The sequence below is a fragment of the Rhizobium sp. B21/90 genome, from assembly GCF_019355815.1.
Classification (GTDB): Bacteria; Pseudomonadota; Alphaproteobacteria; order Rhizobiales; family Rhizobiaceae; genus Rhizobium; species Rhizobium rhododendri.
This window is the reverse complement of the sequence record NZ_CP072162.1, coordinates 569,688-681,693: the sequence shown is the minus strand read 5'-3', so window position 1 is coordinate 681,693 and position 112,006 is coordinate 569,688. Positions and strand designations below refer to the sequence as shown.

Genomic DNA, 112,006 nt, shown 5'->3' with positions numbered 1-112,006 from the left:
ACCTTTCACCGCCATCAGCCTGGAAAGCCCCTCTTCCGGGCTTTTCGCACCGAGATCCATGAGGTCGAGCCGGCCCTCCGCCACCGCTGTTGCCACTCTCGACAGCGTCTCGGCCTTGCCGCGCGACAGGCCGAACGCGCGCCAGGCATCGGGCGCCAGTGACACATACGCCTCGGCGGGCGGTGGGCCTGCGGCCGCGCACATCCTTTCCCAGATCGCCTCGGCGCTCGCCCGCGACACCGCCTGCGAGACGATGACATATGCCAGTCCGGCAAAACCGGGTTCACTCAGCCGCAACGGCAGAGCGCCGCACAGTGCGGCGATCGGGCGCAGGCGCGGGTCGCTCTCGAGCAGCGCTTCGAGCCCCTCCGCGATGTCGCCGGCGTCGCGGATTATACGCATGGATATTCACTCCTGTTGGCCGAAGCCCGGAAATCGTGGCAGAAGAAAGCATGATCGACCCGCCCCGTCAAAAGCCGACCTTCCGCTTTGCACCGAGCCCGAACGGGCCGCTGCATCTCGGCCACGCGCTGTCGGCGATCCTCAACCACGACATGGCGAGGGATGCCGGCGGCCGTTTCCTGCTGCGGATCGAGGACATCGACCTCGCCCGATGCACGCCGGAGCTGGAAGCCGCAGTCCTCTCGGATCTCGACTGGCTGGGGCTCGACTGGGAACGTCCGGTGCGCCGGCAATCGGAACATTTCGACAGCTATCAGGGCGCCCTGTCCACGCTCATCGGGCGCGGCCTTGTCTATCCCGCCTTCATGACGCGCGGCGAGGTTCGCCAGAGGGTCCGCGAGGCCGAGCAAGCCGGCCGGCCCTGGCCCCGCGATCCCGATGGCGCGCCGCATTACCCGGCAGACGACCGCGACCGAAGTGACGCCGAACAACGCCGCCGGATCGACGCCGGCGAGAAACATGCATGGCGGCTGGACATGACGAAGGCGCTTGCCGTCGTCCCGCAGACGCTGTCGTGGATGGAAAGCGGCGACGGCCCGCGCGGCGAGATAGCGGCCGAGCCCGGAGTTTGGGGCGATGTCGTCCTGTCGCGGTCGGATGCGCCGTCCAGCTACCATTTGTCCGTCGTGGTCGACGATGCCGCGCAGGGGATAACCCATGTGGTGCGCGGTCTCGACCTGTTCGCCGCGACCTCCATCCACCGCCTGCTGCAGGCCCTGCTCGACCTGCCGCAGCCGCTCTACCATCATCATCGGCTGATCACCGATCCCGATGGGCGAAAGCTGTCGAAGAGCTTCGGTGCCGTCGGTCTGGCAGCGCTCAGGGAAGAAGGCCTGTCACCGGCGGATATCCGCCGACGGATCGGGCTTTGAGGGGCTGCCGGCATCCAGCCCGTAGTAATTGCGCGCAATCATCCGGCGGACGCGAAATTTCATCAGCGCCGCGTTGATCTCGGCACCGATGATGAAGATCACACCGACCATGTAGAGAAACACCAGCACGATCATAACAGACGCCAGCCCCGCATAGGTGGCGGTGTAGTTGGCGAAGGTCTGCAGATAATAGGCAAAGATCAGCGCGCCCGCGAGCCACGACAGCAGGGTCAGAAGTACGCCCGGTACGACATCAAGCACCTTGCGCCGCCCGGCCGGCAACCAGAGATGGACGATCAGCAACCCGGCGGTGAGCGCAAACAGCGTGCCGTAGATGCGCCAGCTGGCTACGATATCCAGCGTATCGGCAAGCCAGGGCAGCTTGGCCCGGATGTAGTCGAGCACCACAGGCACGGCCAGCAGCAGGATGCTGATCGCCGCAAAGATCAGCACCGCAATCAGCACATAGCCGAGGCTGGCGAGCCGGGTGAAATACCACGGCCGCGTTTCAGGCACGCGGTAGGCGCGATTGAGCGAGATGCGCAGCGCCTCGACGCCGTTCGAGGCGAAATAGGCGGCGGCCAGCACGGAGACGGTCAGCAGCCCGCCGCGCGGGATCGTCAGCACCTGCAGCAGCTGGTCGGCGAGCGGCTTGGCAATGGTCTCGGGCCAGGTGTCGAAGATGAGATGGATGGCCGTGCCGGAAAACTGGCTCGCACCGAGAAAGCTCGCCAGCGCGGTGCCGAAGATGAGAAAGGGAAAGACAGCAAGAAGCGTCGACAGGGCGACGTGGCTCGCCATCGCAAAGCCGTCGTCCTCGATGAAGTGAAAGATCGCGTCGTAGACCACCTTGTAGAGCGTACGAAGAACCGTCTGCATTCCATCTCCGCAGTGCCCGGTCGGCGACCGTGGGTGAGTTGATTGTATCGTCGCCGCGAATATGGGAAACGACGAATGCTTTGTACAGGAATCATTGCATGATGGATCACCGCGTCATCATCATTACCGGCTGTTCGACCGGTATCGGCGCCTATTGCGCCCGGGCACTGAAGGCCGATGGCTGGCGGGTCTTTGCGACCGTCCGGAAAGACAGCGACCTTGCCCCGCTCGAGACCGACGGCATCGAGGCGCTGGTCATGGACTATACGCAGACCGCAACCATCACGGCGCTGGTTGAAACGGTCGCCGCGCGCACCGGCGGACGCATCGATGCGCTGTTCAACAATGGCGCCTATGGCCAGCCCGGCGCGGTCGAGGACCTGCCAACGGACATATTGCGGGAACAATTCGAGACCAACCTGTTCGGCTGGCACGAGCTGACGCGGCAGGTGATTCCGCTGATGCGCCGGCGCGGACAGGGTCGCATCGTCCAGTGCTCGTCGATCCTCGGCCTCATCCCCTACCGGTTTCGCGGCGCCTACACGGCCTCCAAATTTGCGCTGGAGGGACTGAGCATCAGCATGCGGATGGAACTGCAGGGATCGGGCATCCATGTCAGCCTGATCGAGCCCGGGCCGATTGCCTCGCAGTTCACGGCGACGGCGCTGGCGCGCTTTGAAGCCAATATCGATATCGAGGGTTCGGCCCATGCAGCCGAATACCGCCGGCAGCTGGCGCGACTGAATGGCACAGGCCCCGTCAATCGTCACAAACTCGGTCCCGAGGCCGTTTATTCTGTGCTAAAGCATGCGCTGGAGGCGAGGAGGCCTCACCCGCATTATCTGGTAACGACCCCTGCCAGGCAGGGAGCGTGGTTGAAGCGGCTTTTGCCGGCCGATCTCTTCTACCGCCTGATGCGTCGGTTCGATTGAGGAGGGAGGATCAGTTCGATGTCTACTTTTACCTATGTTCTTGCGATCATCTTCATGGGCCTCGTCGCCATCGTTCTGGTGCGCGGCCTGTTCAACATGACGCGCGGCGACAATCCAAGCCTGTCCAACCGGTTGATGCAGATGCGCATCCTCCTGCAGGCAGTAGCGATCATCCTGATCATGCTGACCCTGTGGCTGACCGGCGGCGGGCGACCTACCTAAGGCGAAAACCATGGTCAAACTCAACAAGATCTACACCAGGACAGGCGATGACGGCACGACGGGACTGGTCTGCGGACCGCGCCGGCTGAAGCACGATTTGCGCGTAGAATCCTACGGCACCATCGACGAAGCCAATTCGGCAATCGGCATCGCAAGGCTGCACAGCCACACCATGCCTGTGCTCGACATGATGCTGATGGCGATCCAGAACGACCTGTTCGACCTCGGTGCCGACCTGTCGACGCCGGAAACTGACGAGCCTCCGGCATGGGAGCCGCTGCGCGTCATCGATACGCAGGTCGAGCGGCTGGAGCGCGACATCGACTACCTCAACGGCGAGCTTCAGCCGCTGACCTCGTTCGTACTGCCCGGCGGCAACGCGGCAGCGGCCCACCTGCATCTCGCCCGCACGATCGCGCGCCGGGCAGAGCGGCTGATGGTGGAGTTGGCGCACACCGAGGGCGAGCGCGTCAGCGCCCCGGCGCTGCACTACATCAATCGTCTCTCCGATTTCCTGTTTGTAGCGGCAAGGCACGCTAACGACCACGGTCGTGCCGACGTGCTCTGGATACCGGGCAAGAACCGCTGACGGCGGTTCCCGCATCCGCTCCGCCGCGACGATTTCGCAAGCCTTGCAAAATCGACCTATTGCGGCGGGCAAGCGTTGTATTTGGAGAAAAAACGCGTATCGATGTCGCCAATCGACAAATGGATTGGCGCTAAAAAGCGCATTTTCCGGGCGACCAGTTGAAGGAAGGATTGCATGAAAATTCTCGTAACCGTGAAGCGGGTTGTCGACTACAACGTCAAGATCCGCGTCAAGCCGGATGGCACAGGCGTCGAGCTTGCCAACGTCAAGATGTCGATGAACCCGTTCGACGAAATCTCGGTCGAGGAAGCGCTCCGCATGCGCGAGGCCGGCAAGGCAACGGAAGTGGTCGTCGTATCGATCGGCCCGGCCAAGGCCGAGGAAACGCTGCGCACGGCGCTCGCCATGGGCGCCGACCGCGCCATCCTGGTCGAGACCGACGATGCCGTCGAGCCACTGAACGTCGCCAAGATCCTGAAGGGCGTTGCCGAAGCCGAGCAGCCCGGCCTGATCATCGTCGGCAAGCAGGCAATCGACGACGACAGCAACCAGACCGGCCAGATGCTGTCAGCCCTGATGGGCATCGCCCAGGCAACCTTCGCGTCGAAGATCGAGATCGGCGATGGCAAGGCCACCGTCACCCGCGAAGTCGATGGCGGACTGCAGACCATCGACATCAAGCTGCCAGCCGTCGTCACCTCTGACCTTCGCCTCAACGAACCGCGCTATGCCTCGCTGCCAAACATCATGAAGGCCAAGAAAAAGCCGCTCGACAAGAAGACGCCAGCCGATTTCGGTGTCTCGACTGAAGCACGCCTCAAGGTGTTGAAGACGGAAGAGCCCGGCGGTCGCAAGGCGGGTGTCAAGGTTGCCTCGGTCGCCGAACTGGTGGACAAGCTCAAAAACGAAGCCGGCGTGCTCTAACTTACGGAAAGGACGATCCAAAATGGCCATTCTTCTTCTGGCTGACCACGACAATGTCAGCCTTTCCGACCAGACCGCCAAGACCCTGACCGCCGCGGCTAAAGTCGGCGGCGACATCCATGTGCTGGTATCAGGCAAGGGCGCCCGGGCTGCGGCCGACGCTGCTGCAAAGCTGTCCGGCGTCTCCAAGGTACTGCTCGCCGAAAGCGACGATCTCGCCAACAATCTTGCCGAACCTCTGGCTGACCTGATCGTCTCGCTGGCCGGCAGCTACGACACGATCATCTCGGCTGCCACCTCGGTTGGCAAGAATGTCCTGCCGCGCGTTGCAGCGCTGCTCGACATCGCGCAGATCTCGGAAATCATCGAGGTCGTTTCACCGGATACGTTCAAACGGCCGATCTATGCCGGCAATGCCATCCAGACGGTCCAGTCGACCGACGCCAAGAAGGTGATCACAGTGCGCACGGCATCCTTCGCTTCGGCGGAAGAAGGCGGCTCGGCTGCGGTGGAAGCCATCTCGGCTGTCGCCAATCCCGGCCTGTCGAGCTTCGTCGGCAATGCGCTGTCTTCTTCTGACCGTCCGGAACTGACCTCGGCCAAGATCATCGTTTCCGGCGGCCGGGCGCTCGGCTCGGCGGAGAAATTCCGGGAAGTCATCCTGCCGCTTGCCGACAAGCTCGGTGCTGCCGTCGGCGCATCGCGCGCTGCGGTCGATGCAGGCTATGCACCGAACGACTGGCAGGTGGGACAGACCGGCAAGGTCGTTGCACCCCAGTTGTACATCGCAGTCGGCATTTCCGGCGCCATCCAGCATCTCGCCGGCATGAAGGATTCAAAGGTCATCGTCGCCATCAACAAGGACGACGAAGCACCGATCTTCCAGGTGGCCGATTACGGTCTCGTCGGCGATCTGTTCGAGCTTCTGCCGGAACTTGAAAAGGCGCTTTGAGCCGACCGGAGCCCGTTTGTCCTATGCGGACGACTGGAAACTTCGCTCTTATCAGTCTATCAATAATGCCGGGCTAGAGATGGCCCGGCATTATTTATAAACGGACGGGCCGCATCAATGAAATGCGCCGACCAAGGAGTGGGCGATGAGCACGATTTTGAACGCGATCGGTATTGTCGGCGCCGGCCAGATGGGCTGCGGCATCGCTCAGGTTTCCGCAGTTGCCGGCTACAAGGTCCACATCTACGACCTTTCGCAGGAGCGCATCGAAAGCGCGCTGGCGACCATCAACGGCAACCTCGCCCGCCAGGTTTCATCGGGCAAGCTGACCGATGACAATCGCAAGACCGCGCTGGCGCTGATTTCCGGCTCCGCCGATGTCAACGATCTGGCGCCCATGGATCTGGTCATCGAGGCTGCCACCGAGGAAGAAAGCGTCAAGCGCAAGATCTACACACAGGTCTGCGCCGTGCTGAAGCCGGACGCCATTCTCGCCACCAACACCTCGTCGCTGTCGATCACCCGGCTTGCCGCGTCTACAGACCGCCCGGAACGCTTCATGGGTATCCATTTCATGAACCCGGTCCCGGTGATGAAGCTGGTCGAACTGGTGCGCGGCATCGCCACGGAAGAAGCGACCTTCAAGGTGGCGCGAGACTATGTGAGCTCCCTCGACAAGACCTTCACCGTTTCGGAAGATTTCCCCGCCTTCATCGTCAACCGCATCCTCCTGCCGATGATCAACGAGGCGATCTACACGCTCTATGAAGGCGTCGGCACCGTCGATGCCATCGACACCGCGATGAAGCTCGGCGCCAACCATCCGATGGGCCCCTTGCAACTGGCAGATTTCATCGGCCTCGACACCTGTCTATCGATCATGCAGGTGCTGCATGACGGCCTGTCGGACTCGAAATACCGGCCCTGCCCGCTACTGGTGAAGTATGTCGAAGCCGGCTGGCTCGGCCGCAAGTCAGGCCGCGGCTTCTATGACTACCGTGGCGAAGTGCCGGTCCCGACGCGCTAGGAACCATCCGCTGTCTCAGGCGATAGCTGGTCTCCCCGTCATAACCCGGTACTCGCTTGCCCGCCGCTCCAGTAGACGCTCGAAGGCGGCCTTTATCGCCAGCACGTAGGGCGTCTTGTATTCGAACCCCGGGTTGTCGTTATGGATCAGCATCGAGGCGTTGACCTCGAAGACGACCACCCTGCCCTCGGCATCGAGCGCACAGTCTATGCCGCAATAATCGAGACCGACCTGCCGGCGAATGGTCTCCAGTGCTGCCATACCCGATATTCCGAAAATGCTGGCCGGATCGGCAAGGAACGCCTGCTCTTCCATCCGCATCCACTCCACATCGCCCATCCGGGTCGACGCATGATGCACCTTCCAGCCATCGCCGATTGCCAGGTGGTAGGGAAGAATTTCATCGCCGACGAACAGGAAGCGATACTTCCGGAACAGTCCGTCGGCGGAGCGGTAGTCGACATAGTCCGTCAGGTAGAGCATGCGCTCGCCGGCTTCCTCGGCAAAATCCAGCAGTGCTTCCGGGCTGTCGACAAGCTCCATCATCTCGCCGCCATGGGTGGTCGCGTGGCGGACGATGACCGGTAGGGATGGCGTGGCCTGGTCGCGCACGCGGCGGCAGAGATCGCCGGCATCGATGCGCACCGTCGCCGGCATCACCGTATCCGCAACATGGACGAGCCGGCGCGAGATCGATTCGCGATCCGTGCCCAGGATCAGCCGGGGATGGTTGACCACCGGCCTCTGGAGCGAATCCGCAAGATCGATGGCGGAGGCAATGACATCGAGACCGAAATCCGTTTCGGAAACGAGGTTGACGACGACATCGACGCGGGGGTCACGGACATCGGGATCATTGCGATAGCCGCGCAGCACCATGATCACCTCGCTGTCGAAGCGCCCGCCATTGATCAGATCCTCGTAGGGCGTATTGCCGGCTTCGGGCGAAAACAGCATGAGGATGCGAAATCTGGCCGGCTTCTGCGCGGCCGGATAGTTGCGCACCACTCCCTTCTCGGCAACGGTGAGGAAGCAGGCATGGGCTCCCGCCGCATTGCCGAGCCTTAGCTCGAAAGTGCCGCACAGAAGCAGCGCCTCCTGGCTTTCGGGATCGAGACGCAAAGCCGCCTGTGCGGTCTCCAGCGCCTCCAGCCTACGGCCAAGTTGCTCGAACGCCTGCGCCTTGTTGCAAAGGCATTTGATGTGGCCGGGCAAGCGGGCCAACCCCTTGTCATAGGCCTCGATAGAGAGGGCGAACTGTCCCATTCGCTGCAGAAAATTTCCGCGTTTCAACCATGCAGCGGCCTCGTCCTCGGCAGACAGGCCGATCATCGGTGCCATGATGGTAGAAACGTGCTGCGAAAAATCCGCCTCGGGCTGGCTCATCGGTATGGCTCTCAACAAAAGAAAATGACGGGCAATGCCACGACTTTAAAGAGCGGGCCTTACTCCAGGGTGATGCTATCGATGATAGAGCCCGACCCGCAGCGCAGGCGGATCAGGAGCCGGGCAAGCCTTTTGCAGATACGCTTACAAGGCTGTAGCGGCCTTGATGAGCCCCTTGGCGTCTTCGCTGTCCCAGGCGGCCGGGCCGTTCATGGCCGACACCAGGCAACCCTTGCCGTCGAGAAGCAATGTCACCGGCAGGCCGAAGGCTAGGCCCTGCTTCTTCAGCGCATTGAAGACGCCCATGCTGTTGTCGCGGTAGTAGCCGAGCGTATCGATGCCGTTGTCGCTGCGGAAGGTCTTGGGCTTCTCGTCGTCGCCGGTGTCGATGTTGACAGCCACGACCTCGAACTTGTCGTTGCCCATCTGCTTTTGAAGCGCGTTCAGCGCCGGCATCTCCTCGCGGCAGGGAACGCACCATGTGGCCCAGAGATTGAGCAGCACGGTCTTGCCGGCAAAATTCGCGACCGACAGCGGTTGGCCGTCAGTCCCCTTGAAGGCAACGCCTTGCAACGACAGCGGCTGCTGGGCTCCCACCATCGCCGCGACCTGGCCCTTGGTGAAGGGGGTCAGCGCAGCACCCTTGGCCTTGGCCGGCTGGCAGTCGCCGGCAGCGGCGGTTTCGGTCGTCCCATTGCCAGACCCCGCCTGCTTCACGTATACCGCTGCCGCACCCGCGACGACGCCGGCAACGGCTGCGATCAGGACCAATTTCAAAGACGGCAGACCGAACGGCTTTTTTGCTGTCATTTCGTTCTCCAGATAGGCATCTCATGGCTGACGACACCAACGACACCAGCGCCTCCAACCAGATGTGGGGCGGACGTTTCGCGTCCGGTCCCGCCGCCATCATGGAGGAGATAAATGCATCCATCGGTTTCGACAAGAAGCTGTTTGCGCAGGACATCCGCGGTTCTGTCGCCCATGCCACGATGCTTGCCCATCAAGGCATCATTTCGACCGAGGACAAAGACAAGATCGTTCACGGCCTGAACACGATCATGTCAGAAATCGAGAGCGGCAATTTCGAATTTTCCCGCAAGCTCGAAGACATCCACATGAACATCGAGGCGCGGCTGGCAACGCTGATCGGCCCCGCTGCCGGCAGGCTTCACACCGCCCGCTCGCGCAACGACCAGGTGGCGCTCGATTTCCGCCTCTGGGTGAAGGAAGAGCTGCAGCGTTGCGAACAGGCGCTGACCGGCCTGATCGCCGCCTTCCTCGACCGCGCCGAAGAACATGCCGATACCGTCATGCCCGGCTTCACCCACCTGCAGACCGCGCAGCCTGTGACATTCGGTCACCACTGCATGGCCTATGTCGAGATGTTCGGCCGTGACCGCTCGCGCGTGCGCCACGCCATCGAGCACATGGACGAATCGCCTATCGGCGCTGCGGCGCTAGCCGGTACCGGCTTCCAGATCGATCGCCACATGACAGCCAAGGCACTCGGTTTCCGCGAGCCGACCCGCAATTCGATCGACACGGTCTCAGACCGCGACTTCGCGCTCGAATTCCTGTCGATTGCCGCCATCGCCGGCATGCACCTGTCGCGTCTGGCCGAAGAAATCGTCATCTGGTCGACGCCGCAATTCGGCTTCGTGCGCCTCTCCGACGCATTTTCAACCGGCTCGTCGATCATGCCGCAGAAGAAGAACCCCGATGCCGCCGAACTGGTGCGCGCCAAGACCGGCCGCATCAACGGCTCGCTGGTAGCCCTGCTGACGATCATGAAGGGCCTGCCGCTCGCCTATTCAAAGGACATGCAGGAAGACAAGGAACAGGTCTTCGACGCCGCCGAGAGCCTGGAACTGGCCATTGCCGCCATGACCGGCATGGTCCGCGACATGACCGTCAACGTCGCCCGCATGAAGGCGGCGGCCGGCTCCGGCTATTCGACGGCCACCGATCTTGCCGACTGGCTGGTCCGCGAGGCCGGACTGCCGTTCCGCGACGCCCACCATGTCACCGGCCACGCCGTGGCGCTGGCGGAAAGCAAGGGCTGCGAACTGGCGGAACTTTCGCTCGACGAGCTCAAGGCCCTGAACGCGGCGATTACGGCCGAGATTTTCGACGTTCTGACCGTCGAAGCCTCGGTTGCCAGCCGCAAGAGCTTCGGCGGAACCGCGCCCTCCGAAGTCCGCAAGCAGATCGCCTACTGGCGCGCCCGCAACTGACTGGACGGTCGCAAGCCGCAACGCAACAATCAGGGTGCACAAAGCACTGAAACTTCGCTATGAAGGTCTGCCTGCCCGACGCCGCGCCTCAAGAGGAAATCGATGCAAATCAACGTGCCGCACATCATCCGCATGACCCTCGTGCTTTCGCTCATGGGTCTCGCCACCGTTGCGTGCGGCCGCAAGGGCGATCTCGATCCGCCGAGCGTCAACGCCACCAAGGGCGGCGACACCTCGAAGCCGACCAAGCAACCGGGTACGGCCGACAAGCCTTTCATCCTCGATCCGCTTCTTTAGAACAGGCCACCGCCGTGAACCATTTCCAGTATCGCGACGGCGTTCTCTACGCCGAGGACGTTGCCGTTTCGAAGATCGCCGCGACGGTTGGCACGCCTTTCTACTGCTACTCCACGGCGACGCTCGAGCGGCATTACCGGGTGTTTTCGGAAGCGTTCCACGGCGTCGATGCCATGGTCTGCTACGCGATGAAGGCGAATTCCAACCAGGCGGTGCTGAAGACGTTGGGCCGCCTCGGTGCCGGCGTCGATGTGGTATCCCTCGGCGAGCTCACACGGGCGCTGGCCGCCGGCATTCCGGCGGAACGCATCATGTTTTCCGGCGTCGGCAAGACCGCGCCTGAGATGGATGCAGCTCTCGAGGCCGGCATCTACTGTTTCAACGTCGAATCCGAGCCGGAACTGGAAGTCCTGAACCAGCGCGCCGTCCGCGCCGGGAAAAAGGCGCCGGTCTCCTTCCGCATCAACCCCGATGTCGATGCGCGCACCCATGCGAAGATCTCGACGGGCAAGAAGGAAAACAAGTTCGGCATCTCCTATGAGCGTGCCCGGGCTGTCTATGCCCGCGCGGCCACCCTGCCGGGCATCGAGGTCACCGGTATCGACATGCATATCGGCAGCCAGATCACCGAACTGCAGCCCTTCCAGGCGGCCTTCAAGCTGCTGCGCGAACTCGTCGAGACGCTGCGCGGCGAAGGCCATGCCATCCACCACGTCGACGTCGGCGGCGGGCTCGGCATTCCCTACCATGACGACAACAATCCGCCGCCATCGCCTGACGCCTATGCCGAGATCGTCAAGAACGAGCTGAGCCAGCTCAATTGCCGCATCGTCACCGAGCCGGGCCGCCTGCTGGTCGGCAATGCCGGCATCCTCGTCACCGAGGTGATCTATGTGAAGGATGGCGGCGAAAAGAGCTTCGTCGTCGTCGATGCCGCCATGAACGACCTCATTCGCCCGACGCTCTACGAGGCCTATCACGAGATCCGCCCGGTCGTCGTCACCGCCGCCAGCGCGCCGCGCATCAAGGCCGATGTCGTCGGCCCAGTCTGCGAGACCGGCGACTACCTGGCGCTCGACCGCGAGATGAGCATGCCGAAGCCCGGCGACCTGCTGGCTGTCTCCTCCGGCGGTGCCTACGGTGCCGTGCAGGCCGGCACCTACAATAGCCGGCTGCTGGTGCCCGAAGTGCTGGTCAAGGGCGACGAATTCCATGTCGTCAGACCGCGCCAGACCTATCAGGACCTGATCGACCTCGATTCCCTGCCGGCCTGGCTTGCCTGATCCCGTCTTCGAATTAAAGCAAAGACGCATGGAAAAACCGGCTTTGTCGTCGCACGCCCTCGTCTTCGCCACAAAGAATGCTATCCTTCCGCAAGCGCTGCTTCCTCGGAGGCGCCGGACCATGGGCGCCGCCCCCTGGGAACGGCGATGACGATGTGGGGCGTTTTCAGGCGGCGCAGGGTCGCCGGAGCAAATCTTCGCCCCGGGGATAAGCGTCGGCCAGCAACACCAGTTCGGGGAACAGCGAACCGATGACCAATGCCAGCAAAGACAGGAAAGGCGCTTTTGCCTCCCGGCCGGCGCTCGCACGCCTGGTCGCGACCAAGCGTTTCCTGGCAAGAGCGGTACTCGTCTCCGAGCAGTTGCTGCCGATGTTGCTGCCCCTGGCATCAGTGGCTGCCCTCTATGTCTCCGCCTCATGGTTCGGTCTGTTCCGTATCTTGCCGACTGTCCCGAGGCTGGCGCTGCTGGGCATCTTCATCATCGCGCTCGTCGCCTCCTTCATTCCGTTCCGCCGCCTGCGCTGGCCGACCGCTCTCGATGCCGACCGGTTGCTCGAAGAGCGCAACGGCCTGTCGCATCAGCCGGTCGCGGTGCAGGAGGACGAACCTGCCTTCGAGACGCCGTTCGCGCGAGCCCTCTGGCGCGAACACCAGACACGCATGGCGGAACGGATCGCATCCCTCGATGCCGGCCTGCCGCGCCCCGATATCGCCCGCCACGACCCCTATGCGTTGCGTGCCCTCCCGGCCCTGCTGCTGGCGGTGGCCTTCGGCTATTCGATGTCGAACAGCGCCGGCACGCTGGGCGACGCCTTCGACCACCCTCTGGCGTCAACCAACGCCCCCGACCTGCGCATCGACGCCTGGGTGACCCCGCCCGCCTACACAGTCCAGCCGCCCGTCTACCTGACGGGCACGGCAGCCACTGCCGCCGGCGCGATCTCCGTCCCGCAATTTTCCGAACTGACAGTCCGCGTCACCGGCGGTGCCGGCAGCGAAACGGTGCTGTTCCAGGACACCGGTAGCAAGAGCGGGACCGAGGTTGCCTTGCAGGAGGATGCGCCGGCTGCCAAGGCGGGTTCGCCCGCGGCTCAAACGCCGCCTGCCGCTGCCGATACCACCGAAGCTGCGGCGCGGACCCATCAGATGAAGCTCGACAAGGGCGGCACGCTCTCGGTCAACGGCCGGCAATGGGCGTTCAACGTGCTCGCCGACAAGCCGCCGGAAATCGTCTTCGACGGATTGCCGCACGCGACCGTCAACGGAGCCCTCGAAATCGGCTTCAAGGCGAAGGACGACTACGGCGTGGACGAAGCCCACGCTGAAATCGTACCCGTCGATGCCGACCCGCAGGCAACGCCGCTCTATGCGGCGCCGGACTACAAGTTCGAGTTCTCCCGCCGCAATCGCAAGGACGTGAAAGGGCTGGGCAGCCACGACCTGACCCAGGATCCGCTGGCCGGAAAACGCGTCTGGATCACGCTGGTTGCCCGCGATGGCGCCGGCCAGACCGGCCGCAGCCCGCCGCACGAGATGACCATGCCGGCCCGCAACTTCAACGAACCGCTGGCCGGTGCCGTTGCCGAGCAGCGGCAGGTGTTCACGCTCGACACCCGCAAGATGCCGGATGCGATCCAACTGAACGAAGCGCTGACGATCCGCGCCGACGAGACCGTGCCGAACCTCACCCACTACCTGCTGCTGCAATCGGCGCAGGCACGCATGCGGCTTGCCCATGACGATGCGTCTCTGAAGGATACCGCCGACTATCTCTGGCAGATCGCGCTCGGCATGGAAAACGGACAGCTTTCGGATGCCGAGAAGCAATTGCGCGACGCCCAGCAGAAACTCTCGGAGGCGCTGCAGCGCAACGCTCCGGATTCAGAGATCAAGAAGCTCACCGACGAATTGCGCAAGGCAATGGACGGCTACATGAAGGAGCTGGCGCAGCGCATGCAGAACGCGCCAAACCAGCCGAACCAGAAGAATGCGAGGGTTTTGCGCCAGCAGGATCTCGAGCGGATGATGGACCAGATCGAGAACCTTGCCCGCTCCGGCAACCGCGATGCGGCCCAGCAGATGCTGTCCGAACTGCAGCGGATGATGAATAACATGCAGGCAGGCCGACCGCAGCAGGGACAGCAGCAGCAAGGCAAGGACGACAGCAAGGGCCGCCAGCAGATGGACAAGCTCGGCCAGATCCTGCGCGAGCAGCAGAAGCTGATGGACAAGACCTTCAAGCTCGACCAGGCCATGCGCAACAAGATGCAGAGCGGCGATCCGAACGAGGATATGGACCCCTTTGCCCAGCCGATGCCGGGCCCGCAGGGGCAGCCGCCGCCGGGACAAGAGCAGCCGCAGCAGGGGCAGCAACCGCAGGATCCACAGCAAGGCCAAGGCCAGCAGAAGTCGCAATCGCCGGAAGACGACATGACGGAAGACCAGCTGCGCGATGCGCTGAAGGCCCTGAAGGACCAGCAGAACGCTCTGGAAAAGCAGCTCGGCGAATTGCAGAAGGGTCTTGAGGAGATGGGCGTCAAGCCGGGCCCGGGCTTCGGCCAGGCACAGCGGGAAATGCAAGGCGCCGGCGGCGCACTCGGCAAGGGCGATGGCGAGAAGGCGACGCAGGGCCAGGGCCGTGCTTTGGAGGCGCTGCGGCAGGGTGCCCGCGACATGCTCAACCAGATGATGCAGGCGCAACAGGGACAAGGCCAGGGGCAGCAGCAGGGCCAGGGTCAGGGCAATCCGGGAGGCCGGGATCCGCTTGGGCGCGCCACGGCAGACGGCAACGGTCCGCTCGACGACGGCAACACCAAGATCCCGGACCAGATCGACGCCCAGAGGGCCCGCGAAATCCTCGACGCGATCCGCCAGCGACTCGGCAACAATCCGACCCAGGAAGAAGAACGGCGCTATTTGGAGCGGCTGCTCGACATCCAGTAGAAGACGCGACCCTCACCATGCGAGCCGATATCGGCCTCGGGGGTGGCGAGGCGTGGCGTCAGGCGGCAAGCGCCAGCGCAACGGCCTTGCGGATGTCCGGAAGGGCAAAGGGCTTGGAGACAACGTCGACGATCTTTTCCATCAGGTCGTCGGCGCGTTCGCGCTGTTCGGCATAGCCGGTCATCAGCAGGATCTTCATGTGCGGCCAGTGCGAAGACGCCTGGTGGGCCAGCTCTATGCCGTCCATTACCGGCATGCGGATATCCGACAGCAGCAGATCGAAGCCGCCGCCCTGCAGCTTCTCCAGTCCCTCGGCGCCATCGGCCGCTTCTTCCGTTTCGTGACCGTCCATGCGCAACGCGCGGGCGACGAACCGGCGCAGCGAATCTTCGTCTTCGGTGATTAGAATTCTTGCCATGTGCATCGCTCCGTCGGACGGTCATGTCCCTGGCAGCGAAATCACCAGACTTTCCTTTGCGATCGGTAAACGGCACGTCGAAGAACCGGTCGCATGGTTAACAAGGCGTCTGTGACAGGCGCCCCGAAATAGCTCAGGCGTCGCCGGTAACGACACCGACGAAAGGCAATTCGCGGAAGGCATAGGCGACGTCCATGCCGTACCCGACAACGAAATAATCCGGGCATTCGAAGCCGACATACTCGGCCTCGATCTTTTCCTGGCGCTTGACGCTCTTGTCGAGCAGCACCGCCACCGAGACGTTTCTGGCGCCACGCTCATAAAGCATTTCCTTGGCGAACCGCAGCGTCCGGCCGGATTCGAGGATGTCGTCGATCAGCAGCACGTCCCGGTCGCGCACGTCGCTGTCGATATCCTTGACGATCCTGACACCCTGCGACACTGTTCCGGTGCCGTAGCTGGAGAGGGTGACGAACTCGACCTCGGGCGCCAGCCCGGTATCGTGCAGCGCCCGCAGCAGGTCGGCGGCGAAGATGAATGAGCCCTTGAGGATGGCAATGACCAGCAGGTCCTTGGTCGGTCCCTTGGCGATCTCGGCGGCCAGTTCGAGATTGCGTGCGGCAATCTGCGCGGCGGTGAAAAGCGGCTCGATGTTTTTTCCGCGAACGACTGGCATGGTCGGCAGGCTCCCTGGGCATCATCGGCGGAAGGCCCGCCGGTTCGAGCAACAGCCGTTAGCACAATCACCGCCCGTCGGCACCCGCCTGGACAAAGGAAAGCCGAACCTCTGGCATTTTTTCCCCTTGGTGCGGCAATCGCGCCGAAAAGCCACGGCTCTCGCCTCCGCCGATCCGCTCGCTGGGTGGCGCAATCATCACGCTCGCCAGCAACTGGTTGCCATCATAGAGATCGGCCCGGATTTCCGGCAAGGAGCGACCGGCGGCGGTGACATTGTCGATGATGCCATTGAGCACGAGAATATGCATGCCGTTGGCATCGCGCGGCGTCAGCGAGACATGGGTGAACTGCAAGGGTGATGCAGCGATCGGCGGGACCCGCACCGGCGCTTCCGCCAGGCCCGAAAAACCGCCGACCAGACCGAACACCAGCACGAAAAGCGCCACGATCAACACCGCGAAGCTGCGACCGGACGCCCGTTGCAGCCAGCTTTCGCCGGCGCGCAGGAAATAGACGACCGCCGACAGGAGGGCGGCAGATGCCATGCCCTTGCGCGGCTGCGGATAATGGCGCCTGTGATTGTCGTTACCGCTGCGGGCCGTAAAGTTGCTGCCACGACCCGGCTGGACGATGACGAATTCGGCATCGACGATATCATCCGACCGCTCGAAACGGCGAAGTGATCGCGCTGGCTGTTGCGCCTCGGGCGGGATCAGATCATAAGCCAGTCCCGTCTGATGGTGGCGATTGCGAAATGCGCCCATGGTGACGTCCTCTGTGGTGATCCACATCGTTTCATCGGCGCCGGCAAACGGGCCATTGAAAGGAATCCCACCTAGAAGTAAATTTGAATGGTTAATGCTTCGCAAAGATGGTCGCCGAAGCAGCTTGGGGCCGGCAAACTTTACGGTCCGTTAACCCTGTTGGTTAACAAGTCAGCGATCGAAACCGCGGAAGACTGGGCTGCCCGTTGATTCATTTTGAAAACGTCGGTTTGCGATACGGCATGGGCCCGGAGATTCTCCGGGACATGACCTTCGACATTCCGAAAAAGTCCTTCCAGTTCCTGACCGGCCCCTCGGGCGCCGGCAAGACGACGCTGCTGCGCCTTCTGTTCATGTCGCTGCAGCCGACACGCGGCCTGATCCGCATGTTCGGTCGGGACATTTCCGCCATTCCCCACAGCGAACTGCCGCTGCTGCGCCGACGCGTCGGAATCGTGTTCCAGGATTTTCGCCTGCTCGACCATCTCACCACCTATGAGAACGTGGCCCTGCCCTTGAGGGTGCGCGGCAAGGACGAGAGCTCCTATCGCAACGATGTGCTCGAATTGCTGAAATGGGTCGGGCTCGGCGAGCGCATCAACGTGCTGCCGCCGGTTCTGTCCGGCGGCGAAAAGCAACGGGCCGCCATCGCCCGCGCACTGATCGACCGGCCGGAGATCCTGCTGGCAGACGAGCCCACGGGCAATGTCGATCCGCCGATGGCCCGCCGGCTGCTCAATCTCTTTCTCGAGTTGAACCGGCTCGGCACCGCCGTCGTCATCGCTACCCACGACCTGACGCTGATGGACCAGGTCGAGGCGCGACGCATGATCCTCTCCGAGGGGCATCTCGACATCTATGATTGAACCTGATGTCCCCAGCAGACAGGCGCGTCCGGACGCGCAGACGCCAGCCGAAGCGAGGCGGCCGGCAATGCGCGTGCGCCCGACTGGGCCGATCGTTCCGTCCTCGAACATCCAGGGCAATGCGCTGATGGTGGTGATTGCCATCATGGCTTTCCTCGCCTGCCTGACACTCGGCGCCGTCAGCATGGTACGCTCGACGGCTGCCAGTTGGGAAAGCCAGATCGCCCGCGAAATCACGATCCAGATCAAGCCTGACGACGACCTCGACATGGAGAAGGCGCTGGTCAAGGCCCGCGATATCGCCATGACCTTTGTCGGCACCAAGACCGGGCAGATCGTCGACGAGGCCGCGACCGCCCGCCTGCTGGAACCCTGGCTCGGCTCGGGTCTCGACCTCAAGGAACTGCCCGTGCCCCGGCTGGTCATCGTCACCATCGACGAAACCCACCCGCCGGATTTCGAGGCGATGCGCGCATTGCTGAAGGACTCGATCCCGCAGGCCTCGCTCGACGACCACCGCACCTGGGTCGACCGGCTGGTGTCGATGGCCCACACCACGGTCATGATCGGTACCGGCATCCTGCTGCTGGTGTTCACGGCTATGGTGCTGACGGTGGTCTTTGCCACCCGGGGCGCACTGTCCGGCAATCGTCACATCGTCGAGGTCTTGCATTTCGTCGGCGCCGAAAGCGCTTTCGTTGCCAGGGAATTTCAGAAGCATTTCCTGAAAATCAGCTTCAAGGGCTCCGCGGTCGGCAGTGCCCTGGCAGCGCTTTTCTTTGCCGCCGCAGGCTTGCTGCAGAGCCACACGATCGCCACCCCGCAGACCGACCAGGCCACGGCGCTGTTCGGCACCTTCTCGGTCGGCGCACTCGGCTATCTCGGCATTTTCGCGACCATGGTAATCATCGCACTGCTGACGACGGTCACCGCGCGGTTTACGGTGATGCGAACCATCTACGAGATCGACCAGATCCGATCGGACCCGAGCAGGAGCGATAATGCGACCTGAGCTTAAAACTATGACTGATCTGCCATCAAACGGCCCGGACACAGCCCTAGTCTGGCGGAACTGACGTTTGGCAACCATGGAACAGATGACACGAAACACGCTCGATCCGGCGACGATGCAGCAGGCAGCAGGTGGTGAAAATCCCCCGCGCCGCAGCGTTTTCCGTCGGATTATGCGGTGGACGGGCTTTGCCACCATTCTTGCCGGCGCCATCCTTTTCGGTGGCTTCCTTCGCTTTGCTGATTCGGTCACCACCCTACGGCCGCCACTTGATCCAAAGGCCGACGCCATCGTCGTGCTTACCGGTGGCTACCAGCGCATCGACCAGGCGATCGAGCTTCTGCGCAGCGGCGCCGGAAACCGGCTCCTGATATCGGGCGCCTATCCCGCCACGACCCGCAAGCAGATCGCCAAGGCCACACAGACGCCGCCGGATCTCTTCGCCTGCTGTGTCGACATCGGCTACGACGCCATCGACACGATCGGCAATGCCAGCGAAACGGTGAAGTGGATCCATGCCAAGGGCTACAAGAGCGTGCTGGTGGTCACCAACAACTACCACATGCCGCGCAGCATAGCGGAACTGCGCTATGCCGACCCGGAAATGGATTTCATTCCCTATCCGGTCGTCAACTCGGACCTGAAGACCAAAGCCTGGTTTACCGACCCGAATGCGCTTCGCACCATGCTCTCCGAATACGCCAAGGTACTGTTGACCGGTGGCCGCAATCTGTTCGGTTTTGCCCGCCCGGCAGGCCTTCGCTCGCAGGAGCAGGACGACGCGCAGCACAAGGGCTAGCATCGGCGCCTGCCGTCTTTTTATTGAGATCGATATCGTGTAGGCACGGGATCAGACGCCGTCACCAGGCGTGTCGGGACAGCTTCATGATCACCCTTCGTTCGATCCTCTTCAATGCCGCCTTTTATCTGAACCTGATCATCCGGATGATCGTTCTTTCGCCCATCTATTTCCTGATGCCGCGCAAGGCCGGCTATGCCATTCCCAAGGCCTGGGCCACATCCAGCGTCTGGCTGATGGAGAAAATCGTCGGCACCACCTTCGAGATCGAGGGCCTCGAGAACATTCCGAAGGGCGGCTACATCTTTGCGCCAAAACACCAGTCGTTTTGGGATACGTTTGCGCTGCTCCCCTACCTCGACGATCCCGTCTATATCCTGAAGCGCGAGCTTTTATGGATCCCGCTGTTCGGCTGGTATGCCAAGAAGCAGCAGATGATCCCGGTCAATCGCGGCGCCCGTGGCAAGGTGATGGTCGAGGTCCTCAGGCGCACCCGCGAGGTTCTGGCGGCAGGCCGACAGCTGATCATCTACCCCGAGGGCACGCGCCGCCCGCCCGGTGCCGAGCCCGTCTACAAATACGGCATTGCCCGCATGTATCGCGATCTCGATGTGCCGGTGGTGCCGGTCGCCATGCATCCCGGATTGTTCTGGCCGCGCCGCGATTTTCGTCGCTATCCCGGCCATTTCAAGGTCCGCATCCTGCCCCCGATCCAGCCGGGCATGGACCCCGATGCCTTTTTCGCCCACCTGATCAAGGTGACCGAGGCTGCCAGCGACGAGCTGCTGCTGGAAACCGTGGCCCGCAATCCGGACCTGCCGCTACCGCCAACAGCCATCGAAAGACTGGCAATCCTGCGCAGTTCCACGTCGGCAGAGGCCAGCGGCTGAACTCAGGCAGCGCCTCGCAACCGCAACACTTCTTCATTGACGCTCTCGAGCCAGGCATCGCGGATACCAGCCTCGCGGAGATGGGTGAGCGTATTGAACACATAGGCATCGTTTGGCCCGGACTGGCCGACGGAGACATCGACGATGCGGGCAGCTGTCAGCGGATCGAGCGCGCCGGCATATTGCCTGTGATGGCGGTCGACCACATAAGCCACGGCGGTAACCCGACGGCCGTCTGCAAGCCGGATCGTAGCGAGGCGCTCGAGATAGACCTTGGTCACCAGTTCCCGCTCCCTGAGGTAGGAAAGCACTGCATCCCGATCCGTGTCGGCTACCCGAAACGCCACGCCACGGCAGGCGCCACCACGGTCGAGGCCAAGCACCAACCCGGGGCTGGCCTCGCTGCCGCGATGCACCCAGGAATAAACACAGAGCGAACGGCGATAGCCGAAAATGACGGCATCCGCTTGTTCCAAAAAGGCGAAACCCGGATTCCACATGAGCGATCCGTAGCCAAACACCCAAAATTCGTCCATATCCAAAGCCATACTCACATCAGCATTGCTGTGCACCATTGGAGAACATCATGTCAGCGTCAAGCCAGAGCGAGCGATCCGGCAGAGGCTTCAGGGGGATGTTCATCCTTTTGGGGATCATCGTCCTGCTGGCCGCAGTCTACACCGCCGGCTGGTTCTATGCCGCCTCGGCGCTGAAGACCAATGTCCTGCGGGCGCTGGGCAAACAGGATGCGGCAGGCTTTACCGGCCAGTGTACGGACCTCGACCAGCAGGGCTTTCCCTTCCGCATCGGCCTGACCTGCTCCAAAGTCCAGGTCGACGACCACACACGGGGTGTCTCCGCCACCTTCGACGACCTCAGCGCCTCGGCTCACGTCTACGCGCCGGGCAACATCGAGTGGCAACTTAATTCCCCGGCAGAGATCCGCACGTCGCAGGGGCTGACCATCTCCTCCGAGTGGGCAGCGCTGCAATCCACCATGGTCACCCGGGGCAACGGCATTGAGCAGGGCGCCACCACCATCAACGGCCTCAAGACCGCCGTCGTCTCCTCGGCAACCGGCCAGACGGTGAATTTCACTGCCGACAAGACGGAGATCCATGTCCGCCAGAACGGCGAAGACCTCGAAGCCGTCTTCGAGGTGAAGAACTCCAACGCCGTCATCAAGGATTTCCCGCAGCTTCCAGCACTCGCCGCAGAGATCGATGTGACGCTGACCGGCAAGGCAGGACTGCTTGACGGCAGCGAAAAGGACGGGCGCGGCCTGTTTGGCGCATCGGGTATCCTGCGCAAGGTAACGACCGACATTGGCGACGGCCGTATCATGACCCTGTCAGGGCCATTCTCTTTCGACGACGACGGCTTTCTCTCCGGCCAGTTCAAGCTGGAGATCCAGCAGATCAGCCATTGGCGCGACAGCATCAAGCAGGCGATCCCTGCCGCCAAGCAGACGGTGGACATGGCCGGCAAGCTGCTGAAGGCGCTCGCCGCCGGCGAGGACAAGGTGTCCGTCGATCTCACCGTCGATCACGGCGCGGTCACGCTTAGCGGCTTCATCCCGGTCGGCAAGATCCCGCCGATCTGAGGCGGTACGCCTTGAGACCGAGCGTCACGGCGCTTTCGGATCGAGCGCGTGTCGGCCGAAATCGGGGGCGTCGACATCCTGGCCGGCGTCGATGATCGAGCGGCGGACGGCGCGGGTGCGGGTGAACAGTTCCATGATCTTGTCGCCTTCGCCCCAGCGGATCGCCCGCTGCAGATAGGCGAGGTCTTCTGAAAACCGCGCCAGCATCTCAAGGATCGCATCCTTGTTGTGCAGGCAGACATCGCGCCACATGGTGGGATCGGAAGCCGCCAGGCGGGTAAAGTCGCGAAAGCCGGAGGCGGAATATTTGATGACTTCCGACTGTGTCACCGTCTCGAGATCGGCTGCCGTCCCGACGATGTTGTAGGCAATCAGGTGCGGCAGGTGCGAGACGATGGCCAGCACCTTGTCATGGTGTTCGGCATCCATTTCGTCGACCCTTGAACCAAGTGTCTCCCAGAAATGCCGGAGCGTCTTCAGCGCCGTCTCGTCGGTGCCTTCAACGGGTGTAAAAATGCACCAGCGCCCCCGGAAAAGACCGGCAAAACCGGCATCTGGGCCTGATTTCTCCGTGCCTGCCAATGGGTGGCCCGGAATGAAATGCACGCCCTCCGGAATATGCGGTTGCATCTGCGCAATGACCGAGGCCTTGGTCGAGCCGACATCGGTGACGATGGCACCCGGCTTCAGATACGGGGCAATCTCGATGGCGACACTCTCCGAGGAACCCACAGGCACCGAGACGATTACGAGATCGGCACCCTTGACGGCCTCGCCCGACGACAGCGTGTAGCGGTCGCCCAGCCCCAGTTCCTCGGCCCGCTTCAGCGTCGCCGCGCCGCGCGTCGCGATCACGACCTCGCGGGCAAGACCGAGCGCGCGAATGTCGTGGGCGAGAGACGAGCCGATCAGTCCGATGCCGATCAGCGCGATCCGGTCGAACTGGACATCGCTCATGCCTTGCGTCCCATGAATTCGCCGAGTGTCTCGATGACACCGCGATTGGCCTCTTCCGTGCCGATGCTCATCCGCAACGAATTGGTGAAGCCGTAGCCGCGCACGGCACGCAGGATATAGCCCCGGCTGGCCAGCAACTCGTCGGCATCGGCAGCGCGCTTGCCGTCCACATCCGGGAAGTGGATGAGAACGAAATTGGCAACCGACGGCGTGACCTTCAGCCCGATGGCTTCAAACGCCGCAGTCAGCTTGTCCAGCCACATCAGATTGTAGGTGACCGCCGTCTCGACGAACGCCTGGTCGCGCATGGCAGCGGCTCCGGCGGCGATTGCCGGGGCATTCATGTTGAACGGTCCGCGAATACGGTTCAGCGCATCGACGATCTCCGCCGGGCCGAACATCCAGCCGACGCGAAGCGCCGCCAGACCGTAGGCCTTGGAGAAGGTGCGGGTCATGACGACATTGGAATTTGCCGAGACCAGTTCGATGCCGGCCTCGTAATCGTTGCGGCGGACATATTCGGCGTAGGCGGCGTCGAGCACCAGAATGACGTTCTTCGGCAGCGCCGCGTGCAACCGTCTGATGTCGCTGACCGGGACATAGGTGCCTGTCGGATTGCCGGGATTGGCGATGAACACCATGCGGGTCTTTTCGTTGACGGCGGCAAGGATCGCATCGACGTCGACGGTGCAGTCCTTTTCCTTGACCGTAACAGGCGTCGCCCCGGCGCCCATGATCTGGATCTTGTAGACGAGGAACCCGTGTTCGGTGATGACGGCCTCGTCGCCCGGTGCCAGGTAGACGTGGCAGAGCAGGCCGAGCAGTTCGTCGGACCCGTTGCCGCAGAGGATGTTTGCCGGATTGAGCCCGTTAACGTCGGCGATGGCCTGCCGTAGCGCCAATGCCTGCCCGTCCGGGTAACGTTCCAACTCGTCGGCCGCTGCCTTGAAGGCGGCGACGGCCTTGGGGCTGGCACCGAGCGGCGTCTCGTTGGACGACAGCTTGAACACACGGGAAAGACCCGGCGCACCTTCCTTGCCTGGCACATAGGCAGCGATGTCGAGAATACCGGGACGCGGGACGGGCTTGCTGATTTCGCTGCTCATGGGATCGACCTTGGACAAGGGCCGGCATATCCGGCTTCAAACATCCCGTGGCATTAATCCGGAATGACGATTTTGTCGAGTAAGAAGCCGGCAACACTCAGCGCTTCGGCTGGGTTTCCTCACGCGTCGTGGGCACGCCGCGTGGCGCCAGCACGGGCACGAACACACGCCGCGAGGCGCGCACCGCGACCGGCAGGCCTTGATAAAGCCGTTTCTGCGCCTCGACGATGATGACGCCTGAGAAGGCCGGCCACAGCGTCCTGCCGATACGCTCGAAGGCGCGGCGCAGCCTGAGCACCGCACGCAGCTTGGAGGGCGGGAAGAACAGCGCTTCGGCGGTCGCTCCCGGCGTGAAATTCGTCTCGCGCAACAGCGCCGTCAGCTGGCCGCGGGAATAGGGCCGGCCCGAGCCGAATGGCGTATGCTCCATCCGCGCCCAGACGCCACGCCGGTTCGGCACCACGATCACCAGCCGCCCGCCGGGCGCCAGCACCCGCCAAAGCTCTTTCAGCGTCTCGCGCGGGCTTTCGGCAAATTCCAGCGAATGCACCAGAAGAACGCGGTCGATCGACGAATCGGGCAAGGGCAGTTCTTCGTCGAAGATCAGCGCCGTCGACGACGCCGATCCCATCGGCCAGTTCACCGCCCCCTGCCCCGCCGGCATGAACGCGAAGGTCCGCTCGGTATCGGCGCGAAAGCGGTCGAGATACGGCACGGAATAGCCAAGCCCCACCAGCCGCTCCTCCGGCAATCGCGTCCAGAGCGACGACAGCGCCATGGCGATCGATTGCTCCGCCAGCCGGCCGAGTTCGGAATGATAGAATTGGCGAAGGTCGACGATATCGGCATGCATACCGGAAATCTTATCAGCCGGCGGTTGGACTTCAAGGCCGCAGCCTCTACATTCGTGTCGACCGACGAAAGTTAGGACATTTGAGCCATGCAGCCTTTGGAACTCGACGTATTTACCTGCCGCACCGACAATTACGGCGTTCTCGTCCACGATCCGGAGACAGGCCTCACCGCCTCCATCGATGCGCCGGACGCAGCAGCGGTTGCCGCCGCAGCGGGGCGCCGTGGCTGGAAGATCAGCCACATCTTCACCACCCACCATCATACCGACCATGTCGAAGGCAATCTGGCGCTGAAGGAGCAGTTCGGCTGTCACATCTTCGGCCCGCTCAACGAGGCGGTTGCCATTCCCGGCCTCGACCGCGCCTACGGTGACGGCGACAGCTTCAAGTTTGGCAGCCACACCGTTGGTGTCATCGAGACCCCAGGTCACACCGCCGGGCACATTTGCTACCACTTCGAGGACGACAAACTGCTGTTTGCCGCAGATACGCTGTTCGCGCTCGGCTGCGGTCGGCTGTTCGAACGCCCGGCCTCGGACATGTGGGCTTCGCTGCAGAAACTTGCCGTGCTGCCCGACGAGACCGCCGTCTATTTCGGCCATGAATATACGCTGGCCAACGCCCGTTTTGCGCTCACCATCGATCCGGACAACGAGCGCCTGAAAGCCCGGGCTGCCGATATCGAGGCGATGCGCGCCGAAGGCAAGTGCACCATCCCGACGACGCTGGCACTGGAGAAGGAAACCAATCCGTTCCTGCGCCCCGCCGATCCGGCCATCCGCCGCAACCTTTTGATGGAAAGCCGCACCAACGAGGAAGTCTTCACCGAAATCCGCAAGCGGAAAGATAATTTCTGATGCGGCCGGAGGACATCATCCGCGAACTCGGCATGCAGCCCCACCCGGAAGGTGGCTGGTATGTCCAGACGTTCCGCGACGGCACGGGCGAGGCGCGCGGCCATTCGACGGCGATCTATTACATGCTGCAGTCGGGAGAGCGCTCTCACTGGCACCGTGTGCGGGACGCCGCCGAAGTCTGGCACTACTATGCCGGCGCTCCCTTGGCGCTCGACATCTCGCAGAATGGCGAAGGCAAGACGACAATCGTCCTCGGGACAGATTTCGCGAGCGGCGAACGGCCACAGGCGATCGTACCCGCCGACTGGTGGCAGGCGGCGGAAACAACCGGCGACTACACGCTGGTCGGCTGCACCGTCGCCCCGGGCTTTGAATTTTCGAGCTTCGAAATGGCGCCTCCGGGCTGGAAGCCTTCGGACGCCTGATGCCTATTCGGCAATGGCGACATCCGGCGCTGGCGGACGGCGCAGGATCATTTTATGGGCGGCAAGCACGGCGCCGCCGGTCACCAGCAGGCAGGCGCCGGCAATTCCCCAGCTCGGCTCGGCAAAGCCGAACAACGTCAGAATCAGTGTCGACAGCAACGGCGCCGCATAGCTGGCGGCACCGAGGATCTGGATATCGCCGTTCTTGACACCATAATCCCAGGCGTAGAAGGCAGCCCCGACCGGCAACAGCCCGAGACCGGCTATCGCCGCCCATTGAAAGCCTGTTTCCGGCCAGACACTCCTTTCCAGCCCCAGATGGCAGAGCAGCGAGAGGATGGACGTCGCAAGGCAGAAGCCGGTGACGACATCGGTCGAGACGGCATCGAAACGCCGCGTCAGCAATGAATAGCCTGACCACGTGAAAGCGCAGAGAACGGCCGTGCCATAGCCAAGCCCATAGGCCGCATCGAAATGAAACCCGTTGCGCCCGACGATCAGCACCGTCCCGGCGAGCCCGGCAAAGGCGCCTGCGATGTGATACCAGCGCAGCCGTTCGCCCGGCAGCAGAGCCGAGCCGACAACGATGAGCAACGGCCAGAGATAGGCGATGAGACCGGCCTCGACCGCCGGCGCATTTCTAAGTGCCGTGAAATAGAGAAAATGATAGCCGAACAGCCCGGCAATGCCTGTGATCCACACTTTCGCCGGCTGACGCAGCAGCTTTATCCGCTCCGGCCTGAGGATCAGAACCACGATGCCCGGGATGCTGCCGATGGCAAAGCAGATGGCCGAAAGCTGGAAGGCCGGCATTGTCCCGGAGGCGGCGGTGAACAGCGCCAGGAAGGACCACATCAGGATTGCCGAAAAACCGATCAGCGTTGCCCGCAATGTCATTCTGCCCCCTTTGCGACACCGCGCCGGTGTCAGCCGGAGGAGGTGCCGTTAACTGCCGTACTTGACCGCCGTGATTGTCACCGTGCCGTATTTGGTCGGTATACGAACATAGACGGGAGCATATACCTTCATGGCGTCCGCCTTGGCAAACCAGATCTCCATGTCGTTGCTCTTGCTCAGGTAGTCGAAGTCGGTGCGGCTCTTCTTGTAGCCGCCGAGAGCTGTGAAGTGCACGCCGCAAACGATCGCGTCACCCTTGAAACCCTCGGTCGAGAACGGCTTGGAGCCCTTCGGAGACAGTTTCAGGTTCATGCGCGTCTCGCCGTCGTAGATCGGCAGTGTCTGCGCGCAGACGTTGGTGTTTGCCGGGAAGATCAGCCCCGACACCGGATCGAGAACGGAGCGCAGGTCTCCCTCGGCAACCGGGATCCAGTTTTGCGGCCGGTGCGGCTCCGGCGTCGTGGTTGACGATGTGACGTTGCCATCGCGGTACAGGACGTCATAGGTGTGCTGCTTGCGACCGCTCTTGTAATTGAGCGTGTAGCGCGATGTCTCGAGCTTCCGCGGCCCCACGACACCGGCAACATCGGCTTGCGCCGAGATCGTCGTCACGAGATCGGCGAGGCCCGAGGAACTGACCGTGCCCTTGATGGTGAAATGCTTGTCGATGACTTCGGTCTTGAAATCGGCGTGCGCGATCGGCAGTCCGGCCAGCGCCACGCGGTATTCGGTTTCATGCCGCATGTCCTCGGCATGGCCGATAGCCGGGAGCGATCCGGCGATAGCGGAGACGAGAAGCCATTTTCCGAGATATGACATCGTGATTGCCTTCATATGAGTGGTAGTACCCTATATAGACACTTGTGACGATGTCTGCGATGGCAACAAGCACGAGCTTTTTGGCGGAATTGCGGGAAATGCCAAGGTTTGGCTTGACTGCCAAGGCTGCGCTGACTATAGAACCGCAACTTTCCAATCATGGCCTGTTGGATTGCGGAACCGGTTTTGCCGGCAAGGCTCTCCGATGGCAGACAAAAATAAAATAGGTGTACCATGTCCCGCATGTGCGAATTGACCGGCAAGGCCGTCCTGACGGGTAACAATGTCAGCCACGCAAACAACAAGACCAAGCGCAAGTTCCTTCCGAACCTGTGCCAGGTAACGCTGATCTCCGATTCGCTCGGCCAGCGTTATCGCCTGCGCGTTTCGGCTGCGGCGCTCCGCACTGTCGAACACCGTGGCGGCCTCGATGCCTTCCTCCTGAAGTCCGACGAAACCACGCTGAGCCAGCGCGCTCGCCTGCTTCGTCGCCAGATCGTCAAGAAGACCGCGGAACTCGCAGCGACCGCTGCCTAAGACTTCCTGATCTGACTTTATACGTGCTTTCAAAGGCTTGACGGATAATATCCGCTCAAGCCTTTGCTTTGACCGGCCCTTCCCTCCAACTGGTGGCATCACCCAGGATAAAAAAATGCCCAACCCGCGTTTTCTGCTGATCTACGTTGCCCTGATGACGCTGGTCGTCGTCGCGTCCAATTTTCTCGTCCAGTTCCCGCTGAACGGCGAGATTGCCGGCATCAAACTCGGCGACATCCTGACCTGGGGTGCCTTCACCTACCCGGTCGCCTTTCTCGTCACCGACCTCACCAACCGCCAGTTCGGCCCGACCATCGCGCGCCGCGTCGTGCTCGCCGGCTTCGTCGTCGGTATCGCCATGTCGTTCTTCTCGTCAGTGCCGCGCATCGCCATTGCCTCGGGCGCTGCCTATCTGGCAGGCCAGCTGCTCGACATCGTGCTTTTCAATCGCTTGCGCCGCCAGGCGTGGTGGCGCGCGCCGCTGGTTGGCTCCCTGCTGGGCTCTCTGCTCGACACCGTGTTGTTCTTCTCGCTCTCCTTCGCCGCCTTTTTCGTATTCCTCGGCGACAACACGCCTTTCGCGCTGGAACAGGCGCCGATCCTCGGCATCTTCACGATGGAAGCGCCGCGCTGGATCTCCTGGGCCATCGGCGACTTCTCCGTCAAGCTGATCGTCGGCTTGGTAATGCTGCTGCCCTACGGCGCCCTCATGAACGTTCTGAAGCCGGCGCAGCTGGTTCGGGGCTGAGGTCACCTGGACTGACTGTCCCTGAGAAACCGGTAGCGGTTTCTCACCGCAGCAGCCGGAATTCCAGCATCAGGTTGCGCTGCAGGATCGAGTGATTGTCGTCTGAGACCATGATCAGGTGGATCGTTCCGTCTTCGGCGCGGAAGGCGTCTATGCCTTCCATGTTGTCGATCTGCTCGTCGGCATTGGCCTCGAAGATCACCGTTCCATCAACGACGGCACCCGGCTTGATGTCGCCGCCGGCAATGCGGCGCAGGCGCATGCCGATGCCGTGGGCGAAGTCGAAACGCCGTTCCAGAAGCAGCATGTCGCCGTCCGGGAGGAACACCCCGTCGCTGACATCGTAGTCGTCGTAATGGCGGACGGTGAAGCGGCCTTTCAGGGGGCCGTCGAGAATGGCGGCGAGCATGTTGCCGTCCTTGTCCAGGCTGCGTTCCGTTACCAGCACGGCATTGCCGGCAAGCGGGCTGCCCGGCGGGCCAATCATCAGCGCTTCGAGGCTCTGGTTGCCGCGCAACGCATTGCGGTTCATGAGGATAGGGATCGAGCCCGAGGGCTTGGACGTCTCGAAGCCGGGATCGGGATAAACGTCGACGCGGTGGTTCTGCTCGTAGCTGACAAGCACGGTGTTGCCGCGCAGCGCAACGCCCTCGGCATCCATTGCGCCCTTGCCTTCGTGCGTCTGGCCAAACCGGTCGATCATCGGCGTGATGACCGCCTCGGAGATGCCCTGCAGCTTGCCATCGGCATCGCGGTCGATGGCGCCTATCCACCAGTGCCCGGTATCGAGCACGGAGACGAAGTGCCGGTGGTCTGGCCGCAGGCGAATGGCCGAGGCGGCGCCGAACAGATCGTTGCTGGAGGTCATCTGCAGGCCGCCCAGAAACTCGAGATCGCCGAATTTCGTCACCGTCGAGCCAAAACGGAAAGCGGATATCTTGCTGGCACGGATCTCGGCAGGTCCGCCGGCGGAGGGATCGCCGGCAGACACACAGCCGGCCAGCAGCGCGGCCAGCAGGCAGACGCGGGAAAGTCGCTTCATCAGGCCCTCGGATATCAGGGAACAGCCGTCGGCGAAAACCGGCGGCGCGTTGTCAGCCAGCCCGGCGCCGCCGGCTGCCGCGCAGCTGCGTCTGGTCTTCGAACAGCGATGCCAGCTGCTCCGTCATGGCGCCGGCCAGTTCGTCCGCATCGACGATGGTGACGGCGCGACGATAATAGCGCGTTACGTCGTGGCCGATGCCGATGGCGAGAAGTTCGACAGGCGAACGGGTTTCGATCTGCTCGATGACGGCGCGCAGGTGACGCTCTAGATAATTGCCCGGATTGACCGACAGCGTCGAATCGTCGACCGGAGCACCATCCGAGATCATCATCAGGATCTTGCGCTGCTCGCGCCGCGCCAGCAGCCGGTTGTGGGCCCAGATCAGCGCCTCGCCGTCGATATTTTCCTTCAGCAGCCCTTCGCGCATCATCAGCCCGAGATTGTTGCGCGCCCGACGTAGAGGTTCGTCGGCCGACTTGTAGATGATGTGGCGCAGGTCGTTGAGGCGGCCCGGCGTCTGCGGCTTGCCGCCGGCGAGCCATGTCTCGCGAGACTGCCCACCCTTCCAGGCCTTGGTCGTGAAGCCGAGGATCTCGACCTTGACGCCGCAACGCTCCAGCGTACGCGCCAGGATATCGGCGCAGGTGGCGGCAACCGTGATCGGCCGTCCGCGCATGGAGCCTGAATTGTCGATCAGCAGCGTCACCACCGTATCGCGGAACTGTGTGTCCCGCTCCATCTTGAACGACAGCGGCTGCATGGGATCGATGATCATCCGCGTCAGGCGGGCCGGGTCGAGATAGCCCTCTTCCAGGTCGAAATCCCACGAGCGGTTCTGCTGCGCCATCAGGCGGCGCTGCATCCGGTTGGCGAGGCGTCCGACGGCACCCTGAAGATGGGCCAGCTGCTTGTCGAGAAACGCCCGCAACCGCTCCAGTTCGGAGGCATCGCAAAGCTCCGACGCGCTGATGGTCTCGTCGAAATCCTCGGTGAAGACGTGATAGTCGACCTTTTCGTTGAAATCGGAGAAAGGAGTGTTCGGGCGGCGCGTCTCGCCGGGCGTTTCGGAATCGTCCTCGCCCTCGTCGGTCATGTCGTCGTCGGAAATCTCCGCGCCGTCCATCTCGCCGTCGTCCATCTGCTCGTCGGCCTGCTCGCTGTCTTCGGCGGGCGCGGCGTCGGCGCCGGCATCTTCGTCGACCTCGTCCTGGTCCTGCTCGTCGCTGCGTGGCTGGTCTTCCTCGGAGGTGCTGTCCTCGTCGTTCTGCTCGGTCTCGTCGTCGCCGTAGTCCTCGGCCATTTCCATGGCTGAGAGGACGTGGCGCATGGCGCGGGCAAAGGCCTGCTGGTCGTTGATCGCAGCCGGCAGCGCATCCAGAGCGCCGGCGGTCTTTTCCTCGATGAACGGACGCCAGAGATCGAGCACCTTTCCAGCGCTTTCCGGCGGCTTCTGGCCGGTCAGCTTCTCGCGGATGATCATCGCCATGGCTTCGCCGAGCGGCGCATCTTCCTGACGCTCGACACCGGCAAAGTTCGCCTTGGCGTATTTCTCGGTATTCATCGAGTAGATGTTGGCGGCAACGCCATCCATCCGCAACGTGCCGATCGATTCGACGCGCGCCTGCTCGACGGCATCGAATATGGTGCGGGCGTCGGTACCCTGCGGCGCCATCGTCGCGTGAACGCGCGCATCGTGACAGGCAAGACGCAGCGCCATGGAATCGCCGAGCCCGCGGGTGACCGCAAGCTCATGCAGCGTCGGCCGCTTCGACATTTCCGGCAGGCGGATGCGCTCGCCGCTCATGCCCGGACGTTCGTTGGCAAACGTCACCTCGACTTCGCCGTCGCCGGCAATCGAGCGCACGCAGCCAGTGATCGCCCGACGCAACGGCTCCATATCGACCTGCGTGTTGGGCTTGCCTTTCAGATTGTCTCCACGACCTGCCATATGACTTCAGTCTTTCCGAGCTATCATGTCGAGCATGAAATGCTCTAGGCCTCGAGAACGATGTTGGCGGCGCTTTCCTTAAGCTCCACACCGAAGGCGCGCTGATAGTGCTCGGCCACCAGCGGACGCTCAAGCTCGTCGCACTTGTTGAGGAACGTGACGCGGAAGGCGAAGGCGACATCGCCGAAGATCTCGGCATTCTCAGCCCAGGTGATGACCGTACGCGGGCTCATGACGGTCGACAGGTCGCCGTTCATGAAGGCCGCGCGCGTCAGATCGGCAACCCTTACCATCTTCGAAACAGTCTCGCGGCCGGCCGTCGTGCGGAAGGATTTGACCTTGGCGGCGACGATGTTCACTTCCTGCTCGTGCGGCAGGTAGTTCAGCGTCGAGACGATCGACCAGCGGTCCATCTGCGCCTGGTTGATCTGCTGCGTGCCGTGATAAAGGCCCGTCGTGTCGCCGAGGCCAATGGTGTTGGCGGTGGCAAACAGGCGGAAGGCGGGATGCGGGCGGATGACGCGGCTCTGGTCGAGAAGCGTCAGGCGACCCGACGATTCCAGCACGCGCTGAATGACGAACATCACGTCCGGGCGTCCGGCATCGTATTCGTCGAACACGAGCGCGACATTGTGCTGGTAGGCCCAGGGCAGGATGCCGTCCTTGAACTCGGTGATCTGCATGCCGTCCTTGACGACGATGGCATCCTTGCCGACAAGGTCGATACGGCTGACATGGCTGTCGAGGTTGATACGCACGCAGGGCCAGTTGAGCCGCGCGGCGACCTGCTCGATATGCGACGATTTGCCCGTGCCGTGATAGCCCGAAATCATCACCCGGCGATTGTGGGCGAAGCCGGCGACGATGGCGAGCGTCGTGTCGCGGTCGAAGAGGTAGTCCGAATCGAAGTCCGGAACATAGGCGTCGCCCTTGCTGTAGGCCGGTACGCGCATGTCGGAATCAATACCGAAGGCTTCGCGCAGCGAAACCGTGGTGTCGGGCAGCTGCGAGATATCAACGTCAATCTTACTCATCATGTCTCCAAGGCGGGTGGTCGCACCCGGCCGCATTGCATGTTCTTTGTCGCGACTGCTTCGCCACCGAAGATGGCCGCTCATCTCGAATGGTCAAGACGACGGCGATTCTTCTCCGGGACTAAAGCGAAATCTCTGTGCGACCGGGCTGTGCCGGAGAGCATGACAAGCAAAGTCCCGGACAAGAAACGCCGCGCCCGGAGTGTCGACCGGAGATCGCAGCGACAAACGCGCGGGATACGCCTTGGCCGCCCGGCTGTCCCGGTCGATCTGGACCATACCTCATCCGATTTCGAACTCAAGGAGACGGATTAACAAAAACCGTTCTGCTTCAACAATTGATAGGCCTGAACGACAGCCCGGAAGCGGTCTTCGGACCCCCGGTCGCCGCCATTGGCATCCGGGTGATGTTTCTTGACGAGCTGCTTGTAGCGGCTCTTGATCTCGGTCGCCGTGGCGCCGAAGGTCAAATCCATCGTGTCGAAGGCCTTGGCCTCAAGTGTTTTCAACTTGCGCGCCGGCGCTTCGAAACGGGGTCCCCGACCGAGCCCTTCCGCCACGAAGCCGAATGGATCGCGCATCCTCGGATGGGCGCCGGAGCGGACCTCGGAATGCAACGGGCTGTTTCGCGCTGCCTTGTTGACGCCGACGCTCCAGGTCGGGCGGTGACCGGTAATCGCTTCCTTCTGGTAGCGGGCGATCTCGCTGTCCGACAGGCCGGAGAAGTAATTATAGCCCTTGTTGTACTCGCGCACGTGCTCGAAGCAGAACAGGAAGAATTTGCCTTCGGCATTGCGGCCGACCGGCGCGCGATGGACACCCTTCTTCTCGCAGCCGTCCCATGTGCAGATGGGGTCGGCCGGCGTCTCGTCCGGTACCTTTCTACGGCGTGTCCGGATGCCATCGAAGAATTTTGAGTCTAGTCCCATGGGGCTAATTATGGGACGTCCGGCGGCCTACAACAAGAATTGACAAACCGGAATCTTGCAGGCTTTGTGATCCGTTTTCTTGAAACCGAAGCAGGCTGCAGATCATGACCGTTCAATCGCGCATCGAAGAAACGCTGACGCAGAATTTCGCGCCCGAGCGCCTTGCCGTCATCAACGAAAGCCACCTCCACGCCGGCCACCATCCCGACATCACCGGCGCCGGAGAAACCCACATGCGGGTTCGCATCGTGTCCCAAAAATTCGCCGGCATGCCCCGCCTCGCCCGCCACCGCGCCATCACCGCCCTCCTGAAACCCGAACTCGACGCCGGCCTCCACGCCTTGGCCATCGAGCCCGCAGCCCCCGGCGAAGAGATCGCCTGGTAGGTCTGGCCGGGGTTTCGGCAGCCGGCTGATGAACCAGCGTCGCGCTTCAGAGGCGGGGTTACAGCCAAAGTTAGAGCGCCACTCTCTCCGCCCTCATCGTGTGCTCGTCACAGGAATCCAGTGCGCCCAAGTCCTTGGGCGCGACAGAACTCTCCACCTTAAGTGCATCTTCTCGCCGCGCAGACGCGCGACGGCTGGATCCCTGTGACAAGCACAGGGAAGAGGGAGGTGAGTTTTGTCGCGTTATCAAACGGATGAGCAGGGTGCCGCAGATAGCACCAAACGCGCGTCGGACGGCGACTAAGCCCGCCTCAGCCCTACACAGGGTCCGTATCGGCGGCTTCGGCCGGGCGGATGCGGAGCTTGGTGATGCGGTTCTTCTCGCGCTTCATGACAATGAAGCGCTTGCCGTAGAAGGTGAAGGCCTGGCGTTCCTCGGGGATGGTCATGGATTCGTGGATGACCAGGCCGGCGATCGTCGTTGCCTCCTCGTCCGGCAGGTTCCAGTCGAGGGCCCTGTTGAGATCGCGGATCGGCACCACGCCATCGACGACGATCGAGCCGTCCGCCTCCTGCCGCACGCCCTGGATATCGAGATCGTGCTCGTCGGCGATGTCACCGACGATCTCTTCGAGGATATCCTCCAGGGTGACGATGCCCTGCACCTCGCCATATTCGTCGACGACCACGGCAAAATGCTGCTTGCGCCGCAGGAAGGCGTTCAGCTGGTCCTCGAGATTGGTGCTATCGGGCACGAACCACGGCTTTTGCGCGATCTTGGCGACATCGAGGTTCTCCGGCTCGACGTTCGGCTCTGCCAGCGCCCGCAGCAGGTCCTTGGCATGGATGACGCCAATGATATTGTCGGTCGTCCCGCGCCATAGAGGCATGCGCGTATAAGGGCTTTCCAGCATGGTGCGGACCACCGCCTCCGGCGCGTCGTCGGCGTTGACGGCCCGCATCGACGTGCGGTGAACCATGATGTCGGACAATTCGAGCTCGCTGAGGTCGAGGACGCCGCCGAGACGGTCGCGGTCGGCCTTCACCACCGATCCCTCGCGGTGCAGGAAGTCGACGGCGCCGCGCAGCTCCTCATGGGCCGACAGCATCGACACCTCCTTGGAAAGGTTGATGCCGAACAGCGCCAGGATCTGCCGGACGATGACATTGACGACGCTCGACAGCGGCCCGACGACAGCCACGAACAGCTTGACCATCGGCGCGACATAGAGCGCGAAACGGTCCGGCGCCGAGATCGCCCAGCTCTTTGGCAGGACTTCGGCGAAAATGACCAGGATGACGGTCATCGCCAGGGTGGCCAGTGCCACGCCCGAGCTGCCGAACAGCCCGAGAAACAGGCTGGTGGCAATCGATGAGGACAGGATGTTGGCAAGATTGTTGCCGATCAGCAGCGCCCCGATCAGCCGGTCACGACGCTCGATCAGCCCGTTGACGACAGCGGCACGGATCTCGCCATTGGCCTCGAGCGTGTGCATGCGGCTGCGCGATGCCGCCGTCAGCGCCGTTTCGGAACCGGAAAAGAAGGCCGAGACCAGAACGAGCAGGACGATGGACAGGAACTGCGGCCAATATTCCGCAAGCGCTGCAAAGGTGCCTTCGATGGTCATTGCGGGTGATTTTCCTTGAGGAAGCTCAGCACTTCCGAAGAGGGAACATCGTCGGCGACGAAGGACTGGCCGACGCCGTGCGTGAGGATGAAGGTCAGCTTGCCGCTCTTTACCTTCTTGTCCTGGCCGATGGCTTTCATCAGCATCTCTGCTGGTGGCAAGGCGCCCGGGATATCGCTCATGCGCGTCGGCAGGCCGACCGCCTTCAGGTGTGCCTCGACCCGGGCCGCATCGTCGGGGCTCGCCAGATTGAGCCGGGCGGAAAACCGATGGGCGAGCACCATGCCGATGGAGACGCCCTCGCCGTGCACCAGCCGGCTGCTGTCGTAATTCGTGGCTGATTCCAGCGCGTGGCCGAAGGTATGCCCGAGATTGAGCAGCGCCCGCGCGCCGTTTTCGTGCTCGTCGGCCACCACCACATCGGACTTAGCCTGGCAACTGGCGGCAATCGCCTCGATGCGGGACGGGCCACCCGCAAACACGTCACGCCAGTTGGCCTCGAGCCAGGCAAAGAAGTCCGGCTTGTCGATCAGCCCGTATTTCGCGACTTCGGCATATCCGGCCCGGAATTCCCGTTCGCTCAGCGTATTCAGCACGTCGCTGTCGGCCAGCACGAGGTCCGCCTGGTGAAAGACGCCGACGAGGTTCTTGCCCTGGCGGGTGTTGATGCCGGTCTTGCCGCCGACGGAGGAATCCACCTGCGACAGCAGCGAGGTCGGCACCTGAACGAAGCGTACGCCACGCCGGACGATACCGGCTGCAAAGCCGGCGAGATCGCCGATGACGCCGCCGCCGAGAGCGATCACCATGTCGTTGCGCTCGACGCGGGCTTCCAGCACCGCATCGCAGACCGCCATCAGCGGCTCGAAGCTCTTGGTCTTCTCACCGGCCGGCAGCACCAGGCTGGCGACAGCGATGCCTGATGCCTCGAGGCTGGCTGTCAGGGCGGCTAGATACAGCGGGCCGACATTTTTGTCGGTGATGACGGCAGCCCGCCGACCCCTAAGGCGCGCGGTAATCTCCGCACCGGCGCGCGCGATCAGGCCGGGGCCGATCAGGATATCGTAGGCCCGTTCGCCGAGCGGCACGTGGACGAGACGCTCGGACACGTCAGGAATGGCACTCATGATACTTTACTTTCCTGGCTTGTGCGGAGGATCGCCGCCAGCACGTCCCGGGCAATGATATCCTTGTGGACATCGCGCGACATGACGGTGAGATCGGCCTCCGCATAGATCGGATAACGCGCCTTCATCAGGCCCTCGAGCGTCGCCTTGGGGTCCCCGGTCTTCAACAGCGGCCGACTATCGCGCTTGTTGACTCGCTCCCAGAGCACGTCGAGATCGGCCTTCAGCCATATCGAGAGACCTTTGCGCTTGATATGCCAGCGCGTCCGATCGTTGACGAAAGCACCGCCGCCGGTCGAGACGACACGCGGGCCGCCTTTCAGCAGCCTCTTGATCACCCGCGTTTCGAGCGACCGAAACTCTTCTTCTCCATAGGCCGTAAACAGTTCGGATATGGTCATTCGCGACACCCGCTCGATCTCGGCATCGGCATCGACGAAGGGAATTGCGAGATGGGTTGCAACGAGCCGACCTATCGAGGTTTTGCCGGCACCCATAAGACCGACGAGGATAAGATTGCGCTGACCGAGCGCCGCTCGGGCTCTGTCTTTGAGGCTTTGCGCAAGGGTTAGGACAGGTTCACACATCGGGCCATTCATAAATTGTTTGCAAAGGGTATCGTCAAATGCGCCCATAGCGTCAAGTCGCCGCAGTATAAACACCTCTGCAATACATCTTCGCTAACGCTGGCCTTGCCGAAATGCCCTTGGCCTCTTGCCGCACACCCAGGAGACTGCATGCCCACACTGTTTCGCTTCCTTGTTTTCTGCGCGGTGATAGCGGGGACGGTCTATGGAGCGATGTGGGCACTGGCCGTTTTCGTCGAGCCTAAGCCGCGCGATATCACAATCCGCATCCCGGCCGAAAAGCTCAATCCGCCATCGACAGGCACGATCAAGCCATGAGAGATCTCGGACGCGCCCACATGGAAGCTTTCCTCGAAATGATGAGCGCCGAGCGCGGTGCGGCGCTCAACACGCTGTCGTCCTATCAGCACGATCTCGACGACCTGCACGGCTTCCTCAAGGCCCGTGCCGTCCGAATGACGGAGGCGGCGTCCACCGATCTCGGTGCCTATCTCACAGGCCTCTCGAACCAGGGCTTCAAGGCATCCTCGCAGGCCCGCCGCCTGTCGGCGATGCGGCAGTTCTACAAGTTTCTCTATGCCGAAGGGCTGCGCACCGACGACCCGACCGGTATTCTCGATGCGCCTAAAAAGGGCCGCGCACTGCCAAAGATCATGGGCGTCGAAGAGGTCAGCCGCCTTCTGGCGCAGGCTGAAACCGAAGCCGAACTGGACGGGCCGAACAAGCTGCAGCGCGTGCGGATGCTGGCGCTGCTGGAACTCCTCTATGCGACCGGCATGCGCGTCAGCGAACTTGTCTCGCTTTCCGCCAAGGTACTGGACCACGAAGGCCGCTTCCTGATGATCCGCGGCAAGGGCAACAAGGAGCGCATGGTGCCGCTGTCGCACTCGGCCATATCGGCGATGAAGGCCTATGGACAGATGCGCCTTGCGCAGGAGGCCGCCGCCAAGGAGCCACCACCGGAAAGTCCGTGGCTGTTTCCATCCTCTTCGAAGGAAGGCTATCTGCCGCGCCAGGTGTTTGCCCGCGACCTCAAGGACCTCGCCATCCGCGCCGGCCTGACGCCATCGCTGATATCGCCGCACGTGCTGCGGCATGCCTTTGCCAGCCATCTTCTTGCCAACGGCGCCGATCTGCGCGTGGTGCAGGAACTGCTTGGCCATTCGGACATTTCCACCACGCAGATCTATACCCATGTGCTGGAAGAACGCCTTCACCAACTGGTGCAAACGCACCACCCCCTTGCCAAACAGGCGAAAAAGCAGGATTAGGACCGGCAACAAAGGCCGGAGCCTGACAACCCCGCCCGCGCAAAAGGAACGGAAACGCCCCTCATGCACCAATATCTCGATTTCGAAAAGCCCATCTCGGACCTCGAGGGCAAGATCCACGAGCTGAAGAAGCTGGCCCTGGAAGACGAAAGCATCGACACTTCCGATGAGGTGAACAGGCTAGAAGGCCGCGTCCACGAAGCAACGCTCGAGATCTACTCCAAGCTCAATGCCTGGCAGAAGACGCAGGTCGCGCGCCATCCGCAGCGACCGCATTTCATCGATTATTCTGCAGCCTTGTTCGAGGAATTCACGCCTCTGGCCGGCGACCGGAAATTTTCCGAGGACGCCGCCATCCAGGCCGGCCTCGCGCGCTTCCGTGGCCAGCCTGTTGCTGTCATCGGCCAGGAAAAGGGCAGCGATACCAAGATGCGGCTGAAACACAACTTCGGCAGCGCCCGGCCCGAGGGCTACCGCAAGGCCATCCGCGTACTCGAGATGGCGGATCGCTTCGGCTTGCCGGTCATCACCCTCGTCGATACCGCAGGCGCCTATCCCGGCGTCGGTGCCGAAGAGCGTGGACAGGCGGAAGCCATCGCCCGCTCGACGGAAATGTGTCTCGGCCTCAAGGTGCCGATCATCTCGGTCATCGTTGGCGAAGGCGGGTCTGGCGGCGCCATCGCGATTGCCACCGGCAACCGCGTCTACATGCTGGAACATTCGATCTACAGCGTCATCTCGCCCGAAGGTGCGGCCTCCATCCTCTGGCGGGATTCCGCCCGTGCGAAGGAAGCTGCCACAAACATGAAGATCACGGCCGAGGACCTGAAAGCCTTCGGTGTCATCGACGGCATCATTCCCGAGCCGCTCGGCGGCGCGCACCGCGATCCGCAAGCCGCAATCGCCTCGACCGGCAACGTCATCGCGACAGCGCTCGGTGAGTTTTCTGGTCTGTCCGGCGAGCAGGTCCGCAACGAACGACGCCAGAAATTCCTCGCCATGGGCCGCAATCTCTAGGCGAAACCCGTCCAAACGTAGAAAATCGCGCGAAATTCTGCCGTAAAAAGCCAAATCTTGGCCACATTGATGTTATCCAACGAACCTCGGGCAAAGAATTGCTTGCCTGGGGGCACCGGCCGATGCATAGGCTGGTAAGGAATCGTCAAGCATAAACGCCTATGATTTTGGTTCCTTTGATGGGGTTGCGATAAGGGTCACCCGACCCGTTTCGCGTCTAGGGCTTAGTCACACATGCGCATTCGTTACCTTGCCTCTCTTTCCCTGATGGCGCTGGCACTCGCCGGCTGCAACGACACGCTCGATTCAGCAACCTCGATCGACCTGTCTAAGGTCAAGAACAAGGTCGAGCAGCCGCTCCCGGACCGCATCGTCGCCGAAATGGCGAAAAAGGGCATGGACCGCAACTCGCCGATCATGATCCGCATCCTCAAGGAAGAGGGTGTCATGGAGATCTGGAAGGCGAAGACCGACAACCGCTTCGACAAGATTGCTGAATACAAGATCTGTGCGTGGTCCGGCCGCCTTGGCCCGAAGGTCAAGGAAGGCGACCGGCAGGCGCCCGAAGGTTTCTACAACCTGACGCCGGCCAACCTGAATCCGAATTCGAAATATTACCTGGCCATCAACACCGGCTTCCCGAACAAATACGACAGCGCCAACGGCCGCAGCGGCGTCAATCTGATGATTCACGGCGCCTGCTCGTCGTCCGGCTGCTATTCGATGACGGACCAGCAGGTTCTCGAAATCTACGCCTTCGCGCGCGACGCCTTCAAGGGCGGCCAGAAGACCATCCAGCTCGAAGCCTTTCCGTTCCGCATGACAGCCGAGAACATGGTGCGCCATCGCCTCAATTCCAATATCGACTTCTGGAAGATGCTGAAGGCCGGCTACGACGATTTCGAGGTGACCAAGCGTCCGCCGGAAGTCGAGGTCTGCGAGAAGAAATACGTCTTCAACCAGCAGTCCGACGGTCCCTTCACCGCAAGCGGCAAATGCCCTGCCATGACTACGCCGCCTGCCCTGCAGTCGGCTCTGGTCGCCTACAACAAGATCTACAAGCTCGATTACGACAAGGCGATGAGCAAATATAGCGATACCGCCTGGTACGACCCGACCGAAGCCGAGCGCAAGGCGGTCGTCGCCAAGCAGCGTGCCGGCCACGACCTGGCATATGCACCGACGGGCTCGGCCCTGGCTGCCGGCAAGATCATGAAGGTCACCGAACTCGAAACGCTGATGGCTCGCCAGTCGAACCTTCCGACGACATCTCCGACCATCATGGCCGGAATGCCGTCGGGCGTCCACAATGCCAAGGGTAGCATTGCGCAACTGCCGATGACGACTGCCTCTGTCCCGACGGTAGGCAGCGCGCCGGCAGCGACATTGGCCCCGACAGCCGTAGCCGTGACATTGCCGGCGACCGTGCCGGTACCGGCCCAGAACCCACTGGCCTATGCGCAGGTCCCCTCCCCGGTCGAGACAGCTCAGGAGCAGCCTTCCGACAAGAAGCCGCCGTTCTGGAAATTCTGGTCTAAGAGTGAGTAGGCTCGACGCCGGGACCTATGACCTGCGCGGACTGAAATGTCCGCTTCCCGTTTTGAAGACCCGGAAAAAACTGGCTTCGATGCCTCAGGGCGCAGTGCTGAGCGTCGAGACCAGCGATCCGCTGGCCATCATCGACATCCCGCATTTCTGCAACGAGAACGGCCATACGCTGCTGGACAGCGCCACCACGGCGGATGGCCATCGCTTCACGATCCGCAAGGGCTGAGCTACAGGCGCATTCCCGGGATCGCCAGCGGATTGTTTTCCAGCGCCTCGCGGTCAGGCATGTCGACGCGCGGCTTGCCAAGGAAGGCGTCGAACAGGTCCTTGACGAAACTTTCCGGCAGATCCTTGGTGATCAGCACCATGCGCGTCCGCCTGTCGGCAGGATCCGGCCAGGCCGGCAGTCGCACCGGCGCGTGAAAGATGTTCTGGACGCCGTGCAGCACGACGGGCCGCTCGGGACGATCCTTCAGCGCCACGATAGCTTTCATGCGCAACAGCTTTTCCCCATGCGCCGAGCGCAGCAGGTCGATGAACATATCCAGCGCCATCGGATCGATCGGCTGGCTCTCGACAATCGAGAACGACCGGATCGAGGCATCGTGACGATTGACGTCATGGCCATGCTGATGCCCGTCGCCATGATGGTGATCATCGTGATGATGATCGTGCGCATGCTCATGCTCATGGTGATGCGCGTGATCGTGGGCATCGGCGGTCATCTCGTCCTGCAGCCAGCGGCCGACATCGGCAATTTTCGAGCCGGGATCGTACAGGCCGTTGACGAGGATGGCGGCGCGCGCAGCCTCCTCGCTGTCGCCATCGACGATCGGCGCGCGCGGGTTGAGCAGCCGCAGCCGCGCTTCCAGCGCCGACGATGAAGCAGCACCCGCCATGGTCCCCTTGGAAATGATCAGCCGGTCGGCGACTGCCACCTGCCGGCGCGCTTCCTCGTGGTTGTCGAGGGTCTGCAGCCCGTTGACGGCATCGACGACAGTGACCATGCCGTCGAGATCGAAGCTCTGGGCGATGACGGGATTGCCCATGATCGCCTGCATGACAGGCGCCGGATCGGCAAGCCCTGTGGTCTCGATGACGACACGGCGCAGCGTGCGGCTGCGGCCGGTCTGCATCCGGTCCATCAGCATCGCCAGCGTATCGACAAGCTCTCCGCGCACCGTGCAGCAGAGGCATCCATCGGACAATTCGATGATCGCGTCGCCGGAGCTTTCGACCAGCAGATGGTCGATGCCGACATCGCCGAATTCGTTGATGACGACGGCCGTGTCGCGCATCTCCGGATCCTTCAGGATGCGGTTGAGAAGCGTCGACTTGCCGGCGCCGAGAAAGCCGGTGAGGATGGACACCGGCACCTTGTCAGGCGTGCTGTTCATGATCTGGGTCCGATCAGTTGGTCGGGCGCGGCTGCGGAACCGGAATGCCTGCGACATCGCCGGATACCTGTTGCGAACTCTTCGCGACAGACGCCTTGTCGGCCGCCGCATCGGGTCCGCCGCCGATCAGCCCGGCATAGGTGAAGTTGGGAGTATGGGTCATCTCGTGGATATAGGGAGAAAGCACCTTCATCCGGCCTGTCGGGTCGCGCGTCTCGCTGCGCATCTGCGCGCCCTTAGCGCTGCAGATATCGTTGGTAACGTCCGCCACCTGGTCCTGGCCGGGACCATAGGGTTTCAATGTCTGCAAGGTGTCGTTGCCGGGAAACTGCGAGGTAAAGCCTTTTTCGAGCATGTCGGCCGACATGTCGGCGCGTTCAGCCAGGCTGTTGGTGCCGAGAACGACGGACACCAGCGTCCTGCCGTTGCGCGTCGCCGAGGCGATCTGGTTGAAGCCGGATGCACAGATGAAGCCGGTCTTCATACCATCGGCACCGTTGTAGCGGCCGATCAGCAGGTTGATGTTGGGCACCTGCTTGACGCCGTTGGTAAAGCCCTCGAGCGCGAAATAGCCGGCATACTGTGGAAATTCGCGACGCAGGGCGACGGTCACGATCGCGAGATCACGGGCCGTCGTATACTGCCCCTTGCCGGGCAGGCCGTTCGGATTGATGAAATGCGAACTCGTCATGCCGAGTCGCGCCGCTTCCGCGTTCATCTTGGCGACGAAGCCCTGCTCGGAGCCACCGACCGTCTCGGCAACAGCCATGGCCAGATCGTTGGCCGATTTCACCAGCATCATCTTCAACGCATTATCGAGCGTCATCTTCTGGCCGGGCTTGAAATACATCTTGGCGGCAGGCTGGGCGGCTGCGTGCTTCGACATCACCACCGGGGTGTCGAGGCTGATCTGGCCGGCCTGGATGGCGCGAAACGTGGTATAGACCGTCATCAGCTTTGTCAGCGATGCGGGATACCATTTGCGGAACGCTTCCTCGTGCTCCAGCACGCGGCCGGTGCTGACATCGACAAGGATGTGTGGGTTGGCAAAGGCTGCGGATGCACCGCTCAGGAAAAGCGCTGTGACGGCAGCACCCACCGGCAAAAGCCGCAAGGCGGCAAACAAAGAATTCTGCTTCGTCGGCACGGTCTGTCCTTCAGTGTCCGGAATTTTCTCGAACCTCGCAGGTATTTAACCTATATGGCTATGAGAAGGCAAAGGTGATCGACGGTTTATTTCCGTCTTCCCACGCCATATCAAAGAGATTGATCAGCAGGAAAATCGACCATGCCCATCTTGAACAGAGCAGCGGAACTGCAGGACGAAGTGACCGAATGGCGCCGCCACATCCACGCCCATCCGGGCTTGCTCTACGCTGTCGAGGAGACCGCCGCCTTTGTCGCTGACAAGCTGAAAAGCTTCGGCGTCGACGAGATCGTCACAGGCATCGGCCGCACCGGCGTCGTCGGCATCATCCGCGGCCGTGGCGAAGGTCGCACCATCGGCCTGCGCGCCGACATGGATGCTTTGCCGATGACCGAGATTTCCGGCAAGCCCTGGGCATCGAAGACACCCGGCAAGATGCACGCCTGCGGCCATGACGGCCACACCGCCATGCTGCTGGGAGCCGCCAAATATCTGGCGGAAACACGCAATTTCACCGGCAGCGTCGCCGTCATCTTCCAGCCGGCTGAAGAAGGCGGCGCCGGCGGCAAGCTGATGGTCGAGGACGGCATGATGGACCGTTTCAAGATCGCCGAAGTCTATGGCATGCACAATATGCCGGGCATCCCCGTCGGCAAGTTCGCCATCCGCAAGGGTGCGATCATGGCGGCGACAGACGAGTTCAGCATTGTCGTCAAGGGCCGGGGCGGCCATGCGGCCATGCCACACACGACGATCGACCCCATTGCCATCGGCGCGCAGATCGTCACCAACCTGCAGATGATCGCCTCGCGCAACGTCGACCCGCTCGGCTCTGCAGTCGTTTCCGTTACCAAATTCAACGCCGGCTTCGCCCAGAACGCCATCGCCAACGAAGCCACCCTCGCCGGTACTGTCCGTACGCTGGATGCCGGGATTCGCGATCTGGCCGAGCAGCGCCTGCGCCAGGTTGTCGCCGGTATCATCGCCGCCCACGGAGCCGAAGCCGACGTCCGCTATAACCGCAATTACCCGGTGACCTTCAACCACGCCAACGAGACGGATTACGCTGCGGAGGCCGCTCGTGACATCGCCGGCGACGCCAACGTCAATGCAGAAGTCGATCCGATGATGGGCGGCGAGGATTTTTCCTACATGCTCAACGCCCGACCCGGCGCCTTCCTTTTCCTCGGCAACGGCGACACCGCCGGCCTGCACAATGCCGCTTACGACTTCAACGACGAGGCCATCGCCCACGGCATTTCCTTCTGGGTCCGCCTTGCCGAGCAACGTCTCGGCTCGTAACGAAGCAACCTCATTCACGGTGACCCATACCCGCGATGGCATTGATCAAAATCAATGCCATCGCGTCCATCTTCCCTAGTGTGCCCGGAGTTCGGTCAGCGACGTCGGTTAAATGAGCCGGTGTCGCCTGCCCTCTTCAGGTCTCGGGAGGAATAAAAATGCTCGCCAAGAACGTCATGACAACCAGTGTCATCTCGATCCAACCCACCGCGAGCGTCCGCAGCGCCGCACTTTCGATGATCGCCCACTCCATCAGCGGCCTGCCCGTTGTCGACGACGACGGACTGATGATCGGCATCGTTACGGAGGGGGACTTGCTGCGTCGCGTCGCCGTCCGCGCGCAGGATCGGCACTACGACCTGCCGGGGCCAAACGATCCCCCTTCATTGGACGACTACGTACATACCCATGGATGGTCGGTCCGGGATGCGATGTGCAGCGATATCATCACGGCAGGCCCCAACACCGATGTCCGCGAGATTGCCGGCATCATGCTGTCGCACGGGATCAAGCGCGTACCGATCCTCGACAAGGGGCAGCTCATCGGCATCGTCAGCCGTTGCGACCTGCTGGGCATGATCATCGACGCACCCTTCGATATCGTCGCTTCCGGCGATGAGGGCATTCGCCTCGCCATCTCCACCCGGCTGCAGGACGATCTCGGCATCGACCCTGCCCACGTCAAAGTGACGGTCTCGGGCGCCCGCGTTTCCATTGGCGGGCGGCTTGAGACCGACCTGCAGCAAAAAGCCGTCCGAGTGCTCGTCGAAAGCGTTCATGGCGTGACCGGCTACACCGACCACACGACGCTGACAGACTGAAAACCGGGCGATCGGCTGCGACGGCATACCAAGGGACAACCATGGACGAAGCCCAAAAGACCAACAAACCGCTGCAGACCGTGACACGTGGCACATTCGCCAATGACGTTCTGGACATCATGCAGCGGGAGAACGTCAGCATCGTGGTGGTGGTCGAGACAGGCATTGTCATCGGCACCGTGACGGATCGCGACATAGCCATGAAGTGCCTCCTGTCGGGAAAGCTTCCGGGCGCCATCACCGCCTTCGACGTCATGACACTCCAGCCGGACGGATGCATCGGCAAGGCCATGCGGCGCGCAGAACTGCCCATCGTGGAATAGCGGCAGGCAGTCCAGTCCCGACGCATGGCCCGGCTTTGCATGCCCTTCCGAACACGGATTTCGGCAAAAGATGAGTTGCGACAGGCACGAGCCTGCGTTATGGAGACCAGGGCAAAACCGTTATGTCCACGTAGCTCAGTAGGATAGAGCACAGGATTCCTAGTTGCATTAATTGGGGGCTGCATTTGAAAGATTGCAGTCGATCTGCTCAAAGTCGGGGAACGCTTCGCTGAACTCCAGCATGCCAATCCCGAGCCAAGCTCCGGAGAAATCCGGTGAAGGTGTAGAGACTGGATGGGCAGCACCTAAAGGCCTCGGCCCATGGTGAAGGGACAGTCCAGACCACGAACGCCTCCGGGCGGCGGTTAAAACCGAAGTGGTATGAATCCTGGGGTCGGAGGTTCGAATCCTCTCGTGGACACCATTTTGACAAAATTTCCAGACAAAAGGGCGTCAAACTATCCGGCACCGGCAAAGCTCGGCGGCGGGCTGGAGTTGTGACATTTCGGCAACCTCGGCGTGCTGAAAATTCTGCTTCGCCGCGATCGACGCTGATCCCTGTTGATACATTCCGTTGTCCCGATATGCTTATATTCAGCGGGGATTCGCCGCTGTTCCAGGTGGAGCATGTAACAGGCCGCAGTTGCAGCAGACAGTTTTGCGCGCAGCTGCCACGGCCAATCCCGACAGATTGGATAGATCATGAACATTCGCACATTGCTGTTGGGCTCGGCCGCAGCCCTTTCCATCGTCTCCGGAGCAAAGGCTGCCGACGCCATCGTCGCGGCCGAACCGGAACCCCTTGAATATGTTCGCATCTGCGACGCCTATGGCGCCGGCTACTTCTACATTCCAGGCACAGAAACCTGCCTGAAGATCGGCGGTATGGTGCGGACCGAAGGCGAATGGCACGATGCCTACCAGCCTGACCACAAGATCGGCACCTTCTGGCATACGCGCGTCGAACTGAACGTCGATACCGCAACGGACACCGAATACGGCGCGCTGAAGACCGAGATGGTCTACCGCTTCGAATCGTCTGAAGGCATCAACACCAACAAGGTCCTGTTTGCCAACATCAGCCTCGGCGGCTTCCTCGTCGGCAAGGCGGATTCGCAGTTCTCGTCCTACACGGGCTATGCTGGCGACATCATCCAGGACGACGTGGTTTCCTACGGCCCCGGACCGATCAACACCGAACTCAACCAGCTGACCTACACCTACGATCCGGGCAACGGGTTCACCGCGATGGTCTCGGTCGAGGATTCGCAGTCTGCATCCGACGCAAATTACGACTCCTCCTTCGTCCAGAGCAATGGCCGCAGCTGGCAGGTCTCCAAGGCCGACACCTATACCCCGGATGTCGTTGCCGGCCTCGGCTACAAGTCCGGCATGTGGAGCCTCAAGGTTGTCGGCGGCTACGACTCGATCGTCGAGGAAGGCGCTATCAAGGCCCGCGTCGATGCCGATTTCGGCGTCTTTTCGGCATTCCTGATGGGCGGCTGGAACACAGACGGCGACAAGCTCAACAAGTATGCTTCGGGCTACGTCACCGATGGCGCCTGCCCCGTCAACAAGGAAGAGCTTTGCGGCTGGGGCGACTGGGCTGTCTGGGGCGGCGTCAACGTGCCGATCAACGACAAGCTGAAGGGCAACGTCCAGGTCGCCTACACCGACAGCAATATCCTTGCCGCGGCTGCCAACCTGCAGTTCAAGCCGGTCGGCGGTTTCACGATCGAGCCGGAAGTCGAATACACCAAGTGGGATTCGACCAACAACGACGCCTGGGCCGGCATTCTTCGCTTCCAGAGAAGTTTCTGATAGGCTAGACCCTCACTATCGTCTGCCAAAGGGCCCGGCTTTCGGGCCCTTTTCTTTGTTCAAGCCGCTGGTCGATTGCCTCCTGCCCCACAAGCGAGTTTTCCCATGCTGCGCCGGTTCTTTTCCTATTACGCCCCTTACAAGAAGCTCTTTTATCTCGATTTCGGCTGCGCAGTCGTTGCTGGCCTTCTGGAACTCGGGTTTCCGCTGGCGATGAAGCTGTTCATCGACACGCTGCTGCCAGGCCAGGATTGGGGCCTGATTGCCGGTGTCGCGGTGCTGCTGCTGGTTGTGTACGTGATCAATACCGGCCTCATGGCGGTCGTCAATTACTGGGGACACGCACTCGGCATCAGCATCGAGACCGACATGCGTCGCCAGGCTTTCGACCATATCCAGAAACTCAGCTTCCGCTTCTTCGACAACAACAAAACCGGGCACCTGATCGCCCATGTCACCAAGGATCTCGAGGAAGTCGGCGAAGTCGCCCACCATGGCCCGGAAGACGTCTTCATCGCCATCATGACCTTCATCGGCGCCTTCATCCTGATGTTTACCGTGCACTGGAAGCTGGCACTGCTGACGACCGTCATCGTTCCCGTGATGACCTGGATGGTCAGCCGCTATGGCGCCCGGATGACGGAAAACTGGCAGAAGCTGTTTGGCCAGGTCGGCGAGTTTAATGCCCGCATCGGCGAGAGCGTCGGCGGCATCCGGGTCGTCAAGGCATTTGCCAACGAGGACCACGAGCGCGCGCTATTCGCCGTCAACAACGAAGGATACAAGGCAACCAAGCTGAATGCCTATGCCTACATGACGGCGAGCCTCACGCTCTCTTATTTCGGCACCCGGTTCGTGCAGCTGCTGGTGATGGTGGCCGGCACCTATTTCGTTATTCGCAGCGAGCTGAGCTATGGCGGCTTCGTCGGCTTCCTGCTGCTGGTCAACGTCTTCTTCCGGCCGATCGACAAGATTACCTCCGTGCTGGAAAGCTATCCGAAGGGTATCGCCGGCTTCAAGCGCTTCACGACACTGATCGACACCGCCCCGGACATTGCCGACAGACCGAACGCCATTGCGGTTGAGCATCTGAAGGGAGACATCGCCTATACCGACGTCAGCTTCGGCTATGATGCCAATGGCAGGATTCTTGACAGGCTGAACCTGACGATCAGGGCCGGAGAGACGATTGCCTTCGTTGGCCCGTCAGGCGCCGGCAAGACGACGATCTGCTCGCTGCTGCCACGCTTCTACGAAGTCGACAGCGGCGCCATCAGCATCGACGGAATGGACATCCGCGACATGACGCAGGCCTCGCTCAGGGCGCAAATCGGCATCGTCGCCCAGGATGTCTTCCTGTTTGGCGGCACGATCCGCGACAATATCGCCTATGGACGCCTTGGCGCCAGCGACGACGAAATCATGGATGCGCTGAGGCGGGCAGCGCTGGATGAATTCGTCCTGTCGCTGCCGGACGGACTATCCACCCGCGTCGGCGAGCGCGGCGTCAAACTGTCCGGCGGCCAGAAGCAGCGACTGGCGATTGCCCGCATCTTCCTGAAGAACCCGCCAATCCTGATCCTCGATGAAGCCACGTCCGCGCTCGACACGGCCACCGAATATGCCATCCAGCAATCTCTCGCGGCGCTGTCCGAGGGACGCACGACGCTGGTGGTCGCCCACCGCCTGGCAACAATCCGCAACGCAGACCGGATCATCGTGGTCGGCACGTCCGGCATCGTCGAGGACGGTACGCACCAGCAGCTGCTCGCACGCCGGGGTCCCTATGCACGGCTGCACGAGGCGCAATTCGGGGCGGTTGCCTGATTTCTGATAGTGGAGCCGGTTTACCGCGAGGTGGAAGCGTCTACCGCCCCTGACTGGCTATACCTTCGGCACATTCGGAAGCCGGGGCGTATCCGATACGAAGACGCCGGCCTCCTCCGCTGCGGCGAGGAATGCTTCGCGGGCGTCATCGGGCGGCAACTTGTTCATCATCACCTGCCCGAAAGTCCGCAACGCATGGAAATAGGCTTCTCCCTCGCTGACTGGCCAGTAGCGGGAGAGCAGGTTCATGGCTTGCCGGGTGGAACTGACGATCATGTAGAAGCCGAGCTTGTCTCGCTCGACATAACAACTCTCAGACCACTGCTTATCCTCAAGCGTCATGGCGCCCCCCAAAAACGCAAAAGCTACGTATCAATCGATCTGACGGACTATCGTTCCGTGCACCCGGATGCTCTTCGCAACGGCAGGTACGGTCCGGCATCTGCCATTCGGAAAATGGCGATTTTGTATCAATCGTTGTAAATATAGGAACCGCACATGTCTTCATCACTCTCGGGAGCGGCGTGGCCCGTGAAAACTGCCACGGCCGTAAGCCCCTCGCCAGCGCCCCAGGTGGCGATATAGCTGACCTTGCCGGAGCCACACAGCCTGTTGCCATTTTCGAGCACCGGATCGGCAGGGTTTTGCACCCGGTAGACGGATGCTGGAACCCTGTGACCGTCGATACGGAAATGGTCGCTGACCAGATCCGAGAAATCGAGCGATTCCCCATTGGCAAAACTGATGCTGAAATCGTCCATCGAAATGTCACCGGTTATGCTGGACGCGGTGTTGCTATAGGCCGTGTAGGCGTCGGCGCGGACCGGGGAAGACCCGCCGATGCCAATCGCGCCGGCGATGCACACCGACATAGCGATGACGAACCTGTTCAGCATAGTTACCCCCCACGGCACGAATTGGAGCCCGATTGAACTCGAAAAGCCGGCAAGGACGCAGCAAACCGGTAAAATCAATGGTCAATCCGAGGCTTTATTGCACTACCCGCACAAAAATGCATCGAATTTAACTGCCGGCCTTTCCTTATGAACATGGCTACATAGTTAAGCCAGGTGGCCGCAAGGCATATTCAAGACGCAAGGAGTTGGGGATAATGGGTTCATCTGTTTTGATTGGTATTCTGATCACGTTTCTGGTGATCATTCTGGTGCTTTGGCTTGTTCAGCGTTTGCCCATCGAGGCTCGCATCCGCCAGATCGTGCAGATCATCGTGATCATCATCGGCATCATCTCGCTGCTGAAGTACCTCGCGGTATTCTAGGCCAGATCCAGTCGACGGATACGGGATTGCCCGTGTCCGTCGATTTTCCAAAGCCTGCCCATAAAAGCCTACCGCCCTCCGAGTGACGGGCTGAACACCATCAGGCTCAGGATTTCAAACAGCACCTGGGCACCGGCCTGCGCCGTATTGGTGGTCGTATCGTATTGCGGCGCCACCTCCACGACATCTCCACCGACAATATCGATCCCCTTCAAACCACGGATCAGCTCCAGCACCTCGCGTGTCGTCAGGCCGCCGATCTCAGGCGTACCGGTTCCCGGCGCAAAGCTCGGGTCGAGACTGTCGATGTCGAACGACAGATAGGTCGGCCCGTCGCCGACGATGGCCCTCGCCTTTTCGATGATCGCCGGAATACCTAGACCCGTCACGTCCTCCGCGTGGATGACCGTCATGCCGGACTCGAACGAAAATTCCCAAAGATATTCGGCCGAGCCACGAATGCCGATCTGCACCGTGCGCGTCGGATCGAGAACCCCGTCTAGCACGGCGTTTCGGAAAGGCCCGGCATGGTGGAACTTGGTCTGGTCGAAAGCGCCGCTGGTATCGCAGTGGGCGTCGATATGGATCATTCCGACCGGCCGCTTCCTGCCGACGGCTTTCAGGATGGGATGGCTGATCGAATGGTCGCCGCCGACCGATAGGGGCAGGACGCCGGCATCGACGATCTGGTTGACGCGCTTCTCGATATCCGCATGCGACTGCTCCAGCCGGTATCGGCTCTGGAAGGGCACGTCGCCGATATCGGCAACACGGATATCGAACACCGGCGCCGTACCGAGCACATGATTGTAGGGACCGATCCGCTCGATGGTGCGCAGCGCACGCGGCCCGAAACGCGAACCCGGGCGGTTGGTGACGCCGAGGTCCATCGGAATTCCGAGGATTGCTACCTGCAGATTGCCGAAATCGGGATCTTCCGCAGAAACCGGCAGATAAGGCGCACTGACGAATGTCGGCAGGCCTGAATAGGGCGCCAGCCGGGTGCCGCTCTTCGAAAAGATCTTGTCGCCGACCTTGCGAAACGCTTCGTCGAAAATCGCGCCGCCTGCAGCATCGCTGAATTTCGCCCGCAACGCGTCCAGCTTCGTCTTGTCCCAGCTCATAGCCGCTTCCTCTGCCCGATGTTGTTCCCGCCTGCCTCGCCCGACAAAGCAGTTGAGAATGCCGTTGCACTCGTTGTAGCAATGGAAAAACGAGAAAGCCAATATGACCCGCGCCCAAGCCAACCCCCTCGTCACCCGCCTCTCACCCCCGCCGATCCCCTCGGTGCACGCCTGGGGGAAGGCCTATGATGGCAGGCTCGGACCGCTGATCGATCTGTCGCAGGCAGTCCCCGGCTATCCGACCCATCCCGAGATGCTGCGCTTGCTCGGGCAAGCCGCCGCCTCGCCCGCCATGACAGGCTATGGCCCGATCGAGGGAGAGCCGGTGCTGCGCGACGCCTATGCGCAGCATGTCAGCGCGGTCTACGGCGCGGAAATCAACGCCGACCACATCCACATCACCGCCGGCTGCAACCAGGCCTTCATGTCTACCGCCATTGCCCTGACGGCTTCGGGCGGCAGCGTGGCGCTGACAAATCCCTACTACTTCAATCACGAAACGACGCTGTCGATGCTCGGTATCGGGCATAGTCTGGTCCAATGCGACGCGGTTAATGGTTTCCTGCCCGATCTCAACTCGGCGCAAGCAGCGCTCGCAACCGGTGCACGGGCGCTCGTGGTGGTGACGCCCAACAACCCGACCGGTGCCGTCTATCCGAAAGATCTGCTGTATAAGCTTTTCAAGCTCTGCCAGGAGCACGGCGCCTGGCTGATCATCGACGAAACCTACCGAGACTTCCTACCCGAAGATTTCGGGCGGCCGCACGCGCTTCTGTCCGAACCCGGCTGGGAAGAAACGCTGGTGCTGCTCTACAGTTTTTCGAAATCCTTCTGCATTCCCGGCCATCGGCTTGGGGCAATCACTGCAGGACCGGGCCTCGTTGCGGAAATCGCCAAGGTCATGGACAATATGCAGATCTGTGCGCCCCGCGCGCCGCAGATCGCAGTTGCCACCGCCTTGCCTCTTCTCGCCGACTGGCGCGCCGGCAATCGCCAGGAAATCGCCCGGCGGGCCGATGCGCTGCGTCAGGTTTTTGCCGATCTGCCGCAATGGGAAATCGGTGCCATCGGCGCATATTTCGCTTTCGTCCGCCATCCCTTTGCCGGGCAGTCATCGGCCGCGGTTGCCGAGAGGCTCGCAAGGCAGGCCGGCGTCGTCTGCATCCCCGGCAGCTATTTCGGCGAAGGACAGGATCGCTATCTCCGGCTGGCCTTCGCCAACGCCGACGTGGCCTCCATCGCGCTTCTCAGCGATCGCCTGCGGTGGGCCAGGTTGCCGCTGGCTGGAAACAGCCGGCAAACTGGAACCGGTCGCCCGGATGGGTGATTTCTACGTAGGTGACGGTGCGGCCATTCTGCCAGGTCTGGCGAACGAGATTGAGGCAGGCTTCGCCACGCTCGGTCTCCAGCAACCGAGCTGTCGCCTGATCGGCCGAGATCGCCCGGATGACGTGACGGGCCTTGGTCCAGGGCACCTGCTCCAGCAGCCATTTTGCCGGCGGAAGCACGGCAAATTTCTCCTCCCGCGCAAGCGGTACCAGATCCAGCAGGATGATACGGCGCTCGAGCGCATTCGGCCTGCCGTCGACGATGTGCAGGCATTGCAGCCTGAGGATTTCGGCACCCACCGGCTCCGAGAGCAGCTTGGCACCGCCTGCGTCCAGCCGTTCGATCTTCCGCGTCAGGATCCGGTGATCGTGGCTGTGCCCGGCGAGTTCGGCGGCAGTGCTGATATCCTGGATATCCATCACGGTACGGTCGATCTGCGGCAAGGCGACAAACGAACCGGTCTTGCGCCGGCGCACGACCATGCCACGCGCAACAAGCGCCGACAGCGCCTTGCTCACCGTCATCCGCGAGCAACCGTATTGCGCCACCAGATCCTGTTCGATCGGAATGCGGGACCCGGGCTGCCATTCACCGGCCAGGATTTTCGCCTCGATATCGCTGAAAATGGTCTGGTAAATTGATGCCAAGGTCGACCCTCGATCCGTGTGGCAACAGAGCCTACCGGTCACCCGGCAATGGCGCGCGATTTGCCTGCAGCCGTCAGCCGGCACATTTTTTGCGTGTCCAGACTTTTACATTGACACTGTAGGCCCGCCTATATCTATTTGTATAGTCAAAAGCGGATCGCAGAAATCCGTCTCGCGGGAAAATCACATTCAAATCCTCCGACAGGGGGATGAAAAACTGGAGAGAGATCATGAAAACCAATTCCCTGCTGAAGGGTCTTCTCGGCGCTGCCTTCCTGCTAGGCGTGACGCTGTCGGCCCAGGCTGCTGATACGCTTGCCGCAGTGAAGGCTGCCGGCACCATGAAGGTCGGCACCGAAACCGCCTTCGCACCCTTCGACTTCATCGACGCCGGCGAGCATGTCGGCCTCAACGTCGATCTTTTCGCCGAAATCGGCAAGGAACTCGGCGTCAAGATCGAATGGGTCACGCTTCCCTGGGACGGCGTCTTCCCGGCCCTTGAAGCTGGCAAATTCGACGTTGTCGCCGGCCCGGCCACAATCACCAAGAAGCGTCTGGAGCATTACCGCTTCACGCCGCCGATCGCCGAAGCGAGCATCGCCATCCTGAAGAAGGCCGGCGACAAGAAGATCGTGAAGCCGGAAGACATTGCCGGCACCAAGATCGGCGTCGGCAAGGCTACTTCGCAGCTCGACCAGCTGAAGGAATATTCGGCTACCCTGCCCAAGCCTGTCGACGTGCACGAATATGTCTCGTTCAACGATGCCTATGCCGACCTCGCCGCAGGCCGCGTCGAAGGCGTTGCAAACTCGCTGCCGAACATTGCTTTCGTTGCCAAGCAGCGTGAAGGCGTATTCGAAGTCGTTACGCCGACATTCGGCAAGAAGTCCTATTTCGGCTTCATCGGCCTGAAGGATGCCGATCACGCGCCTTTGATGGACGCGATCGATGCAGCTCTTTTGAAGATAAAGGCTGATGGTCGCATGGCCACGTTGCAGAAGAAGTGGTTCGGCGCCAGCTTCGACACCCCGGATGCCGTCAACGACCCGGCATTCTGATCTGCTCGTCTTTCTGACTGATTGCGCCCCGGCTTATCCCCGGGGTGCGATCCGAGACAGGATCGGGTCTCACTGACTGCCAGGCGAGCGAATTCAGGACATGTCCTTCAAACTCTTCGAACTGCTTTTGCAAGCATCGATCTACACGATCACCATCAGCGTCGCGTCGATCCTGATCGGCTTCACGCTAGCCTTGCTGATCTCGGCGATGACGCTGTCGGGCCAGCGGCTGTTCATCTGGCCAGCCCGAATTTTCATCAGCTTCTTTCGCGGCGTGCCTCTGCTGGTGCAATTGCTGCTGATCTACAATCTGCTGCCGGCCATTGGCGTGAACGTGCCGAGCATTGTCGCAGCCATCATCGGCATGTCGCTGTCGACAGCCGCCTACCAGGCAGAAAACCTTCGCGGCGGCTTTGCCAGCGTCCCACGCGGCCTGATCGAATGCGCCGAAATGGTCGGCCTGACGCCTGCCCAGATCTTTCGCCGCATCAAGGCGCCAATCGCCATGCGGCTGACCTTTCCCGCCCTCGTCAACGAAGCGATCCTCCTGCTCAAGGCCTCCTCGCTGGTGTCTGTCGTCGGCATCATCGAATTGACCCGCATGGCCCAGGACCTGTCTGCCAGCACTTTCCTGCCGCTGCAGATCTTCGCCTCTGCCGGCCTCATCTATCTCATAATCAACTGGATCGTGGCGCTTGCAGGCGGCATGATCGAGCGCGCGTTGCCGGGAGCGCCGCGATGACCTTCGACATCCATGTCATCATCGACCAGTGGCCGGCGATCGTCAGCGGCGGCCTCGTCACCATCCTCATCTGGATACTCGGCACCATCGCGGCCGCCTTCCTCGGCTTCCTCGTCGCGGTCGCCCGCCGCTACGGCGGCCCTGTGGTCGATGCGATCTTTGGCCTGCTGGTTGCTATCCTGCGCGGCACGCCTTTCCTCATCCAGATCTTCCTGGTCTACTATGGCGGTCCCTTCATCGGCCTGTCGCTCGATCCGATCCCGGCCGGCCTCATGGGCCTGTCGATCTACGGGGCGGCCTATTATAGCGAAATCTTCCGCTCCGGCTTTGCGGCCGTGCCTCCCGGCCATATCGAAGCCGGCGAATGCGTCGGCATGAGCCAGGGCCAGATCATCCGACGTATCCTGTTGCCGGAGATGATCATGCTGGTGCTGCCGCCTTCGCTGAACATGACCATCATCCTTATGAAGGAAACGGCGGTGCTGTCGATCATCACGGTGCCCGAACTGACGGCCACGCTGAGCGCCATCGGCTCGCAGCAATATGCCTTCGTCGAAGCGCTCTTCGTGCTCGCCGTCTTCTATTGGGTCCTGGTCGAAGCCACCGGCTGGCTCGGCCATCTCGCCGAAACGAAACTCACCAGATTCAGGTTTTTCAACGCATGAGTATCCCGGCAATCGCAGTCAAGAACCTGGTCAAGAAGTTCGGCGACACGACCGTGCTGCACGGCATCGATCTCGAAATCCCTCAAGGGCAGGTCTCTTGCCTGATCGGCCCCTCCGGCTCCGGCAAGAGCACGCTGCTGCGCTGCATGGCCTTTCTCGAGGAAGCGACAAAGGGCACCATCACCATCGATGGCGAAGTGCTCGGCTTTACGGAGAATGCCCAAGGGGTGCGGGAACGCCTGTCGGCCGCGACCAACCGGGCTATCCGCGGCCGTATCGGCATGGTCTTCCAGCAATTCAATCTCTGGCCGCACATGACGGCACTCGGCAATGTCAGCGAAGCGCTGAAGACGGTGCACAAGATGAGCCGCAAGGATGCCGAAGACAGCGCTATGGCGCAGTTGGTGAAGGTCGGGCTGGAAAACCGGGCCGGACATTATCCGTCGCAGCTGTCAGGCGGCCAGCAGCAGCGCGTGGCAATCGCCCGGGCGCTGGCCCTGAAACCGAAGATCATGCTGTTCGACGAGCCGACCTCGTCGCTCGACCCCGAACTGACAGGCGAAGTGCTGAACGTCATGCGCGACCTCGCGTCTGAGGGAATGACGATGGTCGTCGTCTCGCACGAGATCGGCTTTGCCGCCACCGTCGGCCAGCAGATGACATTCCTCGACCATGGCAAGATATTGTTCAGCGGCACGCCGCAAGAGGTCTTTGCCAAGCCCCGCCACCCCCGCCTGGAGCAATTCCTCGACACCTACCTCGACCGCGGCGCCTCGACGCTGCTTTAGGCGGCATCCGGGCATTCTGACTGTCCTACGCCCCGGACTATGCCTATAAGTTTTCGACCGGACGGAGATCGAAACGCTTTCAGGGGTAATTTCATGCTGCAGAAACTGCTCGATGGTGGACCGATGACGCGAACGGTCTCGCTGCCTCGCGGAAGACACCGGCTGCATGCCATGCCGACCAGCGCCGGCTACGAGATCCGCCAGAACGAGACTTATGACTGGGATGGCCGCAAGCGCGGGCAGACACCTTTTACAGTGCTGCAGCACACCGTCAGCGGCGAAGGACGTTTGCGCTACGAGAACCGCAACTATCGTCTCGGCCCGGGCGATACGCTGCTGGTCATGGTGCCGCACAACCATCGCTACTGGCTGGAGAAGAACAGCCGCTGGGAGTATTTCTGGATCTCGATGAACGGCGAGGAAGCGCTGCGCATCCACCAGCTGATTCTCGCGGCGGCCGGCCCGCTGCTGAAGCTGCCGCAGGGCACTATCGACCAGCTGGCGGATTGCAGCCTGCAGCTGATCCACGGCGCCAAGAGCCCGGCCCAGGCCTCGGCCGTCGCCTACAGCGCCGCCATGGCACTCTACGACGGGGTGTTCGGATCACACGCCTTCATGCAGACCCAGAGCGCCATGCAGGCGGTTGTCGATCACATCAACGCCAATCTTGACAAGCCGCTGCCCGTCGAGGAACTGGCGGAGGTCAGCGGCCTTAGCCGGGCGCATTTTTCCCGTGTGTTTGCCGAAAGCGAGGGACTGCCGCCTGCGGAGTTCGTCCTGCAGCAACGAATGCAAAGGGCTGCCGTTCTGTTGACCAAGGCAGCGTTCCTGCCGGTCAAGGAAGTGGCGATCATGTCGGGTTTCGACGACGCCAACTATTTTTCAAAGGCGTTCAGGCGGGTCTATGGCCTCAACCCGACAGAGTTTCGCACCACCGGCATGTACGCATCGCTGCGCAATGTGCCGGCGAGCAACCGCTGAAACTGGGCTCGGACGTCACGTAATGGCAATGTGATTGGTAACGGCGGCAACGCCGGGCACAGCCCGCGCGACTTCGGCAGCACGCTCGACTTCGTCGGCAGTTGCGACAGCGCCCCGAAGAACGATGGCATCGCCCTCGGCAGTCACAATCACATCGGAGGCGCTGATGCCGCCGGAGACCGCGAGTGCCTCGGCCACGCGCACCTCAAGTGTCGCATGGTTTGGGTTTTCGACTTCGATTTCCGGCTCTTCACCGTTAAATGTCGCGGGTTTCAGCACCATGGCAGTATCTCCTTGCGTTTCAGCAGATGAAACGCCGAGATCGGCCATTGGTTCAGGCACGCCTATGCGCCGGTGCCATTACCACTTGATCCGGTAGTTCATACGCAGATCGCCCGCCCGTGTCGCGGAAAGCGGATCGGCAACGGACGCGGTGAAGCGAAGATGCGGTGCGAGCGGCTGGTTGAGAGCCAGCGTGCCCGTGATGTCTCCGGTAGCCGAAGTCACCGTACCGCTCGCCGAAACCGCAGTGCCGGCCCAGGGATACGTCATTGTCAGCGCTTGCGTCGCGTCGATCGATGGCGACACGCCTGCGGCGGCTGCGTAGTTGAGATTGAGCGAGTTCGATGCCTTCAGGTCGAGATTGCTGGAATAGATCCAGCTCCTGGATCGGCTCAGCGAAACACCACCGCTGCCACCGAGGGTGTCGATCCGGACGACGACGGCGCGATCTTCCGTCGTCCCCAGTCTTTGCCGGCTGTCAGCAACCTTGCCCCAGACGGTCGCCAGTTCGGAGCCGCTTAACAGCTGGCCGCCAGTCCCGGTGCTCAGCCCGAGGTCGGCGCCGGCGCTTGCATCGACAGCCAATGGCAGCTTCACCCCGACTGTGGTCTGATACACCCTCGGGGCCACCTTCACGGGAGCCCAGATCAACGCGCCGTCGGCCTTTGCCGGCAGAGCAATCGTCATTGTGCCGAGCACGACGCAAACGGGCGCCATGCGGAACAGCATTTTTGCCATGGATCATCTCCAGGGTTGGTATCGAGACAGACGGACATTGTCCGCAACGGGGGCAACCGAACACCGCACGATAGAAACGGTTCGGGTACCTCTTGCTAACAGGGCCAGGGCCCGGACGATGGGATCGTCACCAGCGCAGCGCATCTTATCGATGAAAAGAGTAAATGCCGCGTTGTTATGGTTCAATGATCCCATCCGTACCTATGCTTGTAAACCCCCGTCCTTCAGAATTATGCTGCAACGCACACTTGCCGCCCCGAACCTTCCGCGCTAGAGCCTGCGAGAGCAGGGATGACACCGAGTTGCCAAAGATGCAGATACGCGAACCATGACATTGGATAAGCAGGCGCCGCGTCGGCTGACGATCATGGGCTCGACCGGCTCCATCGGCCGGAACACGCTGGACGTGATCGGCCATCTCGGCGGACGCGATGCGTTCGAGGTCAAGGCCCTGACGGGAAACGGCAATATCGCACTGCTGGCAGAGCAGGCGAAGGCCGTTGGCGCCACTCTTGCGGTCACGGCCGACGACAGGAACTACAGCCTCCTGAAAGACGCCCTTGTCGGATCGGGGATATCGGTGGCCGCCGGTCGCAGCGGCCTCGAGGAGGCTGCCGACATGGAATCCGATTGGGTCATGGCGGCCATCGTCGGCACAGCTGGTCTGGCACCCACCCTTGCGGCTGCCCGCCGCGGTGCCGATATCGCCCTTGCCAACAAGGAATGCCTGGTCTCCGCCGGCGATCTTTTCGTCACCGCAGTCAGGCAGGGCGGCGGACGGCTGCTGCCGGTCGACAGCGAACACAATGCCATCTTCCAGGTGCTGGAGGAAAGCCAGCGCCACGCCGTCGAACGCGTCATCATCACCGCTTCGGGCGGCCCCTTCCGGACCTTTACGCTCGAGCAGATGGCCGATGTTACCGTCGAGACGGCGCGCGCCCATCCGAACTGGTCGATGGGTCTGAAAATCTCGATCGACAGCGCCTCGATGTTCAACAAGGCGTTGGAAATGATCGAAGCGCGGCATCTGTTCGGCCTCACCCCGGATCAGATCGAGGTCGTCGTCCACCCGCAGTCGGTGGTCCATTCCATGGTTGGCTATTCCGACGGTTCGGTGCTGGCCCAGCTTGGCGCGCCCGATATGCGGACCGCTATCGGCTACGCCCTGTCCTATCCGCGCCGGGCACATCTGCCGGTGGAGCGGCTGGATTTCACAAAGCTGGCACGCCTCGACTTCGAGACGCCGGATGACGTCCGGTTTCCGGCCATCCGCCTTGCCCGACTGGCGATGACCCGCGGTGGCGTCCAGGGAGCGGTCCTGAACGGCGCGAAGGAAATTGCGCTTGACGCCTTCATCGCCGGCCGCACCGGCTTTCTGACAATGGCAAAGGTCGCGGAAGACGTGATGGACCGCCTCGCCCATCTGCCGGCCGCGTCGAGCATGGACGACGTATTCGCCGCAGACGAAGAAGCCCGGCGACTGGCGACCGGGCTTCTGAACTAAATCGGCGAATGGAGCGAACCGTCAGGCGACGGCGCGTGCGAGCGCGCAGCGTGCCCAGAGCGATTGCACAGCCTCGACCAGATGGGCGATATCCGCATCGCTGTGCAGCGGCGTCGGTGTGATGCGCAGGCGCTCGGTCTTCTTCGGCACCGTCGGATAGTTGATCGGCTGGACATAGACGTCGAAGCTGTCGAGCAGGATATCCGAGATCCATTTGCACTTGGCAGCATCGCCGACCATGATCGGGACGATGTGGCTGGGGTTCGGCAAATGCGGAATACCGGCGGCATCCAGCATGCCACGCAGCTTGCGGACCCGGTCCTGGTGGCGGGCGCGTTCGAAGCTGCTGGACTTCAGGTGCTGGATCGACGCAACAGCGCCAGCAGCAAGCGCCGGCGGGATCGACGTCGTGAAGATGAAGCCTGAGGCAAACGAGCGGATGAAGTCGCAGAGCGCTGTCGATGCGGCGATATACCCGCCCATCACGCCGAATGCCTTGCCGAGCGTTCCCTCGATGACCGTGATGCGATCCATCAGCCCTTCGCGCTCGGCGATGCCGCCGCCACGCGTACCGTACATGCCAACCGCGTGCACCTCGTCGAGATAGGTCATGGCGCCGTACTTGTCGGCGAGATCGCAGATTTCCTTGATCGGCGCGATATCGCCGTCCATCGAATAGACGGACTCGAAGGCGATCATCTTCGGCGCCTTGGGATCGGCAGCGGCGAGCTTGGCTTCCAGATCTTTCAGGTCGTTATGACGCCAGATCACCCTGTCGCACTTGGCATAGCGGATTCCCTCGATCATCGAGGCGTGGTTCAGCGAATCCGAAAAGATGATCATCCCCGGAATGCGCGAGCCGAGCGTGCCAAGCGCTGCCCAGTTCGAGACATAGCCCGAAGTAAAAACCAGAGCCGCTTCCTTGCCGTGCAGGTCAGCCAGTTCGCGCTCGAGAAGAACGTGGTAATGGGTCGTTCCAGAGATATTCCGGGTGCCTCCCGCACCCGCGCCACAGTGATCGATCGCCTCTTTCATCGCCGCGATTACCTTGGGATGCTGCCCCATTCCAAGATAGTCGTTGGAACACCAGACAGTCACATCCTTCGGTCCGTCGGCTGTGTGGCGCGTCGCGCGCGGAAAATCACCGCGATGGCGCTCCAGGTCGGCAAAAACGCGATAGCGCCCTTCCTGATGCAGCCCGTCCAACTCGCCCTTAAAAAACGCTTCGAAATCCATCATTTTCTCCAGTACCGTGACCGTGTTGTATGACTGCTGCACGGCACGTCAACCCTATCCCGTCCGACTGCGGCAAATGGCCGTAGTTTGGAATAGCTCAAAAGAGAAAATAGCCCATCGGCGCGCTTTTGCAATTGATCCATGCCAATGCGCGATGGACTTTCACGATGAAACAATTGCCTGACCTTGCGTTTAGAGCAGAGATCCATGTCGGCAAGCAACATTCAGCAAAAAACCGCATAGGTCGGTAGACAATCATATTTAGCGCTATATTTTGGTGTTTACACCAGCATTAAGACGGTGCTGACACCGCGCGGACACAATGGGGACGGCCAGCCGCTTTGACGGCAAAGCCAACGTGGAGAGAGATTTATGAAGAAAGTCCTAGCTTTCGTGCTGATCGGATTGTCGATCGCAAGCTGCACACCGACCGAGCAGGGTGCGGGTATCGGCGCAGCGTCCGGCGCCCTGATCGGCGGTGCGGTCACCGGCAATTTTCGAGGCGCAGCCGTCGGCGGCGCTATCGGCGGGTTAACGGGTGCAGCGATCGGCAGCGTCGCCGAACAGCCCGGCCAGTGCTACTACCGAGACCGCTACGGCCGTCGCTATATCGACGACTGCCCACGCGGCGGATACCGCAACGACGGCTACTAAGCCACATCGCCTCCAGCGCGCCCCGGACGAGGGTCCGGGACGTCTGCATCCCAGGGGCGCAGTCTCACGTATATTATTAAAATGCTACACATGGCGACTTTGAACCGCTATGGTGAGACGGCGTTAACGGTTTGGGACGCAAAGCTGGCTAAATTACAAGTAATCGTAAAGCGCCGTATGTACATCAGACGAACCGGCCCGGGGATTGGTTTTGCGTATCGACGAGCAGGCACCGTTATTGCGGTCGCGGCGTGCGTATTTGTGAGTCCCGCTCTCATCACTGATGCCTTCGCTTTCAAGCTCTTCGGCATCAATTTTTTCGGCAAGGATGAGGACAAAACCGATGCGGTCGCCGATCCCGTCCGCTATTCGGTAACGTTGAATACCGGCAACGCCGACAAGGACCTCAAATCTACGCTCGAGTTGAGTTCCATGCTTGAGGCCGACAAGGACAAGGCTGTGTCAGGCGATCTGGGCGTCGTCATCAAGGCCCGCGACGACCGCGACCGACTGCTGGCATCCCTCTACGAAAACGCGCGCTACGGCGCGGTAGTAACGATCACCATCAACGGCACCGATATAGACCAACTCCCGCCGCAGCCGACATTCGGCCGGGCGAAACCCGTGCCTGTGGTCATCACGGTCGATCCAGGCCCGCTGTTCAAGCTCGGCAAGATCCGACTGGAAGGCGACGCCGCCGGTCGCGACCCGACGAATTATGGCCTGGTATCGGGTGGTGACGCCGGTTCGCTGGTCATCATCAAGTCGGCCGACAAGGTCGTTGCCGAGATGAAAAGCGAAGGCCGGCCGCTCGCCCGGGTGATCAGGCGCGATGTCGTCGCCGACCACGCGACAAATACGGTCGACGTCACGCTCGACGTCAAGAGCGGCCCGATTGCCAATATCGGCGACGTCACGGTGACCGGCGAGAAACGTCTCGATCCGACTTTCGTCCAGCGTTATTCGCGCCTTAACAAGGGGGATCGCTATTCCCCAGAGCAATTGAAGAAAGCCTCCGAACGGCTACGCAAGCTCGGTGCGATCGGCAGCGCAACGATCCATCAGCCCGACAAGCTCGCACCTGATGGCACGTTGCCGCTGAACCTGGAGATTTCGGAAGCCAAGCGCCACTACTTCGGCGCAGGCGCGCAATACTCAACCACCGATGGCTTCGGGCTGCAGGGTTACTGGGGCGATCGAAACGTTTTCGGCAAGGCGGAATCTCTACGCATCGAAGGTACGGTGTCCCGCCTTGGCGAAACCACCAACTACCAGGATCTCGATTACGAGGCCGGGATCATCTACACGAAGCCGGCCGCCGTGCTGGCTGCCGGCACCTTCATTGCCAGCATCAAGGCAGTGAGCACGAATCCGGACAACTACAGCGCCAGGACGATTACCGGCGATGTCGGCTACTCCTATGAGCTCAGTGACTACGACACTGCTCTGGCAGGCGGTCGCGTGAGCTACGAGGACAGCACCACCGATGCTTTCGGCGACCAGCAGTTCCTGACCTTCTCCGTACCGCTCGAGTATATCCGCGACACACGCGACAACAAACTCGACGCCACCGAGGGTTACCGGGCGACGCTCGACGCGCAGCCGGGCTACGAGGCGCTGGGCGGGACGATCTTTACGTCGCTCGAAGGCTCCATCTCCGGCTACAACGGCATCGGGTCCGACGACAACGTCGTCTTTGCCGGCAAGCTTGCAGCCGGCTCGCTGCTCGGCGCGGACAATATCTCCGACATCCCGACGACACGGCGCTTCTTCGCCGGCGGCGGCGGCTCTGTGCGCGGCTATGCCTACCAGGAAATTACCGCCTACAATGCCTTGAACCAGGCACTCGGTGGCACGTCCTATGCGACGGTGTCGCTGGAGGCGCGCGTCAAGGTGACCAAGACCATCGGCCTCGTGCCATTCATCGACGCCGGCAGTGTTACGGACAAGAACATCCCGGATTTCTCCGACGTTCGCGTCGGCGCCGGCGTGGGCTTGCGCTATGCCACGCCGTTCGGTCCGATCCGGGTGGACTTTGCCGTGCCTCTCAACAAGTACCAGGGCGGCACGTCCTATGGCATCTATGCCGGCATCGGACAGTCCTTCTGATAGTGCAGCAATGTCGACCTAAGATTCCGGCACGAAATGGGGTAACATCGCTCTGATGGGCACTTTGATAAGAGTTTTGAGCGGACTGACCAGGCTCGTCGGCATCGTCCTCGCAGCCGTCGTGGTGATTGCGATCGGCTTGGTCCTGGCGATCGGCTTTGCCCCGGGCGTGACCCGTTTTGCCGTCGATGAAGTCGCCAAACTCGCCTCGACGCCTGACCGCCGTATCACCGTCACGGACCCCTCCGGTCTTTTGACGGGCAAGCTGCGCGCCGGCAACGTTACGCTCTCCGACACAAAGGGAATTTTTGGCCAGATCTCCGGCCTGTCCGTCGACTGGTCGCCGCTTGCCCTCATCAAGGGCACCTTCCATGCCGAGACGATCGCCGCTGACAAGGTAGATTTCGTGCGCTTGCCGATCAGCACTGCGGAAGTCGTGCCGGAGCCGACGCAGGCAACGCGCACAGCGTTCACCTTGCCCGTCGCCGTCACAGTCGATGCGTTCAACCTGCCCGAGATCCAGCTCGGCAAGCAGATTGCCGGCAACGACTTCGCGCTGGCAGCCTCGGGCAGCCTCGATGCTGAAGGCAACAGCATGGCGATGAAGCTCAACGCCAACCGCCTGGATGTGCCGGACGCAAGGCTGGTGGCCGATGTCGTCTTTGCACCCGATGACAACCAGCTGAAACTCCAGGCCAATCTCGCAGAGCCGAAAGGCGGCATGCTGGCCGGTCTGCTGCGCTTGCCCGGAAGCCCGGCAATGAACATCGATCTTTCCGGCCAGGGTCCGCTCTCAGACTGGACCGGCAAGCTGCAGGCGGCCCTCGATGGCCAGCAGATGGCGACGATAGACGGGCGCCACGTGTTGTCGGCAGACGGCGTGCGCCACATCACTGTCAAGGGCGGCGGCAAGGTGGACTCTCTGCTGCCACCGAATTTCCGGCCTCTCTTTGCCGGCCAGACGACCATCGACGTCGCAGCCGCCTTTGACGGCAAAGGCAAGATCGATATCCAGACCGGCAATCTCGCGACAGGCAGCGTCGTGCTTGCGGCATCCGGGACACTCGATCCTGCCGGTAATAACAGTCTCAATGCCAATCTTATCGGCACCTCTGGACCGGTAGACTTCCGCTGGCCGCTGGCCGAAGGCGAGGCTCGCGCCCTTATTTCACGCGTCGATCTCGCCCTGACCGGCGCAGCAGGGTCGGCAAAAATCGATGCCAGGGCGCAGATCGACAGCGCCAGCGTTCCGCAGGGGCGGCTTTCAAAGGTAGACCTCACCGCAAAGAGCGATGATTTCAATGTCTCGGCAAGCTCCGGTCCGCTGCTGCTCAACCTGTCGGTCGGCGATGCTTCCTTCGTCAATCCGGACCTGCAGCGGGCAGTTCACGGCCCGCTCTCGCTATCCGCCCCCTTGCAACTCTCTTCCAACAATATCGGCTTCAATGGCACGACGCTGCAAAGCGGCGGTATCAACGGCACGCTCAACGGTCGCTACACGCTGACCTCGCAATCTCTGAACGGCAATTTCAAGCTGGCAGTAGCCCCCGCAGCACTGCCCGAAGCGATTGCCCAGAAATTCGATACGCCGATTTCGCTGGAGGCGCAGGTCGCCGGCACTATCCCGTCCAGGATCAATCTTTCCAATCTCCATCTGAAATCCGGTACCGCCGAGATCAACGGCAATATCGCCCTTGCGGACGAGGCACTGACAGCGGATCTTTCCGGCCGATTGCTCAAACTTTCAAAGCTGCTGGAAACTGCCGACGGACAGGCCGACTTCACCGTCAAGGCAGCGGGGCCGCTGGCAAAACTCGGCGTCGATGCCAGCCTGAAGGCGATCAACGTTAAACTGGCCGGTCGCCTGCTGGATACGCTCGACGTCGCTGTCAAAGGCGTCGCCGATCCGAAGGCGCCCGAGGGCAGCGTCACGGCGTCGGGTGCAATCGACGGCAAGCCGATCAACATCAGCGCCAATGCTACTTCCAAGGATGGCGCAACCGACATACCCGGCCTCAGCGTGGAGATCGGCGATAACAGCCTGAATGGGTGGCTGACCCTATCGCCAGGCTTCGAGCCGGCCGGCTCCTTGACCTTCGACTTTCCTGATATAGGGCTGTTGGCGGCACTGGCCGGTCAGCGGGCAGACGGCAACCTCCGGGGCGAGGTCAAGATCGACAACGACAACGGCAAGACCTCTGCCGTGATCAATGCATCCGGTTCCGGAGTGCGGCGAGACGATCTTTCCATCGTCAAGCCGGAGATCGCGCTGACCATCAGCGACCTCAAGGCATTCGCTGCCAATGGCAGCATTCGTGCGGGCGAAATCGCTTCCGGCACGAACAGGCTGGTTGCCCCGGCCCTGACATTCACGCAGCAAGGCAGCCGTACGGACTTCGATCTGAAGGCCAATTACGACGACAAGCCGGTGACGGCGTCAGGAAATGTCGTGACAGGCAACGGCCAGACGGTTGTCAGCCTCGATAACTTCGCGGCAACTCCGATGGCTATTCCTGTAAAGCTCGGCGCGCCGACGAAAGCAACGATTGCCAACGGCATCGTGACCCTTTCCGGACTGACCATCCAGACCGGCAGCGGATCGATCAACGTGACCGGCAGCGCCGGTGAGGCGCTCGATATCGAGGTAAAGATCACAAGCCTGCCCGCAAGTCTGGCGAACACCTTCATGCCAAGCCTCGCCGCCGAGGGTACAATCTCCGGAACGGCCAAGGTAACCGGCAAGCCGGCGGCCCCCAGCGTCGTGTTCCAGGCAGATTGGGCGAATGCCGCCACGAGCCAGACGAAATCGGCCGGCATTTCCGCGCTGGGCATCAAGACAAACGGCAAGTTTGCAGACAACAAGGTCACGATCGATCTCAATCTCAGCGGCCCCTCCGGTCTGTCGCTGAACGGTGGCGGCAGCGTCGAGGTTGCAGGCAGCAAGGCCCTGGCCCTGAAATTCGACGGCATCGTACCGTTCGACGTGCTTGCGGGGCAGTTGTCGGCACAGGGTTACGTCGCCAGCGGCGCGGCAAAGGTCAATGTCCAGATCGGTGGCACGACCGCAGCGCCGGCGATCACCGGTAGCGTCAACATCAGCGGCGCCAAGCTCCTCGATATCCGTCGCAACCTTGCGGTCAACGCAATCTCCGCCAACCTGACGCTGGAGGGCCAGCAGGCGCGCCTCGTCAGCCTGAATGCGACGCTGGGCAGCGGCGGCACAGTTTCCGCCAGCGGCACCGTCGGTATCTCCGGTGACTTCCCGGCAGACATCGCCATCAAGCTTAACAGGGCCACCTATGTCGACGGCACTCTCGTTACCGCCACCGTGGACGGCACGCTCGGCATCAAGGGACCGATCCTGACCGCGCCCGTCCTCAGCGGCAAGCTGAGGCTGGAGAAAGCGTCGATCACGGTGCCGGAAAAACTGCCCGCCTCGCTGTCGGAGATCAACATCCGCCACAAGAACGCCCCCGCCGCCGTAACCGCCCAGTTCAAGAAGGATCGGGCGCAAGGCGCCACGCAGAAATCGATGAGCCTCGGGCTCGACCTGCAACTCGATGCGCCGTCCCAGATCTTCGTGCGCGGTCGTGGCATCGATGCGGAACTCGGCGGCAGCGTCATCATCAAGGGCACGGCAGCAGCGCCGGTCGTCACCGGCGGCTTCACCATGCGCCGTGGCCGATTGACCATTCTCAGCCGCCGGCTGGATTTCACCGACAAGAGCCGCATCAGCTTTGCCGGCGACCTGACCCCCACCCTCGACATGGAAGCGACCTCGACGGCGAGTTCGACGACCGTGACCGTCAATGTGTCAGGCGTCGCCACGGACCCGACGATCGGCTTCTCCTCCTCCCCCGCTCTGCCGCAGGACGAGGTCATGGCACAGCTCATCTTCGGCCAGTCCATGGCCAAGCTTTCGCCGGTGCAGATTGCCCAGCTTGCCGACGCCGCCAGCCAACTGGCCGGTGGCCGCTCGACCTCGCTGTTCGAGGGTTTGCGCAACCAGCTCGGCGTCGACGACCTGGATGTCACTACCGATTCCAAGGGCCAGACCCAGGTCGGCGTGGGCCGCTACATCAACAAGCGCACCTATCTGGAACTGCAGCAGGGCACCGGCAATTCGACCAAGGCCGTGATCAACCTCGATGTCGGGCGCGGCATCAAGCTGCAGGGCTCGGCTGGCTCCAATGGTGCCGGTGGCGCCGGCGTCGTCTATGAACACGAATACGACTAGAAACCTGTCTTGCTGGTTTTCAGGAGAATGTTCGATTCCGTCGTGTTGATGCCGTCGATGAGCCGGATGCGCCTGAGTGTCTCGTCGAAGCCGGCAAGGTCATGGCTCTCCAGCTCGGCGATGAAATCCCATTTGCCATTGGTACTGTGCAGGGCGCGCACCTGCGGCAACCCGCGCAGCTGATCGGCGACCCGGTCCGCCAGCCTGCCCAGCACCTCGATCATCACGATCGCCCGCACACCGGCAGACCTTGTCTCGTGGCCGGTGCGTATCGTGAAGCCGGTGATGGTGCCGTTTTCCACCAGCCTGTCGATGCGCGCCGAGACTGTAGCGCGCGATGCGCCGGTTGCCGCAGCCAGCGATGAAACCGGTATCCGCGAATTATGCCTGAGTGCGCTCAGAAGCTCCCGGTCCAGATCATCCATAGACATCTCACTTTGTAAAATCGGCCTTAGCAATCTGCATAATCATACGCAAAAACCGACACTTTTCCATCTTTTTGCTGTCATCGCCGTAGGTCATATTGCCCTGACAATTCAGGGAACCGCCTCATGAACACCCACTCGACCTCTGTCACGCTGATCGGCGTTCCTCTCGAAGAAGGCTCTGGCCGACGAGGCGCGGCCATGGGGCCGACGGCGCTCCGCATCGCCGGCATCGACACGATGTTGATCGAGCTCGGCCATAGCGTTATCGATGCCGGTGACCTTCACCCTGAACCGGCCGGCGACTTGCCGGATCATCCAAAGGCTCATCACCTGAAGGTGGTCGGTGCCTTTACCCGGGCGCTGGAATCAAGCGTCTACGACGTGGCAAAGGCCGGCGGGTTTCCCATCATTCTTGGCGGCGACCATGCCTTGTCGATGGGCAGCGTCTCGGGGATGGCCCGCTATGCGGCCGGCATCGGCCGTCCGCTTTTCGTATTGTGGCTCGACGCCCATGCCGACTTCAATTCGCCGGTGACGTCTCCGTCCGGCAATATCCACGGAATGCCCGTGGCGTTTTTCTGCGGCGAGGCGGAATTCGCCGACATCCTGCCGAAGGAACGACCCTTCGTCGACCCGCGCAAGGTCTATCAGGTCGGCATCCGCTCCGTCGACCCGCATGAGCGCGATGCCATCCGCGAGCACGGTGTCAACGTCTTCGACATGCGCGCCATCGACGAGCAGGGCGTCGCTTCCATCATCAGCAACATCCTGACGACAGTGAGCAATGCCAATGGTCTGCTGCATGTCAGCTTCGACGTCGATTTCCTCGATCCGGACGTTGCACCCGGCGTCGGCACGACCGTTCCCGGCGGCGCCACCTTCCGAGAAGCCCATCTGGTCATGGAAATGCTTTCGGACAGCGGCCTCGTGTCGTCACTGGATCTCGTCGAACTCAATCCGTTTCTCGACGATCGCGGCAAGAGCGCCCGCGTTCTTGTCGAACTGACGGCCAGCCTGTTCGGCCGCCGCATCTTCGACCGCCCGACCCGCGCCGCCTGATCCTGGAGAGGAGACCGATCGTGACCTTGTCCGCCAATCTCATAGCCACCGAACAGCGCCTCGGCGCCCACAACTACAAGCCGCTCGACGTCGTCCTGTCACGTGGCGAAGGCGTGTATGTCTGGGACACCGACGGCAATCGCTATCTCGATTGCCTGTCCGCATATTCGGCGGTCAACCAGGGTCACTGCCATCCGAAAATCCTTGCGGCCATGACCGAGCAGGCCGGCAAGCTGACGCTTACCTCGCGGGCTTTCCGCAACGACCAGCTTGCCTACCTCTACGAAGAGCTCGCCGCCCTCACCGGCTCGCACAAGATCCTGCCGATGAACTCCGGGGCCGAGGCAGTCGAGACTGTCGTCAAGGCGGTCCGCAAATGGGGATATGAGGTCAAGGGCGTCGCCGGGAACCAGGCGGAGATCATCGTCTGCTCGGAGAACTTCCACGGCCGGACGCTCGGCATCATCAGTTTTTCGACGGACCCCGATGCCCGCAACGGCTTCGGCCCCTACGCCCCCGGCTTCGTCACCGTGCCCTTCGGCGATGCCGATGCACTGGCGGCAGCGATCACTGAAAATACCGTTGCGGTTCTGGTGGAGCCCATCCAGGGCGAGGCCGGCGTCATCATCCCGCCGGCAGGCTATTTCACGCGTGTCCGCGAGCTCTGCACCGACAACAACGTCACGCTTATCCTTGACGAGATCCAGACAGGGCTCGGCCGTACGGGCAAGCTGCTGGCTGAGGAGCATGAAGGCATCGAGGCGGACGTGACGCTGATCGGCAAGGCGCTGTCAGGCGGCTTCTATCCGGTGTCGGCGGTGCTTTCGAACTCGGAGGTGCTGGGGGTCCTGAAGCCCGGTCAGCATGGCTCGACCTTCGGCGGCAACCCGCTAGCCTGCGCCGTCGCCCGGGCCTCACTGAAGGTGCTGACGGAAGAAGGCATGATCGAGAACGCCGCCGTTATGGGCAACCGCTTCCTCGATGGCCTCAGGGCAATCCGGTCCAACATCGTCAAGGACGTTCGCGGTCGCGGCTTGATGATGGCGATAGAACTGGACCCGGAAGCCGGCGGCGCAAGGCCTTACTGCGATGCCTTGAAAACACTCGGCATTCTGGCCAAGGACACCCACGGCCATACCATCCGCCTTGCACCCCCGCTTGTCATCACGGCAGATCAGGTCGACTGGGCCGTCGAGCGACTTGCCAAGGTGCTCGCATAGCACGACCCTTTCGTTGTTTCTATAGTTAGATGCATGCGTGCTTACCCCTAGGATTTCAGGGGTAAACAATAGAATCTAAGTAAATTTTTAATGACTTCATTCTAATACAGATAGCAACGCGCATCAGACTTCCGAATAAAAATGACATTTGACAAATTTAAAATTTTCGTCTGAACTACAAATAACTCAACGCACAGCAAATAATCAGCCATACTTACAAATTAGATAGAATATAAAATGAAAATGGGCGGCGCTCACATTTTACATTCTGCTGATTGGCGAAGTGTGCCTTGACGACATTGCTTCCTTGGAGGAAAATTCTATGTCGATCATACCGTTCAGTTCCGGGGCCAAAGCCAAGGCGATCAACGCAGCCCTCATGAAATCCCAGGCAGTCATAGAGTTCGACCTGACAGGGAAAATCATCACCGCCAATGAAAATTTCTGCAACACGCTTGGCTACAAGCTGCAGGATATCGTCGGCAGGCACCACAGCATTTTCTGCGACCCCGCCTATGTCGCATCCAGCGAGTACCGCGCCTTCTGGGCCAATCTCGGCGACGGCAAGTTCGATTCCGGCGAATATAAAAGACTTGCTAAGGACGGACGCGAAGTCTGGCTTCAGGCGACCTACAATCCGGTTCTGTCGCACGGCAAACCCTGCAAGGTGGTCAAATTCGCCAGCGTCATCACCGACGCAAAATTGCGCGCGGCCGATGCCGAGGGCAAGCTCAATGCGATTTCCCGCGTCCAGGCCGTGATCGAATTTACGCCTGGTGGAGAGATCCTTACGGCAAACGAAAACTTCCTGTCGCTCCTTGGATATAGGCTCGAGGAAATCAGCGGCCGTCACCACCAGATATTCTGCGACCCGGCCTATGTTTCAACGCCGGCATACAGGAAGTTCTGGGAAACGCTCGCCTCCGGTCAGTTTATCGCGGAAGAGTTCATGCGGATCGGCAAGGGCGGCAAGGTCGTCTGGATTCAGGCTTCCTACAACCCTATTCTGGACATGAACGGTCGCATCTTCAAGGTCGTCAAATTCGCAACCGACGTCACCGAACGCGTCCGTGCAGTCGCAGAACTGGCCGCTGGCCTGACGGCGCTTGCCAACGGCGATCTGGTATCGCGCATTGAAAAGCCGTTCATTCCGACGCTTGAAAAAGTCCGCGTAGACTTCAACCACTCCGTCGAGAAGCTGGAATCCGCCATGCGCGTGGTGGCCGAAAATGCCAACGCGATCGCCGCCGGCGCAAGCCAGACCCGCACAGCCTCCGACGAGCTCGCGCGGCGTACCGAGCAACAGGCCGCCGCCGTGGAGCAGACAGCCGCTGCCCTGGAGGAGATTACCCAAACGGTTGCCGATAGCGCCCGTCGGGCCGAGGAATCCGCCAATCTGGTGGCCCAGACTAGAAGCGGAGCCGAACTCTCCGGAGCGGTCGTGCGCAACGCCGTCAATGCGATGGGGGAAATCGACAAGTCTTCGCGCGAAATCAGCAACATCATCAGCGTCATCGACGACATTGCCTTCCAGACAAACCTGCTGGCCTTGAACGCCGGCGTCGAGGCAGCGCGGGCCGGAGAAGCCGGCAAGGGCTTCGCAGTCGTCGCCCAGGAAGTCCGCGAACTCGCACAGCGCTCGGCCAAGGCGGCCAAGGAGATCAAGACACTGATCACCACCTCCTCGATGCAGGTCAAGAACGGCGTGTCGCTCGTGGATGAAACAGGCCGCGCGCTGGACACCATCGTCCGCCAGGTCGGCGAGATCGACACGAACGTTGCCGCTATCGTCGTTGCCGCGCGGGAACAGGCGACCGGGCTGAAAGAAATCAACAACGCCGTCAACTCCATGGACCAGAACACCCAGCAGAACGCGGCCATGGTCGAGGAGACGACAGCGGCAAGCAGCAGTCTCGCCAACGAGGCCGAGAGCCTGCGCGAGTTGTTGGCGCAGTTTAGATTTGGGCAACACTCTTCCACTATGATTCGCTCAGGGCGTCCCGATGCCAGAGCGACGACGGGTTCGGCGCCCGTATCGAGGGTGAAGGCCGTTCGCGCCAGCGGTCGCGGGGCCACAGCCGCGCTTGCTCAGGAAAATTGGGAAGAATTCTAATGGCAACCATCACGACAACGAGTTTCAGCGGCGAGACCCTCGAGATCATCGCTTTCCGGCTTCACGAGCAGGAATTCTGCGTGAAGACGACCACCATCCGCGAGATCCGCGGCTGGGCTCCTTCAACCCCGATCCCGCATGCACCGTCTGACGTCATCGGCGTCATGAACCTGCGCGGTTCGGTGATCCCGATCATCGATCTTGCCTACAAGCTCGGCATGAAGAGCACGGTCGCCAACGAACGCAGCGCCATCGTTGTCGCCGAGGTCCACAACATGGTGATCGGCATGCTCGTCGACCGCGTCTCCGACATCCTGACGATCGGCTCGGACCAGGTGCAGCCGGTCCCGGAAGTCACCGCTTCCTTCGATCGCTCCTATTGCGAAGGCATCATCGCCACCGAAAACGGCATGATCTGCTTTCTCAACCTGGCGAAGATGTTCAAGGAAACCGACGCAGAGGACATGGCTGCTTAAAGACGTGGCCGCATAAAACTGCCGTCGCCTTCCACAAATGAAACCGCTCCGTTCCGGGGCGGTTTTTTATTGCCGTCATGCCTGAACCCGTGCGCCCGCAGACATTATACTGACCGCACAATCTTTGGTTTTATTGTCTATTTAGAATATACCGTAATTTAACTATTTTTATCCATCTTTGTATTGCGACATCATGTTGCGGACAGCTTAACGCAGACAGCCAGTGCAACTCTGGCGCACCTAGCAAATCGATTATTCAAATACGGCCGTTCCGGATGGATCGGCCAACGTCTCTTCGTGCGATGTGCCTGAGGGCTGTTGTCGCGCCTGGAGGTTTCAATGGAGCATTGGCGCTGGCGTGGGGCTGCGCCAGGAAATGAGGCACCTCGCTATGAGCTTCGGACTGACTTCAGACGCCCAGCATATTCTCAATGCCATCTCGCGATCACAGGCAGTGATCGAATTCGACCTGACAGGCAAGATCCTGAAAGCAAACGAAAACTTCTGCAACGCGCTCGGCTACCAGCAGAGCGAGATCGTCGGCAAGCACCACAGCATGTTTTGCGACCCGGATTACAGCGCCTCGCAGGAATATCGCAATTTCTGGGCCAGCCTTGGCCGCGGCGACTATGCTTCAGCCGTTTTCAGACGCATCGGCAAGAACGGTCGGAATGTCTGGATTCGGGCAAGCTACAATCCCGTTCAAAAGAGCGGTAAGCCCTACAAGGTCGTCAAATTCGCCTCCGACATCACGGCCGCATACACCAAATCTGTCGAGGACGCAGGCAAGCTGGATGCGCTTTCCCAATCTCAGGCCATCATCGAATTCACACCGACGGGCGAAATCCTCGTTGCCAATGAAAATTTCTGCAATGCGCTCGGCTATTCGCTCAGCGAGATCGTTGGCAAACACCACAGCATGTTCTGCGATCCGGCCTACAGCCGCTCCGAGGAGTATGCAAACTTCTGGCGCCGTTTGGCGGGTGGCGAGTTTGTTGCCAACGAGTTCGTCCGCCTCGGCAAGGGTGGTCGCGAAATCTGGATTCAGGCCGCCTACAATCCGATCCTCGATGCCAACGGGAAGGTCTTCAAGGTCGTCAAATTTGCGACGGATGTCACCAGCCGCATGAGTGCCATTGCGAAACTCGGCGAAAGCATGAAGGCACTGGCGCAAGGCGATCTCACGCAGACCATCGACACGCCGTTCGTACCCTCGATGGAGCAGTTGCGTCGCGATTTCAACGACGCGCTGGGCAAGCTTTCGGCGGCGATGGAGACTATCGGCGGCAACGCCAGCGCTATCGCAGCCGGCTCGCGCGAGATTGGCACGGCGGCAGACGACCTGTCCAAGCGGACGGAGCAACAGGCCGCCTCCATCGAAGAGACGGCGGCAGCGCTCGAAGAGATCACGACCGCTGTCAACGACAGCAGCAAGCGTGCGGACGAGGCCGGACGGCTTGTCGCCCAGACACGGCAGGGGGCCGAGCAATCTGGCAATGTGGTGCGCAACGCAGTTGCCGCAATGGGCCAGATCGAACAATCGTCCCGCGAGATTAGCAGCATCATCGGCGTCATCGACGACATCGCCTTCCAGACCAACCTGCTGGCGCTGAATGCCGGCGTCGAGGCTGCCCGTGCCGGCGAGGCCGGAAAGGGCTTTGCAGTCGTTGCCCAGGAGGTCCGTGAACTCGCACAGCGCTCCGCCGGGGCTGCAAAGGAGATCAAGGGGCTGATCAACAAGTCCGGCCAGTTGGTGAAAAACGGTGTTGCACTGGTCGACGAGACCGGCAAGGCACTAGAAGAGATCGTTCAGCAGGTCGGCGATATCGACAAGAATGTCATCGCTATCGTCGTGGCCTCGAAGGAACAGTCTCTCGGCCTCAAGGAAATCAACCAGGCGGTCAATGCCATGGATCATGCGACCCAGAAGAACGCCGCCATGGTCGAGGAAAACACTGCGGCGAGCCACAAACTTACGCACGAGACCGAGGAGTTGCGCGCACTACTCGCCCAGTTCGGCGTCGCCGGCGACAGGCCCTCACGCACGGCAGCCGCCTCACCACGTTCCCGGACCGCGCCATCGCCGGCTCGCCAACCGGTGATGCGGGCTGCCAGAAGTAGCGGTTCGTCAGCAGCCGTCGCCGAGAGCTGGGAGGAGTTCTAGCCGCGAGCCCAGAGGGTTTGGGACCGCATGCGGCCTCGCTCAATCGAGTGCCGCGTCGATGATCCGGCCGGGGTGGGTGAATATCTCGAAATCCTCCCCCCGGACCAACGCGATGAGCGTCATTCCCGCCTCCTCAGCCGTCCGGATGGCGAGAGCTGTCGGGGCTGATATCGCAATCAACACGGCGCTGCCGAGAATGGCGGCCTTCTGCACCATCTCGACCGACAATCGGCTGGTGACGACGACCGCGCCTAAGCCGGCGTCCTGCCCGGCACGAACGACCGCACCACACAGCTTGTCCAGCGCATTGTGACGGCCGACATCCTCGCGCACGGCCGAAAGCCCCTTCCCCGGCAGGTAAAAGCCCGCACCATGCACAGCCCGGGTCTCGCGATGCAGCGGCTGCGCGGCATTAAGCAAAGCGACGGCCCCGGTGACTTCGGCCATGGTCAGTGTCGGGCCGACACCCGAAACATCCGGTATCGGGCGCACAGCCTGCTCGATCGACTCGATGCCGCACAGGCCGCAGCCGACCGGCCCGGCCATGTGACGCTTGCGGGTGCGCAACGCGTCCGCCACCGCATCGACAAGAGTGATCTGCACGTCGATGCCCTCGTCATCCTCTACAGCCTCGATGGCGGCGATCTCTCCGACGGAGGTGACGATACCTTCCGTCAGGCTGAAGCCGACAGCGAAATCCTCGAGATCGGCGGGTGTCGCCATCATCACCGCATGCGAGGAGCCGCCATAGGAAAAGGCAATTGGCACTTCCTCGGGCACGCTCCGAAGGCTTCGAGCCATCTTGCCATCGCGGCGCGCAATTCTCTCGACATGCGCAGTCGTCTCGAACTTGCTCAACGCTTTCCCATCAGCAAATCAGCTGCCCACCGTTGATCTCGATCACCTGGCCAGTGATGTAGCCGGATAAGGATGGTGCCGACAGGAACAGGTATGCCGGCGCGCAGTCCTCTGCCGTCCCTAGACGCTGCAAAGGGATTGTGCGTCGGGTCGCCTCGAGTTTTTCTTCGGACGAATAGCGCTCGTGGAATTCTGTCGTGATCGTCCCCGGCGATACGCAGTTGACGCGGATACCGTCCGGCGCCAGTTCCCGCGCCAACGCCTTGGAATAGGTGGCAACGAAAGCCTTCGAAGCAGAATAGATTGCCGAACCCGGACTGCCTCCCGTCAGCGCGGAAATCGATACCGTGTTGACGATGGCCGCCTGCCCCGAGGCTCTCAGCAACGGCAGCAGTCCACGTGTGACCTCGACGACAGCCGTCTGGTTGAGCTGCACCACGGCCTGATATTGCGCATCGGTGAGATCGGCGGCCGGATAGCGTCCCAGCATCGTCCCGGCGTTGTTGACCAGCACATCCACCGTCCCAGCATGTTCGCCAACGGCCTTGACGAAGGCAGACGTCCCATCGGCAGCACCGAAGTCGGCGGCAAAGATCACGGCACGCCCTGTATTTTTAGCGTCGCTGAGAAAAGCCGGCAATGGGCGACTTTCATCCCGGCCGATATGCACCAGCACGCGCGCGCCGCAGTCGAGAAACTGCCGCGCCACCTCAAGCCCGATCCCACGGCCCGCACCCGTCACGACGACGGTGCGGTTGGCAAACAAATTGGATTGAAACACTAGAACTCTCCCAGGCCCGATGGCTCCCATCCCGCTATCATAGGGTTTAGATCCACGAAGGAAAGCCGATTGGCGGGAGGTTTAGCGGAGAAATCGGTATCGGACGAACAAGCCGGTTCAAAAAATAAAAGCGGCCGAAGCCGCTTTGAAGATCTTGTCCTGACGCTCTGTATCAGTCGCGGATGACGCTACCCTGCAGATGCGAAAGTTCCATGATGAACTGCTCGAGCTTCGACTTGTGCTCGTGATGAACGGCATCGTTGAGTTCGGCCTGCGCCGCGTCGATACGACGGGTCAATTCATCGCGCTGCAGTTCGTCGACCGGAACGGCGGATTCGGCGAGCAACGTGCAGCCCGTCGGCAGGACGTCTGCAAAACCGCCGAAAACCACATAGTCCTTCTTGGCACCGGTGCTGGAGCGGACGCTGACCACACCTGGCTTGATAGTGGTCATGGTCGGTGCATGGTTTGCCATGACCGTCATCTCGCCTTCGCTCGCCGGAATGACGACAGCCGTCACCATTTCGGACAGCAGCAGCCGCTCGGGAGACACCAGTTCGAATTTGAAATCAGCCATGGACCGTCACTTCTCGATTGTCTTTGGTAAGGCAGTGGCGCTGGCAAAGCCTGGCGCCACCGACAAGCATCAAACGGCAGCAGCCAGCTTCTTTGCCTTTTCGACCGCTTCCTCGATGGTGCCGACCATGTAGAAGGCAGCTTCCGGGAGGTGGTCGTAATCGCCGTTCACGAGGCCCTTGAAGCCCTTGATCGTATCTTCGAGCGCAACGAGTTTGCCCGGAGCGCCGGTGAAGACTTCGGCAACGAAGAACGGCTGCGAAAGGAAGCGCTCGATCTTGCGGGCGCGGGCAACCGACAGCTTGTCGTCTTCCGACAGTTCGTCCATGCCGAGGATGGCGATGATGTCCTGCAGGGCCTTGTAGCGCTGCAGCGTCGACTGAACCTTACGAGCAACTTCATAGTGCTCTTCGCCGACGACCAGCGGGTCGAGCATGCGCGAGGTGGAGTCCAGCGGATCGACGGCAGGATAGATGCCCTTTTCGGCGATCGAGCGCGACAGGTTCGTCGTTGCGTCCAGATGGGCGAACGAGGTTGCCGGAGCCGGGTCGGTCAAGTCGTCGGCGGGGACGTAAATCGCCTGAACCGATGTGATCGAGCCCTTGGTCGTCGTGGTGATGCGCTCCTGCATCTGGCCCATGTCGGTGGCCAGCGTCGGCTGATAACCCACGGCCGAAGGAATACGGCCGAGCAGAGCCGACAGCTCCGAACCCGCCTGCGTAAAGCGGAAAATGTTGTCGACGAAGAACAGAACGTCCTGTCCCTTGTCGCGGAAGTCTTCGGCGATCGTCAGGCCGGTGAGCGCAACGCGGGCGCGCGCACCTGGTGGCTCGTTCATCTGACCGTAGACGAGAGCTGCTTTCGAGCCTTCGCCGCCGCCCAGCTTGTTCACGCCGGATTCGATCATTTCGTGGTAAAGGTCGTTGCCTTCGCGGGTGCGTTCGCCGACGCCGGCAAACACCGAGTAACCGCCGTGCGCCTTGGCGACGTTGTTGATCAATTCCATGATCAGAACGGTCTTGCCAACGCCGGCGCCGCCGAACAGGCCGATCTTGCCGCCCTTGGCATAAGGTGCGAGCAGGTCGACGACCTTGATGCCGGTAACAAGGATCTGCGCGTCAGTGGACTGCTCGATATAGGCAGGCGCTTCCTGGTGGATCGAGCGCTTTGTCGCGGTGACCAGCGGACCTGCTTCGTCGACCGGCTCGCCGATGACGTTCATGATGCGGCCGAGCGTCTCGGGGCCGACCGGAACGGTGATCGGGGTGCCTGTATCGGTGACGGTCTGTCCGCGAACCAGGCCTTCGGTGGCGTCCATTGCGATCGTGCGGACGGCGTTTTCGCCGAGGTGCTGCGCGACTTCCAGAACAAGGCGGTTGCCGTTGTTCATGGTTTCCAGCGCATTCAGGATCTTCGGCAGTTCGCCGTCGAACACAACGTCAACGACGGGTCCGATGATCTGCGTGATCTTGCCGGTCGAACCGACTGCAGGCGTTGCTGCTGCGGGGGTAGCTGCCATAGCCATATTCTTACCCTCTTCCTAACCTCAGAGCGCTTCCGCGCCCGAAATGATTTCAATGAGTTCCTTGGTGATCTGCGCCTGACGCTGGCGGTTGTAGCTGAGCGTCAGTTTGTTGATCATCTCACCAGCGTTCCGGGTCGCGTTATCCATTGCACTCATCTTCGCGCCCATCTCACCAGCAACGTTCTCGAGGAGCGCGCGGAAAACCTGGACCGAGATGTTGCGCGGGATCAGATCCGTCAGGATCGACGCGGCATCGGGTTCGTATTCGTAGATCGCATTCGCCTGGGTCGCTTCCGTCGCGACCGGTGCAGTCGGCACGATCGCCGGGATAAGCTGCAGCGCCGTCGGCACCTGCGATATCACAGACTTGAATTCGGAATAGAACAGAGTGCAGACATCGAATTCGCCGGCATTGAACATCTCCACGATGCGCTTGCCGATTTCATCGGCATTGCCGAAGCCGATCTTCTTGACGTCGCGAAGTTCCTTGCGCTCGACGATCAGCGAAGCAAACTCGCGACGCAGGATGTCATAGCCCTTCTTGCCGACGGTGAAGATCTTGACCGTCTTGCCTTCGGCCAGCAGCCTGCGGGTATGATCGCGGGCAAATCGGGCGATCTGCGAATTGAAACCGCCGCAGAGACCACGTTCCGCCGAGCAGACGACCAGCAGATGAACCCTGTCCTGACCGGTTCCACGCATCAGCGCGGGCGCCTCGTCACTGGTGCCGACGGCCTGCGTGATGTTTGCAAGCACGGCGCCCATGCGCTGCGAGTAAGGGCGGGCAGCCTCGGCCGCCTCCTGAGCACGCCGAAGCTTCGCCGCTGCGACCATCTTCATCGCTTTGGTGATCTTCTGCGTCGCCTTGACGGAGGCGATCCGGTTTTTCAGATCCTTAAGTGAAGGCATCCGTTATCCGTCCTAAAGTGATGCCTTGATCAGGCGAAAGACTTGCCGAAGGTATCGATGGCAGCCTGGAGCTTGCCCTTGATATCGTCGCTGATGGCCTTCTGGTCGCGAATGGCGTCAAGGATGTCCTTGCCGTCAGACCGCAGATAAGACAGCAGGCCCTGCTCGAACTTGCCGATATCGCTGACAGCGACCTTGTCGAGATAGCCGTTCACGCCGGCGAAGATAACCGCAACCTGCTCTTCCGTCTTCAGCGGCGAGAACTGCGGCTGCTTCAGGAGTTCGGTCAGGCGTGCGCCGCGGTTCAGCAGGCGCTGCGTCGAGGCGTCGAGATCCGAGCCGAACTGCGCGAAGGCAGCCATTTCGCGATACTGCGCAAGTTCGCCCTTGATCGAGCCAGAAACCTGCTTCATCGCCTTGACCTGAGCGGCCGAACCAACGCGGGAAACCGACAGGCCGACGTTCACAGCCGGGCGGATACCCTGGTAGAACAGGTCGGTTTCAAGGAAGATCTGGCCGTCGGTGATCGAGATCACGTTGGTCGGAATGAAGGCCGAAACGTCGTTGCCCTGTGTTTCGATGACCGGCAAAGCCGTCAGCGAACCGGAGCCCTTTTCGTCGGAAAGCTTGGCAGCACGCTCGAGAAGACGCGAGTGCAGGTAGAAAACGTCGCCTGGGTAGGCTTCGCGGCCTGGCGGGCGGCGCAGCAGCAGAGACATCTGGCGGTAGGCGACGGCCTGCTTGGAAAGATCGTCATAGCCAATCAGAGCGTGCTGGCCGTTGTCGCGGAAGTATTCGCCCATGGCGCAACCGGCAAACGGTGCGAGGTACTGCATAGGCGCCGGGTCGGACGCGGTGGCAGCAACGATGATCGAGTACTTCAGCGCGCCGCGCTCTTCGAGCACCTTCACGAACTGGGCAACCGTCGAGCGCTTCTGGCCGATGGCGACGTAGACGCAATAGAGCTTTTCAGCATCAGGGCCATTGTCGTGGATGGCCTTCTGATTGAGGATCGTGTCGAGAATGATGGCAGTCTTGCCGGTCTGGCGGTCGCCGATGACGAGCTCGCGCTGGCCACGGCCGACCGGGATCAGAGCATCGATGGCCTTGAGGCCGGTGGACATCGGCTCATGCACCGACTTGCGCGGGATGATGCCGGGAGCCTTGACGTCGACGCGCGAACGGCGGGTCGCGTTGATCGGGCCCTTGCCATCGATCGGATTGCCGAGTGCGTCAACGACGCGGCCGAGCAGTTCGGGACCGACTGGCACATCGACGATGGCGCCGGTGCGCTTGACGATGTCGCCTTCCTTGATGTCGCGGTCGGACCCGAAGATCACGACGCCGACATTGTCGGATTCGAGGTTGAGGGCCATGCCGCGAATTCCGCCGGGGAACTCGACCATTTCGCCGGCCTGGACGTTATCCAGACCGTAGACGCGGGCAATGCCGTCACCGACGGAGAGAACCTGGCCGACCTCGGAAACCTCAGCCTCCTGGCCAAAATTCTTGATCTGGTCTTTCAGAATTGCGGAAATTTCCGCGGCGCGGATATCCATCAGCCAACCTCTTTCAATGCAAGCTTAAGGGTAGAAAGTTTGGTGCGTAGCGACGTATCAATCTGTCGCGACCCCACTTTCACAATCAAACCACCAAGAATAGACGGGTCCACCGTTACGGCGACCGTGACTTCTTTACCGGTAACGCTCTTCAGCGCCACCTTCAATTCGTTTTCCTGCTCCGGCGTCAGCGCATGCGCGGAACTGACCTCGGCAGTGACTTCGCCACGCTGCTCGGCAGCGATCAGGCGGAAAGAGCGGATCATGCCCGGCAGCGCAAAAAGACGACGGTGACGCGCAACGACCTTCAGGAAGTTTGCGAAGAAACCGGTGATCCCAGCCTTGGCCGACAAAGCCTCGATGGCCTTGACCTGGTCTCCGGACGAGAAGACCGGACTGGCAACGAAACGCCGCAAGTCTTCGCTTTCGTCGAGCATGGCCTGGAAACGGTCGAGATCGGCAGTCACCTGGGCGACGGCGCCCTCGGCGAGCGCAAGCTCGAACAAAGACGATGCATATCGCTCTGCCACACCGGATATAGGATGGGATGTGTCTGCCACGGGCACAATTTTCCCTGATTTCAACCCTAAAGTTAGGATCCGGGCGTGCGGATGCCTAGGACTTTGAATTGGTTTTGATTTCCCCCAAGAAATCCGCGGGAGATGCCCCCGCTTCTTCCCATTTCCGAGCCCGTCTAACATAGGAAGTTGAGACTCGCAACACACCTCGGTCCCTATTGCGCCTTTCGCGGGGATTTCTGCCGCAAAAAGCCGAATTCTCCCCGCGACGAGTTGGCGCAGGTCAAATTCTGCTCAAATCCAGCCAAGAAAATAGATAATCGGCAAAGCTGCAAGAGCAACCTGGATGACAAGCATCACGAGGTTGACGACGACGTTTCCACGGTCCGACATCAGCGACAGCACCCTCCCGAATGCTGCAAGCGCGAAAGACGTGCCGAGGGCGAGATAAACCATGGGCTGTGCCAGAAGGATCGCCATCAGGCCGAAGCCGATATACGATCCGCCCATCGACCGGGCCTCCGCATAGGCGCCGAGGCGACCCTCGCGCGGCTGCAGACCGAGAATGCGATAGGCATATCCAGGCGCAAACATCATGAAGAGCCCGAGCAAGGCCGTAAAGGCAGCCGCGCAATAGGCGAGCTGTTCGCCCCGTTCAGTCGGAAAATAAAATTCCATCACCGTTCCCAAATCATCTGAAGCATTGCCGGCCTTATGGCACGAAGTCCGTGTCGAGGAAATATGGATGCCCCGCCCCATGGTTTTGGTAACCAATGCTGTCGGCAGCGGCTCGGTTTACAAAAAGCTCTGCGGGTCGATATCGAGTTGCACATGGACGGAGCCGCGCTCCTTCGGCCCTTGCGCCAGCAGGGTTCGCAAAAACCCCTGCATGTCCGAGTTGCGCCGGCCGTGCACCAGCAGCCGGAAGCGATGCCGGCCGCGCACCAGCGCCAGCGGCGCCTCGGCCGGTCCGAGGACGGCAATGCCCGGCACGTTAGGCGCGGCGTTGCGCATACCGCGCGCATGGGTCTCGGCATCCTGGCGCGTTTCGGCCGAGACGATGATCGAGGCAAGCCGTCCGAACGGCGGCAGCAGGGCTCTTTCCCGCTCCGAAATCTCGCGCTCGTAAAAAGCAGCTGCATCGCCCGAGACGATCGCCTGCATGACGGGATGCTGCGGCTGGTAGGTCTGCAGCAGGCCATGGCTTTTCAGCCCGGTCCGACCGGCGCGGCCGGTGACCTGGCTCAGCAACTGGAATGTCCGCTCGGCGGCCCGTGGGTCGCCATTGGCAAGCCCGATATCGGCATCGACGATACCGACCAGCGTCATCAGCGGGAAATTGTGACCCTTGGCCACCAGCTGCGTGCCGATGACGATGTCCGCCTCGCCATTGGCGATGGCCTCCAGTTCCAGCCGTAAGCGCTTGACGCCGCCGAGAATATCGGAGGACAGGACGATGGTCCTTGCATCCGGAAAATGCTTCTCCACCTCCTCGGCGATACGTTCCACGCCGGGCCCGCAGGCGACGAGATGATCGAAGGTGCCGCATTCCGGGCAGGCTTCCGGCGTCCGCTCCGCATGACCGCATTGGTGGCACTGCAACTGCTGGCGAAACCGGTGCTCCACCAGCCAGCTGGAGCATTGCGGGCACTGGAAGCGGTGGCCGCAGACCCGGCAGAGGGTCAGCGGTGCATAACCGCGCCTGTTGAGGAACAGCAGCGCCTGGTGCCCGTCCGCGACCGTCTTTCCAACCGCGCGCAAAAGCACCGGCGACAGGAAACCGCCGCGATCGGGAGCATGCCGCCGCATATCGACGAGGTGAAGATCTGGCAACGCCGCATCGCCGAAGCGCGTCGGCAGGTGGATGGTGCTGTAGCGGCCGCTCTGGCCGTTGACCTGGCTTTCGACCGATGGCGTCGCCGACACCAGCACGACCGGGAAATCGCCGATCCGGGCACGCACCACAGCCATGTCGCGGGCATTGTAGAAGACCCGATCCTCCTGCTTGTAGGCAGGGTCGTGCTCTTCGTCGACAATGATTAGCCCGAGATCCTCGAACGGCAGGAACAGCGCCGAGCGCGCACCGGCGACAACGCGCACATCCCCCGTGACCGCCTGCCGCCAGACTTTTTCCCGTGTACGAGGGGCAAGGTCGGAATGCCATTCGGCCGGCTTCGACCCGAAGCGCTGCTGGAAACGCTCGAGAAAGCTTGCTGTCAGGGCAATTTCCGGCAGCAGGATCAGCACCTGCCGTCCCTGCCGCAGGGTCTCGGCTATCGCCTCGAAATAGACCTCGGTCTTGCCGGATCCGGTAATCCCGTCGATCAGAGATACCGAGAACGTCGCCTTCCTGACCTCGTCGATCACCTCGACTGCCGCCTGCTTTTGCGGCCCCTCCAGCCGGGCCGCCACGAAATCCGGATCGGGCTTGGCAACGACAGGCGGCGGAGTGAGAAAGATGGTCTCGAAAACCCCCTGCTTTACCAGACCGTCGATCACGCTTGTCGACACGCCGGCAGCGTGGGCCAGGCCGCTGCGCGTCCACGAAGGCGCGCCGACGGCCATTTCCAGCACGCGGCTTCTGGCCGGCGTCAGCCGGTCGGGCGCGCCGCCGACGAACTTGAGCCCCTCGACCATCGGCTCCGGATCGAAGGCAGCCGGCACGCGCAAGGCCATCCGCGCCACATGGCCGGGCGGCGACAGCGTGTAGGTGGCGACCCAGTCTATAAAGTCGCGCATTTCCTTTGCGAGCGGCGGGCAGTCGAAAACACGGGTGATCGGCCGCAGCTTCTTGGGGTCGACGCCGTTGTCATCGCCCCCGTCCCAGACGACGCCGATCACCTGGCGCGGACCCAGCGGCACCTGCACGACCGAACCGGGCTCGACCGCCATACCCTCGGGCACGGCATAGGAATAGGGCCGCGGCGCAGGCATGGGCACCAGAATGGGCACAGTACGCGTCACCGGCGGCACCTTCGCAAGCGCGCCGAACAGATCAGAGGAATCGTTGTTCATTGCGGCAGACCATGCCCGGAGTTGGAAAGAAATGAAACCGGCGAATGGTGCCGGTCCCCATCAACTAGGGACGAGGGGCGAGATGCGCAACTGCGGTTTCAGGCAAAGAGCAGCCGTCACGGATTAGATGTCGACAACGGCCTCCGCATGCAGGATTGCGATCGTGTGCCGACAATTGGCACGTCAGACGAACGACACAGCTGACTATCGAAACGCGCGCCGTTGAAGAGTGTTTTGAAGACATGTCACTGCAATGCGAAGACATCTCCATAATGTCCCGCACCAGAGATCACGTTGACAATCTCAAGTTGAATCTATAGCTTTAGCGACAGCAATGGACAGTGGGGCTTCCGCAAGGACGCCATTGCAAGCCCGCCCTAGAGGCCAGAATACCACGGTAAGGGGCACTCACTCGGCTATAGCCATAATAGAGACCCGCGAGGGTCTTTTTTATTCGACCAAGTTTCGATGCTCGTTATGGCCGCAATGGCTGCAAATTAGTCGCGGTTCACGTCAGGCATCGTGTTAGTCACGTGATGGGGCAAAGAGCCGCGCGTGCGTATACCCGTCGGCGACTTCAGGGGTAAATCCCATGCGCAACCAGAATGCAGCAGCATCGGCCGTGCCGGCGTTGACGGTCACCCCTGCAGTCCCTCCTGGAACGGCGTCGAGCAAGGTCTCCGCGAGCAGGCGGCCCACTCCACGCCCGCGCATCGCGGCGTCGACGTAGAACCTGCGCATCCGCATCATCGAGGCATCGGCGGGCTCTATCGTCATCCCGCCTATCCCGACCAGCCGCCGATCCGAACGGATGGCAAGCAGGCACTCCCCCGTTCGGGCGAAGCGATTGCTGCCTTCCTGCCATTCAGAGATCAGACGATCGATCGAGCCGTAGCCGTGGCGGCGTGCATCGCGCTGGAGCCCTTCGATATTAGTCGGTAATGTTCGACAGCGGAATGCAACCAGTGCCATGCTACCTTACCCCGCCCAGCAGCCCCTCAGCGTGCCGCCGCCACCAATGGCCTCGTAACAGCCTCTGCCGCCGGCATCGACAGCGGCACGAAGACCGCATCCGGATCGGTCTCCATGTCATGCACCGTCAGCTTTTCCAGCGCCCTGGTCACTTCGTTGACATCGCCTTCCAGTTGGTCCGGGGATATCAGCTTGCCGACCCGGAAGTCGAAGCGGTCGCCGCGCTTGTTGAGCAGTTCGTAAAACACCGTCATGTCGCGGAGTTCGGTGGACCATTTGGCAAACCAGTAGAACAGCCCGGAATTGCGCGCCGACAGGTGCACCGGCAGGATCGGCAGATTGTATTTTCGTGCCAGCGCGACTGCCGACGTCTTCCACGGGCGCTCGTTCAGCTTGCCATTCGCCCAGTAGGCAATGCGACCGGAGGGAAACAGCACCATCGCCTTGCCGTCCTCGACCGTCTTATTGGTCAGCAGCAGCGTCTCGCGCGTCTTGAGCTTGCTCTTGTATTCATCGCGCCATTCGACGGGAATAATCATCTCGGCAAAGCGCGGATTGACACGCACCGCGTCCCGGTTGGCAAACACCATCATGTCCGGCCGCCGTTCCTTCATCAGGTCGAAGATCGCCACCCCGTCGGCAATGCCGGTCGGATGGTTGCTCACCAGGATAAACCCGCCGCTGGCCGGAATACGCTCGGCATTCTGGGAGCGGATGTCGAGCCGCAGCAGGTCGCTCATATATTCGAACGACTGGAATCCGGGCAGCTTGGCGACATCGTCGGCAAAACGGATTGCCTTGTGATAGCGCAGCAGCACATGCAGGAAGGGACGGATGAGCGGCCAGAACGGGCTCTTGACGATCTTCTCCCCGCGCTCGGCGATCAGCGTGTCGACGATATGGCCGGGCCTTCCCTGCGACACCAGGGCGATGGCGCCGGCAAGCTGTCCGAGGGTCGAGGTAGAATCGCGGCGCGTCATGGAAGGTCCTGCAATGCTTATGTCGTGGTTATCGCGGCGTAAGATGATCGAAGCATGACACGCCAGCCGGAACGTTAGCGATTCCATAACTCTCCTTGAAGCAAAGTGGCAGCCTTAAATTGGAATTCAAGAGGTTTACCGTGGGCGAGATCCTGATCATGGCCCATCCCCAGCTTCTGGACGAGCGCCAGAAATGGCTGGAAGCGCTCCGCAGCGAGCGCAGGCTATCCGCCCACACGCTGGACGCATATGAGCGCGATACACGCCAGTTCCTGTTTTTCCTCACTGGCCACCTTGCCGGCCCGACCACATTGAAGGACATCCAGGCCCTGCGCCCGGCCGATTTCCGCGCCTTTCTGGCGAACCGCCGACGCGATGGCGCCGGTGCACGCTCGCTGGGCCGCAATCTCGCCGGATTGCGCTCTCTCCTGCGTTACCTGGAGAAAAAAGGGCTGGTGAACGCTGCCGGCGCCGCTGCCGTCCGCTCGCCGAAGCAACCGAAATCTCTGCCGAAGCCACTGTCCGACAGCCAGGCCATCAATGTCGTCAGCGACGAAGCCCAGATGCACGAGGAACCCTGGATCGCCGCGCGGGACGCCGCCGTGCTGACGCTGCTTTACGGCTGCGGGCTGCGCATCTCGGAAGCGCTCGATCTCATGCCGGACGATCTGCGCCCCGGCGCGACATCGCTGCGCATCACCGGCAAGGGCAACAAAATGCGCATCGTGCCGCTGCTGGCCGTCGTCGTCGATGCCGTGGAGCGGTACAAGCAGCTCTGCCCCTACCATCTCGACCCGGCCCTGCCGCTGTTTCGCGGCGCTCGCGGCGGAAAGTTGCATCCCGGCCTTATCCAGCGCGGCATGCAGAAATTACGCAGCGCTTTCAACTTGCCGGAAACGGCAACACCACATGCGCTGCGACACTCGTTTGCAACCCATCTGCTGGCCGGCGGTGGCGATCTTCGCACCATCCAGGAGCTGCTCGGCCACGCCAGCCTGTCGACGACGCAGGTCTACACCGGCGTCGATTCCGCCCGCCTGCTCGAAGTCTATGATCGCGCCCATCCCCGGGCTTAAACTTCGGTTAACCGAATGCGTTAAGAGAATATCCGCTCCGCGCGGGGTAGAGCAGATGCAGATCCCGTCCGCTGAAAGATCGTCATGACATCAGTCTACCGCCAGAAGACCCGGCCCGCCATCCTTTCGACGCTCGGCAACGCCGGCTTCTGGGCGGCGGCGTCCCTGCCTCTTGCATTCGCCGTCACGCTGGTTGTCACGCTGGCTTCTTTTGCGCCCGCCCATGCCGACGACGATGCGGCCTGCGGCGGCAGGAACCTGCTTGCCGAACTGCAGAAAAACGATCCGGCGAAATACGCGTCTTTCCTCGCTGACGGTGACAAGGTCGCGAACGGGCACAGCATTTTCTGGAAGATCGAAAAGCCCGGAGTGAAGACCTCCTGGCTGCTCGGCACCATGCACGTCACCGATCCGCGCGTGCTGGTCATGCCGAAAGGCGCGGCAGAAGCGGACGCCAAGGCCGACACGATCATCGTCGAATCCGACGAAATACTCGATGAAAAGAAGGCGACGATGGCGATCCTTGCCCGCCCGGACCTCACCATGCTCGCCAACGGAGCAACGATCAACTCGCTGCTGCCGCCAGCCGACGCCGCCAAACTCGAGGCCGGCCTAGCAAAGCGCGGCATCACGCTGGGCGCGGTGTCGCATATGCAGCCATGGATGATCTCCAGCGTCGTCGCATTGCCGTCCTGCGAACTCTCACGCAAAGCCAAGGGTGCGCAATTCCTCGACCAGAAGATCGCCAACGACGCGGCCGCAGCCGGCAAGCAGGTTAAGGGGCTGGAAACGCTCGTCGAGCAGTTGCAGGCCATGGCCGACCTGCCAGCCGCCTTCCATCTGAAATCGCTGATCGAAACCCTGCAGCTCGGCGACAAAATGAACGACGTCGTCGAGACGATGACCGATCTCTACCTGTCCGGCAATGCCGGAGCGACGATGGCGATGCTGAAGGTCGTCACGCCCGATGGCGAGGATACCGATAGCGACGGCGATTACGCCACCTTTGAGCAGCGCATCATCCTCGACCGCAACAAGGTCATGGCCGAGCGCGCCGCACCGATCCTTGCGAACGGCAACGTCTTCATGGCCGTCGGCGCCCTGCACCTGTCGGGCGAGCAGGGACTGGTCGAACTCTTCCGCAAGCAGGGCTTTACGCTGACGGTGGTTGATTGATCTGGCGGCTCGAGGAGCGTCTCACCTGAACAAATTTACGGCCCCATAACACAGTTTTCGGCATGGGGGATAAATCCAGCGTGATTTATTTTTTCACGCAGTCAAATCAAGTTCTTACAGATTTTCGAGGCTTGTTTCATCCCCATGACCGCCGGTGGGCCTATACTGCAACGGTCAAAGGATGGGGAAGCCGGGTCGCGAACCGGTCGCTCCAACGGAACGATATCCGGTGTCCGATGATGGTTGGAAGCGATGATCACAATGCGTTGGGCTGAGTGATCGGGATATCGGGTAACGGAAGTCGGCACCTCCGTATCGATATCGTCAAATCGCAACGATCGGCAGGCAGCCAAACCCCGACACAAACAACACCAGCCACCCGGCTGCTTGCCATTTCCCCATCACGTTCGGCCACATCAGGCGCGACGCGCTTTCCCATGCCTGCAGTTGGCTGGCGTCGAAACACGAGCAGGAGCGCCAGGGCGAGAGGCCTTGGCGCTCCCTTCGATTTTACATATGGATCGGCTTGAAGGCGGCAGCCATGGCCGCTTCCTTGACGGCTTCCGACATTGTCGGATGGGCGTGGCAAACCCGGCCGAGGTCTTCTGCCGAGCCGCTGAAGTCCATCAGCACGGCGATTTCATGGATCATGTCGCCGGCGCCGAAACCGATGATGTGGCCGCCGAGGACCTTGTCGGTTTCCTTGTCGGCCAAAATCTTGACGAAGCCATCCGTTGCCAGCATCGCGCGGGCGCGGCCGTTGGCGCTGAACGGGAACTTGCCGACCTTGTAGGCGATGCCAGCAGCCTTGAGTTCTTCCTCGGTCTTGCCGACGGAAGCGACTTCCGGCTGGGTGTAGACGACGCTCGGGATGACGTCGTAGTTGACGTGGCCGGCCTGGCCAGCGAGAATTTCTGCCAGCGCGACGCCTTCGTCTTCCGCCTTGTGGGCGAGCATCGGACCCTTGACGACGTCACCGATGGCATAGATGCCGGCAACATTGGTCGCGAAGTGGTGGTCGATCTCGACACGGCCCCGGTTGTCGAGCGCGACGCCGGCTTCTTCGAGGCCGAGGTTGGCCGTATACGGCTTGCGGCCGGTCGCAATCAGCACGACGTCTGCATCGAGCGAGGTCGCTTCGCCGCCCTTGGCCGGCTCGAAGGTGACCTTGGCGCCCGTCGCCGACTTCTCGACGCCGGTAACCTTAGCGCCCAGGTGGAAGTCCATCCCTTGCTTGGCGAGCAGGCGGTGGAACTGCTTCGACACCTCGCCATCCATGCCGCCGAGGATGGTGTCGAGATATTCGATGACAGTGACCTTGGCGCCGAGACGCGACCAGACGGAGCCGAGCTCGAGCCCAATGACGCCGCCGCCGACGACAATCATCGTCGCCGGGACCTTCTCCAGTGCGATGCCGCCGGTAGATGAAATGATGATCTTCTCATCGAGATCGACGTGGACGCCCGGAATGCCCGCAACGTCCGAGCCGGTGGCGATAACGATGTTCTTGCCTTCGATTTCCTGGACCTGGCCATCATCGCCGGTGACCGAAACCTTGCCGGCCGAAACGATCTTGCCTGAGCCGATGAAGCTGTCGATCTTGTTCTTCTTGAACAGGAACGCGACACCCTCGACGTTCGACTTCACGGTGGCATCCTTGTGAGCCATCATGTTGGGCAGGTTCAGGGTTGGGGCAGCGACCTCGATGCCGAGCGCTTCCATGCCGTGACCGGCCTGGTGGAACATCTCGGAGGCATGCAGCAGCGCCTTGGAGGGAATGCAGCCGATGTTGAGGCAGGTGCCACCAAACGTGGCGCGCTTCTCGATGACAGCGACCTTCATGCCCAGCTGTGCTGCCTTGATGGCGCAGACATAGCCGCCAGGGCCGGTTCCGATAACGATCACATCATAAGACATCGAGAATTCCTCTTGGATTTTTCCGGTTAGTCGGCGGCGCGCGCCAGGGCGAGACGAAGGCCGAAGCCGACCAAGGCCGCTCCGGTGATACGGTTGAACCATTTTCCGCCCGCAATGAAGCGATCGCGGATCGGCTTGACGGTAAAGAATACCGAGACTGCGGCGAACCAGGCAACGAGCGCCGTCGCCATGCCGATGCCATAGCTGAACTGGATGAGCGCAGGCGTGTCGTGGTGCACCAGGGTCGAAAACAGCGACAGAAAGAACAGCACGGGCTTCGGGTTCAGCGCATTGGTGATGAAGCCTGTTGCCAGGCATCGCCAGGCAGACACCGGCTTGCGGTCGCCTTCCGTCACCTCGATATCGGCAACCTTGAAACCCGGTTCCCGGAACGACTTGATGCCGAGATAGACGAGGTAGGCAACACCGGCCCATTTGATCACGCTGAACAGCAACAGCGATTTGGAGACGATCAGGCCGAGGCCGAGGATGGTGTAGCTGATGTGAAACAGCAGCGAAAAGCCCATGCCGACGCCGGTCATCATGGCAGCCCGACGGCCATGGACGACACTCTGGCGCAGGACGACGGCGAAATCGGCGCCGGGCACGACGATGAAGATGGAGAACACCGCCATCAGGCCCAGGAATTCGAACAGATATTGCATATTTGCCCCCCTCTCAGCGCCCGCCGCTGACGTCTAGGATGGCACCCGTAATATAGGAAGCCGACGGTGACAACAGGAACAACACCGCATCGGCAATCTCCTGCGCCTCGCCCGGCCGCTGCATAGGCACCAGATGGGCCAGATCCCGCGCCCGATCCGGAAGTCCGCCGGAAGCATGGATCTCTGTGTCGATGATACCCGGCCGCACAGCGTTCACGCGGATATTCTCTGCCGCCACTTCCTTGGCGAGACCCGTCGTGAATGTGTCGATTGCGCCCTTGGAGGCGGCATAGTCGACATACTGGCCCGGCGAGCCGAGCGTCGCTGCCACAGAGGAAATATTGACGATTGCACCGCCCTTGCCGCCATGCCTTGTCGACATCCGCCTGACGGCTTCGCCCGCACAAAAGATGGAGCCGGTGATATTAATGCGAAACATCCGCTCGAGCCGGTCCCAGGACATCTCATCCACCCGCGCGGTCATATCGACGACACCGGCATTGTTGACCAGGCCGTCGATGCGGCCGAAATGAGTATCGACGACTGCATACATCGAGGCTATCCCGGCAGCACTTCCGACGTCGCCCTTGGCAATGACAGCCTGCCCGCCGTTGCTTGCAATCTCATCGACCACGGCTTCGGCCGCGCTTCGGTTCGTCGCGTAGTTGACGACCACGGCGAAACCCTGCTTCGCTGCGGAGAGCGCGATAGCTGCGCCTATTCCGCGGCTGCCGCCGGTGACGAGAAGCACGGGACGGTCGCTGCCCATATCACGTCACCAGAAAAGGCCGACGAACATCAGCACGAGACCGATGAACGACACCGTCCAGATCCACGAACGGTAAGGGCTGAGGCCCAGCATGTAGGCCGGCAGATATGCAAAACGTGCCCAGAACCACAGAGCGGTGCCCCAGGACACCAGCGCATCGTCGTGATTGCCAAAGATCGCCACCACGCTGAGCGCGATGAAGATGGGATAGGTTTCCTGGAAATTGCGCAGCGCGCGCGTCGCCCGGCCCGTCAGGAGGTTGGGTTCCGGCTCGTCGTCGCGGGTCGAATTGGCCGCCTTGACGCCGATCTGCAGGCGAAACGCGGTTGCTTGCGCCGTCAGATAGGCGAAAGCCAGCGCCGCGCTCCAGAGCAGATAGGTGATTTGAAAGGACATTTAGACTTTCCGGAGGGCAAGCGGGCCGCCAGATGCGGCCCTGCTGTTCAGTTTTAGAGATCGAGAACGAGGCGTTCCGGATCTTCGAGGCTTTCCTTGACGCGGACCAGGAAGGTAACAGCTTCCTTGCCGTCGACCATGCGGTGATCGTAGGACAGGGCGAGATACATCATCGGGCGGATGACGATCTGGCCGCCGACAACGACCGGGCGCTCCTGGATCTTGTGCATGCCGAGAATACCGGACTGCGGTGCGTTGAGGATCGGCGAGGACATCAGCGAGCCGTAGACACCGCCGTTGGTGATGGTGAACGTGCCGCCCTGCATGTCGGCCATCGACAGCGTGCCATCGCGCGCAGCTTTGGCAAGACGTCCGAGGTCCTTCTCGATTTCCGCAACGGTCATCTGGTCGGCATCACGGATGACCGGAACAACGAGGCCCTTGTCGGTGCCGACAGCCATGCCGACGTGACAATAGTTCTTGTAGATGATGTCGGTGCCGTCGATCTCGGCGTTGACGGCGGGCAGTTCCTTCAGGGCGTGCGTGACGGCCTTGGTGAAGAAGCCCATGAAGCCGAGCTTGACGCCGTGCTTCTTCTCGAAAATGTCCTTGTACTTCGTACGGAGCGCCATGACGGCCGTCATGTCCACCTCGTTGTAGGTGGTCAGCATGGCAGCGGTGTTCTGCGCATCCTTGAGGCGACGGGCGATCGTCTGGCGCAGACGGGTCATCTTGACGCGCTCTTCGCGCGGCGCATCCTCGACGGCAGTCGGTGCGCGCGGCGCGGCCTTGGCAGGCTCGGCAGCAGCAGGCGTCGAAAGGCCCTTGGCGACAGCAGCGATCACATCACCCTTCAGGACCTGGCCACGCTTGCCGGAACCGTCAACCTGATCGGCAGCAACGTTGTTTTCGGCCATCAGCTTTGCAGCAGCCGGAGCCGGTGGCATCGATGTCGGTGCGGCGGGAGCAGCCGGGGCAGAGACGGAAGCGGCAGGCGCAGTGGCCGCAACAGGCTCGGCCTTGGCAGGGGCAGCAGCAGCCGGAGCAGCAGGGGCCGCCGCAGCGCCAGCGCCGCCGGCAGAGATCTGACCGAGCAACGCGTTGAGACCAACCGTCTCGCCGGCCTGGGCAACGATTTCCGAAAGTGTGCCTGAAATCGGCGATGGTACTTCGATCGTCACCTTGTCGGTCTCGAGTTCGACAAGCGGCTCGTCGACCTTGATGACGTCGCCAACCTTCTTGAACCAGGTACCGACGGTCGCCTCGCTGACGGACTCGCCGAGGGTGGGTACGCGAATTTCAGTGGCCATGTTCAAATCCTGAATTTTGATCGTTATCGGTGGGACGGCGCTCCGGCAGCGGCCGAAGGGTGGTCTGACGGAGCCCGGCAGGCGACGTCTTCAATCGTATGCTGTGCGGAGGGGATATATCGAGACATCCCCTCCGCTTCGTTCTTAACCGCCGAGCGCATCCTCGAGGAAGGCTGCCAGTTGCGCCAGATGCTTCGACATCAGGCCCGTTGCCGGCGATGCGGCGGCCGGACGGCCGGTGTAGCGGACGCGCTGGTACTTGGCGTCGATATGGGCAAGCACCCATTCCAAATAAGGGTCGATGAACGACCAGGCGCCCATGTTCTTTGGCTCTTCCTGGCACCAGACCATTTCCGCGTTGCGGAAGCGGCTGAGTTCGTTGATCAGCGCCTTTGCCGGGAACGGATAAAGCTGTTCGATGCGCAGCAGGTAGACATCGTCAACGCCGCGCTTTTCGCGCTCTTCGAGAAGGTCATAGTAGACCTTGCCGGAGCAGATGACGACGCGACGGATCTTGGCGTCCTTCTGCAGCTTGATCGGTCCGTCCTTGATGACTTCGGCATCGTCCCACAGCAGCCGGTGGAAAGAGGATTCTCCGGCCATTTCGGCGAGCCCCGACACAGCCTTCTTGTGACGCAGCAACGACTTCGGCGTCATCATGATCAGCGGCTTGCGGAAGTCGCGCTTCATCTGGCGACGCAGGATGTGGAAATAGTTAGCCGGCGTCGTAACGTTGGCGACCTGCATGTTGTCTTCTGCGCAAAGCTGTAGGAAGCGCTCCAGACGTGCCGACGAATGCTCGGGGCCCTGACCTTCGTAGCCGTGCGGCAGCAGGCAGACCAGGCCCGACATGCGCAACCACTTGCGCTCGCCCGACGATACGAACTGGTCGAAGACCACCTGCGCACCGTTGGCGAAATCGCCGAACTGGGCTTCCCAAAGCGTCAGAGCATTCGGACGGGCCAGCGAGTAACCGTATTCGAAGCCGAGAACGGCCTCTTCCGAGAGCATCGAATTGATGACTTCGTAGCGTCCCTGGGTCGACGACAGGTTGGCAAGCGGCACGTAACGCTGCTCGGTTTCCTGATCGTAGAGCACGGAATGGCGCTGCGAGAACGTGCCGCGCTCGCAGTCCTGGCCAGAGAGGCGGATCTTGGTGCCCTCGACGCAAAGAGCGCCGAAAGCCAGCGCTTCTGCCATTGCCCAGTCGATGCCTTCGCCCGACGAGATCATGTTGGCGCGGTTTTCCATGAAGCGCTGGATCGTCCGGTGCGCGTTGAAGCCTTCCGGAATTTCGGACAGCTTGCGGCCGATGTCCTTCAGCGTCTTCATCGGCACGGCTGTCTTGCCGCGGCGCTGTTCGTCTGCATTGTCTGCGGTCCGAAGGCCCGACCACTGGCCGTCCAGCCAGTCGGCCTTGTTCGGCTTGTAGTGCTGGCCGGCCTCGAACTCTTCCTCGAGATGCGCGCGCCAGTCGGCCTTCATCTTGTCGACGTCTTCCTGCGAGACGACGCCTTCTTCGATCAAGCGGGCCGAATAGAGCTGCAGGACAGACTGGTGACCACGGATGACCTTATACATCTTCGGCTGCGTGAAGGACGGTTCGTCGCCTTCATTATGGCCGTAGCGACGGTAGCAGAACATGTCGAGGACGACAGGCTTGTGGAACTTCATGCGGAATTCGGTCGCGACCTTGGCCGCGTAAACGACGGCTTCCGGATCGTCACCGTTGGCGTGGAAGATCGGTGCCTCGATCATCTTGGCGACGTCGGACGGATAGGGCGACGAGCGCGAGTAGGCCGGATTGGTGGTGAAGCCGATCTGGTTGTTGATGATGACGTGCATGGTGCCGGCGACGCGGTGGCCGCGAAGGCCGGAGAGGCCAAGGATTTCAGCAATCACACCCTGGCCGGCAAAGGCCGCATCGCCATGGATGAGCAACGGCATGACCTTAGCGCGCTCGGAAAGCGGGATCGTGTCGCCTTCCCAGACGGTGGCGCCCATGTCCTGCTTGGCGCGGACCTTGCCCATGACGACAGGGTCGACGATTTCGAGATGCGAAGGGTTGGCCGTCAGCGAGACGTGGATCTTGTTGCCGTCGAAATCGCGGTCGGAGGAGGCACCGAGATGGTACTTCACGTCGCCGGAGCCTTCGACTTCGTCGGGCGCATAGGAGCCGCCCTTGAACTCGTGGAAGATGGCGCGGTGCGGCTTGCCCATGACCTGGGACAGCACGTTCAGACGGCCGCGGTGGGCCATGCCGAACACGGCTTCGCGCACACCGAGCGCGCCGCCGCTTTTCAGCATTTGCTCCAGCGCCGGGATCAGCGATTCGCCGCCGTCGAGGCCGAAGCGCTTTGTGCCCTTGAACTTGACATCGAGGAACTGCTCGTAGCCTTCGGCTTCGATGACCTTCTGCAGGATCGCCTTCTTGGCTTCAGGCGAAAACGCGACGCCCTTTTCCTTGCCTTCGATGCGTTCCTGGACCCAGGCCTTCTCTTCCGGGTTCGACATGTGCATGAATTCGACGCCGATCGTCGAGCAATAGGTGCGCTCGAGGATCTCGATCATTTCGCGGACCGAGGCGTATTCAAGGCCAAGCACGTTATCGATGAAGATCTTGCGGTCGTAGTCGGCCTCGGTGAAGCCATAAGCCTCGGGCGACAGCTCGTGATAATCCTCGACCGGAGCGGCAATGCCGAGCGGATCGAGCTTGGCGTGCAGATGGCCGCGCATGCGGTAGGCGCGGATCATCATGATGGCGCGCACCGAGTCGCGGGTCGCCTGGATGATGTCGGCACCGTCGGTCGGCTTGCCGGCTGCTTCGGCCTTGGCCTTGACCTTGGTCTCGACGACCTTCTCGATCACGCCCCAGTTGCCGTCAAGCGCCGAGACCAGATCGCCGCCGGCCGCGATCGGCCAGTTCTTCTTCTGCCAGGAGGCGCCCTTGGCTGCCCGCTTCACGTCGCTCGGATTGTCGTCCAGCGCCTTGAAGAAAGACTGCCACTCGTCGGAGACAGACTTGGGGTCCGCCTCGTAGCGGGCATAGAGCTGCTCGATATAGGCCGCGTTGGCGCCGTCCAGAAACGACGTGATCTGAAATTGCTCGTTGGCTTCTTGTCTTGCCATGGTGATCTGCGGACGCTGGTCCGCCTCCCGACTTGAATGGATTGCCGGTCATTTCCGGCGGCCGCATTTCAATTTTCATCCGCCAGTGGCGGCAGTCATTCGGGCAGATGCCCTGAAATCGAAATGGGCAGGGGCTGATGTCCCTGCCCTTCTATATCGGATCAGCCCTTGAGGACTTCAACCAGCGTCTTGCCGAGGCGGGCCGGAGACGGCGAGACACGGATGCCTGCGGCTTCCATGGCTGCGATCTTGTCTTCAGCGCCACCCTTGCCGCCAGAGATCACGGCGCCGGCATGGCCCATGGTGCGTCCGGGAGGGGCCGTGCGGCCAGCGATGAAGCCGACCATTGGCTTGGAGCGGCCACGCTTGGCTTCGTCCTTGATGAACTGCGCCGCGTCTTCTTCTGCAGAACCGCCGATTTCGCCGATCATGATGATCGACTTGGTTTCTTCGTCAGCCAGGAACATTTCTAGGATGTCGATGAACTCGGTGCCCTTGACCGGGTCGCCGCCGATGCCGACAGCCGTCGTCTGGCCGAGGCCTTCGTTGGTCGTCTGGAAAACGGCTTCGTAGGTCAGCGTGCCCGAACGCGACAGGACGCCGACGGAGCCCTTCTTGAAGATCGAGCCCGGCATGATGCCGATCTTGCATTCGTCAGGCGTCATCACGCCTGGGCAGTTCGGGCCGATGAGGCGCGACTTGGAGGCGTCCAGGCGAGCCTTGACCTTGATCATGTCGGCAACCGGGATGCCTTCCGTGATGCAGACGATCAGCGGGATCTCGGCTTCGATGGCTTCGAGAATGGCGGCAGCAGCGCCGGCTGGCGGCACGTAGATGACCGATGCGTCGGCGCCGGTTGCTTCCTTGCCTTCGGCAACGGTTGCAAAGATTGGCAGGGATTCGCCGGCCGAACCGCTCCAGGTCTCGCCACCCTTCTTCGGGTTGATACCGCCAACCATCTTGGTGCCGTGGTAGGCCAGCGCCTGCTCGGTGTGGAACGTGCCGGTCTTGCCGGTCAGACCCTGAACCAGGATCTTCGTGTCTTTGTTAATCAGAATGGACATTAGTTGTCTTCCTCTTCCTCGAACTCGAGGGGATCGAATGCCTCAAAGGCGTCATTGGAAAAGCGGTAGCCTTTGCCGGCGGTCGACTTTTGCGTCAGGTGCGCCTCGAGGTTCTTGGACCACTGTGTACGGAACCAGTCGTAATGCTGGTCGACCTGGGAGATGCCCAGCTCGCCCTTCCAGACGAAAAGATCGGCATCCTTGATCTTCTCGGCAAAGTAGGCCTGCGCGTCATCATTGTGCGTGAAATGCGCCCAACGCTCGGCAGTACCGTCTTCGCTGTCGTACTCGCTGTCCCAGCAGACGAAGTAGCACAGATTGGCATCTGTCTCGTTCGGGCCGAAAGGCTGGCGATTGGGGTTCTTCGGGGATTTGGCCATGGTTTTAAGCTGCTTTCACGGCTGCGACGATCTTCTGGGCGGCATCGTCCAGGTCGTCGGCGGAAATGACATTGAGACCGCTCTCGTTGATGATCTTCTTGCCAAGCGCAACGTTCGTGCCTTCGAGGCGGACAACGAGCGGGACCTGCAAGCCGACTTCCTTGACGGCAGCCAGAACGCCTTCGGCAATGACATCGCACTTCATGATGCCGCCGAAGATGTTGACCAGGATGCCCTTCACGGCAGGATCGGCCGTGATGATCTTGAAGGCTGCCGTAACCTTTTCCTTCGTCGCGCCACCGCCGACGTCGAGGAAGTTGGCAGGCTCTGCGCCATACAATTTGATGATGTCCATGGTGGCCATGGCAAGACCGGCGCCATTGACCATGCAGCCGATGTTACCATCGAGGGCAACGTAGGCCAGATCGTACTTGGAAGCGGCGATTTCCTTCTCGTCTTCCTCGCTGGTGTCGCGAAGCGCAACGATGTCTTCATGACGGAACAGCGCGTTGCCGTCGAACGATACCTTGGCGTCGAGAACGCGCAGGCGGCCGTTGGTCATGACGATCAGCGGGTTGACTTCGAGCAGAGCCATGTCGGTTTCGACGAAGGCCTTGTAGAGGATCGGGAACAGCTTTTCAGCGTCCTGGCGAGCTTCGCCTTCGAGCTTCAGCGCATCGCTGAGCTTGGCGACGTCTGCCGCGGTGACGCCCGTCGTCGGGTTGATTGCGACGTTGATGATCTTTTCCGGGGTGTCATGGGCAACGGTCTCGATGTCCATGCCGCCTTCGGTCGAAACGACGAAGGAGACCTGGCCAACGGCACGGTCGACCAGGATGGAGAGGTAAAGCTCGCGGTCGATGTCGGCGCCGTCTTCGATGTAGAGGCGGTTGACCTGCTTGCCGGCTTCGCCGGTCTGGGCCGTTACCAGCGTGTTGCCGAGCATGTCCTTGACGAAAGCCTGGACTTCCTCGAGCGACTTTGCGAGACGAACGCCGCCCTTGGCTTCCGGCGGCAGTTCCTTGAACTTGCCCTTGCCGCGACCGCCGGCATGGATCTGGCTTTTGACGACGTAAAGCGGGCCCGGAAGCTGCTTGACGGCTGCCTCGGCTTCCGATGCGTTGAAGATGGCAACACCTTCTGCCACCGGTGCACCAAAGCTCTTCAGCAGAGCCTTGGCCTGATATTCATGAATATTCATGGATCTATCCCTATTGGAACGCGACGCTTATTTCAGCGCCAAACTTATTTTAGCGAAGGCGCGATGTTGATGCATGCTTCGCAGAGACCGGCGACGGCAGCGACAGACTTGTCGAAGGCTTCTTTTTCAGCCTTGTTCATGTCGATCTCGATGATCCGCTCGATGCCGCCGGCACCGATGACAGTCGGCACGCCGACATACATGTCGTTGACGCCGTACTGGCCGGAAAGATACGCGGCGCAAGGCAGCACGCGCTTCTTGTCCTTGAGGTAGGACTCAGCCATTTCGATGGCAGAGGCAGCAGGAGCGTAATAAGCCGAACCGGTCTTCAGCAGGCCGACGATTTCGGCGCCGCCATCACGGGTGCGCTGGATGATTTCCTCGAGGCGCTCCTTGGTGACCCAGCCCATGGTGACGAGGTCCGTCAGCGGAATGCCGCCGACCGTCGAATAGCGCGCTAGCGGCACCATCGTGTCACCGTGGCCACCAAGCACGAAGGCGGTAACGTCCTGGACGGACACGTTGAATTCCTTGGCAAGGAACAGGCGGAAGCGCGAGCTATCCAGCACGCCGGCCATGCCGACGACCTTGTTGGCCGGCAGGCCGGAAAACTTCTGGAGGGCCCAGACCATCGCGTCGAGCGGGTTGGTGATGCAGATGACGAAAGCGTTCGGGGCGTACTTCTTGATGCCGGCGCCGACCTGCTCCATCACCTTGAGGTTGATGCCGAGCAGATCGTCGCGGCTCATGCCGGGCTTGCGAGCGACACCGGCGGTGACGATGCAGACATCAGCACCCTCGATCGCCGAGTAGTCGCTGGCGCCGGTGAGGTTGACGTCAAAGCCTTCGACCGGCGAAGACTGGGAAATATCAAGGCCTTTGCCCTGTGGAATGCCGTCCGCGATGTCGAAGAGGACGATGTCGCCCAGCTCCTTCAAGCCGGCAAGATGCGCCAGCGTGCCACCAATCATGCCAGAACCAATGAGTGCGATTTTGTTACGCGCCATTTCGGGATATCCTTTGCGATCGAAAACGATGGCGCGACACTTTGAAGCATCGACCACGGCCGCCAATCGCATAGACCCAACGGCCAAAAATGGCAATTGATTATTTTGTGACGTTAAAATTCAATCGGTTAGATAGAAAAACTCTTACGTAAACGTAAGAATTATTGTCACCATATCGTTATTCGGCCGCTGACTTGGATCGAATCTGGGCGAGATACTCGGCGCTTCGCATCTCGAAAAGGCGTGAGGCCGTGCGGTCGAATTCAAAACCCTCGGTTCCACGCCGCTGCACGAGAAGTGCCTCCGGCATCGCTGCTGCGGAGATCGTCACATGGATGGCGTGATCGTAAAGCGTATCGATCAGAATGATGAAACGCTTGGTCTGATTGCGCTTTTCCGGTCCAAGCTCCGGAATGCGATCGATAAAGATCGTGTCGAAACGGGCCGCGATGGCGAGAAAATCTCCGGCTCCTAGCGGAGCCTCGCAGAGATCGGCGAATGAAAACCGCGCCAGCCTGTCGACGGCAGCCGGCACATGGACGGTCCGGCCCTTTCTCTGGATCTCGACTGGCTGTGCCGTGCGGCCGTGAAGCGCCCGCGCCCAGGCCGCATCCATCGCCTTGTCGGTTTCGGCGTTCAGTGGCGTCAGGTAGACAGGCTGGCTGTCGTCCTTTTCCATGCGGTAATCGGTCGGCGAATCCAGCGTCACCACGTCGACATAAGTCTTCAAAAGCGTGATGAACGGCGTGAACAACGAACGATTGAGCCCCTCGCGGTAAAGGTTATCCGGCTCGACGTTGGACGTGGTGACAAGAACGCAGCCGAGCGAGAACAGTTCTGAAAACAGCCGCGACAGGATCATCGCATCGGCGATGTCGGTGACGCTGAATTCGTCGAAGCACAACAGTTCCGCCTCGGCAAACAGATCGGCGGCGACAGGCGGTACCGGATCGGAAAGCTTCGTGTCGCCATTCTTGATCTTCAGCCGATGAGCAGCGATGCGGTTATGGACATCAGCCATGAACTCGTGGAAATGCGCCCGCCGCTTCTTCTTGGACGGCGCCATTGCGAAGAACATGTCCATCAGCATCGTCTTGCCGCGCCCGACGCTGCCGTGAATGTAGAGGCCGCGGATAGGCTCGGGCTTCTTGCGCGCCGCAAACAGCCATCCGAGCGCGCTGGACTTCGCAGCCGGCCGCCGCTGCTTGAGAGCGGCCAGCACCCGGTCAAGATGTTTTGCAACATCCATCTGCGCTGCATCCACCTGCAGCGAACCGGAAGCCGTCAGCGATTTCAACTTTTCGCTGACGCTGATCGAGTAGTCAGGCATAGGCTGCATGGAAAAATCCGCCTCGCGCGTCGAAAGATGGCCGGTGGGCCGCAGACTTAGCGGCTAAGCGTGATCGGCTGGCCAGAGGCCGTGGTGCCGGTGAAGCGCGAGTCGGCCGTCTTGTAAACCGAACCCAGCTGGTTGCCGCTGCGGTCCTTTAGAACGACCTGCTTGCCGGCCACTTCCCAGGATCCCATCGTCGTCAGTTCACCGACGCAGCCACGAGTACCGCCGCGCGATCCGCTGCCGAGATTGGTGAGTGTCAGGAACATGTCGCAGCTGGTGCCGCCATTGCCGACCTTCCAGCTGCCGACCATCGATTCCTTGGTGACATCGAGGCCGGAGGCGGCAAGCGCTGCATTCTGCTGCGGCGCGCCTGCACCCGGATTTGCCGACGGAGGGGCTGGAAACTGCGAGCCGGTACCGGTCGGGGATGGAAGCTGGCTGGACTGGACCTGCCCAACGGGCGCGGCCTGGATCGGCGGCGGGGAATAGGCTGGCGAAGCGGAGCCATAATCGTTGTTGTAACCCGTCCGCTGGCAACCCGCCAGCGCCACACCGATAACTGCAGCCGTCGCAGCATATTTGAATCGCATTAGGAAACTCCTGAAATAGCCCAGCCTGCCCCGACGTTGGCGCGCAATCACGGCGGAATTATCGTGAAAGGCATTGATGAATCAAGTGAGCACAAGGAGAAATTGTCGCGGGCTGCTGCCCTTGCCGCAGTCATGGGACAAATTTGGCGCATTTTTCCAGACGTCTGAACGAAAGACGCCCTCATATCAACATGAGGGCGGCTTGTAGCGCGATCGTGAGAGTAAGCGACTAGACGCGCCGCTCGACCATCATCTTCTTGATCTCGGCAATCGCCTTGGCCGGGTTCAGGCCCTTCGGGCAGGTCTGGGCGCAATTCATGATCGTGTGGCAACGATAAAGCCGGAACGGATCTTCCAGATTGTCGAGGCGTTCACCGGTGGCCTCATCGCGTGAATCGATCAGCCAGCGATAAGCCTGCAGCAGGACGGCCGGACCGAGATACCGGTCGCCGTTCCACCAGTAGCTCGGACAGGAGGCCGAGCAGCAGGCACACAGGATGCACTCGTAAAGACCGTCCAGCTTCTGGCGGTCGTCATGGCTCTGCTTCCATTCCTTCGCGGGCTCCGGCGATACGGTCTTCAGCCAGGGCTCGATCGAGCGGTGCTGGGCATAGAAGTTCGTCAGGTCAGGAACCAGGTCTTTCACCACAGGAAGGTGCGGCAGCGGGTAGACCTTGACGGTACCCTTCACTTCGTCCAGCCCCTTGGTGCACGCGAGTGTATTGGTGCCGTCGATGTTCATGGCGCAGGAGCCACAGATCCCCTCGCGACAGGAGCGGCGCAGCGTCAGCGTCGGGTCGATGTTGTTCTTGATGTCAAGCAGGGCATCCAGCACCATCGGCCCGCAGTTATCGACATCGATGTAGAAGGTATCGATGCTCGGGTTCTGACCGTCGTCCGGGCTCCAGCGATAGATCCGCAGTTCGCGCGTGTTCGTTGCACCCTGCGGCTTCGGCCAGACCTTGCCTTCGCGCATCTGAGAGTTCTTGGGGAGAGCGAGTTCAACCATGTCCAGTTCCTCTCAAATCAATACACACGCGCCTTCGGCTTGATCTTCTGCGGATCCATGCCCTCGGCGATCAGTTCGGTGTGAACCGGGCGATAGTCGAGTTTTACCTCGCCAGCATCGTTGACCCAAGAGAGCGTGTGCTTGCGCCAGTTGACGTCGTCGCGACCGCCGAATGGGCCGTCGGTGAAGTCTTCCCGCGCATGCGAGCCGCGGCTTTCTTTGCGGGCTTCCGCGCCGTAGATCGTGGTGATCGCGTTGGCCATCAGGTTGTGCAGTTCAAGCGTTTCGACCAGATCGGAGTTCCAGATCAGCGAACGGTCGGTGACCTTTACGTCAGAAAGCTCCTTCCAGATCGCCGACATCCGCTCGCAGCCCGAGGCCAGCGATTCCTGCGTACGGAATACGGCAGCGTCGTCCTGCATGGCATGCTGCATCTTTTCGCGCAGCACCGATGTCGGTGTATGACCATTGGAGAACCGCAGCTTGTCGAAGCGATCCATGATCTTTTCGCAGGCAGCCAGGTTGAGCTGAGGGATCGGCGCAGCGCGATCGATGACTTCGGCAGCCCGGATGGCAGCAGCACGTCCGAAGACGACGAGGTCGATCAGCGAATTGGATCCAAGGCGATTGGCGCCATGCACCGATGCGCAGCCGGCTTCTCCGACAGCCATGAGGCCCGGAAGGATGCGTTCCGGATTTTCACTGTCCGCATTCAGCACTTCGCCCCAGTAGTTCGTCGGGATACCGCCCATGTTGTAGTGCACCGTCGGCAGGACCGGGATCGGCTCGCGCGTCACGTCGACGCCGGCAAAGATCTTTGCCGATTCCGAAATGCCCGGCAGACGCTCGTTAAGAACAGCCGGATCGAGGTGGTCGAGGTGCAGGTAGATGTGGTCCTTGTTCTTGCCGACGCCACGCCCCTCGCGGATTTCCAGCGTCATGCAGCGCGATACGACGTCGCGCGAGGCAAGGTCCTTGGCTGATGGAGCATAGCGCTCCATGAAGCGCTCGCCTTCCGAATTGACGAGATAGCCGCCTTCGCCGCGCGCCCCTTCAGTGATCAGACAGCCGGCGCCGTAGATGCCGGTCGGATGAAACTGCACGAATTCCATGTCCTGCAGGGGCAGGCCGGCACGCGCCACCATGCCGCCGCCGTCGCCGGTGCAGGTATGGGCGGACGTTGCCGAGAAATAGGCACGACCGTACCCGCCGGTCGCAAGCACCACCATCTTGGCGGAGAAGCGATGGATGGTTCCATCGTCGAGGCACCAGGCCATGACGCCGATGCACTTCGAGCCGTCTTCCGACATGATCAGGTCGAGGGCGAAGTATTCGATGAAGAATTCGGCGTTGTGCTTCAGCGACTGTCCGTAAAGCGTGTGCAGGATGGCGTGGCCGGTACGGTCGGCAGCAGCGCAGGTACGCTGCACGGGCGGGCCCTCGCCGTAATTCTGCATATGGCCGCCAAACGGCCGCTGGTAGATCTTGCCCTCTTCATTGCGCGAGAAGGGCACGCCGTAGTGCTCGAGTTCGTAGACGGCCTTAGGCGCTTCCATCGTCAGATACTGCATGGCATCAACGTCGCCGAGCCAGTCGGAGCCCTTGACGGTGTCGTAGAGATGCCACTGCCAGCTATCCGGCGTCATGTTGCGGAGCGATGCAGCGATACCGCCTTGAGCGGCCACGGTGTGCGAGCGGGTCGGGAATACCTTGGTGATGCAGGCGGTCTTGAAGCCCTGTTCGGCCATGCCGAGCGTGGCGCGGAGACCCGCGCCGCCAGCACCGACGACGATCACGTCATAGGAGTGGTCGACGTACTTGTAGTCCTTGCCGGTCCGTTCGGGCCCATTCTGATTGGGTGAGGTTGGTGCCATGATGCAATTATCCTACGAACGCGATTTTCAGAATGGCGAAGAGACAGAGCCCAGCGACGACGATCGAAAAGAACGTGTTGAGCATCAGGAAGACGAGTTTGCCGACTTCGCCATGGACGTAGTCCTCGATGATCACCTGCATGCCGAGCCGCATGTGGATCACGCCCGAAATCACCATCAGCGCGAAGATCACGGCGACGAACGGGTTCGACAGCGCGTGCACGACAACAGCATAAGGTGCGCCGGCGTAAATCATCAGGAAGACGACGAAGAAGATAAACAACGGCACGTTGGCGACGGCCGTCAGCCGCTGGCGCCAGAAATGCTCCGTGCCGTCCTTGGCCGAACCGAGACCGCGAACGCGGCTGAGAGGGGTGCGCATATCCATGATCAGAACCCTCAGAAACGCATCGCCAGGCCGACGGCCCAGACGATGGCGGTAAGACAGAGCGAACCGACCAGGTTTGCAATAGCGAGCTTCGTGGAGAAATGTTTCTCGAAGCCGTAGCCGAGATCCCACATGAAATGGCGGAAGCCGCCGAGCATGTGGTGCAGCAGCGCCCAGGTATAGCCAAGCAGGATCAGCCGGCCGATGATCGTGCCGAGAAACCAGTTGGCCCAGTCGAAATAAAACTGGCCCGACGCGGCGGCGACAAGCCACCAGACGACCAAAAGCGTGCCGACGTAGAGCGCGCCACCGGTAATGCGATGGATGATCGACATGGCCATGGTCGGGATGAGTTTGTAGATTTGAAGATGCGGCGATATAGGCCGATTATGTGTGACGTTCGCCATCAAGACCTCGCGGCGTTACGATGCGCTTCCAATGCGGGCAATCCCGGGCAACACACGAATGACAAAGTCCTATGTGCGTTGCATCAATCGCGTGGTTTAATCACCGAAATGCCTGCCGACAAGCACTATTGCAGTCCATAGAAAATTTAATCGATTGACGTCATCCACACGCCGATTTCGCCGTATTACTCTGTTGCGAGTTAACCATCCGGGTGGATTTGTCGCCCGCTGCGTGGACTTGGTCTTCCACTTCCGGCACTCTTCCTTAACTTTTTGTTAACGGTTATTTGTCCGGAGGCCGGCATGCCTGGTGTTTTCTCGCGAATCGGTACGATCCTTGGCGCAGCAGCACTGAGCGGAACCCTGGCGTTGCCTGTTCTGGCGAACGACTACCACGGCCACGGCCGGACCGTTTTCCATCAGGGAGCGCACGCCTCCGGCTTTCGGAACCGCGAGGCCGGTGGACATCGCTTCTACGCCTACGATCGCAGCCCGCGCCAGGGCCATGAACACAGCCGTTTCGATCCCAGCGGTTATCGCAGCCATGCGCCGGAGCGGCAATTTACCGACGGGCACATGCGTAGAAACCATTTCCGGATGCTGGCGTCCCGGGACTTTTCGGCGCGGCGTGGCGGTGGCATCGCCGTCATCGAGCGCCGTCAGCCGGACTATGGTTTCATCAGCAATTACGCAGGCTCGGTGGATGTCTACCAAGCCAATGGCGGCACCTACATCACTGGCTATGGCGACGGCGGCTACACCGGGTCGAGCGCCCCTGTCATGGCGCCGCGCGCAAAAATCATCGATGTCGCCCGCACGCGCAACGGCTGCGCCTACGAAAACGGCGTCTGCGTCATCAGGCCCTGATCGTCAGTCTGCGGAGAACTGCCACACGGTCGTCTTCTTGATGTCGCTGTCCTCGAGGGCGCGCGTGACCGGCACTTCATAGGTCGCCTGGAATGTGAGACCCGCTTTCGGCAGGTAGGCTCGCCCGGGATCGCCGACGAGAACGACGATGCCCCGGGAGGTGAGTGCCGATAGCCAGGGGACGAGCCGGTCTGCAAATTCGCGATCGTAGAACACGTCGCCAGCGAGCAGCACGTCCGCGTCGACGGGAAGGCCGACGATATCATCGCCGGAAAACCCGATATCGGCCCGATTTTCCGCAGCATTCAGCCGCACTGCCGTTTCCGCCCACGGATCGATATCCACCGCCAGCACCTTTGCAGCACCCGCATGTGCGGCGGCAATGGCCACCAGCCCCGATCCACTGGCAAAATCCACCACACGCTTGCCGGCGACGACATCGGGGTTATCGAGCACGAAACGCGCCAGGCCCTGGCCTCCCGCCCAGGCAAAGGCCCAGAACGGTGGTGGCAGGCCGATCTCCTGCAGCTCCTCCTCGGTCTTCAGCCAGAGGTCATGGGCTTCGCTCGCCAGATGGAGCCGGATCTCAGGCACATGCGGCGGCGCCATCACATCGGTGTTGGCGCGGATAAAGGCTTCCGGCTCGGTCTTCACTCGCGGCTCAGCGGGGCGGATTGTCGAGGCCGCCCATCCGGCAGACCTCCAGATATTCCTCGTCGGTGACCGGCTGCACGGACAGCCGCATCGAGGTCACCAGCGACATTTTCGCCAGCTTCTCGCTCGCCTTGACATCCTTCAGCGTCACCGGCTTCGGCATATCGCAGACGGCGCGGATGTCGACGCAATCCCACTTCGGATCGCCCTTGGCGCTGGAATCCGGATGCGACAAGGCACAGACCTCGACGATACCGACGATCTCGAGCCCTTCGTTCGAGTGGTAGAAAAAGCCCTTGTCGCCGATCTTCATCGCCCGCATGTGGTTGCGCGCTAGATAGTTGCGCACGCCGGTCCATTCGGTGCCGGCCTCGCCCGCATCCTTCTGCGCCTGCCAGCCCCAGGTCTTCGGTTCGGATTTGAATAGCCAGTGAGCCACGATCACGCCTCCGGCTTGTTAAATACCCAGTTGAAGGGCTTGACCTCGACGCTTTCGAACAGGCCGGCCTTGGCATAGGGATCGGCATCGGCCAGGGCCTGCGCATCGGCGAGCGATGCCGCTTCGACGATCACCAGGCTGCCGCAGGGCTTTTCATCCGGTCCGAGGAACGGGCCAGCCATCTTCAGCGTGCCCTCGTCATTCAGCTTGTTCAGATGCTCAACATGGGCAGGGCGGGTGTCCATGCGGACATGCAGATGGTCGGGTTTGTCCTTGCAGAGAAAAGCGAAAAGCATGGGTTTGCTCCTGTTTTGTGGTCAGATCTATTCGGTGGTGATCGGCCGCGTCATCAACTGCTCGATGGCGTCGGAAATATCGAGCGTGCCGTCGATAATGGCCGCAACCGCTTCGGTGATCGGCATGGCGATGCCGAGTTCGGCGGCAAGCCGAACGGCGACGGAAGCGGCAAGCGCGCCTTCGACCAGCCCCCCCCGCGCCGGATCCTGAAGCTCGCCGCGACCAAGCGCGATGCCGAACCGCAGATTGCGCGACTGGTGGCTGGTCGCAGTCAAGACGAGATCGCCGAGGCCGGAGAGGCCACGCACCGTCTCCGCCTGACCGCCCTGCGCGCCGACGAAGCGCGACATCTCGGCCAGCCCCCGGCTGATCAGAGCCGCTCGGGCCGAATCGCCGATGCCACGGCCTTCGACGATGCCGCAGGCAATCGCCAGCACATTCTTCAGCGCGCCGCCAAGCTGCACGCCGATCCGGTCATCGGAAGCATAGAGCCGAAATGTCCGCCCCGATATCGCCTGCGCCAACCGTTCGGCATCGGCCATGTCCCCGGCGGCGACAGCCATTGCCGTCGGCAGGCCCTTGGCAATATCGGCGGCAAAACCGGGGCCTGAAAGTACAGCGATGGCATGATGTGGCAATTCGCGTTCCAGCATTTCCGTCAACAGCGAGCCGGAAACACGATCGATACCCTTGGCACACGTAACGACGACGGCATCCTTCGAGAGGTATCTTCCATACTGTCGCGCTGCATCTGCCTGTGCCTGGGAGGGCATCGCAAACAACACGATATCGGCATGGGAAACCGCATCCGGTTCGGCGGAAAAGGTGAGACCTTCCGGAAGCGCAATGCCGGGCAAAGCCGCTTCGTGCCGGCGCTCGGCGGCAAGTTTGGCCATCAGCGCCGCATCCCGGCCGACGAGCACCACCTCGTGGCGCCCGGCCTGGGCGATGACGGAGGCCAGCGCCGTTCCGAAGGCGCCAGCACCAATAACCGCGATGCGCTCCATCCCACTCATGATTTCGCGCCCCGCCGGCCATGGCCGATCAGCGCTGCAGCATTGGCATCCAGCGGCCAGCGCGAGCGCGGCGCGACCGAGAGATCGTCGGCAGGTTCACCCGTTGCCATCCGCTCGA

111 protein-coding genes and 1 pseudogene (2 of these 112 only partly in view) are annotated in these 112,006 nt (G+C 61.5%); 50 read left to right on the top strand and 62 right to left on the bottom strand.

Annotated elements, in window-relative coordinates:
• On the bottom strand, window positions 1-402 hold the 5' portion of the coding sequence (locus tag J5278_RS03235) for a DNA-3-methyladenine glycosylase (protein ID WP_209185130.1). It extends 243 nt beyond the left edge of the window; the window shows 402 of its 645 coding nt (coding positions 1-402); the start codon lies at window positions 400-402; its stop codon lies off the left edge, out of view.
• A 50-nt stretch (window positions 403-452) separates the two neighbouring features.
• On the opposite strand from J5278_RS03235, the gene gluQRS reads away from it, so the two are divergent.
• Window positions 453-1,334, top strand: a complete 882-nt coding sequence (gluQRS, locus tag J5278_RS03230; RefSeq protein WP_209185131.1) for a tRNA glutamyl-Q(34) synthetase GluQRS — start codon at window positions 453-455, stop codon at window positions 1,332-1,334.
• Here gluQRS and J5278_RS03225 read toward each other — a convergent pair.
• A complete protein-coding gene (locus J5278_RS03225; protein WP_209185132.1) occupies window positions 1,299-2,213 on the bottom strand; it encodes a YihY/virulence factor BrkB family protein in 915 nt (304 codons plus the stop codon). The two genes, gluQRS and J5278_RS03225, sit on opposite strands and share 36 nt — an antisense overlap.
• A 98-nt stretch (window positions 2,214-2,311) precedes the next feature.
• Between J5278_RS03225 and J5278_RS03220 the strand changes: the two genes are divergently transcribed.
• From J5278_RS03220 to J5278_RS03195, 6 genes are all read left to right on the top strand, one after another.
• Window positions 2,312-3,145, top strand: a complete 834-nt coding sequence (locus J5278_RS03220) for an SDR family oxidoreductase (RefSeq protein WP_209185133.1) — start codon at window positions 2,312-2,314, stop codon at window positions 3,143-3,145.
• A gap of 18 nt (window positions 3,146-3,163) precedes the next feature.
• The gene (locus J5278_RS03215; RefSeq protein WP_209185134.1) at window positions 3,164-3,367 is read left to right on the top strand and encodes a twin transmembrane helix small protein; all 204 of its coding nucleotides are present in this window, start codon (window positions 3,164-3,166) and stop codon (window positions 3,365-3,367) included.
• A 10-nt stretch (window positions 3,368-3,377) separates the two neighbouring features.
• Window positions 3,378-3,956, top strand: a complete 579-nt coding sequence (locus J5278_RS03210) for a cob(I)yrinic acid a,c-diamide adenosyltransferase (protein ID WP_209185135.1) — start codon at window positions 3,378-3,380, stop codon at window positions 3,954-3,956.
• Between the two features lie 174 nt (window positions 3,957-4,130).
• Window positions 4,131-4,880, top strand: a complete 750-nt coding sequence (locus J5278_RS03205; RefSeq protein ID WP_209185137.1) for an electron transfer flavoprotein subunit beta/FixA family protein — start codon at window positions 4,131-4,133, stop codon at window positions 4,878-4,880.
• A 22-nt stretch (window positions 4,881-4,902) separates the two neighbouring features.
• Complete coding sequence (locus J5278_RS03200) at window positions 4,903-5,832, top strand: electron transfer flavoprotein subunit alpha/FixB family protein (protein WP_209185139.1); 930 nt, start codon at window positions 4,903-4,905, stop codon at window positions 5,830-5,832.
• 145 nt (window positions 5,833-5,977) lie between these two features.
• The gene (locus J5278_RS03195; RefSeq protein WP_142824788.1) at window positions 5,978-6,859 is read left to right on the top strand and encodes a 3-hydroxybutyryl-CoA dehydrogenase; all 882 of its coding nucleotides are present in this window, start codon (window positions 5,978-5,980) and stop codon (window positions 6,857-6,859) included.
• 15 nt (window positions 6,860-6,874) lie between these two features.
• On the opposite strand, the gene J5278_RS03190 is transcribed toward J5278_RS03195, so the two are convergent.
• Window positions 6,875-8,245 carry a tetratricopeptide repeat protein gene (locus J5278_RS03190; RefSeq protein ID WP_209185141.1) on the bottom strand — a complete coding sequence of 457 codons (1,371 nt, stop codon included), beginning with the start codon at window positions 8,243-8,245 and terminating at the stop codon, window positions 6,875-6,877.
• Window positions 8,246-8,389: 144 nt separating this feature from the next.
• The gene (locus tag J5278_RS03185) at window positions 8,390-9,055 is read right to left on the bottom strand and encodes a TlpA disulfide reductase family protein (protein WP_209185143.1); all 666 of its coding nucleotides are present in this window, start codon (window positions 9,053-9,055) and stop codon (window positions 8,390-8,392) included.
• A gap of 23 nt (window positions 9,056-9,078) precedes the next feature.
• On the opposite strand from J5278_RS03185, the gene argH reads away from it, so the two are divergent.
• From argH to J5278_RS03165, 4 genes are all read left to right on the top strand, one after another.
• Window positions 9,079-10,482, top strand: coding sequence for an argininosuccinate lyase (gene argH, locus J5278_RS03180; protein ID WP_209185145.1), 1,404 nt, complete (start codon window positions 9,079-9,081; stop codon window positions 10,480-10,482).
• 102 nt (window positions 10,483-10,584) lie between these two features.
• Window positions 10,585-10,779, top strand: coding sequence for a lipoprotein (locus tag J5278_RS03175; RefSeq protein ID WP_142824785.1), 195 nt, complete (start codon window positions 10,585-10,587; stop codon window positions 10,777-10,779).
• Between the two features lie 14 nt (window positions 10,780-10,793).
• The gene (lysA, locus tag J5278_RS03170) at window positions 10,794-12,062 is read left to right on the top strand and encodes a diaminopimelate decarboxylase (protein WP_209185146.1); all 1,269 of its coding nucleotides are present in this window, start codon (window positions 10,794-10,796) and stop codon (window positions 12,060-12,062) included.
• Between the two features lie 251 nt (window positions 12,063-12,313).
• Window positions 12,314-15,007 (top strand): TIGR02302 family protein, encoded by a 2,694-nt coding sequence (locus J5278_RS03165; protein ID WP_209187611.1) that lies wholly within the window; start codon window positions 12,314-12,316, stop codon window positions 15,005-15,007.
• A gap of 58 nt (window positions 15,008-15,065) precedes the next feature.
• Here J5278_RS03165 and J5278_RS03160 read toward each other — a convergent pair whose 3' ends face one another.
• The 3 genes from J5278_RS03160 to J5278_RS03150 all read right to left on the bottom strand — a co-directional run bounded on the left by J5278_RS03160 (window position 15,066) and on the right by J5278_RS03150 (window position 16,894).
• Window positions 15,066-15,425 carry a response regulator gene (locus J5278_RS03160; protein WP_209185150.1) on the bottom strand — a complete coding sequence of 120 codons (360 nt, stop codon included), beginning with the start codon at window positions 15,423-15,425 and terminating at the stop codon, window positions 15,066-15,068.
• A 133-nt stretch (window positions 15,426-15,558) separates the two neighbouring features.
• Window positions 15,559-16,101, bottom strand: coding sequence for a hypoxanthine phosphoribosyltransferase (hpt, locus tag J5278_RS03155; protein WP_111219902.1), 543 nt, complete (start codon window positions 16,099-16,101; stop codon window positions 15,559-15,561).
• A gap of 67 nt (window positions 16,102-16,168) precedes the next feature.
• Window positions 16,169-16,894, bottom strand: a complete 726-nt coding sequence (locus J5278_RS03150) for a hypothetical protein (protein WP_247749218.1) — start codon at window positions 16,892-16,894, stop codon at window positions 16,169-16,171.
• A 179-nt stretch (window positions 16,895-17,073) separates the two neighbouring features.
• Between J5278_RS03150 and ftsE the strand changes: the two genes are divergently transcribed.
• From ftsE to J5278_RS03130, 4 genes are all read left to right on the top strand, one after another.
• Window positions 17,074-17,733 carry a cell division ATP-binding protein FtsE gene (gene ftsE, locus J5278_RS03145; RefSeq protein WP_111219900.1) on the top strand — a complete coding sequence of 220 codons (660 nt, stop codon included), beginning with the start codon at window positions 17,074-17,076 and terminating at the stop codon, window positions 17,731-17,733.
• Window positions 17,726-18,745: an ABC transporter permease gene (locus tag J5278_RS03140; RefSeq protein WP_209185151.1), complete on the top strand. Its 1,020-nt coding sequence runs from the start codon at window positions 17,726-17,728 to the stop codon at window positions 18,743-18,745. Before ftsE ends, J5278_RS03140 begins: the two co-directional genes overlap by 8 nt.
• 115 nt (window positions 18,746-18,860) lie before the next feature.
• The gene (locus J5278_RS03135; protein ID WP_240538980.1) at window positions 18,861-19,544 is read left to right on the top strand and encodes a YdcF family protein; all 684 of its coding nucleotides are present in this window, start codon (window positions 18,861-18,863) and stop codon (window positions 19,542-19,544) included.
• A gap of 86 nt (window positions 19,545-19,630) precedes the next feature.
• Window positions 19,631-20,434, top strand: coding sequence for a 1-acyl-sn-glycerol-3-phosphate acyltransferase (locus J5278_RS03130; RefSeq protein WP_209185153.1), 804 nt, complete (start codon window positions 19,631-19,633; stop codon window positions 20,432-20,434).
• Between the two features lie 2 nt (window positions 20,435-20,436).
• Here the strand turns inward: J5278_RS03130 and J5278_RS03125 are convergent, their stop codons facing one another.
• Window positions 20,437-21,009, bottom strand: coding sequence for a gamma-glutamylcyclotransferase (locus J5278_RS03125; RefSeq protein ID WP_374108253.1), 573 nt, complete (start codon window positions 21,007-21,009; stop codon window positions 20,437-20,439).
• Window positions 21,010-21,020: 11 nt separating this feature from the next.
• Between J5278_RS03125 and J5278_RS03120 the strand changes: the two genes are divergently transcribed.
• Entirely contained in the window at window positions 21,021-22,037 is a 1,017-nt protein-coding gene (locus J5278_RS03120; protein WP_209185157.1) for a DUF2125 domain-containing protein, read from the top strand.
• Window positions 22,038-22,061: 24 nt separating this feature from the next.
• Here the strand turns inward: J5278_RS03120 and J5278_RS03115 are convergent, their stop codons facing one another.
• From J5278_RS03115 to J5278_RS03105, 3 genes are all read right to left on the bottom strand, one after another.
• The gene (locus J5278_RS03115; protein ID WP_209185159.1) at window positions 22,062-22,994 is read right to left on the bottom strand and encodes a prephenate/arogenate dehydrogenase family protein; all 933 of its coding nucleotides are present in this window, start codon (window positions 22,992-22,994) and stop codon (window positions 22,062-22,064) included.
• Window positions 22,991-24,100, bottom strand: coding sequence for a histidinol-phosphate transaminase (hisC, locus tag J5278_RS03110; RefSeq protein WP_209185161.1), 1,110 nt, complete (start codon window positions 24,098-24,100; stop codon window positions 22,991-22,993). Before hisC ends, J5278_RS03115 begins: the two co-directional genes overlap by 4 nt.
• A gap of 97 nt (window positions 24,101-24,197) precedes the next feature.
• Entirely contained in the window at window positions 24,198-24,953 is a 756-nt protein-coding gene (locus J5278_RS03105; RefSeq protein WP_209185162.1) for a class I SAM-dependent methyltransferase, read from the bottom strand.
• Between the two features lie 87 nt (window positions 24,954-25,040).
• On the opposite strand from J5278_RS03105, the gene gloB reads away from it, so the two are divergent.
• Together gloB and J5278_RS03095 are read left to right on the top strand one after the other, a co-directional pair.
• Window positions 25,041-25,811, top strand: a complete 771-nt coding sequence (gene gloB, locus J5278_RS03100; RefSeq protein WP_209185164.1) for a hydroxyacylglutathione hydrolase — start codon at window positions 25,041-25,043, stop codon at window positions 25,809-25,811.
• The gene (locus J5278_RS03095; RefSeq protein ID WP_209185166.1) at window positions 25,811-26,236 is read left to right on the top strand and encodes a cupin domain-containing protein; all 426 of its coding nucleotides are present in this window, start codon (window positions 25,811-25,813) and stop codon (window positions 26,234-26,236) included. The genes gloB and J5278_RS03095 overlap by 1 nt, the downstream gene beginning before the upstream one ends.
• Window positions 26,237-26,239: 3 nt before the next feature.
• Here the strand turns inward: J5278_RS03095 and J5278_RS03090 are convergent, their stop codons facing one another.
• Window positions 26,240-27,133, bottom strand: coding sequence for a DMT family transporter (locus J5278_RS03090; protein ID WP_209185168.1), 894 nt, complete (start codon window positions 27,131-27,133; stop codon window positions 26,240-26,242).
• Between the two features lie 48 nt (window positions 27,134-27,181).
• Window positions 27,182-27,952, bottom strand: coding sequence for a DUF3108 domain-containing protein (locus J5278_RS03085; RefSeq protein WP_209185170.1), 771 nt, complete (start codon window positions 27,950-27,952; stop codon window positions 27,182-27,184).
• A gap of 234 nt (window positions 27,953-28,186) precedes the next feature.
• On the opposite strand from J5278_RS03085, the gene rpmB reads away from it, so the two are divergent.
• On the top strand, window positions 28,187-28,489 hold the full coding sequence (rpmB, locus tag J5278_RS03080; protein WP_111219879.1) for a 50S ribosomal protein L28: 303 nt from the start codon (window positions 28,187-28,189) through the stop codon (window positions 28,487-28,489).
• A gap of 115 nt (window positions 28,490-28,604) precedes the next feature.
• On the top strand, window positions 28,605-29,237 hold the full coding sequence (locus J5278_RS03075; RefSeq protein WP_209185172.1) for a queuosine precursor transporter: 633 nt from the start codon (window positions 28,605-28,607) through the stop codon (window positions 29,235-29,237).
• Between the two features lie 43 nt (window positions 29,238-29,280).
• Here J5278_RS03075 and J5278_RS03070 read toward each other — a convergent pair whose 3' ends face one another.
• From J5278_RS03070 to J5278_RS03055, 4 genes are all read right to left on the bottom strand, one after another.
• On the bottom strand, window positions 29,281-30,279 hold the full coding sequence (locus J5278_RS03070) for an esterase-like activity of phytase family protein (protein ID WP_209185173.1): 999 nt from the start codon (window positions 30,277-30,279) through the stop codon (window positions 29,281-29,283).
• Between the two features lie 52 nt (window positions 30,280-30,331).
• A complete protein-coding gene (cobT, locus tag J5278_RS03065) occupies window positions 30,332-32,230 on the bottom strand; it encodes a cobaltochelatase subunit CobT (protein WP_209185175.1) in 1,899 nt (632 codons plus the stop codon).
• Between the two features lie 44 nt (window positions 32,231-32,274).
• On the bottom strand, window positions 32,275-33,264 hold the full coding sequence (gene cobS / locus J5278_RS03060) for a cobaltochelatase subunit CobS (RefSeq protein ID WP_111220043.1): 990 nt from the start codon (window positions 33,262-33,264) through the stop codon (window positions 32,275-32,277).
• A gap of 311 nt (window positions 33,265-33,575) precedes the next feature.
• Window positions 33,576-34,193, bottom strand: coding sequence for a J domain-containing protein (locus J5278_RS03055; protein ID WP_142824768.1), 618 nt, complete (start codon window positions 34,191-34,193; stop codon window positions 33,576-33,578).
• A gap of 104 nt (window positions 34,194-34,297) precedes the next feature.
• On the opposite strand from J5278_RS03055, the gene J5278_RS03050 reads away from it, so the two are divergent.
• A complete protein-coding gene (locus tag J5278_RS03050; protein ID WP_142824767.1) occupies window positions 34,298-34,579 on the top strand; it encodes a BolA family transcriptional regulator in 282 nt (93 codons plus the stop codon).
• 317 nt (window positions 34,580-34,896) lie between these two features.
• Here the strand turns inward: J5278_RS03050 and J5278_RS03045 are convergent, their stop codons facing one another.
• Genes J5278_RS03045 through J5278_RS03035 form a run of 3 tightly spaced genes read right to left on the bottom strand, consistent with a single transcriptional unit; the run spans window position 34,897 to window position 37,921 of the window.
• Window positions 34,897-36,207, bottom strand: a complete 1,311-nt coding sequence (locus tag J5278_RS03045) for an HlyC/CorC family transporter (protein WP_142824766.1) — start codon at window positions 36,205-36,207, stop codon at window positions 34,897-34,899.
• Window positions 36,204-37,334: a 3-dehydroquinate synthase gene (gene aroB / locus J5278_RS03040; protein WP_209185177.1), complete on the bottom strand. Its 1,131-nt coding sequence runs from the start codon at window positions 37,332-37,334 to the stop codon at window positions 36,204-36,206. Before aroB ends, J5278_RS03045 begins: the two co-directional genes overlap by 4 nt.
• Entirely contained in the window at window positions 37,331-37,921 is a 591-nt protein-coding gene (locus J5278_RS03035) for a shikimate kinase (RefSeq protein ID WP_142824764.1), read from the bottom strand. The genes aroB and J5278_RS03035 overlap by 4 nt, the downstream gene beginning before the upstream one ends.
• Before the next feature lie 150 nt (window positions 37,922-38,071).
• On the opposite strand from J5278_RS03035, the gene J5278_RS03030 reads away from it, so the two are divergent.
• The 5 genes from J5278_RS03030 (at window position 38,072) to J5278_RS03010 (ending at window position 41,983) form a co-directional block, all read left to right on the top strand.
• Window positions 38,072-38,239 carry a hypothetical protein gene (locus J5278_RS03030; protein ID WP_162854752.1) on the top strand — a complete coding sequence of 56 codons (168 nt, stop codon included), beginning with the start codon at window positions 38,072-38,074 and terminating at the stop codon, window positions 38,237-38,239.
• Window positions 38,236-39,192: a site-specific tyrosine recombinase XerD gene (gene xerD / locus J5278_RS03025; RefSeq protein ID WP_142824763.1), complete on the top strand. Its 957-nt coding sequence runs from the start codon at window positions 38,236-38,238 to the stop codon at window positions 39,190-39,192. The genes J5278_RS03030 and xerD overlap by 4 nt, the downstream gene beginning before the upstream one ends.
• A 63-nt stretch (window positions 39,193-39,255) precedes the next feature.
• A complete protein-coding gene (locus J5278_RS03020) occupies window positions 39,256-40,209 on the top strand; it encodes an acetyl-CoA carboxylase carboxyltransferase subunit alpha (RefSeq protein WP_142824762.1) in 954 nt (317 codons plus the stop codon).
• Window positions 40,210-40,443: 234 nt separating this feature from the next.
• Window positions 40,444-41,757 (top strand): murein L,D-transpeptidase family protein, encoded by a 1,314-nt coding sequence (locus tag J5278_RS03015; protein ID WP_209185179.1) that lies wholly within the window; start codon window positions 40,444-40,446, stop codon window positions 41,755-41,757.
• Window positions 41,750-41,983 carry a sulfurtransferase TusA family protein gene (locus tag J5278_RS03010; protein WP_209207517.1) on the top strand — a complete coding sequence of 78 codons (234 nt, stop codon included), beginning with the start codon at window positions 41,750-41,752 and terminating at the stop codon, window positions 41,981-41,983. The genes J5278_RS03015 and J5278_RS03010 overlap by 8 nt, the downstream gene beginning before the upstream one ends.
• A gap of 1 nt (window position 41,984) precedes the next feature.
• Here the strand turns inward: J5278_RS03010 and J5278_RS03005 are convergent, their stop codons facing one another.
• Both J5278_RS03005 and J5278_RS03000 read right to left on the bottom strand, forming a co-directional pair.
• Window positions 41,985-43,154 carry a GTP-binding protein gene (locus tag J5278_RS03005; protein WP_209185182.1) on the bottom strand — a complete coding sequence of 390 codons (1,170 nt, stop codon included), beginning with the start codon at window positions 43,152-43,154 and terminating at the stop codon, window positions 41,985-41,987.
• Between the two features lie 13 nt (window positions 43,155-43,167).
• Entirely contained in the window at window positions 43,168-44,301 is a 1,134-nt protein-coding gene (locus J5278_RS03000; protein ID WP_142824758.1) for a D-alanyl-D-alanine carboxypeptidase family protein, read from the bottom strand.
• A 141-nt stretch (window positions 44,302-44,442) separates the two neighbouring features.
• On the opposite strand from J5278_RS03000, the gene J5278_RS02995 reads away from it, so the two are divergent.
• From J5278_RS02995 to J5278_RS02975, 5 genes are all read left to right on the top strand, one after another.
• A complete protein-coding gene (locus J5278_RS02995; protein ID WP_209185184.1) occupies window positions 44,443-45,603 on the top strand; it encodes a M20 aminoacylase family protein in 1,161 nt (386 codons plus the stop codon).
• 158 nt (window positions 45,604-45,761) lie between these two features.
• The gene (locus tag J5278_RS02990; protein WP_209185186.1) at window positions 45,762-46,424 is read left to right on the top strand and encodes a CBS domain-containing protein; all 663 of its coding nucleotides are present in this window, start codon (window positions 45,762-45,764) and stop codon (window positions 46,422-46,424) included.
• Between the two features lie 41 nt (window positions 46,425-46,465).
• Window positions 46,466-46,747, top strand: a complete 282-nt coding sequence (locus J5278_RS02985; RefSeq protein WP_209185188.1) for a CBS domain-containing protein — start codon at window positions 46,466-46,468, stop codon at window positions 46,745-46,747.
• Window positions 46,748-47,449: 702 nt separating this feature from the next.
• A complete protein-coding gene (locus J5278_RS02980) occupies window positions 47,450-48,568 on the top strand; it encodes a porin (RefSeq protein WP_209185190.1) in 1,119 nt (372 codons plus the stop codon).
• Between the two features lie 105 nt (window positions 48,569-48,673).
• Window positions 48,674-50,395 carry an ABC transporter ATP-binding protein gene (locus tag J5278_RS02975; RefSeq protein ID WP_209185192.1) on the top strand — a complete coding sequence of 574 codons (1,722 nt, stop codon included), beginning with the start codon at window positions 48,674-48,676 and terminating at the stop codon, window positions 50,393-50,395.
• 57 nt (window positions 50,396-50,452) lie between these two features.
• On the opposite strand, the gene J5278_RS02970 is transcribed toward J5278_RS02975, so the two are convergent.
• Window positions 50,453-50,737 (bottom strand): DUF982 domain-containing protein, encoded by a 285-nt coding sequence (locus J5278_RS02970; RefSeq protein ID WP_142824752.1) that lies wholly within the window; start codon window positions 50,735-50,737, stop codon window positions 50,453-50,455.
• A 128-nt stretch (window positions 50,738-50,865) separates the two neighbouring features.
• Window positions 50,866-51,291 (bottom strand): hypothetical protein, encoded by a 426-nt coding sequence (locus tag J5278_RS02965; RefSeq protein ID WP_224127884.1) that lies wholly within the window; start codon window positions 51,289-51,291, stop codon window positions 50,866-50,868.
• A 215-nt stretch (window positions 51,292-51,506) separates the two neighbouring features.
• Here J5278_RS02965 and J5278_RS02960 point away from each other — a divergent pair, with 215 nt between their 5' ends.
• Window positions 51,507-51,674, top strand: a complete 168-nt coding sequence (locus tag J5278_RS02960; RefSeq protein WP_111219842.1) for a Thivi_2564 family membrane protein — start codon at window positions 51,507-51,509, stop codon at window positions 51,672-51,674.
• A gap of 68 nt (window positions 51,675-51,742) precedes the next feature.
• Here the strand turns inward: J5278_RS02960 and speB are convergent, their stop codons facing one another.
• Window positions 51,743-52,798, bottom strand: a complete 1,056-nt coding sequence (gene speB / locus J5278_RS02955; RefSeq protein ID WP_111219840.1) for an agmatinase — start codon at window positions 52,796-52,798, stop codon at window positions 51,743-51,745.
• A gap of 103 nt (window positions 52,799-52,901) precedes the next feature.
• Between speB and J5278_RS02950 the strand changes: the two are divergent.
• A pseudogene (locus tag J5278_RS02950) lies at window positions 52,902-54,062 on the top strand (aminotransferase); the annotation flags it as partial.
• Here J5278_RS02950 and J5278_RS02945 read toward each other — a convergent pair.
• Window positions 54,046-54,774: a UTRA domain-containing protein gene (locus tag J5278_RS02945; protein ID WP_209185200.1), complete on the bottom strand. Its 729-nt coding sequence runs from the start codon at window positions 54,772-54,774 to the stop codon at window positions 54,046-54,048. The pseudogene J5278_RS02950 and the gene J5278_RS02945 sit on opposite strands and share 17 nt — an antisense overlap.
• Before the next feature lie 230 nt (window positions 54,775-55,004).
• On the opposite strand from J5278_RS02945, the gene J5278_RS02940 reads away from it, so the two are divergent.
• From J5278_RS02940 to J5278_RS02920, 5 genes are all read left to right on the top strand, one after another.
• Window positions 55,005-55,832: a transporter substrate-binding domain-containing protein gene (locus tag J5278_RS02940; protein WP_219258304.1), complete on the top strand. Its 828-nt coding sequence runs from the start codon at window positions 55,005-55,007 to the stop codon at window positions 55,830-55,832.
• 100 nt (window positions 55,833-55,932) lie between these two features.
• A complete protein-coding gene (locus tag J5278_RS02935; RefSeq protein WP_209185204.1) occupies window positions 55,933-56,574 on the top strand; it encodes an amino acid ABC transporter permease in 642 nt (213 codons plus the stop codon).
• The gene (locus J5278_RS02930) at window positions 56,571-57,239 is read left to right on the top strand and encodes an amino acid ABC transporter permease (RefSeq protein WP_209185206.1); all 669 of its coding nucleotides are present in this window, start codon (window positions 56,571-56,573) and stop codon (window positions 57,237-57,239) included. Before J5278_RS02935 ends, J5278_RS02930 begins: the two co-directional genes overlap by 4 nt.
• A complete protein-coding gene (locus J5278_RS02925) occupies window positions 57,236-58,027 on the top strand; it encodes an amino acid ABC transporter ATP-binding protein (protein WP_142824745.1) in 792 nt (263 codons plus the stop codon). The genes J5278_RS02930 and J5278_RS02925 overlap by 4 nt, the downstream gene beginning before the upstream one ends.
• 93 nt (window positions 58,028-58,120) lie before the next feature.
• Window positions 58,121-59,008: an AraC family transcriptional regulator gene (locus tag J5278_RS02920; RefSeq protein WP_209185208.1), complete on the top strand. Its 888-nt coding sequence runs from the start codon at window positions 58,121-58,123 to the stop codon at window positions 59,006-59,008.
• 15 nt (window positions 59,009-59,023) lie between these two features.
• Here the strand turns inward: J5278_RS02920 and J5278_RS02915 are convergent, their stop codons facing one another.
• Both J5278_RS02915 and J5278_RS02910 read right to left on the bottom strand, forming a co-directional pair.
• Window positions 59,024-59,290, bottom strand: coding sequence for a BON domain-containing protein (locus J5278_RS02915; RefSeq protein ID WP_209185210.1), 267 nt, complete (start codon window positions 59,288-59,290; stop codon window positions 59,024-59,026).
• A gap of 78 nt (window positions 59,291-59,368) precedes the next feature.
• Window positions 59,369-60,028 (bottom strand): hypothetical protein, encoded by a 660-nt coding sequence (locus J5278_RS02910; protein WP_209185212.1) that lies wholly within the window; start codon window positions 60,026-60,028, stop codon window positions 59,369-59,371.
• Window positions 60,029-60,356: 328 nt separating this feature from the next.
• Here J5278_RS02910 and dxr point away from each other — a divergent pair, with 328 nt between their 5' ends.
• A complete protein-coding gene (gene dxr / locus J5278_RS02905) occupies window positions 60,357-61,532 on the top strand; it encodes a 1-deoxy-D-xylulose-5-phosphate reductoisomerase (RefSeq protein WP_142824741.1) in 1,176 nt (391 codons plus the stop codon).
• 21 nt (window positions 61,533-61,553) lie between these two features.
• Here dxr and hemA read toward each other — a convergent pair whose 3' ends face one another.
• A complete protein-coding gene (hemA, locus tag J5278_RS02900; protein WP_142824740.1) occupies window positions 61,554-62,768 on the bottom strand; it encodes a 5-aminolevulinate synthase in 1,215 nt (404 codons plus the stop codon).
• Between the two features lie 372 nt (window positions 62,769-63,140).
• Here hemA and J5278_RS02895 point away from each other — a divergent pair, with 372 nt between their 5' ends.
• The 3 genes from J5278_RS02895 to J5278_RS02885 all read left to right on the top strand — a co-directional run bounded on the left by J5278_RS02895 (window position 63,141) and on the right by J5278_RS02885 (window position 69,768).
• Complete coding sequence (locus J5278_RS02895) at window positions 63,141-63,422, top strand: YMGG-like glycine zipper-containing protein (protein WP_111219818.1); 282 nt, start codon at window positions 63,141-63,143, stop codon at window positions 63,420-63,422.
• Window positions 63,423-63,599: 177 nt separating this feature from the next.
• Window positions 63,600-65,531, top strand: a complete 1,932-nt coding sequence (locus J5278_RS02890; protein ID WP_142824739.1) for an autotransporter assembly complex family protein — start codon at window positions 63,600-63,602, stop codon at window positions 65,529-65,531.
• Window positions 65,532-65,586: 55 nt separating this feature from the next.
• Window positions 65,587-69,768, top strand: a complete 4,182-nt coding sequence (locus J5278_RS02885) for a translocation/assembly module TamB domain-containing protein (protein WP_209185217.1) — start codon at window positions 65,587-65,589, stop codon at window positions 69,766-69,768.
• Here J5278_RS02885 and J5278_RS02880 read toward each other — a convergent pair.
• Window positions 69,765-70,193: an Lrp/AsnC family transcriptional regulator gene (locus tag J5278_RS02880; RefSeq protein ID WP_111219812.1), complete on the bottom strand. Its 429-nt coding sequence runs from the start codon at window positions 70,191-70,193 to the stop codon at window positions 69,765-69,767. The two genes, J5278_RS02885 and J5278_RS02880, sit on opposite strands and share 4 nt — an antisense overlap.
• Window positions 70,194-70,319: 126 nt before the next feature.
• Here J5278_RS02880 and rocF point away from each other — a divergent pair, with 126 nt between their 5' ends.
• From rocF to J5278_RS02855, 5 genes are all read left to right on the top strand, one after another.
• On the top strand, window positions 70,320-71,255 hold the full coding sequence (gene rocF, locus J5278_RS02875) for an arginase (RefSeq protein WP_209185219.1): 936 nt from the start codon (window positions 70,320-70,322) through the stop codon (window positions 71,253-71,255).
• Window positions 71,256-71,275: 20 nt separating this feature from the next.
• Window positions 71,276-72,475, top strand: coding sequence for an ornithine--oxo-acid transaminase (gene rocD / locus J5278_RS02870; protein ID WP_209185221.1), 1,200 nt, complete (start codon window positions 71,276-71,278; stop codon window positions 72,473-72,475).
• A 322-nt stretch (window positions 72,476-72,797) separates the two neighbouring features.
• The gene (locus J5278_RS02865) at window positions 72,798-74,588 is read left to right on the top strand and encodes a PAS domain-containing methyl-accepting chemotaxis protein (protein ID WP_209185223.1); all 1,791 of its coding nucleotides are present in this window, start codon (window positions 72,798-72,800) and stop codon (window positions 74,586-74,588) included.
• Window positions 74,588-75,064: a chemotaxis protein CheW gene (locus J5278_RS02860; protein WP_111219804.1), complete on the top strand. Its 477-nt coding sequence runs from the start codon at window positions 74,588-74,590 to the stop codon at window positions 75,062-75,064. The genes J5278_RS02865 and J5278_RS02860 overlap by 1 nt, the downstream gene beginning before the upstream one ends.
• 391 nt (window positions 75,065-75,455) lie before the next feature.
• Window positions 75,456-77,228 carry a methyl-accepting chemotaxis protein gene (locus J5278_RS02855; protein ID WP_209185225.1) on the top strand — a complete coding sequence of 591 codons (1,773 nt, stop codon included), beginning with the start codon at window positions 75,456-75,458 and terminating at the stop codon, window positions 77,226-77,228.
• A 39-nt stretch (window positions 77,229-77,267) separates the two neighbouring features.
• Here the strand turns inward: J5278_RS02855 and fdhD are convergent, their stop codons facing one another.
• The 11 genes from fdhD to J5278_RS02800 all read right to left on the bottom strand — a co-directional run bounded on the left by fdhD (window position 77,268) and on the right by J5278_RS02800 (window position 88,921).
• Complete coding sequence (gene fdhD, locus J5278_RS02850; RefSeq protein ID WP_219258334.1) at window positions 77,268-78,029, bottom strand: formate dehydrogenase accessory sulfurtransferase FdhD; 762 nt, start codon at window positions 78,027-78,029, stop codon at window positions 77,268-77,270.
• 67 nt (window positions 78,030-78,096) lie between these two features.
• On the bottom strand, window positions 78,097-78,867 hold the full coding sequence (locus J5278_RS02845; RefSeq protein ID WP_257623385.1) for an SDR family NAD(P)-dependent oxidoreductase: 771 nt from the start codon (window positions 78,865-78,867) through the stop codon (window positions 78,097-78,099).
• A 172-nt stretch (window positions 78,868-79,039) separates the two neighbouring features.
• The gene (locus J5278_RS02840; protein WP_111219796.1) at window positions 79,040-79,444 is read right to left on the bottom strand and encodes a F0F1 ATP synthase subunit epsilon; all 405 of its coding nucleotides are present in this window, start codon (window positions 79,442-79,444) and stop codon (window positions 79,040-79,042) included.
• Between the two features lie 69 nt (window positions 79,445-79,513).
• Entirely contained in the window at window positions 79,514-80,968 is a 1,455-nt protein-coding gene (gene atpD / locus J5278_RS02835; RefSeq protein WP_142824730.1) for a F0F1 ATP synthase subunit beta, read from the bottom strand.
• Between the two features lie 21 nt (window positions 80,969-80,989).
• Entirely contained in the window at window positions 80,990-81,877 is an 888-nt protein-coding gene (locus J5278_RS02830) for a F0F1 ATP synthase subunit gamma (protein ID WP_209185231.1), read from the bottom strand.
• Between the two features lie 29 nt (window positions 81,878-81,906).
• Entirely contained in the window at window positions 81,907-83,436 is a 1,530-nt protein-coding gene (gene atpA, locus J5278_RS02825; RefSeq protein WP_209185233.1) for a F0F1 ATP synthase subunit alpha, read from the bottom strand.
• A complete protein-coding gene (locus J5278_RS02820; RefSeq protein WP_209185235.1) occupies window positions 83,436-84,002 on the bottom strand; it encodes a F0F1 ATP synthase subunit delta in 567 nt (188 codons plus the stop codon). Before J5278_RS02820 ends, atpA begins: the two co-directional genes overlap by 1 nt.
• 246 nt (window positions 84,003-84,248) lie before the next feature.
• The gene (locus J5278_RS02815) at window positions 84,249-84,632 is read right to left on the bottom strand and encodes a DUF4345 domain-containing protein (protein WP_142824726.1); all 384 of its coding nucleotides are present in this window, start codon (window positions 84,630-84,632) and stop codon (window positions 84,249-84,251) included.
• 117 nt (window positions 84,633-84,749) lie between these two features.
• Complete coding sequence (locus tag J5278_RS02810; RefSeq protein WP_209185237.1) at window positions 84,750-86,969, bottom strand: primosomal protein N'; 2,220 nt, start codon at window positions 86,967-86,969, stop codon at window positions 84,750-84,752.
• A 525-nt stretch (window positions 86,970-87,494) separates the two neighbouring features.
• Window positions 87,495-87,941, bottom strand: a complete 447-nt coding sequence (locus J5278_RS02805) for a GNAT family N-acetyltransferase (RefSeq protein WP_209185239.1) — start codon at window positions 87,939-87,941, stop codon at window positions 87,495-87,497.
• Between the two features lie 26 nt (window positions 87,942-87,967).
• The gene (locus J5278_RS02800; protein WP_209185241.1) at window positions 87,968-88,921 is read right to left on the bottom strand and encodes a GNAT family N-acetyltransferase; all 954 of its coding nucleotides are present in this window, start codon (window positions 88,919-88,921) and stop codon (window positions 87,968-87,970) included.
• A gap of 140 nt (window positions 88,922-89,061) precedes the next feature.
• On the opposite strand from J5278_RS02800, the gene J5278_RS02795 reads away from it, so the two are divergent.
• Both J5278_RS02795 and J5278_RS02790 read left to right on the top strand, forming a co-directional pair.
• Window positions 89,062-89,997, top strand: a complete 936-nt coding sequence (locus J5278_RS02795; RefSeq protein WP_209185243.1) for a tyrosine recombinase XerC — start codon at window positions 89,062-89,064, stop codon at window positions 89,995-89,997.
• 84 nt (window positions 89,998-90,081) lie between these two features.
• Window positions 90,082-91,173: a TraB/GumN family protein gene (locus J5278_RS02790; protein ID WP_209185245.1), complete on the top strand. Its 1,092-nt coding sequence runs from the start codon at window positions 90,082-90,084 to the stop codon at window positions 91,171-91,173.
• A gap of 510 nt (window positions 91,174-91,683) precedes the next feature.
• On the opposite strand, the gene lpdA is transcribed toward J5278_RS02790, so the two are convergent.
• The 16 genes from lpdA to sdhC form a co-directional block, all read right to left on the bottom strand.
• Window positions 91,684-93,090, bottom strand: a complete 1,407-nt coding sequence (lpdA, locus tag J5278_RS02785) for a dihydrolipoyl dehydrogenase (protein WP_209185246.1) — start codon at window positions 93,088-93,090, stop codon at window positions 91,684-91,686.
• A gap of 26 nt (window positions 93,091-93,116) precedes the next feature.
• On the bottom strand, window positions 93,117-93,755 hold the full coding sequence (locus tag J5278_RS02780) for a LysE family translocator (protein ID WP_209185247.1): 639 nt from the start codon (window positions 93,753-93,755) through the stop codon (window positions 93,117-93,119).
• Window positions 93,756-93,768: 13 nt separating this feature from the next.
• Entirely contained in the window at window positions 93,769-94,524 is a 756-nt protein-coding gene (locus J5278_RS02775) for an SDR family oxidoreductase (RefSeq protein ID WP_209185248.1), read from the bottom strand.
• A gap of 6 nt (window positions 94,525-94,530) precedes the next feature.
• Window positions 94,531-94,920, bottom strand: coding sequence for an MAPEG family protein (locus J5278_RS02770; RefSeq protein ID WP_142824718.1), 390 nt, complete (start codon window positions 94,918-94,920; stop codon window positions 94,531-94,533).
• Window positions 94,921-94,973: 53 nt separating this feature from the next.
• On the bottom strand, window positions 94,974-96,230 hold the full coding sequence (gene odhB, locus J5278_RS02765; protein ID WP_209185249.1) for a 2-oxoglutarate dehydrogenase complex dihydrolipoyllysine-residue succinyltransferase: 1,257 nt from the start codon (window positions 96,228-96,230) through the stop codon (window positions 94,974-94,976).
• A 144-nt stretch (window positions 96,231-96,374) separates the two neighbouring features.
• Window positions 96,375-99,359 carry a 2-oxoglutarate dehydrogenase E1 component gene (locus J5278_RS02760; RefSeq protein ID WP_209185250.1) on the bottom strand — a complete coding sequence of 995 codons (2,985 nt, stop codon included), beginning with the start codon at window positions 99,357-99,359 and terminating at the stop codon, window positions 96,375-96,377.
• A gap of 161 nt (window positions 99,360-99,520) precedes the next feature.
• On the bottom strand, window positions 99,521-100,423 hold the full coding sequence (gene sucD, locus J5278_RS02755) for a succinate--CoA ligase subunit alpha (protein ID WP_142824715.1): 903 nt from the start codon (window positions 100,421-100,423) through the stop codon (window positions 99,521-99,523).
• A complete protein-coding gene (locus tag J5278_RS02750) occupies window positions 100,423-100,803 on the bottom strand; it encodes a hypothetical protein (protein ID WP_209185251.1) in 381 nt (126 codons plus the stop codon). Before J5278_RS02750 ends, sucD begins: the two co-directional genes overlap by 1 nt.
• Before the next feature lie 4 nt (window positions 100,804-100,807).
• Window positions 100,808-102,004, bottom strand: a complete 1,197-nt coding sequence (gene sucC, locus J5278_RS02745) for an ADP-forming succinate--CoA ligase subunit beta (protein WP_142824713.1) — start codon at window positions 102,002-102,004, stop codon at window positions 100,808-100,810.
• A gap of 44 nt (window positions 102,005-102,048) precedes the next feature.
• A complete protein-coding gene (gene mdh, locus J5278_RS02740) occupies window positions 102,049-103,011 on the bottom strand; it encodes a malate dehydrogenase (protein WP_111220029.1) in 963 nt (320 codons plus the stop codon).
• A 178-nt stretch (window positions 103,012-103,189) separates the two neighbouring features.
• On the bottom strand, window positions 103,190-104,350 hold the full coding sequence (gene zapE / locus J5278_RS02735) for a cell division protein ZapE (RefSeq protein ID WP_142824711.1): 1,161 nt from the start codon (window positions 104,348-104,350) through the stop codon (window positions 103,190-103,192).
• A 47-nt stretch (window positions 104,351-104,397) separates the two neighbouring features.
• Window positions 104,398-104,937: a protease inhibitor Inh/omp19 family protein gene (locus tag J5278_RS02730; protein ID WP_142824710.1), complete on the bottom strand. Its 540-nt coding sequence runs from the start codon at window positions 104,935-104,937 to the stop codon at window positions 104,398-104,400.
• A gap of 229 nt (window positions 104,938-105,166) precedes the next feature.
• Entirely contained in the window at window positions 105,167-105,946 is a 780-nt protein-coding gene (locus J5278_RS02725) for a succinate dehydrogenase iron-sulfur subunit (RefSeq protein WP_219258302.1), read from the bottom strand.
• Window positions 105,947-105,963: 17 nt separating this feature from the next.
• A complete protein-coding gene (gene sdhA / locus J5278_RS02720; protein WP_209185253.1) occupies window positions 105,964-107,820 on the bottom strand; it encodes a succinate dehydrogenase flavoprotein subunit in 1,857 nt (618 codons plus the stop codon).
• Between the two features lie 7 nt (window positions 107,821-107,827).
• Window positions 107,828-108,208, bottom strand: a complete 381-nt coding sequence (gene sdhD, locus J5278_RS02715) for a succinate dehydrogenase, hydrophobic membrane anchor protein (protein WP_209185254.1) — start codon at window positions 108,206-108,208, stop codon at window positions 107,828-107,830.
• Window positions 108,209-108,219: 11 nt separating this feature from the next.
• A complete protein-coding gene (gene sdhC, locus J5278_RS02710; protein WP_209185256.1) occupies window positions 108,220-108,615 on the bottom strand; it encodes a succinate dehydrogenase, cytochrome b556 subunit in 396 nt (131 codons plus the stop codon).
• 303 nt (window positions 108,616-108,918) lie between these two features.
• On the opposite strand from sdhC, the gene J5278_RS02705 reads away from it, so the two are divergent.
• A complete protein-coding gene (locus J5278_RS02705) occupies window positions 108,919-109,482 on the top strand; it encodes a hypothetical protein (protein ID WP_209185257.1) in 564 nt (187 codons plus the stop codon).
• A gap of 3 nt (window positions 109,483-109,485) precedes the next feature.
• On the opposite strand, the gene J5278_RS02700 is transcribed toward J5278_RS02705, so the two are convergent.
• The 5 genes in view from J5278_RS02700 to tsaD are tightly spaced (at most 27 nt apart) and all read right to left on the bottom strand, a layout consistent with a single transcriptional unit that may run on beyond the window.
• Window positions 109,486-110,136 (bottom strand): methyltransferase, encoded by a 651-nt coding sequence (locus J5278_RS02700; protein WP_209185258.1) that lies wholly within the window; start codon window positions 110,134-110,136, stop codon window positions 109,486-109,488.
• 7 nt (window positions 110,137-110,143) lie between these two features.
• Window positions 110,144-110,575 carry an EVE domain-containing protein gene (locus tag J5278_RS02695; protein ID WP_142824703.1) on the bottom strand — a complete coding sequence of 144 codons (432 nt, stop codon included), beginning with the start codon at window positions 110,573-110,575 and terminating at the stop codon, window positions 110,144-110,146.
• Window positions 110,576-110,577: 2 nt separating this feature from the next.
• Entirely contained in the window at window positions 110,578-110,871 is a 294-nt protein-coding gene (locus tag J5278_RS02690) for a YciI-like protein (protein ID WP_209185259.1), read from the bottom strand.
• Window positions 110,872-110,898: 27 nt separating this feature from the next.
• Window positions 110,899-111,888, bottom strand: coding sequence for an NAD(P)H-dependent glycerol-3-phosphate dehydrogenase (locus tag J5278_RS02685; RefSeq protein ID WP_209185260.1), 990 nt, complete (start codon window positions 111,886-111,888; stop codon window positions 110,899-110,901).
• On the bottom strand, window positions 111,885-112,006 hold the 3' portion of the coding sequence (tsaD, locus tag J5278_RS02680) for a tRNA (adenosine(37)-N6)-threonylcarbamoyltransferase complex transferase subunit TsaD (protein ID WP_209185261.1). Its footprint extends 976 nt past the window's final position; the window shows 122 of its 1,098 coding nt (coding positions 977-1,098); its start codon lies beyond the right edge, outside the window — the gene reads right to left on this strand; its stop codon occupies window positions 111,885-111,887. Before tsaD ends, J5278_RS02685 begins: the two co-directional genes overlap by 4 nt.

What these genes read in the sequence shown, in the direction of transcription:
- gluQRS (WP_209185131.1), top strand. Translation starts at nt 453, where the DNA reads ATGATCGACCCGCCCCGTCAAAAGCCGACCTTCCGCTTTGCACCGAGC.
- J5278_RS03225 (WP_209185132.1), bottom strand. Translation starts at nt 2,213, where the DNA reads ATGCAGACGGTTCTTCGTACGCTCTACAAGGTGGTCTACGACGCGATC.
- J5278_RS03220 (WP_209185133.1), top strand. Translation starts at nt 2,312, where the DNA reads ATGATGGATCACCGCGTCATCATCATTACCGGCTGTTCGACCGGTATC.
- J5278_RS03215 (WP_209185134.1), top strand. Translation starts at nt 3,164, where the DNA reads ATGTCTACTTTTACCTATGTTCTTGCGATCATCTTCATGGGCCTCGTC.
- J5278_RS03210 (WP_209185135.1), top strand. Translation starts at nt 3,378, where the DNA reads ATGGTCAAACTCAACAAGATCTACACCAGGACAGGCGATGACGGCACG.
- J5278_RS03205 (WP_209185137.1), top strand. Translation starts at nt 4,131, where the DNA reads ATGAAAATTCTCGTAACCGTGAAGCGGGTTGTCGACTACAACGTCAAG.
- J5278_RS03200 (WP_209185139.1), top strand. Translation starts at nt 4,903, where the DNA reads ATGGCCATTCTTCTTCTGGCTGACCACGACAATGTCAGCCTTTCCGAC.
- J5278_RS03195 (WP_142824788.1), top strand. Translation starts at nt 5,978, where the DNA reads ATGAGCACGATTTTGAACGCGATCGGTATTGTCGGCGCCGGCCAGATG.
- J5278_RS03190 (WP_209185141.1), bottom strand. Translation starts at nt 8,245, where the DNA reads ATGAGCCAGCCCGAGGCGGATTTTTCGCAGCACGTTTCTACCATCATG.
- J5278_RS03185 (WP_209185143.1), bottom strand. Translation starts at nt 9,055, where the DNA reads ATGACAGCAAAAAAGCCGTTCGGTCTGCCGTCTTTGAAATTGGTCCTG.
- argH (WP_209185145.1), top strand. Translation starts at nt 9,079, where the DNA reads ATGGCTGACGACACCAACGACACCAGCGCCTCCAACCAGATGTGGGGC.
- J5278_RS03175 (WP_142824785.1), top strand. Translation starts at nt 10,585, where the DNA reads ATGCAAATCAACGTGCCGCACATCATCCGCATGACCCTCGTGCTTTCG.
- J5278_RS03165 (WP_209187611.1), top strand. Translation starts at nt 12,314, where the DNA reads ATGACCAATGCCAGCAAAGACAGGAAAGGCGCTTTTGCCTCCCGGCCG.
- J5278_RS03160 (WP_209185150.1), bottom strand. Translation starts at nt 15,425, where the DNA reads ATGGCAAGAATTCTAATCACCGAAGACGAAGATTCGCTGCGCCGGTTC.
- hpt (WP_111219902.1), bottom strand. Translation starts at nt 16,101, where the DNA reads ATGCCAGTCGTTCGCGGAAAAAACATCGAGCCGCTTTTCACCGCCGCG.
- J5278_RS03150 (WP_247749218.1), bottom strand. Translation starts at nt 16,894, where the DNA reads ATGTGGATCACCACAGAGGACGTCACCATGGGCGCATTTCGCAATCGC.
- J5278_RS03140 (WP_209185151.1), top strand. Translation starts at nt 17,726, where the DNA reads ATGATTGAACCTGATGTCCCCAGCAGACAGGCGCGTCCGGACGCGCAG.
- J5278_RS03135 (WP_240538980.1), top strand. Translation starts at nt 18,861, where the DNA reads ATGCAGCAGGCAGCAGGTGGTGAAAATCCCCCGCGCCGCAGCGTTTTC.
- J5278_RS03130 (WP_209185153.1), top strand. Translation starts at nt 19,631, where the DNA reads ATGATCACCCTTCGTTCGATCCTCTTCAATGCCGCCTTTTATCTGAAC.
- J5278_RS03125 (WP_374108253.1), bottom strand. Translation starts at nt 21,009, where the DNA reads ATGGTGCACAGCAATGCTGATGTGAGTATGGCTTTGGATATGGACGAA.
- J5278_RS03120 (WP_209185157.1), top strand. Translation starts at nt 21,021, where the DNA reads ATGTCAGCGTCAAGCCAGAGCGAGCGATCCGGCAGAGGCTTCAGGGGG.
- J5278_RS03115 (WP_209185159.1), bottom strand. Translation starts at nt 22,994, where the DNA reads ATGAGCGATGTCCAGTTCGACCGGATCGCGCTGATCGGCATCGGACTG.
- hisC (WP_209185161.1), bottom strand. Translation starts at nt 24,100, where the DNA reads ATGAGCAGCGAAATCAGCAAGCCCGTCCCGCGTCCCGGTATTCTCGAC.
- J5278_RS03105 (WP_209185162.1), bottom strand. Translation starts at nt 24,953, where the DNA reads ATGCATGCCGATATCGTCGACCTTCGCCAATTCTATCATTCCGAACTC.
- gloB (WP_209185164.1), top strand. Translation starts at nt 25,041, where the DNA reads ATGCAGCCTTTGGAACTCGACGTATTTACCTGCCGCACCGACAATTAC.
- J5278_RS03095 (WP_209185166.1), top strand. Translation starts at nt 25,811, where the DNA reads ATGCGGCCGGAGGACATCATCCGCGAACTCGGCATGCAGCCCCACCCG.
- J5278_RS03090 (WP_209185168.1), bottom strand. Translation starts at nt 27,133, where the DNA reads ATGACATTGCGGGCAACGCTGATCGGTTTTTCGGCAATCCTGATGTGG.
- J5278_RS03085 (WP_209185170.1), bottom strand. Translation starts at nt 27,952, where the DNA reads ATGTCATATCTCGGAAAATGGCTTCTCGTCTCCGCTATCGCCGGATCG.
- rpmB (WP_111219879.1), top strand. Translation starts at nt 28,187, where the DNA reads ATGTCCCGCATGTGCGAATTGACCGGCAAGGCCGTCCTGACGGGTAAC.
- J5278_RS03075 (WP_209185172.1), top strand. Translation starts at nt 28,605, where the DNA reads ATGCCCAACCCGCGTTTTCTGCTGATCTACGTTGCCCTGATGACGCTG.
- J5278_RS03070 (WP_209185173.1), bottom strand. Translation starts at nt 30,279, where the DNA reads ATGAAGCGACTTTCCCGCGTCTGCCTGCTGGCCGCGCTGCTGGCCGGC.
- cobT (WP_209185175.1), bottom strand. Translation starts at nt 32,230, where the DNA reads ATGGCAGGTCGTGGAGACAATCTGAAAGGCAAGCCCAACACGCAGGTC.
- cobS (WP_111220043.1), bottom strand. Translation starts at nt 33,264, where the DNA reads ATGAGTAAGATTGACGTTGATATCTCGCAGCTGCCCGACACCACGGTT.
- J5278_RS03055 (WP_142824768.1), bottom strand. Translation starts at nt 34,193, where the DNA reads ATGGGACTAGACTCAAAATTCTTCGATGGCATCCGGACACGCCGTAGA.
- J5278_RS03050 (WP_142824767.1), top strand. Translation starts at nt 34,298, where the DNA reads ATGACCGTTCAATCGCGCATCGAAGAAACGCTGACGCAGAATTTCGCG.
- J5278_RS03045 (WP_142824766.1), bottom strand. Translation starts at nt 36,207, where the DNA reads ATGACCATCGAAGGCACCTTTGCAGCGCTTGCGGAATATTGGCCGCAG.
- aroB (WP_209185177.1), bottom strand. Translation starts at nt 37,334, where the DNA reads ATGAGTGCCATTCCTGACGTGTCCGAGCGTCTCGTCCACGTGCCGCTC.
- J5278_RS03035 (WP_142824764.1), bottom strand. Translation starts at nt 37,921, where the DNA reads ATGTGTGAACCTGTCCTAACCCTTGCGCAAAGCCTCAAAGACAGAGCC.
- J5278_RS03030 (WP_162854752.1), top strand. Translation starts at nt 38,072, where the DNA reads ATGCCCACACTGTTTCGCTTCCTTGTTTTCTGCGCGGTGATAGCGGGG.
- xerD (WP_142824763.1), top strand. Translation starts at nt 38,236, where the DNA reads ATGAGAGATCTCGGACGCGCCCACATGGAAGCTTTCCTCGAAATGATG.
- J5278_RS03020 (WP_142824762.1), top strand. Translation starts at nt 39,256, where the DNA reads ATGCACCAATATCTCGATTTCGAAAAGCCCATCTCGGACCTCGAGGGC.
- J5278_RS03015 (WP_209185179.1), top strand. Translation starts at nt 40,444, where the DNA reads ATGCGCATTCGTTACCTTGCCTCTCTTTCCCTGATGGCGCTGGCACTC.
- J5278_RS03005 (WP_209185182.1), bottom strand. Translation starts at nt 43,154, where the DNA reads ATGAACAGCACGCCTGACAAGGTGCCGGTGTCCATCCTCACCGGCTTT.
- J5278_RS02995 (WP_209185184.1), top strand. Translation starts at nt 44,443, where the DNA reads ATGCCCATCTTGAACAGAGCAGCGGAACTGCAGGACGAAGTGACCGAA.
- J5278_RS02990 (WP_209185186.1), top strand. Translation starts at nt 45,762, where the DNA reads ATGCTCGCCAAGAACGTCATGACAACCAGTGTCATCTCGATCCAACCC.
- J5278_RS02985 (WP_209185188.1), top strand. Translation starts at nt 46,466, where the DNA reads ATGGACGAAGCCCAAAAGACCAACAAACCGCTGCAGACCGTGACACGT.
- J5278_RS02980 (WP_209185190.1), top strand. Translation starts at nt 47,450, where the DNA reads ATGAACATTCGCACATTGCTGTTGGGCTCGGCCGCAGCCCTTTCCATC.
- J5278_RS02975 (WP_209185192.1), top strand. Translation starts at nt 48,674, where the DNA reads ATGCTGCGCCGGTTCTTTTCCTATTACGCCCCTTACAAGAAGCTCTTT.
- J5278_RS02970 (WP_142824752.1), bottom strand. Translation starts at nt 50,737, where the DNA reads ATGACGCTTGAGGATAAGCAGTGGTCTGAGAGTTGTTATGTCGAGCGA.
- J5278_RS02965 (WP_224127884.1), bottom strand. Translation starts at nt 51,291, where the DNA reads ATGCTGAACAGGTTCGTCATCGCTATGTCGGTGTGCATCGCCGGCGCG.
- J5278_RS02960 (WP_111219842.1), top strand. Translation starts at nt 51,507, where the DNA reads ATGGGTTCATCTGTTTTGATTGGTATTCTGATCACGTTTCTGGTGATC.
- speB (WP_111219840.1), bottom strand. Translation starts at nt 52,798, where the DNA reads ATGAGCTGGGACAAGACGAAGCTGGACGCGTTGCGGGCGAAATTCAGC.
- J5278_RS02940 (WP_219258304.1), top strand. Translation starts at nt 55,005, where the DNA reads ATGAAAACCAATTCCCTGCTGAAGGGTCTTCTCGGCGCTGCCTTCCTG.
- J5278_RS02935 (WP_209185204.1), top strand. Translation starts at nt 55,933, where the DNA reads ATGTCCTTCAAACTCTTCGAACTGCTTTTGCAAGCATCGATCTACACG.
- J5278_RS02930 (WP_209185206.1), top strand. Translation starts at nt 56,571, where the DNA reads ATGACCTTCGACATCCATGTCATCATCGACCAGTGGCCGGCGATCGTC.
- J5278_RS02925 (WP_142824745.1), top strand. Translation starts at nt 57,236, where the DNA reads ATGAGTATCCCGGCAATCGCAGTCAAGAACCTGGTCAAGAAGTTCGGC.
- J5278_RS02920 (WP_209185208.1), top strand. Translation starts at nt 58,121, where the DNA reads ATGCTGCAGAAACTGCTCGATGGTGGACCGATGACGCGAACGGTCTCG.
- J5278_RS02915 (WP_209185210.1), bottom strand. Translation starts at nt 59,290, where the DNA reads ATGGTGCTGAAACCCGCGACATTTAACGGTGAAGAGCCGGAAATCGAA.
- J5278_RS02910 (WP_209185212.1), bottom strand. Translation starts at nt 60,028, where the DNA reads ATGGCAAAAATGCTGTTCCGCATGGCGCCCGTTTGCGTCGTGCTCGGC.
- dxr (WP_142824741.1), top strand. Translation starts at nt 60,357, where the DNA reads ATGACATTGGATAAGCAGGCGCCGCGTCGGCTGACGATCATGGGCTCG.
- hemA (WP_142824740.1), bottom strand. Translation starts at nt 62,768, where the DNA reads ATGGATTTCGAAGCGTTTTTTAAGGGCGAGTTGGACGGGCTGCATCAG.
- J5278_RS02895 (WP_111219818.1), top strand. Translation starts at nt 63,141, where the DNA reads ATGAAGAAAGTCCTAGCTTTCGTGCTGATCGGATTGTCGATCGCAAGC.
- J5278_RS02890 (WP_142824739.1), top strand. Translation starts at nt 63,600, where the DNA reads ATGTACATCAGACGAACCGGCCCGGGGATTGGTTTTGCGTATCGACGA.
- J5278_RS02885 (WP_209185217.1), top strand. Translation starts at nt 65,587, where the DNA reads ATGGGCACTTTGATAAGAGTTTTGAGCGGACTGACCAGGCTCGTCGGC.
- J5278_RS02880 (WP_111219812.1), bottom strand. Translation starts at nt 70,193, where the DNA reads ATGGATGATCTGGACCGGGAGCTTCTGAGCGCACTCAGGCATAATTCG.
- rocF (WP_209185219.1), top strand. Translation starts at nt 70,320, where the DNA reads ATGAACACCCACTCGACCTCTGTCACGCTGATCGGCGTTCCTCTCGAA.
- J5278_RS02865 (WP_209185223.1), top strand. Translation starts at nt 72,798, where the DNA reads ATGTCGATCATACCGTTCAGTTCCGGGGCCAAAGCCAAGGCGATCAAC.
- J5278_RS02860 (WP_111219804.1), top strand. Translation starts at nt 74,588, where the DNA reads ATGGCAACCATCACGACAACGAGTTTCAGCGGCGAGACCCTCGAGATC.
- J5278_RS02855 (WP_209185225.1), top strand. Translation starts at nt 75,456, where the DNA reads ATGAGCTTCGGACTGACTTCAGACGCCCAGCATATTCTCAATGCCATC.
- fdhD (WP_219258334.1), bottom strand. Translation starts at nt 78,029, where the DNA reads ATGGCTCGAAGCCTTCGGAGCGTGCCCGAGGAAGTGCCAATTGCCTTT.
- J5278_RS02840 (WP_111219796.1), bottom strand. Translation starts at nt 79,444, where the DNA reads ATGGCTGATTTCAAATTCGAACTGGTGTCTCCCGAGCGGCTGCTGCTG.
- atpD (WP_142824730.1), bottom strand. Translation starts at nt 80,968, where the DNA reads ATGGCTATGGCAGCTACCCCCGCAGCAGCAACGCCTGCAGTCGGTTCG.
- J5278_RS02830 (WP_209185231.1), bottom strand. Translation starts at nt 81,877, where the DNA reads ATGCCTTCACTTAAGGATCTGAAAAACCGGATCGCCTCCGTCAAGGCG.
- atpA (WP_209185233.1), bottom strand. Translation starts at nt 83,436, where the DNA reads ATGGATATCCGCGCCGCGGAAATTTCCGCAATTCTGAAAGACCAGATC.
- J5278_RS02815 (WP_142824726.1), bottom strand. Translation starts at nt 84,632, where the DNA reads ATGGAATTTTATTTTCCGACTGAACGGGGCGAACAGCTCGCCTATTGC.
- J5278_RS02810 (WP_209185237.1), bottom strand. Translation starts at nt 86,969, where the DNA reads ATGAACAACGATTCCTCTGATCTGTTCGGCGCGCTTGCGAAGGTGCCG.
- J5278_RS02805 (WP_209185239.1), bottom strand. Translation starts at nt 87,941, where the DNA reads ATGGCACTGGTTGCATTCCGCTGTCGAACATTACCGACTAATATCGAA.
- J5278_RS02800 (WP_209185241.1), bottom strand. Translation starts at nt 88,921, where the DNA reads ATGACGCGCCGCGATTCTACCTCGACCCTCGGACAGCTTGCCGGCGCC.
- J5278_RS02790 (WP_209185245.1), top strand. Translation starts at nt 90,082, where the DNA reads ATGACATCAGTCTACCGCCAGAAGACCCGGCCCGCCATCCTTTCGACG.
- lpdA (WP_209185246.1), bottom strand. Translation starts at nt 93,090, where the DNA reads ATGTCTTATGATGTGATCGTTATCGGAACCGGCCCTGGCGGCTATGTC.
- J5278_RS02780 (WP_209185247.1), bottom strand. Translation starts at nt 93,755, where the DNA reads ATGCAATATCTGTTCGAATTCCTGGGCCTGATGGCGGTGTTCTCCATC.
- J5278_RS02775 (WP_209185248.1), bottom strand. Translation starts at nt 94,524, where the DNA reads ATGGGCAGCGACCGTCCCGTGCTTCTCGTCACCGGCGGCAGCCGCGGA.
- J5278_RS02770 (WP_142824718.1), bottom strand. Translation starts at nt 94,920, where the DNA reads ATGTCCTTTCAAATCACCTATCTGCTCTGGAGCGCGGCGCTGGCTTTC.
- odhB (WP_209185249.1), bottom strand. Translation starts at nt 96,230, where the DNA reads ATGGCCACTGAAATTCGCGTACCCACCCTCGGCGAGTCCGTCAGCGAG.
- J5278_RS02760 (WP_209185250.1), bottom strand. Translation starts at nt 99,359, where the DNA reads ATGGCAAGACAAGAAGCCAACGAGCAATTTCAGATCACGTCGTTTCTG.
- sucD (WP_142824715.1), bottom strand. Translation starts at nt 100,423, where the DNA reads ATGTCCATTCTGATTAACAAAGACACGAAGATCCTGGTTCAGGGTCTG.
- J5278_RS02750 (WP_209185251.1), bottom strand. Translation starts at nt 100,803, where the DNA reads ATGGCCAAATCCCCGAAGAACCCCAATCGCCAGCCTTTCGGCCCGAAC.
- sucC (WP_142824713.1), bottom strand. Translation starts at nt 102,004, where the DNA reads ATGAATATTCATGAATATCAGGCCAAGGCTCTGCTGAAGAGCTTTGGT.
- mdh (WP_111220029.1), bottom strand. Translation starts at nt 103,011, where the DNA reads ATGGCGCGTAACAAAATCGCACTCATTGGTTCTGGCATGATTGGTGGC.
- zapE (WP_142824711.1), bottom strand. Translation starts at nt 104,350, where the DNA reads ATGCAGCCTATGCCTGACTACTCGATCAGCGTCAGCGAAAAGTTGAAA.
- J5278_RS02730 (WP_142824710.1), bottom strand. Translation starts at nt 104,937, where the DNA reads ATGCGATTCAAATATGCTGCGACGGCTGCAGTTATCGGTGTGGCGCTG.
- J5278_RS02725 (WP_219258302.1), bottom strand. Translation starts at nt 105,946, where the DNA reads ATGGTTGAACTCGCTCTCCCCAAGAACTCTCAGATGCGCGAAGGCAAG.
- sdhA (WP_209185253.1), bottom strand. Translation starts at nt 107,820, where the DNA reads ATGGCACCAACCTCACCCAATCAGAATGGGCCCGAACGGACCGGCAAG.
- sdhD (WP_209185254.1), bottom strand. Translation starts at nt 108,208, where the DNA reads ATGGATATGCGCACCCCTCTCAGCCGCGTTCGCGGTCTCGGTTCGGCC.
- sdhC (WP_209185256.1), bottom strand. Translation starts at nt 108,615, where the DNA reads ATGGCGAACGTCACACATAATCGGCCTATATCGCCGCATCTTCAAATC.
- J5278_RS02705 (WP_209185257.1), top strand. Translation starts at nt 108,919, where the DNA reads ATGCCTGGTGTTTTCTCGCGAATCGGTACGATCCTTGGCGCAGCAGCA.
- J5278_RS02690 (WP_209185259.1), bottom strand. Translation starts at nt 110,871, where the DNA reads ATGCTTTTCGCTTTTCTCTGCAAGGACAAACCCGACCATCTGCATGTC.
- J5278_RS02685 (WP_209185260.1), bottom strand. Translation starts at nt 111,888, where the DNA reads ATGAGTGGGATGGAGCGCATCGCGGTTATTGGTGCTGGCGCCTTCGGA.